The 113,085-nt window shown below is 72.5% G+C and carries 104 protein-coding genes, 5 tRNA genes and 1 riboswitch (2 of these 110 cut by a window edge); of the genes, 68 read left to right on the forward strand and 41 right to left on the reverse strand.

Annotated elements, in window-relative coordinates; translation table 11 throughout:
* Together ES689_RS11160 and ES689_RS11165 are read left to right on the forward strand one after the other, a co-directional pair.
* Positions 1-1,214 carry the 3' portion of an ABC transporter permease gene (locus ES689_RS11160; RefSeq protein ID WP_146904303.1) on the forward strand. It extends 352 nt beyond the left edge of the window, so 1,214 of the gene's 1,566 nt are visible here — the last part of the coding sequence; its start codon lies beyond the left edge, outside the window; the stop codon is at positions 1,212-1,214.
* 24 nt (positions 1,215-1,238) lie between these two features.
* Positions 1,239-1,499: a DUF3039 domain-containing protein gene (locus ES689_RS11165; protein ID WP_146904305.1), complete on the forward strand. Its 261-nt coding sequence runs from the start codon at positions 1,239-1,241 to the stop codon at positions 1,497-1,499.
* Positions 1,500-1,527: 28 nt separating this feature from the next.
* Here the strand turns inward: ES689_RS11165 and ES689_RS11170 are convergent, their stop codons facing one another.
* Positions 1,528-2,820 (reverse strand): nicotinate phosphoribosyltransferase, encoded by a 1,293-nt coding sequence (locus tag ES689_RS11170; protein WP_146904308.1) that lies wholly within the window; start codon positions 2,818-2,820, stop codon positions 1,528-1,530.
* A gap of 81 nt (positions 2,821-2,901) precedes the next feature.
* On the opposite strand from ES689_RS11170, the gene murI reads away from it, so the two are divergent.
* The 3 genes from murI to ES689_RS11185 all read left to right on the forward strand — a co-directional run bounded on the left by murI (position 2,902) and on the right by ES689_RS11185 (position 5,222).
* The gene (murI, locus tag ES689_RS11175) at positions 2,902-3,759 is read left to right on the forward strand and encodes a glutamate racemase (RefSeq protein WP_146904311.1); all 858 of its coding nucleotides are present in this window, start codon (positions 2,902-2,904) and stop codon (positions 3,757-3,759) included.
* A gap of 117 nt (positions 3,760-3,876) precedes the next feature.
* Positions 3,877-4,623 carry a ribonuclease PH gene (gene rph / locus ES689_RS11180; protein WP_146904314.1) on the forward strand — a complete coding sequence of 249 codons (747 nt, stop codon included), beginning with the start codon at positions 3,877-3,879 and terminating at the stop codon, positions 4,621-4,623.
* Entirely contained in the window at positions 4,620-5,222 is a 603-nt protein-coding gene (locus ES689_RS11185; RefSeq protein ID WP_146904319.1) for a non-canonical purine NTP pyrophosphatase, read from the forward strand. Before rph ends, ES689_RS11185 begins: the two co-directional genes overlap by 4 nt.
* 159 nt (positions 5,223-5,381) lie before the next feature.
* Here ES689_RS11185 and ES689_RS11190 read toward each other — a convergent pair whose 3' ends face one another.
* From ES689_RS11190 to ES689_RS11200, 3 genes are all read right to left on the reverse strand, one after another.
* Complete coding sequence (locus tag ES689_RS11190; protein WP_146904322.1) at positions 5,382-6,131, reverse strand: DedA family protein; 750 nt, start codon at positions 6,129-6,131, stop codon at positions 5,382-5,384.
* 39 nt (positions 6,132-6,170) lie between these two features.
* Positions 6,171-6,252, reverse strand: a tRNA-Leu gene (locus ES689_RS11195).
* A 55-nt stretch (positions 6,253-6,307) separates the two neighbouring features.
* Complete coding sequence (locus ES689_RS11200) at positions 6,308-7,579, reverse strand: MFS transporter (RefSeq protein WP_146904325.1); 1,272 nt, start codon at positions 7,577-7,579, stop codon at positions 6,308-6,310.
* Between the two features lie 89 nt (positions 7,580-7,668).
* On the opposite strand from ES689_RS11200, the gene mnmA reads away from it, so the two are divergent.
* The 10 genes from mnmA (at position 7,669) to ES689_RS11250 (ending at position 19,111) form a co-directional block, all read left to right on the forward strand.
* Complete coding sequence (gene mnmA, locus ES689_RS11205) at positions 7,669-8,790, forward strand: tRNA 2-thiouridine(34) synthase MnmA (protein ID WP_146904328.1); 1,122 nt, start codon at positions 7,669-7,671, stop codon at positions 8,788-8,790.
* Between the two features lie 65 nt (positions 8,791-8,855).
* Complete coding sequence (gene ligA / locus ES689_RS11210) at positions 8,856-11,159, forward strand: NAD-dependent DNA ligase LigA (RefSeq protein ID WP_146904921.1); 2,304 nt, start codon at positions 8,856-8,858, stop codon at positions 11,157-11,159.
* A gap of 107 nt (positions 11,160-11,266) precedes the next feature.
* A complete protein-coding gene (locus ES689_RS11215) occupies positions 11,267-12,742 on the forward strand; it encodes an alpha/beta hydrolase (RefSeq protein WP_146904331.1) in 1,476 nt (491 codons plus the stop codon).
* 118 nt (positions 12,743-12,860) lie between these two features.
* On the forward strand, positions 12,861-13,160 hold the full coding sequence (gatC, locus tag ES689_RS11220) for an Asp-tRNA(Asn)/Glu-tRNA(Gln) amidotransferase subunit GatC (protein ID WP_123548173.1): 300 nt from the start codon (positions 12,861-12,863) through the stop codon (positions 13,158-13,160).
* Positions 13,161-13,162: 2 nt separating this feature from the next.
* Positions 13,163-14,713 (forward strand): Asp-tRNA(Asn)/Glu-tRNA(Gln) amidotransferase subunit GatA, encoded by a 1,551-nt coding sequence (gene gatA / locus ES689_RS11225; RefSeq protein WP_146904334.1) that lies wholly within the window; start codon positions 13,163-13,165, stop codon positions 14,711-14,713.
* The gene (gene gatB, locus ES689_RS11230; protein WP_146904337.1) at positions 14,713-16,212 is read left to right on the forward strand and encodes an Asp-tRNA(Asn)/Glu-tRNA(Gln) amidotransferase subunit GatB; all 1,500 of its coding nucleotides are present in this window, start codon (positions 14,713-14,715) and stop codon (positions 16,210-16,212) included. The genes gatA and gatB overlap by 1 nt, the downstream gene beginning before the upstream one ends.
* Before the next feature lie 37 nt (positions 16,213-16,249).
* Positions 16,250-17,062: a hypothetical protein gene (locus tag ES689_RS11235; protein ID WP_146904340.1), complete on the forward strand. Its 813-nt coding sequence runs from the start codon at positions 16,250-16,252 to the stop codon at positions 17,060-17,062.
* Positions 17,055-17,891: a DUF3097 domain-containing protein gene (locus ES689_RS11240; RefSeq protein WP_191330387.1), complete on the forward strand. Its 837-nt coding sequence runs from the start codon at positions 17,055-17,057 to the stop codon at positions 17,889-17,891. The genes ES689_RS11235 and ES689_RS11240 overlap by 8 nt, the downstream gene beginning before the upstream one ends.
* 192 nt (positions 17,892-18,083) lie before the next feature.
* Positions 18,084-18,734 (forward strand): spermidine/putrescine ABC transporter substrate-binding protein, encoded by a 651-nt coding sequence (locus tag ES689_RS11245; protein ID WP_146904343.1) that lies wholly within the window; start codon positions 18,084-18,086, stop codon positions 18,732-18,734.
* Complete coding sequence (locus ES689_RS11250) at positions 18,731-19,111, forward strand: DUF3054 domain-containing protein (protein WP_223269549.1); 381 nt, start codon at positions 18,731-18,733, stop codon at positions 19,109-19,111. Before ES689_RS11245 ends, ES689_RS11250 begins: the two co-directional genes overlap by 4 nt.
* 42 nt (positions 19,112-19,153) lie before the next feature.
* Here ES689_RS11250 and ES689_RS11255 read toward each other — a convergent pair whose 3' ends face one another.
* Positions 19,154-19,477, reverse strand: coding sequence for an ATP-dependent DNA ligase (locus tag ES689_RS11255; protein ID WP_146904346.1), 324 nt, complete (start codon positions 19,475-19,477; stop codon positions 19,154-19,156).
* Positions 19,478-19,727: 250 nt separating this feature from the next.
* On the opposite strand from ES689_RS11255, the gene ES689_RS11260 reads away from it, so the two are divergent.
* From ES689_RS11260 to ES689_RS11280, 5 genes are all read left to right on the forward strand, one after another.
* On the forward strand, positions 19,728-20,462 hold the full coding sequence (locus ES689_RS11260; protein ID WP_146904349.1) for a DedA family protein: 735 nt from the start codon (positions 19,728-19,730) through the stop codon (positions 20,460-20,462).
* Between the two features lie 127 nt (positions 20,463-20,589).
* Positions 20,590-21,345, forward strand: a complete 756-nt coding sequence (locus ES689_RS11265) for a hypothetical protein (protein ID WP_146904351.1) — start codon at positions 20,590-20,592, stop codon at positions 21,343-21,345.
* A gap of 75 nt (positions 21,346-21,420) precedes the next feature.
* Positions 21,421-22,449, forward strand: a complete 1,029-nt coding sequence (locus ES689_RS11270) for an SDR family oxidoreductase (RefSeq protein ID WP_223269550.1) — start codon at positions 21,421-21,423, stop codon at positions 22,447-22,449.
* Entirely contained in the window at positions 22,446-23,912 is a 1,467-nt protein-coding gene (locus tag ES689_RS11275; protein WP_146904353.1) for an NAD(P)/FAD-dependent oxidoreductase, read from the forward strand. Before ES689_RS11270 ends, ES689_RS11275 begins: the two co-directional genes overlap by 4 nt.
* Positions 23,909-24,364 carry an SRPBCC family protein gene (locus tag ES689_RS11280; protein ID WP_146904354.1) on the forward strand — a complete coding sequence of 152 codons (456 nt, stop codon included), beginning with the start codon at positions 23,909-23,911 and terminating at the stop codon, positions 24,362-24,364. Before ES689_RS11275 ends, ES689_RS11280 begins: the two co-directional genes overlap by 4 nt.
* 40 nt (positions 24,365-24,404) lie before the next feature.
* Here ES689_RS11280 and ES689_RS11285 read toward each other — a convergent pair whose 3' ends face one another.
* Both ES689_RS11285 and ES689_RS11290 read right to left on the reverse strand, forming a co-directional pair.
* Complete coding sequence (locus ES689_RS11285; protein ID WP_146904356.1) at positions 24,405-25,805, reverse strand: serine hydrolase; 1,401 nt, start codon at positions 25,803-25,805, stop codon at positions 24,405-24,407.
* 66 nt (positions 25,806-25,871) lie between these two features.
* Positions 25,872-27,554: a long-chain-fatty-acid--CoA ligase gene (locus ES689_RS11290; RefSeq protein ID WP_146904358.1), complete on the reverse strand. Its 1,683-nt coding sequence runs from the start codon at positions 27,552-27,554 to the stop codon at positions 25,872-25,874.
* Positions 27,555-27,674: 120 nt separating this feature from the next.
* Here ES689_RS11290 and ES689_RS11295 point away from each other — a divergent pair, with 120 nt between their 5' ends.
* The 3 genes from ES689_RS11295 to lepB all read left to right on the forward strand — a co-directional run bounded on the left by ES689_RS11295 (position 27,675) and on the right by lepB (position 30,240).
* Positions 27,675-28,493 (forward strand): SDR family oxidoreductase, encoded by an 819-nt coding sequence (locus tag ES689_RS11295; protein ID WP_146904360.1) that lies wholly within the window; start codon positions 27,675-27,677, stop codon positions 28,491-28,493.
* A 198-nt stretch (positions 28,494-28,691) separates the two neighbouring features.
* The gene (locus ES689_RS11300; protein WP_146904362.1) at positions 28,692-29,609 is read left to right on the forward strand and encodes an oxygenase MpaB family protein; all 918 of its coding nucleotides are present in this window, start codon (positions 28,692-28,694) and stop codon (positions 29,607-29,609) included.
* A gap of 25 nt (positions 29,610-29,634) precedes the next feature.
* Positions 29,635-30,240 (forward strand): signal peptidase I, encoded by a 606-nt coding sequence (gene lepB / locus ES689_RS11305; RefSeq protein ID WP_146904365.1) that lies wholly within the window; start codon positions 29,635-29,637, stop codon positions 30,238-30,240.
* A 117-nt stretch (positions 30,241-30,357) separates the two neighbouring features.
* Here lepB and ES689_RS11310 read toward each other — a convergent pair whose 3' ends face one another.
* Together ES689_RS11310 and ES689_RS11315 are read right to left on the reverse strand one after the other, a co-directional pair.
* On the reverse strand, positions 30,358-32,061 hold the full coding sequence (locus ES689_RS11310) for a long-chain-fatty-acid--CoA ligase (RefSeq protein ID WP_146904368.1): 1,704 nt from the start codon (positions 32,059-32,061) through the stop codon (positions 30,358-30,360).
* Between the two features lie 85 nt (positions 32,062-32,146).
* Positions 32,147-32,704 carry a TIGR03086 family metal-binding protein gene (locus ES689_RS11315; RefSeq protein ID WP_146904371.1) on the reverse strand — a complete coding sequence of 186 codons (558 nt, stop codon included), beginning with the start codon at positions 32,702-32,704 and terminating at the stop codon, positions 32,147-32,149.
* Positions 32,705-32,840: 136 nt separating this feature from the next.
* Here ES689_RS11315 and ES689_RS11320 point away from each other — a divergent pair, with 136 nt between their 5' ends.
* Positions 32,841-33,152 carry a DUF6412 domain-containing protein gene (locus ES689_RS11320; RefSeq protein WP_146904374.1) on the forward strand — a complete coding sequence of 104 codons (312 nt, stop codon included), beginning with the start codon at positions 32,841-32,843 and terminating at the stop codon, positions 33,150-33,152.
* 60 nt (positions 33,153-33,212) lie between these two features.
* Positions 33,213-33,989: a membrane protein insertase YidC gene (yidC, locus tag ES689_RS11325; RefSeq protein WP_146904377.1), complete on the forward strand. Its 777-nt coding sequence runs from the start codon at positions 33,213-33,215 to the stop codon at positions 33,987-33,989.
* A 7-nt stretch (positions 33,990-33,996) separates the two neighbouring features.
* Here yidC and ES689_RS11330 read toward each other — a convergent pair whose 3' ends face one another.
* From ES689_RS11330 to ES689_RS11340, 3 genes are all read right to left on the reverse strand, one after another.
* On the reverse strand, positions 33,997-35,421 hold the full coding sequence (locus ES689_RS11330) for a glycosyltransferase (protein WP_146904380.1): 1,425 nt from the start codon (positions 35,419-35,421) through the stop codon (positions 33,997-33,999).
* Positions 35,422-35,708: 287 nt separating this feature from the next.
* Positions 35,709-36,260: a YceI family protein gene (locus ES689_RS11335; RefSeq protein WP_146904383.1), complete on the reverse strand. Its 552-nt coding sequence runs from the start codon at positions 36,258-36,260 to the stop codon at positions 35,709-35,711.
* A gap of 179 nt (positions 36,261-36,439) precedes the next feature.
* The gene (locus tag ES689_RS11340; RefSeq protein ID WP_146904386.1) at positions 36,440-37,444 is read right to left on the reverse strand and encodes an aldo/keto reductase family protein; all 1,005 of its coding nucleotides are present in this window, start codon (positions 37,442-37,444) and stop codon (positions 36,440-36,442) included.
* Positions 37,445-37,588: 144 nt separating this feature from the next.
* On the opposite strand from ES689_RS11340, the gene ES689_RS11345 reads away from it, so the two are divergent.
* The 7 genes from ES689_RS11345 (at position 37,589) to ES689_RS11375 (ending at position 45,667) form a co-directional block, all read left to right on the forward strand.
* Positions 37,589-38,137 (forward strand): GtrA family protein, encoded by a 549-nt coding sequence (locus ES689_RS11345; protein WP_146904388.1) that lies wholly within the window; start codon positions 37,589-37,591, stop codon positions 38,135-38,137.
* 128 nt (positions 38,138-38,265) lie between these two features.
* Positions 38,266-39,759 carry a glycosyltransferase gene (locus ES689_RS11350; RefSeq protein ID WP_223269552.1) on the forward strand — a complete coding sequence of 498 codons (1,494 nt, stop codon included), beginning with the start codon at positions 38,266-38,268 and terminating at the stop codon, positions 39,757-39,759.
* On the forward strand, positions 39,756-41,759 hold the full coding sequence (locus tag ES689_RS11355; RefSeq protein WP_146904391.1) for a glycosyltransferase family 39 protein: 2,004 nt from the start codon (positions 39,756-39,758) through the stop codon (positions 41,757-41,759). Before ES689_RS11350 ends, ES689_RS11355 begins: the two co-directional genes overlap by 4 nt.
* A 98-nt stretch (positions 41,760-41,857) precedes the next feature.
* Positions 41,858-42,721, forward strand: a complete 864-nt coding sequence (locus ES689_RS11360) for a DUF4397 domain-containing protein (protein WP_146904393.1) — start codon at positions 41,858-41,860, stop codon at positions 42,719-42,721.
* A 115-nt stretch (positions 42,722-42,836) separates the two neighbouring features.
* Positions 42,837-44,015: a glycosyl hydrolase family 8 gene (locus ES689_RS11365; protein WP_146904396.1), complete on the forward strand. Its 1,179-nt coding sequence runs from the start codon at positions 42,837-42,839 to the stop codon at positions 44,013-44,015.
* The gene (locus tag ES689_RS11370; RefSeq protein ID WP_146904399.1) at positions 44,012-44,719 is read left to right on the forward strand and encodes a class F sortase; all 708 of its coding nucleotides are present in this window, start codon (positions 44,012-44,014) and stop codon (positions 44,717-44,719) included. The genes ES689_RS11365 and ES689_RS11370 overlap by 4 nt, the downstream gene beginning before the upstream one ends.
* A 141-nt stretch (positions 44,720-44,860) precedes the next feature.
* A complete protein-coding gene (locus ES689_RS11375) occupies positions 44,861-45,667 on the forward strand; it encodes a polyprenol monophosphomannose synthase (protein ID WP_223269553.1) in 807 nt (268 codons plus the stop codon).
* A gap of 170 nt (positions 45,668-45,837) precedes the next feature.
* Here ES689_RS11375 and treZ read toward each other — a convergent pair whose 3' ends face one another.
* The 3 genes from treZ to glgX all read right to left on the reverse strand — a co-directional run bounded on the left by treZ (position 45,838) and on the right by glgX (position 52,321).
* The gene (treZ, locus tag ES689_RS11380; protein ID WP_146904401.1) at positions 45,838-47,595 is read right to left on the reverse strand and encodes a malto-oligosyltrehalose trehalohydrolase; all 1,758 of its coding nucleotides are present in this window, start codon (positions 47,593-47,595) and stop codon (positions 45,838-45,840) included.
* Between the two features lie 134 nt (positions 47,596-47,729).
* Entirely contained in the window at positions 47,730-50,126 is a 2,397-nt protein-coding gene (gene treY, locus ES689_RS11385) for a malto-oligosyltrehalose synthase (RefSeq protein ID WP_146904404.1), read from the reverse strand.
* The gene (gene glgX, locus ES689_RS11390) at positions 50,123-52,321 is read right to left on the reverse strand and encodes a glycogen debranching protein GlgX (protein WP_146904407.1); all 2,199 of its coding nucleotides are present in this window, start codon (positions 52,319-52,321) and stop codon (positions 50,123-50,125) included. Before glgX ends, treY begins: the two co-directional genes overlap by 4 nt.
* Before the next feature lie 162 nt (positions 52,322-52,483).
* Between glgX and ES689_RS11395 the strand changes: the two genes are divergently transcribed.
* The 5 genes from ES689_RS11395 (at position 52,484) to ES689_RS11415 (ending at position 57,288) form a co-directional block, all read left to right on the forward strand.
* Positions 52,484-53,431, forward strand: a complete 948-nt coding sequence (locus ES689_RS11395; protein WP_223269554.1) for an NAD(P)-dependent oxidoreductase — start codon at positions 52,484-52,486, stop codon at positions 53,429-53,431.
* Between the two features lie 154 nt (positions 53,432-53,585).
* Positions 53,586-53,696, forward strand: a riboswitch (TPP riboswitch).
* Positions 53,688-54,368: an ECF transporter S component gene (locus ES689_RS11400; protein WP_146904413.1), complete on the forward strand. Its 681-nt coding sequence runs from the start codon at positions 53,688-53,690 to the stop codon at positions 54,366-54,368. (Overlaps the previous riboswitch by 9 nt.)
* Positions 54,369-54,387: 19 nt before the next feature.
* The gene (locus ES689_RS11405; protein ID WP_223269555.1) at positions 54,388-55,884 is read left to right on the forward strand and encodes an ABC transporter ATP-binding protein; all 1,497 of its coding nucleotides are present in this window, start codon (positions 54,388-54,390) and stop codon (positions 55,882-55,884) included.
* Complete coding sequence (locus tag ES689_RS11410; protein ID WP_146904416.1) at positions 55,881-56,675, forward strand: energy-coupling factor transporter transmembrane protein EcfT; 795 nt, start codon at positions 55,881-55,883, stop codon at positions 56,673-56,675. The genes ES689_RS11405 and ES689_RS11410 overlap by 4 nt, the downstream gene beginning before the upstream one ends.
* On the forward strand, positions 56,668-57,288 hold the full coding sequence (locus ES689_RS11415; protein WP_223269556.1) for an ATP-binding protein: 621 nt from the start codon (positions 56,668-56,670) through the stop codon (positions 57,286-57,288). The genes ES689_RS11410 and ES689_RS11415 overlap by 8 nt, the downstream gene beginning before the upstream one ends.
* Here the strand turns inward: ES689_RS11415 and ES689_RS11420 are convergent.
* The 5 genes from ES689_RS11420 to ES689_RS11440 all read right to left on the reverse strand — a co-directional run bounded on the left by ES689_RS11420 (position 57,285) and on the right by ES689_RS11440 (position 60,568).
* A complete protein-coding gene (locus ES689_RS11420; protein ID WP_146904946.1) occupies positions 57,285-57,566 on the reverse strand; it encodes a metallopeptidase family protein in 282 nt (93 codons plus the stop codon). The genes ES689_RS11415 and ES689_RS11420 overlap by 4 nt on opposite strands.
* 473 nt (positions 57,567-58,039) lie before the next feature.
* Positions 58,040-58,115: transfer RNA gene (locus tag ES689_RS11425), tRNA-His, on the reverse strand.
* A gap of 40 nt (positions 58,116-58,155) precedes the next feature.
* Complete coding sequence (gene orn / locus ES689_RS11430) at positions 58,156-58,776, reverse strand: oligoribonuclease (RefSeq protein ID WP_146904419.1); 621 nt, start codon at positions 58,774-58,776, stop codon at positions 58,156-58,158.
* 98 nt (positions 58,777-58,874) lie between these two features.
* Positions 58,875-60,134 carry an MFS transporter gene (locus ES689_RS11435; RefSeq protein WP_146904423.1) on the reverse strand — a complete coding sequence of 420 codons (1,260 nt, stop codon included), beginning with the start codon at positions 60,132-60,134 and terminating at the stop codon, positions 58,875-58,877.
* The gene (locus ES689_RS11440) at positions 60,131-60,568 is read right to left on the reverse strand and encodes a MarR family winged helix-turn-helix transcriptional regulator (RefSeq protein ID WP_146904426.1); all 438 of its coding nucleotides are present in this window, start codon (positions 60,566-60,568) and stop codon (positions 60,131-60,133) included. The genes ES689_RS11435 and ES689_RS11440 overlap by 4 nt, the downstream gene beginning before the upstream one ends.
* 129 nt (positions 60,569-60,697) lie before the next feature.
* Here ES689_RS11440 and ES689_RS11445 point away from each other — a divergent pair, with 129 nt between their 5' ends.
* From ES689_RS11445 to ES689_RS11455, 3 genes are all read left to right on the forward strand, one after another.
* Positions 60,698-60,982, forward strand: a complete 285-nt coding sequence (locus tag ES689_RS11445) for an oligoribonuclease (protein WP_146904429.1) — start codon at positions 60,698-60,700, stop codon at positions 60,980-60,982.
* Between the two features lie 84 nt (positions 60,983-61,066).
* A complete protein-coding gene (locus tag ES689_RS11450) occupies positions 61,067-61,327 on the forward strand; it encodes a thioredoxin family protein (RefSeq protein WP_146904432.1) in 261 nt (86 codons plus the stop codon).
* Positions 61,328-61,376: 49 nt separating this feature from the next.
* Positions 61,377-61,449: transfer RNA gene (locus tag ES689_RS11455), tRNA-Arg, on the forward strand.
* A 206-nt stretch (positions 61,450-61,655) separates the two neighbouring features.
* Here the strand turns inward: ES689_RS11455 and ES689_RS11460 are convergent.
* From ES689_RS11460 to ES689_RS11470, 3 genes are all read right to left on the reverse strand, one after another.
* On the reverse strand, positions 61,656-62,477 hold the full coding sequence (locus ES689_RS11460) for a hypothetical protein (protein ID WP_146904434.1): 822 nt from the start codon (positions 62,475-62,477) through the stop codon (positions 61,656-61,658).
* 84 nt (positions 62,478-62,561) lie between these two features.
* On the reverse strand, positions 62,562-62,888 hold the full coding sequence (locus ES689_RS11465) for a hypothetical protein (protein WP_223269557.1): 327 nt from the start codon (positions 62,886-62,888) through the stop codon (positions 62,562-62,564).
* Between the two features lie 142 nt (positions 62,889-63,030).
* Positions 63,031-64,050: an aldo/keto reductase gene (locus ES689_RS11470; RefSeq protein ID WP_146904437.1), complete on the reverse strand. Its 1,020-nt coding sequence runs from the start codon at positions 64,048-64,050 to the stop codon at positions 63,031-63,033.
* A 34-nt stretch (positions 64,051-64,084) separates the two neighbouring features.
* On the opposite strand from ES689_RS11470, the gene msrA reads away from it, so the two are divergent.
* The 6 genes from msrA to ES689_RS11500 all read left to right on the forward strand — a co-directional run bounded on the left by msrA (position 64,085) and on the right by ES689_RS11500 (position 68,380).
* Positions 64,085-64,612, forward strand: coding sequence for a peptide-methionine (S)-S-oxide reductase MsrA (gene msrA, locus ES689_RS11475; protein WP_146904440.1), 528 nt, complete (start codon positions 64,085-64,087; stop codon positions 64,610-64,612).
* 63 nt (positions 64,613-64,675) lie between these two features.
* A complete protein-coding gene (locus ES689_RS11480) occupies positions 64,676-64,927 on the forward strand; it encodes a methyltransferase (protein ID WP_146904442.1) in 252 nt (83 codons plus the stop codon).
* A 113-nt stretch (positions 64,928-65,040) separates the two neighbouring features.
* On the forward strand, positions 65,041-65,646 hold the full coding sequence (locus ES689_RS15910; protein ID WP_146904444.1) for a single-stranded DNA-binding protein: 606 nt from the start codon (positions 65,041-65,043) through the stop codon (positions 65,644-65,646).
* An 84-nt stretch (positions 65,647-65,730) separates the two neighbouring features.
* On the forward strand, positions 65,731-66,192 hold the full coding sequence (locus tag ES689_RS11490; protein WP_146904446.1) for a hypothetical protein: 462 nt from the start codon (positions 65,731-65,733) through the stop codon (positions 66,190-66,192).
* Between the two features lie 27 nt (positions 66,193-66,219).
* Positions 66,220-67,905: an energy-dependent translational throttle protein EttA gene (gene ettA / locus ES689_RS11495; protein WP_123548364.1), complete on the forward strand. Its 1,686-nt coding sequence runs from the start codon at positions 66,220-66,222 to the stop codon at positions 67,903-67,905.
* 1 nt (position 67,906) lies between these two features.
* Positions 67,907-68,380, forward strand: a complete 474-nt coding sequence (locus tag ES689_RS11500; protein ID WP_146904448.1) for a thioesterase family protein — start codon at positions 67,907-67,909, stop codon at positions 68,378-68,380.
* Positions 68,381-68,393: 13 nt separating this feature from the next.
* Here the strand turns inward: ES689_RS11500 and ES689_RS11505 are convergent, their stop codons facing one another.
* The gene (locus ES689_RS11505) at positions 68,394-69,266 is read right to left on the reverse strand and encodes an acyl-CoA thioesterase II (RefSeq protein WP_146904450.1); all 873 of its coding nucleotides are present in this window, start codon (positions 69,264-69,266) and stop codon (positions 68,394-68,396) included.
* Between the two features lie 21 nt (positions 69,267-69,287).
* Here ES689_RS11505 and ES689_RS11510 point away from each other — a divergent pair, with 21 nt between their 5' ends.
* Positions 69,288-69,953 (forward strand): hypothetical protein, encoded by a 666-nt coding sequence (locus tag ES689_RS11510; RefSeq protein WP_146904452.1) that lies wholly within the window; start codon positions 69,288-69,290, stop codon positions 69,951-69,953.
* Here the strand turns inward: ES689_RS11510 and ES689_RS11515 are convergent.
* From ES689_RS11515 to pepN, 3 genes are all read right to left on the reverse strand, one after another.
* Complete coding sequence (locus tag ES689_RS11515; RefSeq protein ID WP_146904952.1) at positions 69,934-70,341, reverse strand: globin; 408 nt, start codon at positions 70,339-70,341, stop codon at positions 69,934-69,936. The genes ES689_RS11510 and ES689_RS11515 overlap by 20 nt on opposite strands.
* Before the next feature lie 50 nt (positions 70,342-70,391).
* Positions 70,392-71,402: a mechanosensitive ion channel family protein gene (locus tag ES689_RS11520; RefSeq protein ID WP_223269558.1), complete on the reverse strand. Its 1,011-nt coding sequence runs from the start codon at positions 71,400-71,402 to the stop codon at positions 70,392-70,394.
* A 141-nt stretch (positions 71,403-71,543) separates the two neighbouring features.
* Entirely contained in the window at positions 71,544-74,084 is a 2,541-nt protein-coding gene (gene pepN / locus ES689_RS11525) for an aminopeptidase N (protein WP_146904454.1), read from the reverse strand.
* A 108-nt stretch (positions 74,085-74,192) separates the two neighbouring features.
* Here pepN and ES689_RS11530 point away from each other — a divergent pair, with 108 nt between their 5' ends.
* The 5 genes from ES689_RS11530 (at position 74,193) to ES689_RS11550 (ending at position 78,600) form a co-directional block, all read left to right on the forward strand.
* Positions 74,193-74,819: a DsbA family protein gene (locus ES689_RS11530; protein WP_146904456.1), complete on the forward strand. Its 627-nt coding sequence runs from the start codon at positions 74,193-74,195 to the stop codon at positions 74,817-74,819.
* 38 nt (positions 74,820-74,857) lie between these two features.
* Positions 74,858-75,343, forward strand: a complete 486-nt coding sequence (locus tag ES689_RS11535) for a ribose-5-phosphate isomerase (protein WP_146904459.1) — start codon at positions 74,858-74,860, stop codon at positions 75,341-75,343.
* A 101-nt stretch (positions 75,344-75,444) separates the two neighbouring features.
* On the forward strand, positions 75,445-76,419 hold the full coding sequence (locus ES689_RS11540) for an Fpg/Nei family DNA glycosylase (RefSeq protein WP_123548221.1): 975 nt from the start codon (positions 75,445-75,447) through the stop codon (positions 76,417-76,419).
* Between the two features lie 4 nt (positions 76,420-76,423).
* Entirely contained in the window at positions 76,424-77,047 is a 624-nt protein-coding gene (locus tag ES689_RS11545; RefSeq protein WP_146904461.1) for an FMN-binding negative transcriptional regulator, read from the forward strand.
* A complete protein-coding gene (locus tag ES689_RS11550; RefSeq protein ID WP_146904464.1) occupies positions 77,044-78,600 on the forward strand; it encodes an amidohydrolase in 1,557 nt (518 codons plus the stop codon). The genes ES689_RS11545 and ES689_RS11550 overlap by 4 nt, the downstream gene beginning before the upstream one ends.
* Positions 78,601-78,709: 109 nt before the next feature.
* On the opposite strand, the gene ES689_RS11555 is transcribed toward ES689_RS11550, so the two are convergent.
* A complete protein-coding gene (locus ES689_RS11555) occupies positions 78,710-79,201 on the reverse strand; it encodes a Dps family protein (protein WP_123548224.1) in 492 nt (163 codons plus the stop codon).
* A gap of 181 nt (positions 79,202-79,382) precedes the next feature.
* On the opposite strand from ES689_RS11555, the gene ES689_RS11560 reads away from it, so the two are divergent.
* The gene (locus ES689_RS11560; protein WP_146904467.1) at positions 79,383-80,780 is read left to right on the forward strand and encodes a sensor histidine kinase; all 1,398 of its coding nucleotides are present in this window, start codon (positions 79,383-79,385) and stop codon (positions 80,778-80,780) included.
* A 36-nt stretch (positions 80,781-80,816) separates the two neighbouring features.
* Positions 80,817-81,455: a response regulator transcription factor gene (locus ES689_RS11565; protein ID WP_146904958.1), complete on the forward strand. Its 639-nt coding sequence runs from the start codon at positions 80,817-80,819 to the stop codon at positions 81,453-81,455.
* A gap of 22 nt (positions 81,456-81,477) precedes the next feature.
* Here the strand turns inward: ES689_RS11565 and ES689_RS11570 are convergent, their stop codons facing one another.
* Positions 81,478-82,272, reverse strand: a complete 795-nt coding sequence (locus ES689_RS11570) for an SGNH/GDSL hydrolase family protein (RefSeq protein WP_191330389.1) — start codon at positions 82,270-82,272, stop codon at positions 81,478-81,480.
* A gap of 167 nt (positions 82,273-82,439) precedes the next feature.
* Positions 82,440-82,510, reverse strand: a tRNA-Gly gene (locus ES689_RS11575).
* Positions 82,511-82,661: 151 nt separating this feature from the next.
* Between ES689_RS11575 and ES689_RS11580 the strand changes: the two genes are divergently transcribed.
* From ES689_RS11580 to clpX, 5 genes are all read left to right on the forward strand, one after another.
* Positions 82,662-82,734: transfer RNA gene (locus tag ES689_RS11580), tRNA-Pro, on the forward strand.
* Between the two features lie 62 nt (positions 82,735-82,796).
* Positions 82,797-84,119 (forward strand): trigger factor, encoded by a 1,323-nt coding sequence (gene tig / locus ES689_RS11585; protein ID WP_146904473.1) that lies wholly within the window; start codon positions 82,797-82,799, stop codon positions 84,117-84,119.
* Between the two features lie 235 nt (positions 84,120-84,354).
* Complete coding sequence (locus ES689_RS11590; protein WP_123548229.1) at positions 84,355-84,942, forward strand: ATP-dependent Clp protease proteolytic subunit; 588 nt, start codon at positions 84,355-84,357, stop codon at positions 84,940-84,942.
* Between the two features lie 40 nt (positions 84,943-84,982).
* A complete protein-coding gene (locus tag ES689_RS11595) occupies positions 84,983-85,645 on the forward strand; it encodes an ATP-dependent Clp protease proteolytic subunit (RefSeq protein ID WP_123548230.1) in 663 nt (220 codons plus the stop codon).
* Between the two features lie 163 nt (positions 85,646-85,808).
* Positions 85,809-87,089, forward strand: coding sequence for an ATP-dependent Clp protease ATP-binding subunit ClpX (gene clpX / locus ES689_RS11600; protein ID WP_146904476.1), 1,281 nt, complete (start codon positions 85,809-85,811; stop codon positions 87,087-87,089).
* Between the two features lie 133 nt (positions 87,090-87,222).
* Here the strand turns inward: clpX and ES689_RS11605 are convergent, their stop codons facing one another.
* The gene (locus ES689_RS11605) at positions 87,223-89,310 is read right to left on the reverse strand and encodes a M3 family metallopeptidase (RefSeq protein ID WP_146904479.1); all 2,088 of its coding nucleotides are present in this window, start codon (positions 89,308-89,310) and stop codon (positions 87,223-87,225) included.
* Between the two features lie 35 nt (positions 89,311-89,345).
* On the opposite strand from ES689_RS11605, the gene ES689_RS11610 reads away from it, so the two are divergent.
* Positions 89,346-90,200, forward strand: a complete 855-nt coding sequence (locus ES689_RS11610; protein WP_146904482.1) for a methyltransferase domain-containing protein — start codon at positions 89,346-89,348, stop codon at positions 90,198-90,200.
* Between the two features lie 49 nt (positions 90,201-90,249).
* On the opposite strand, the gene ES689_RS11615 is transcribed toward ES689_RS11610, so the two are convergent.
* A complete protein-coding gene (locus ES689_RS11615) occupies positions 90,250-90,504 on the reverse strand; it encodes a hypothetical protein (RefSeq protein WP_123548234.1) in 255 nt (84 codons plus the stop codon).
* Complete coding sequence (gene valS / locus ES689_RS11620; protein WP_223269560.1) at positions 90,504-93,128, reverse strand: valine--tRNA ligase; 2,625 nt, start codon at positions 93,126-93,128, stop codon at positions 90,504-90,506. The genes ES689_RS11615 and valS overlap by 1 nt, the downstream gene beginning before the upstream one ends.
* Before the next feature lie 270 nt (positions 93,129-93,398).
* On the opposite strand from valS, the gene proP reads away from it, so the two are divergent.
* The gene (gene proP / locus ES689_RS11625) at positions 93,399-94,916 is read left to right on the forward strand and encodes a glycine betaine/L-proline transporter ProP (RefSeq protein WP_146904485.1); all 1,518 of its coding nucleotides are present in this window, start codon (positions 93,399-93,401) and stop codon (positions 94,914-94,916) included.
* A gap of 136 nt (positions 94,917-95,052) precedes the next feature.
* Here the strand turns inward: proP and ES689_RS11630 are convergent, their stop codons facing one another.
* Genes ES689_RS11630 through ES689_RS11645 form a run of 4 tightly spaced genes read right to left on the reverse strand, consistent with a single transcriptional unit; the run spans position 95,053 to position 100,250 of the window.
* Positions 95,053-96,690 carry an ABC transporter ATP-binding protein gene (locus ES689_RS11630; protein WP_146904488.1) on the reverse strand — a complete coding sequence of 546 codons (1,638 nt, stop codon included), beginning with the start codon at positions 96,688-96,690 and terminating at the stop codon, positions 95,053-95,055.
* Positions 96,687-97,565, reverse strand: coding sequence for an ABC transporter permease (locus ES689_RS11635; RefSeq protein WP_146904491.1), 879 nt, complete (start codon positions 97,563-97,565; stop codon positions 96,687-96,689). The genes ES689_RS11630 and ES689_RS11635 overlap by 4 nt, the downstream gene beginning before the upstream one ends.
* Positions 97,562-98,635 (reverse strand): ABC transporter permease, encoded by a 1,074-nt coding sequence (locus ES689_RS11640; protein WP_146904494.1) that lies wholly within the window; start codon positions 98,633-98,635, stop codon positions 97,562-97,564. The genes ES689_RS11635 and ES689_RS11640 overlap by 4 nt, the downstream gene beginning before the upstream one ends.
* Complete coding sequence (locus tag ES689_RS11645) at positions 98,613-100,250, reverse strand: ABC transporter substrate-binding protein (protein WP_146904497.1); 1,638 nt, start codon at positions 100,248-100,250, stop codon at positions 98,613-98,615. The genes ES689_RS11640 and ES689_RS11645 overlap by 23 nt, the downstream gene beginning before the upstream one ends.
* A gap of 89 nt (positions 100,251-100,339) precedes the next feature.
* Between ES689_RS11645 and ES689_RS11650 the strand changes: the two genes are divergently transcribed.
* The gene (locus tag ES689_RS11650; protein ID WP_191330391.1) at positions 100,340-100,987 is read left to right on the forward strand and encodes a TetR/AcrR family transcriptional regulator; all 648 of its coding nucleotides are present in this window, start codon (positions 100,340-100,342) and stop codon (positions 100,985-100,987) included.
* On the opposite strand, the gene ES689_RS15650 is transcribed toward ES689_RS11650, so the two are convergent.
* Positions 100,984-101,490, reverse strand: coding sequence for a GtrA family protein (locus ES689_RS15650; protein WP_223269561.1), 507 nt, complete (start codon positions 101,488-101,490; stop codon positions 100,984-100,986). The two genes, ES689_RS11650 and ES689_RS15650, sit on opposite strands and share 4 nt — an antisense overlap.
* A 285-nt stretch (positions 101,491-101,775) precedes the next feature.
* Here ES689_RS15650 and ES689_RS11660 point away from each other — a divergent pair, with 285 nt between their 5' ends.
* Positions 101,776-103,353 (forward strand): hypothetical protein, encoded by a 1,578-nt coding sequence (locus ES689_RS11660; protein WP_146904515.1) that lies wholly within the window; start codon positions 101,776-101,778, stop codon positions 103,351-103,353.
* 82 nt (positions 103,354-103,435) lie between these two features.
* Here ES689_RS11660 and ES689_RS11665 read toward each other — a convergent pair whose 3' ends face one another.
* Entirely contained in the window at positions 103,436-104,440 is a 1,005-nt protein-coding gene (locus ES689_RS11665) for a cation diffusion facilitator family transporter (RefSeq protein ID WP_146904518.1), read from the reverse strand.
* A 281-nt stretch (positions 104,441-104,721) separates the two neighbouring features.
* Between ES689_RS11665 and ileS the strand changes: the two genes are divergently transcribed.
* The 4 genes from ileS (at position 104,722) to ndk (ending at position 110,310) form a co-directional block, all read left to right on the forward strand.
* Positions 104,722-108,003 (forward strand): isoleucine--tRNA ligase, encoded by a 3,282-nt coding sequence (ileS, locus tag ES689_RS11670; RefSeq protein ID WP_146904521.1) that lies wholly within the window; start codon positions 104,722-104,724, stop codon positions 108,001-108,003.
* Positions 108,000-109,403, forward strand: a complete 1,404-nt coding sequence (locus tag ES689_RS11675) for a folylpolyglutamate synthase/dihydrofolate synthase family protein (protein ID WP_146904524.1) — start codon at positions 108,000-108,002, stop codon at positions 109,401-109,403. Before ileS ends, ES689_RS11675 begins: the two co-directional genes overlap by 4 nt.
* Complete coding sequence (locus ES689_RS11680; RefSeq protein ID WP_146904527.1) at positions 109,400-109,810, forward strand: DUF4233 domain-containing protein; 411 nt, start codon at positions 109,400-109,402, stop codon at positions 109,808-109,810. The genes ES689_RS11675 and ES689_RS11680 overlap by 4 nt, the downstream gene beginning before the upstream one ends.
* Before the next feature lie 83 nt (positions 109,811-109,893).
* Positions 109,894-110,310 (forward strand): nucleoside-diphosphate kinase, encoded by a 417-nt coding sequence (gene ndk / locus ES689_RS11685; RefSeq protein WP_146904530.1) that lies wholly within the window; start codon positions 109,894-109,896, stop codon positions 110,308-110,310.
* 78 nt (positions 110,311-110,388) lie between these two features.
* Here ndk and ES689_RS11690 read toward each other — a convergent pair whose 3' ends face one another.
* Positions 110,389-111,312, reverse strand: coding sequence for a thioredoxin domain-containing protein (locus tag ES689_RS11690; protein ID WP_146904534.1), 924 nt, complete (start codon positions 111,310-111,312; stop codon positions 110,389-110,391).
* 99 nt (positions 111,313-111,411) lie between these two features.
* The gene (locus tag ES689_RS11695) at positions 111,412-112,044 is read right to left on the reverse strand and encodes a vitamin K epoxide reductase family protein (protein WP_223269562.1); all 633 of its coding nucleotides are present in this window, start codon (positions 112,042-112,044) and stop codon (positions 111,412-111,414) included.
* A gap of 445 nt (positions 112,045-112,489) precedes the next feature.
* Here ES689_RS11695 and ES689_RS15655 point away from each other — a divergent pair, with 445 nt between their 5' ends.
* Positions 112,490-113,085, forward strand: the start of a protein-coding gene (locus ES689_RS15655) for an Rne/Rng family ribonuclease (RefSeq protein WP_223269580.1). Its footprint extends 2,374 nt past the window's final position; 596 of the gene's 2,970 nt are visible here — the first part of the coding sequence; its start codon is at positions 112,490-112,492; the stop codon falls past the right edge of the window.

The raw sequence follows: 113,085 nt of genomic DNA on the forward strand, positions 1-113,085 counted from the left end.
CGGTCGCTCCCGGCTACGTGCGCTCGTGGGGCGAGGGGCAGGGCATCGCGTCGCTCGCCGTCCTCGCCGTCGTGCTCGCGGGCGCGACCGCGTACCTGGCGTCCCTGGTCGCGGCGACGATCAACAGCGTCGTGCTCACCACTCGACGGGCGCGTCAGCTCCTGCTCGCGGGGGGCGTGGTGGTCGCGGTGCTGCTCGTGCCGTACGTCATCGAGCTCGTCCGCGCGACGCTCCCCGGCGGCAGCACGAACGGCGTGCTCGCCGACGTGCTCGCCTGGACCCCGTTCGGCGCCGCCCTGGCCCTGCCCGGGCACGCCGCGGTCGGCGAGACGGGCCGCGTCGTCGCGGACCTCGTGGTCGCCGTCCTCACCCTCGTCGCCCTGTGGCTCGCGTGGCGGGCGCTCGTCGCCCGGGCCTTCGTCGACCAGCCCGAGCCCGACGTCGCGGACGACGCGGCGGGCCTCGGCTGGTTCGAGTTCGTCCGTGCGAGCCCGACCGGCGCGGTCGCAGGCCGCAGCCTCACCTACTGGATGCGCGACGCCCGCTACCGGATGTCGCTCGTCATCATCCCGATCCTGCCGCTCCTCGTCGTCCCGCTCGGCATCGCGGGGATCAGCTGGCACTGGCTCGCCCTGGTTCCGGTGCCCCTCATGTGCCTCCTCCTCGGCTTCCTCCCGCACAACGACGTCGCCTACGACAGCACGGCCCTCTGGCTCCACGTCGCGGCCGGCACGCGGGGCCTGGCCGACCGGATGGGCCGTCTCGCGCCTCCGCTGCTCATCGGGGTGCCCCTCGTCGTCCTGGGGTCGCTCGTCGCGACCTGGCTCTTCGGCGACCGGGGCGCGCTGCTGCCGGAGATCGGCGTGTCCGCCGGGCTGCTGCTGAGCGGCCTGGGGCTGTCGAGCGTCGTCTCGGCCGCGATGCCGTACCCGGCGGTGCGGCCGCACGACGATCCGTTCCAGCAGCCGCAGGCCCACGGCAGCGCCTCGGTCACCGCACAGGTCACGATGATCGGCGGAGCGATCCTGGCGACGTCCCCGTCGCTCTGGTTCGCCGGTCGCTACCTGCTGCAGGGGCAGCAGGGCGCCGACACGTGGTCCTTCGTGACGGGGCTCGCGGCGGGCGTCGTCGTGCTCGTCGTCGGCGTGGCGCTCGGCTCGCGCACGTTCACGCGGCGGGCTCCGGAGCTGCTGGCCTTCACCCTGCGCAGCTGACGCCCACGACGTACGATGGTCGCCATGAGCGACACACAGACCGGCGGCGGCCTCGACGTCATGGATCGTGAGCTGGAGAAGCTCCTCAACGAGGACGCCGTCGACCCCGGCGACCACGAGCGCTTCTCGCACTACGTGAAGAAGGACAAGATCATGGAGTCCGCCATGAGCGGCAAGCCCGTCAAGGCCCTCTGTGGCAAGAAGTGGACGCCGGGGCGGGACCCCGAGAAGTTCCCCGTCTGCCCGACCTGCAAAGAGGTCTACGAGAAGATGAAGTCCGAGTAGTCGACGTCCGTTCGCGGCCGGTGGCCGCTCACTCGTAGACCGTGGCCAGGACGGGGTCGCCCCGGCCGAGGCGGAACGCGCTCGGCGGCAGTTCGTCCACGGCCGCCTGGCGGTGGTCACGGGCACGCTGCACGCCCTGCGGGCCGGTCCATCGCTCGTCGACGACGCCGTCGGTCACGAGCGGCACCAGCAGCGGGCGTTCCTGGCCGTCGCCAGGGCCCCCGTCGCCGATGCGCACGAGCTCGGTCGTCGCCACCCCGTCGACGAGCACGCGCACCGGTGCCTTGCGGCCGCCGATCGTGGCCTTGTCGGCCGACTTCTTCGCGACCGACACCCACTCGCCGTCGCCGCCCTGCCGGGCGACGAGCTTGAAGACCATGCCCGCTGCCGGGTGTCCCGAGCCGGACACGACGGACGTGCCGACGCCGTAGCTGTCGACGGGAGCCGCGCGCAGGGCCGCGATCGTGTATTCGTCGAGGTCGTTCGTGACGGTGATCTTCGTGCTCGTGGCACCGAGGCCGTCGAGCTGGCCCCGCACCTGCGAGACGAGGGCGGGCAGGTCGCCGCTGTCGATGCGGACGGCGCCGAGGCCGGTGCCGGCGACGTCGACGGCCGTGCGCACCGCCTCCGGGATGTCGTACGTGTCGACCAGCAGGGTCGTGCCGGGTCCGAGGCTCGCGACCTGCGCCTCGAACGCCTCGCGCTCGCTGTCGTGCAGGAGGGTGAACGCGTGCGCGGCGGTGCCCATCGTGGGGACGCCCCACGTCCGGCCGGCCTCGAGGTTGCTCGTGGCGCCGAAGCCCGCGATGTAGGCGGCCCGGGCGGCGGCGACCGCACTGCGCTCGCCCGTCCGTCGTGAGCCCATCTCCGCGAGCGGTCGGCCGTCGGCCGCCGAGACCATCCGCGCCGCGGCGCTCGCCACGGCGGAGTCGTAGTTGAAGACGCTGAGCGCCAGCGTCTCGAGCAGCACGCCCTCGGCGAAGGTCGACTCGACGACGAGCAGCGGCGATCCCGGCAGGTACACCTCGCCCTCCGCGTAGCCGCGGATGTCACCCGAGAAGCGGTAGTCGGCGAGCCAGTCCACGGTGCGGTCGTCGACGACCCGGCCGTCCCGGAGCCAGGCGAGCTCGGCGTCGCCGAAGCGGAAGCGGCTCAGCTCGGCGAGGAACCGCCCGGTGCCGGCCACGAGGCCGTAGCGGCGGCCCTGGGGGAGGCGGCGGGCGAAGAGCTCGAACACGCACCGTCGGTCGGCGGTGCCGGCCCTGAGGGCCGCCTCCACCATCGTGATCTCGTAGCGGTCGGTCAGCAGGGCACTGGTCACGTCTCCACCCTAGGCGGGGGAGGGGGCAGGGACCAGGGCACCAGGCCGTGGCGCGCCTCCGTCCGGGTAGGCTCGACGACCGTGACGGACGCACCCATCGGAGTCTTCGACAGCGGCGTGGGCGGCCTGACCGTCTCGCGGGCCCTCATCGACCAGCTGCCGCGTGAGTCCGTCCTCTACGTCGGCGACACCGCGCACTCGCCCTACGGCCCGAAGCCGATCGCCGAGGTGCGCGAGTACGCCCTCGCCGTCATGGACGATCTCGTCGCCCAGGGCGTCAAGCTGCTCGTGATCGCCTGCAACACCGCCTCGGCGGCGGTGCTCCGCGACGCTCGTGAGCGCTACACGACGGGCGCCGGGATCCCGGTCGTCGAGGTCATCCAGCCCGCCGTCCGCTCCGCCGTGGGCCAGACGAGGAACAAGCGCATCGGCGTCATCGGCACCGAGGGCACCGTCCGCTCCCGGGCGTACGAGGACGCCTTCGCCGCTGCCGCCGACCTCCAGCTCTTCACCCAGGCGTGTCCGCGCTTCGTCGAGTTCGTCGAGGCGGGCGACACCTCGAGCCCCGAGCTCCGTGAGGTGGCGGCGGGGTACCTCGCCCCTCTGCGCGAGGCCGGCGTGGACACGCTCGTGCTCGGCTGTACTCACTACCCGCTGATGTCGGCGGCGATCCAGTACGTGATGGGCCCGGAGGTGCGCCTCGTCTCGAGCGCTGACGAGACGGCTGCGGACGTGTACCGCACCCTCGTGGACCACGACCTCGAGGCGCCGGCCGGCAGTGTGCCGCGCTACGAGTTCGAGGCCACCGGCGCCGACGCCGGCGCCTTCCTGAGGCTGGCGAAGCGGTTCCTCGGGCCCGAGGTCTCGCGCGTCGGGCACCTCGAGACCGGTGCCATCGAGCTGCCGGGCGGGCTGCGCGCGGGCGGCCCGCGCACCTGAGCACACGGTGCCGCACCGCACCGCACCGCAGCGCAGCGCAGCGCACCGCAGCGCACCGCACCGCACCAGACGAGACAGACCAGACCAGACCAGACCGACCCGACCAAGGGAGACACCATGACCGAGACGACCACCGAGCTCGTCCGCGCCGACGGACGCCGCGCCGACCAGCTGCGACGAGTCACCATCGAGAAGGGCTGGAGCGCGCAGGCCGAGGGGAGCGCCCTCGTGTCGTTCGGCGACACGAAGGTGCTGTGCACCGCCTCCTTCACCAACGGGGTGCCGCGCTGGCTGGCAGGCAAGGGCAAGGGCTGGGTCACGGCCGAGTACGCGATGCTGCCGCGCGCGACGGGCTCGCGCAACGACCGCGAGAGCGTCAAGGGCAAGATCGGCGGGCGCACCCACGAGATCTCGCGCCTGATCGGGCGCAGCCTGAGGGCCGTGGTCGACACGAAGGCCCTCGGCGAGAACACGATCGTGCTCGACTGCGACGTGCTGCAGGCCGACGGCGGCACGCGCACCGCGGCCATCACCGGGGCGTACGTCGCTCTCGCCCAGGCGATCGAGTGGGGCCGCGAGAAGAAGTTCATCGCCCAGAAGGCGACCCCGCTGACCGACAGCGTCGCCGCGGTCTCGGTGGGCATCGTCGACGGCGTCCCGCTGCTCGACCTCGCCTACGTCGAGGACGTCCGTGCCGAGACCGACATGAACGTCGTCGTGACCGGTTCCGGCCTGTTCGTCGAGGTGCAGGGCACGGCCGAGGGCGCGCCGTTCGACCGTCGTGAGCTCGGCGAGCTGCTCGACCTGGCCGTCGCCGGCGGTGCCGACCTGACCACCATCCAGAAGGAGGTGCTGGGCGCGTGACGCAGGTCGTCATCGCCACGCACAACCAGGGCAAGGTCCGCGAGCTGCGACTGCTCCTGGCCGAGACCGCGCCCGGCGTCGAGCTGGTCGCCTACGACGGCCCCGAGCCCGTCGAGGACGGCGACACCTTCGCCGCCAACGCGCTGATCAAGGCGCGTGCGGCGGCGGCCCACACCGGGCTGCCGGCCCTGGCCGACGACAGCGGCATCTCGGCCCACGCCCTCGGCGGCGCGCCCGGCATCCACTCGGCCCGGTACGCCGGCACCCGGGACGACGACGACAACATCGACCTGTTGCTTGCGAACCTCGTCGGCGCGGCCGACCGATCGGCCCACTTCTCGTGCGCTGCGGCGCTCGTCGTGCCGGCGTCCGCCGACGGCACGGTCGCGGCCCGCGAGCTGGTCGAGTACGGGGAGTGGCCGGGCGAGGTCCTGGAGGCGCGGGTCGGCACGGGCGGGCACGGGTACGATCCCGTGTTCCGGCCCGAGGGCGACGACCGCAGCGCGGCCGAGCTCACGCCCGACGAGAAGAACGCGGTCAGCCACCGGTCGCGTGCGTTCCGGGCCATCGCGCCGCACGTGGCTGCCCTCAAGGGCTGATCGCCGCCGTCGACCTGCGCGAGCTGATCGCCGCCGTCGATCCGTGCGCTCCGTGATCCAGGAGGCGGCGCGCCAGCGTTCCTGAACGCTGCAGCAGACAGGAACATCGGCACCTGATCCGCGAGGATCAGGACGGATCTTCCTGAATGAGGACGGGAGTCAGGCCTGGGTCGGCGTCTGGCCGGTGGGGGAGTCGGCGGCTGCGGAGCCGACGGCCGACGTGTCGAGCTCGCCGTCGGGGGTCGTGCCCTCGGCCTCGTGCTTCTTCGCCGTGTGGACGCCGTGGAAGTAGTGGATCGCGACGGGGATCAGCGTCGCGAGCACCGCGCCGAGCAGGATCAGGTCGATGTACGCGCTGACGAAGTCGGCGATCGGCGGGATGTGGCCGATCCCGAAGCCGAGCATGGTGACGCCGAAGCCCCAGAGGACTGCTCCGATGCCGTTGTAGAGCGAGTAGCGCCGGTAGCTCATGTGCCCGACGCCGGCCATGATCGGCGCGAAGGTGCGGACGACCGGGACGAAGCGGGCGATGATGACCGCGAGCGGGCCGAACCGCTCGAAGAAGGCGTTCGTCCGAGCGACGTTCGCCTTGCTGAACAGCCCGCTCTCTTTCCGCTCGAAGATGCGCGGCCCGATCTTGTGGCCGATCAGGTAGCCGAGCTCACCGCCGGCGAAGGCCGCGATCCCGATGAAGATCGCGATCAGCCAGATCGGCAGTCCGAGGGCGCCGGGGTTCGTGGCCGCGAGGATGCCCGTGATGATCAGCAGGGTGTCGCCGGGGAACAGGAACCCGATCAGCAGCCCGGTCTCGGCGAAGACGAGCAGGCAGACGCCCAGCACGGCCCAGGGGCCGAACGCCGACAAGAGGTACTCGGGGTCGAGCCACGAGATGGTCGCCAGAGGCAGCATGGTTCTCTTTCTCGAGGTGCCGGGATGCCAGGCTACTCGTGCGGGAGAAGGGACTTGAACCCTCACGCCCGAAGGCACAGGAACCTAAATCCTGCGTGTCTGCCAGTTTCACCACTCCCGCGGGCACGGTCGAGTGTACCGAGGCCCACGGGGTCGAGGAGGCGCAGGCCGGCCCGTCAGCGCAGCTCGCGCGGCACGTGCGGCGAGTACCGCGGCACGTAGCGCAGCAGGATGACGGCCCCGACGAGCCCGAGCACGCCCATCACCCCGCTCGCCAGCGAGATCGAGACGACGGCGGTCAGCCCGGAGATGAGCAGCGGCGCGGCCGCGCTGCCGGCGTCGCCCGTGAACCGCCAGGCGCCCAGGAACGGCGCCGGGTCGGCCCGGTCGGCGAGGTCCGCGCCGAGGGTCATGAGGATCCCGCTGCCGATCCCGTTCGCGAGCGACATGAACATCGCCACCGCGACGAACCAGCCGACCCGCGCGTCGAGGTCGTGGGTGAGCGACAACGCCAGATACGAGAGCGAGAGGCCGACCATCGAGGGGACGGCGCTCCAGAGACGGCCCCAGCGGTCCATGATCTGGCCGCTGGTGTAGAACAGCGCGAAGTCGACGGCGCCCGCGATGCCGATGATCAGCGCCGTCTGCGGCGCGCTGATGCCGATGCTCACGGCCCAGAGCGGCAGGATCACCTGGCGCCCGGCCCGCATCGCGCCGATCAGGGCGGCGCCGCTGCCGAGCTTGACGAGGACGCCGCGATGGCGGGCGAGCGTGCGGAACAGGCCCTCCGCCTCCTTCGCGACCTTCTCCTGGCCGGGGGTCGGGGCGTCGACGGGGACGGCCGCCGCTGCACGGCGCTCACGGAGCACCTCGGAGGGGTCGCGCAGCACGAGCAGCACGACGGCGGCGCCGAGGCAGCCGGCGACGTGGATCCAGAACGCGGACTGGGTCGAGCCGGTCAGGTGGATGGTGCCGGCCGCGAGGAACGGCCCGACGAAGTAGCCGAGCCGGAAGACGCCGCCGAGGCTGGAGAGCGCCCGCGCCCGGACCTCGACGGGCACGAAGCTCGTCATGAAGGCGTGCCGGGCCAGGGCGAAGACTGCGGTCGAGAGGCCGATCAGCAGCACCCCGCCGGCGAGCACCCACTCGTTCGGCGCCCACACGCAGGTCAGCAGCCCGACGATGCTCACGAGGGCGGCGGAGATCATGGCGGTGCGCTCGCCGATCCGGGAGACGAGCCAGCCGCTCGGGACGTCGCCGATCAGCTCGCCCACCAGGATGAGCGCCGCGACGAACGCCGCGAACGGCAGGGTCGCCCCGAGGTCGCTGGCGACGACGGGGATGATCGGGATGATCGCGCCCTCGCCGATCGCGAACAACGCGGCCGGGAGGAAGGCCGAGAGGGCGACGGACCGGAACGAGAAGGCGGGGGAGGGCGTCGACGTCATGGCACCGGCCACACTATGCCGGGCCGGTGACGTCCGACCGCCGGCGCCGCGCCCCGGCGGGCGTCGTCGCGGCTGCTTACACTTGACGGATGAAGATCCTCGCAGCGATGAGCGGCGGCGTCGACTCGGCGGTCGCCGCGGCACGGGCGGTCGAGGCCGGCCACGACGTCGTCGGGGTGCACCTCGCCCTCAGCCGGATGCCCGGCACCCTCCGCACCGGCAGCCGAGGCTGCTGCACCATCGAGGACTCGATGGACGCCCAGCGTGCCGCCGACGTCATCGGCATCCCCTACTACGTGTGGGACTTCAGCGAGCGGTTCAAGCTCGACGTCGTCGACGACTTCGTCGCCGAGTACGCGGCCGGCCGCACCCCGAACCCCTGCATGCGCTGCAACGAGCGCATCAAGTTCGCCGCCCTCCTCGAGAAGGCGCTCGCGCTCGGCTTCGACGCGGTCTGCACCGGGCACTACGCGACGATCGTCACCGACGAGCAGGGCGGGCGCGAGCTGCACCGCGCCTCCGCGTGGGCCAAGGACCAGTCGTACGTGCTCGGCGTGCTCACCGCCGAGCAGCTGGCGCACTCGATGTTCCCGCTCGGTGCGACGCCCTCGAAGGCCGAGGTGCGTGCCGAGGCGGCCGCCCGTGGCCTCAGCGTCGCGGCGAAGCCCGACAGCCACGACATCTGCTTCATCCCCGACGGCGACACCCGCGGCTGGCTCGCCGAGCGCGTCGGCGCCGAGCAGGGCGACATCCTCGACCGCGCGGGCGAGACGATCGGCACGCACCAGGGCGCGCACGCGTTCACGGTCGGGCAGCGCAAGGGCCTGAACGTCGGGTTCCCGTCGGACGACGGCAAGCCCCGCTTCGTGCTCGAGGTTCGACCGGTCGACAACACGGTGGTGGTGGGCCCGAAGGAGGCGCTCGACATCGCCGAGATCGCCGGCGGCTCGTACACGTGGGCCGGCCGCGCTCCGGTCGACCCCACGACGGCGTTCGACTGCGACGTGCAGATCAGGGCGCACGCCGACCCCGTCCCCGCCGTCGCGCGGGTGTCGGCGGTCGAGGGTAGAACGGAGCTCGTGATCACTCCGAACGAGCCCCTCAGCGGCGTCGCCCCCGGGCAGACCGCCGTCGTCTACGTCGGCACCCGCGTGCTCGGCCAGTGCACGATCGACCGGACGGTCAGCGCCGTGCCGGTCCCCGCGCCGTGAGCGGCGGTCCCGCGGCCGACGAGGCCCCCGGCAGCCGGGCCGTGACGGACGAGGCCGGGGCGGTCGTGCCCGAGGCGACGCCCGACGACCTCGCCGCGGCCCGCGACGAGGTCGAGCAGCTGACGTCGCGCGTGCTCGAGCTGCGCGACCAGTACTACGAGGGCAACGCCTCGACGGCGTCCGACTCCGACTACGACGCGCTGGTCAGGCGCCTGGCCGAGCTCGAGGGCGAGCACCCCGAGCTGCTCAAGGCCGACAGCCCGACGCAGACCGTGGGCGGCCGCGCCGAGACCACTCAGTTCGCGGCCGTCGAGCACGCCGAGCGCATGCTCAGCCTCGACAACGTCTTCAGCGACGACGAGCTGGCCGAGTGGGCAGGCAAGGTCGAGCGCGACGCCGGCGCCGAGCGGGTGCGGTTCCTCTGCGAGCTCAAGATCGACGGGCTCGCGATCAACCTCCGCTACGAGCGCGGCGTGCTCGTCACGGCCGCGACCCGCGGCGACGGGGTCGTCGGAGAAGACGTCACGGGCAACGTGCTCACGATGGGCACGATCCCCGAGCGCCTCGAGGGCACGGGTCATCCGCCGCTCGTCGAGGTGCGCGGCGAGATCTTCTTCCCGGTCGCCGAGTTCGACCAGCTGAACGCCCGCCAGCGCGAGGCAGGCGAGCGCGTGTTCGCGAACCCCCGCAACGCCGCCGCGGGCTCGCTCCGCCAGAAGGCCGAGGGCAAGAGCCCCGAGAAGCGCGCCCTGATGGACGCCCGCCTCCGCAGCCTGCGGATGCTCGTGCACGGCATCGGCGCCTGGCCCGTCCGCGAGCTCGAGCGCGACACCGACGTGCACAGCCAGAGCGAGGTCTACGACCTGCTCGCCTCGTGGGGCTTGCCCATCTCGACGCACCACCGCGTGTACGACACGGTGCCCGAGGTGGCCGCCTTCATCCACGACTACGGCGTGCGCCGGTCGAGCGTCGAGCACCAGATCGACGGCATCGTCGTCAAGGTCGACGACCTCGCCCTGCACGACGAGCTCGGCGCCACGAGCCGGGCGCCCCGCTGGGCGACGGCGTTCAAGTACCCGCCCGAAGAGGTCAACACCGAGCTGCTCGACATCGTCGTCAGCGTGGGCCGCACCGGTCGGGCCACGCCCTTCGCCGTGATGCGGAAGGTCGAGGTCGCGGGCAGCGAGGTACGGCAGGCGACCCTGCACAACCAGCAGGTGGTCAAGGCGAAGGGCGTGCTGATCGGCGACACCGTCGTGCTGCGCAAGGCCGGCGACGTCATCCCCGAGGTGCTCGGCCCGGTCGTCGAGCTGCGGGACGGCAGCGAGCGCGAGTTCGTGATGCCGACGGAGTGCCCCGAGTGCGGCACGACGCTCCGCCCCGCCAAGGAGGGCGACATCGACCTCCGTTGCCCGAACGCCGAGAGCTGCCCGGCGCAGGTGCGCGGCCGGGTCGAGCACATCGCCTCGCGCGGGTCGCTCGACGTCGAGGGGCTCGGCGAGGTCGCCGCGGCGGCGCTCACGCAGCCCGTCGAGCCGGCGACGCCGCCGCTGCGCACCGAGGCGGGGCTGTTCGACCTGACGATGCGCGACATCTTCCCCGTCAGGGTGGTCGTGCGCGACTCCGAGACGGGCATGGAGAAGCTCGAGGCCGACGGCGTGCCCAAGCTCGTCACGCCGTTCCGACGTCGACGGGCCAAGAAGGACGGCACCTTCGACCCGGACGCTCCGGAGTTCGCGGGCGACGAGACGAGCGTCCCCTCGAAGACGGCGATCGAGATGCTCGCCAACCTCGAGAAGGCGAAGACGAGCCCGCTCTGGCGCATCCTCGTCGGACTGAGCATCCGCCACGTCGGTCCCGTCGCCGCCCGCGCGCTGGCCGGCCACTTCGGCTCGCTCGACGCGATCCGGGCCGCGACCCGTGACGAGCTCGCGGCGGTCGACGGCGTGGGCGGCATCATCGCCGACGCCCTCCGCGACTGGTTCGAGGTCGACTGGCACGTCGAGATCGTCGAGCGCTGGGCGGCCGCGGGCGTGCAGCTCACGACGCCCGACCACCCGGGTCCCGGCGCGGCCGTCGAGGCAGGCGGCGTGCTGTCGGGCCTGACCGTCGTGGCCACGGGCAGCCTCGAGGGCTTCAGCCGAGAGGGCGCACAGGAGGCGATCCTCGCCGCGGGCGGCAAGGCCGGCAACAGCGTGAGCAAGAAGACCGACTTCGTGGCGGCCGGGCCGGGCGCCGGGTCGAAGCTCACGAAGGCGGAGCAGCTCGGCGTGCGCATCATCGACGCTGCGGAGTTCGCTGTCCTCCTTAAGGAGGGCCCAGCGGGGCTCGCTGTCCCCGATTCGGGGGACGAATCCTCAGCTGACTGACGAAAACCCTGGTCAGGCCGTACCTCGCTCTCTTAAGATCAGGGAGCGCATCGACCAGGGCTGTAGGGAGTCGTGGCTCAGATGCGCACGAGGGGGAAAGACCCGACGTGCTGTTCCTCGCCGCAGCCATCCTGTCCGCATCGATCCACCTCTCCGGGGTGGTGGTCGGTCCTGCCGTGCCCGTCTCCGGGACCAGCGCGGCAGCAGACGCCGAGGCGCGCACGGAGTCCCCAGCGACAGCCGGCGACGCACGAGCTGCTGACGACCACGTCGCCGTCGACGACCGGGCCGAGTCGCCGACGGTGCCCGCGCCGGAGCAGGGTCCCGTGCCGTCGGCCCTGAGCGACGACTGCGGGGCAGCCGAGCCGACCGGGTGCCTCGCTGCGCTGGCCACGGCGAGCGAGGACGAGCTGGACGAGTTCGCCCGCTCGCTCGACGCCTCCGGCGACGACACCGGCGCGCTCGTCGACGCGGTCGCCTCCGTGCGCACAGCCGCCGTGGTCTCGTCCTGGTGGGCCGCCCTCGACCCCTCGCGCCAGCTGGCCCTCGTCGCCCGCGTCCCCGGCCTGGTGGGCAACCTCGAGGGAGTGCCCTACACGGCCAGGGACGACGCCAACCGGCTGTTCCTCGTCGCGGCGCGGGCAGCCGTCGACGAGCGGCGGGGCACCGGCGACGAGCGCCGGGACGACGACGCCCGCGCCGAGATGCTCGGCCAGGTCGCCGCGGCCGTCGGCGGGCGCGCCGCCGGCGACGCGGAGCGACACCTCGTCGCCCTCGACACGGTCCTGCCGGGGCGGGCGGCGGTCTCGGTCGGCGACCTCGACACGGCCGACGACGTCAGCGTGCTCGTGCCGGGCATGTTCTTCACCGTCGGCAGCCAGCTCGTCGACTGGACCGATACGGCCGGCGAGCTCTACGACGAGCAGCGGTCGTGGACCTATCTCCTGGCGCGGGCCGACAGCAGCGGGCTCGACCAGGTCGCCGTCGTGGCGTGGCTCGGCTACCGGACTCCCGACCTGACCAACGTCTACGGGCTCGACCTCGCCCGCGCCGGGGCCGACCGCCTCGAGGACGCGATCACGGGACTCGACGCGACCCGCGCCTCCTCGCCGGCCAGGGTCACGGTCGTGGCCCACTCGTACGGGTCGACGACGGCCACCCTGGCCCTGTCGGCCGGTGCCGTGTCGGTCGACTCCCTCGTGCTGCTCGGCTCGCCCGGCAGCGTCGTCCCGTCCGCGTCGATGCTCGACGTCGCCGGCGACGACGTCTACGCGGCGGCGGGCAGCTTCGACCCCGTGGCCGGCAGCGGGTACTTCGGCGCCGACCCCGGCACGGCCGGCTTCGGCGCGGTGCTGCTGCACACCGGGGGAGGCGCGGACGACTACACGGGACGCGCCCTCGCCGCCGCCCTCGGCCACAACTCGTACCTCGTGCCCGGCACCGAGACGATGCGCAGCACGGCCCTGATCGGTCTCGGTCGGGGCGACATGGTCGACGGGGAGCCCGGCGATCCTCGACCGGTCGCCCCCGAGGCCCCCGACCTCTCGCTCGTTCGGCCCCAGGACCTCTACGTGCGCGACTGAGCCCTGGCCGTGCCCCCGTGGGGCAGGACGTCCGGGCCTGCCGGGGCGGGTGCGGCCCCGTAAGATCGTCGGGTACCCCCAGCCGCGGTACCCCAGACGAACCACGTGACGGAGCAGCATGTCTGAAATCACGCGCGAACAGGTGGAGCACCTCGCAGGTCTCGCCCGCATCGCCCTCACCCCCGACGAGATCGAGACCATGACCCGGGAGCTCGGGCAGATCGTCGACAACGTCGCCAAGGTGTCCGAGGTCGCGACCGACGACGTCCCGGCGACCAGCCACCCGATCCCGCTGACGAACGTCTTCCGCGACGACGTCGTGGGCGAGACGCTGACGGTCGAGCAGGCGCTCTCGGGCGCGCCCGACCACGACGGCTCGCGGTTCCGCGTGACCGCCATCCTGGGAGAGGAGCAGTAGACGTGGCCGACGCCTCCTCGATCATCCGCCTCAGCGCGGACGACCTCAGCACCCGCCTCGCCTCGCGCGAGGTCTCGTCCGTCGAGGTCGTGCAGGCGCACCTCGACCGCATCGCCGCCGTCGACGGCGACGTGCACGCGTTCCTGCACGTCAGCGACCAGGCCCTGGCGACCGCGGCCGACGTCGACCGCCGCCGCGCCGCGGGCGACGCGATGGGCCCCCTCGCGGGCGTGCCGATCGCCGTCAAGGACGTCCTCTGCACGATCGACATGCCCTCCACCTCGGGCAGCCGCATCCTCGAGGGCTGGGTGCCGCCGTACGACGCGACCGTCGTCGCGAAGCTGCGCGCCGCCGACCTCGTGCCCCTCGGCAAGACGAACATGGACGAGTTCGCCATGGGCTCGTCGACGGAGTTCTCGGCCTACGGCCCGACGCACAACCCGTGGTCGCTCGACCGCGTGCCCGGCGGCTCGGGCGGCGGCTCGGCCGCGGCCGTCGCCGCCTTCGAGGCGCCCCTGGCCCTCGGCAGCGACACCGGCGGGTCGATCCGTCAGCCGGGTGCCGTCACCGGCACGGTCGGCGTCAAGCCCACCTACGGCGGCGTGAGCCGCTACGGCGCCATCGCGCTGGCCAGCTCGCTCGACCAGGTCGGCCCCGTCAGCCGCACCGTGCTCGACTCCGCCCTGCTGCACGACGTCATCAAGGGCCACGACCGCCGCGACTCCACGTCGCTCCGCGACGAGTGGCCGTCGTTCGCCGACGCCGCCCGTCGCGGCCTGGCCGGCGGCGCCCTGCAGGGCGTGCGCGTCGGCGTGGTCCGCCAGCTCGCCGGCGAGGGCTTCCAGGCCGGCGTCAAGGCGCGCTTCGCCGAGGCGCTCGACCTGCTCACCGGCGCCGGCGCCGAGGTCGTCGAGATCGACGCCCCGAGCTTCGAGTACGCGATCAGCGCCTACTACCTGATCCTCCCCGCCGAGGCCTCGAGCAACCTCGCGAAGTTCGACTCCGTGCGCTTCGGCATGCGCGTCGTGCCCGAGGGCCGCGGCACGGTCGAGGACGTCATGGCGGCGACCCGCGAGGCCGGCTTCGGCCCCGAGGTCAAGCGCCGCATCATCCTCGGCACCTACGCGCTGAGCGCCGGCTACTACGACGCGTACTACGGCAGCGCGCAGAAGGTGCGCACGCTCGTGCAGCGCGACTTCGCCGCCGCGTTCGAGAAGGTCGACGTGCTCGTCTCGCCGTCGGCGCCGACCACGGCGTTCCCCCTCGGCGAGAAGATCGACGACCCGCTGTCGATGTACCTGAACGACCTCACGACCATCCCCGCGAACCTCGCCGGGGTGCCCGGCATCACGGTGCCGATGGGCCTGGCCGACGAGGACGGCCTGCCGACCGGGCTCCAGTTCATGGCGCCCGCCCGCGAGGACGCCCGCCTCTACACCTACGGCGCCGCCGTCGAGCAGCTGCTCGAGCAGGGCTGGGGCCACACGCTCATCTCGCGTGCGCCCGACCTGAGCAGCACCGAGCAGACCGCCGCCACCGAGGGAGTCATCTGATGGCCAAGGCAGACCTGATGGACTACGACGAGGCCCTCGAGAAGTTCGAGGTCGTGCTCGGCTTCGAGGTGCACGTCGAGCTCGGCACGAAGACCAAGATGTTCTCCGACGCGCCGAACTTCTTCGGCGGCGAGCCGAACACGAACGTGACGCCGGTCGACCTGGGGCTGCCCGGCTCGCTGCCGGTGGTCAACGAGCAGGCCGTGACGTACTCGATCAGCCTCGGGCTCGCGCTCGGCTGCTCGATCGCCGAGAGCTCGCGCTTCGCCCGGAAGAACTACTTCTACCCGGACAACCCCAAGAACTACCAGGTCAGCCAGTTCGACGAGCCGATCGCGTTCGAGGGCGAGGTGGAGGTCGAGCTGCCCGACGGCACCGTCTTCCACGTGCCGATCGAGCGCGCGCACATGGAGGAGGACGCCGGCAAGCTCACGCACGTCGGCGGCTCGACCGGTCGCATCCAGGGCGCCGAGTACTCGCTCGTCGACTACAACCGCGCGGGCATCCCGCTCGTCGAGATCGTCACGAAGCCGATCATCGGCGCGGGCGCCCTCGGCCCCGAGCTCGGCGCCGCGTACGTCTCGACGATCCGCGACATCGTCCGCAGCCTCGGCGTCAGCGAGGCGCGGATGGAGCGCGGCAACCTGCGCTGCGACGCCAACGTGTCGCTCCGTCCGCACGGCCAGGAGAAGCTGGGCACACGGACCGAGACGAAGAACGTCAACTCGTTCCGCTCCGTCGAGCGGGCCGTCCGCCACGAGATCCAGCGCCAGGCGGCGATCCTCGCCGCGGGCGGGACGATCACCCAGGAGACCCGGCACTGGCACGAGGACACCGGGCGCACCTCCGCCGGGCGCCCGAAGAGCGACGCCGACGACTACCGGTACTTCCCCGAGCCCGACCTGCTGCCGGTCGTGCCGTCGCGCGAGCTCGTCGAGCAGCTCCGCCTGGCGCTGCCGGAGGCGCCGGTCGCGATGCGCCGTCGGCTCAGGGCCGAGTGGGGCTTCGCCGACCAGGAGTTCCAGGACGTCGTCAACTCGGGCCTGCTGCAGGAGCTCGTCGACACCGTGGCCGCCGGCGCGTCGCCCCAGGCGGCCCGCAAGTGGTGGACCGGCGAGATCGCCCGCACCGCCAACGCGGCCGGCGTCGAGCCGTCGTCGCTCGTGTCGCCCCTGCACGTGAGCGAGCTGATCGCCCTCGTCGAGTCGGGCGAGCTGACCGACCGCCTCGCCCGGCAGGTGCTCGAGGGCGTCGTCGCGGGCGAGGGCTCGCCGGCCGAGGTCGTCGCCTCGCGCGGTCTCGCGGTCGTCTCGGACGACGGTGCGCTCATCGCCGCCATCGACGAGGCGCTCGCGCAGCAGCCCGACGTGCTCGCGAAGATCCGCGACGGCAAGGTCCAGGCGGCCGGCGCCGTCATCGGCGCCGTCATGAAGGCGATGAAGGGCCAGGCGGACGCTGCGCGCGTCCGCGAGCTCGTGCTCGAGAGGGCGCAGGCCTGACCACGCTCGCCGACGACGCAGAGGCGGCCCGGTCGCGATGACCGTGCCGCCCCTGCTCCGTGCCGCCGTCCCGGTGGGCATCGCCCTCGCCGCGGCGGCGCTCGTGCTGGTGACCGCCTCGCAGCTGTTGCCCGACCGCGTGACGGTGGTGCACCTCCGGGAGGGGGGCACGGCGCTCGCGGCGAGCCGGTCCGACCTCGTGCTGATCGCCTCCGTGCTGCTCGTCGGCCTCGTGCTGGCGTGGCTGCTGACGGCTGCCGCGCTCGCGTGGACGCCGGTGCGGCACCTGCTCGTGCCGCACGCCGAGCACTGGAAGGCGGCGCCCCGCCGTCGTGAGCTGCGGCTGCGCCTGGCGCGCTGGACCGCGAGGGCCTTCGCCGCCGGCGTCTGGTTCGTGACCGCCCTCGTCGTCCTGGCGATCGCGGGACAGGGCGACGGCCCGCTGTCGGCCTGGTGGCTCCCGCTGCTCGTGTCCGGTCTTTACGTGCTAGTCGTGCTCGGGGGCTTCGCCTGGGCGTTCGGGGTCGGCTTCCGGGTGGAGGCGACGTCGCCGACGGCGGCCCCGGCCGCGCGGCAGGTGGCCGACGGCACGTCGGTGTCGCGGAGACCGGCACCTGCGCCCGACGGGTCTCCCGCGGCCCGCGGGGGCGCCCCGGCCCCGCGACCCGCGCCCTCGACACGTCCTGGTGCGGCATCTGCGGCCGGTCCCCGCACGGCGGCCCCGCCGGCGAGCGGAGTGCCTGGTCGACGGCCGGCCACCCGCCGACCGGCGGGCGGGGATCCCGACCGCACGGGGCCGCCCCGCCCCTACCAGCCCCGACCCACCAGAGGAGGACCGCCCCGTGGATGACGACCGCTACGGACACGACGTGCTGAGCAACGACTGGAAGCGCTCGACACGACCGGCACCCACGCCGACCGACGCGGTGCGCGACCTCGTCGTCGAGGAGGCGCGCAGCGGCTTCACGGGAGCAGTCGTGCGGGTCGAGGCCGGCACCGTCGAGCTGGAGGACTGGAAGGGCCGCGTCCGCGCGTTCCCCCTCGGCGGGTCGTTCCTGATCGACGGCTCGCCGGTCGCGCTGCGTGTGCCCCGCGCGGCGCCCCAGGGACGCGCACGGACGGCCTCGGGCTCGTTCGCGGTCGACGGGGCCCGGGCGAGGGTCGCCCGCGAGAGCCGGATCTTCGTCGAGGGCCGGCACGACGCCGAGCTCGTCGAGAAGGTCTGGGGCGCCGACCTGCGGGTCGAGGGCGTCGTCGTCGAGTACCTCGAGGGCGTCGACCACCTGGCCGAGGTGCTCGCCGAGTTCCGGCCGACCGCGACCCGCCGCGTCGGCGTGCTGGTGGACCACCTGGTGGCCGGGTCGAAGGAGAGCCGGATCGCCGACTCGATCGCCCATGGGCCGTCGGGCGCCCACGTGCTCGTCGTCGGCCACCCGTTCGTCGACGTCTGGCAGGCCGTGAAGCCGGGTCGCCTGGGGCTCGAGTCGTGGCCCACGGTGCCGCGCTCGGTCGAGTGGAAGCACGGCATCTGCGAGCATCTCGGCTGGCCTCACGAGGACCAGGCCGACATCGCCGCCGCGTGGCAGCGCATCCTCGGCCGAGTGCGGACCTTCGGCGACCTGGAGCCGGCTCTGCTCGGACGCGTCGAGCAGCTGATCGACTTCGTCACGGTCGACTGACCCTCGCTCGCCCCGCCCTCTCCTTATTCAGGAACATGTGTCCTGATCCGCGCGAGGAGGGGCGCGATCGTCCTGAGTCGTGCACGGATCAGGACTCCGCCGCGGCTCGTTCCTGATCTCCACGACGTCGAAGGTGCGGGAATCGCCCGACGGCAGCGGCGCCCGGGAGGCTCCGCACCCTAGATTCGTCGCATGGCCGATTCGATCGAGGGGCAGGTGCGCGGGGCGGTCGACGCCTGGCTGCGCTGGCTGCCGCGCTGGCGGATCGGCACGGCCCGCGGACGCACCCGGGTCTGCCGCACCTGCTTCGGCTCGCCGGTCGCGACCGCCGCGGGGCTCGACCAGGACGTGCCGCACGCCGTCCAGCACGCACTGCTCAACCGCCTCCGGCACATCGTCGACGCCGAGGTCGACAGCTACACGACGCGCAACCTCCCGCTCGTCGACCGCGAGCTGCGACGGGCCGCCGAGGGCGAGCCCGACGGGTACCGGCCGGAGGCCGACCTGGCGCCCGAGTTCGACGGCCTCGACGTCGACCCCGAGCCGGACCCGACCCAGCCGTTCCTCTTCACGCTGGCGGGCCTCGCCGCCGAGGACGCGCCTCCTGCGGACCAGGCCGACCAGGAGGCGGTGGCCGAGCCGGAGTTCACCGAGGAGGCCAAGCAGGCACTCCGTCGCGAGCTCGCCCTCGCCGACGAGCACGCCCAGACGGTCGGGACCGCCCTCTGCTTCGCCGTCGCCTCGCACCGAGAACGCATCGCTGAGGCCCTGGCCCGTCTCGTCGAACCCCAGGTCGACGACCTCCTCGCCGAGTTGTCACGCACGCTGGAGCAGCCCCGGTGACCGTGCGCAGGGCGCCCTGGTGGGCCTTCGTCGCGGATCTCGTGCTCGTGGTGGCGTTCGTCCTGATCGGGCGTCGCAGCCACGACGAGGGGTCGGCGCTGGCCGGTGTGCTGACGACCCTGTGGCCGTTCGCCGCGGGGCTCGTCGTCGGCTGGGCCCTCGTGCTGGTGCGCGGGCGCGCGCTCCCGGCCTTCGGCTCCGGTCTCGTCGTGTGGCCCGCCACGGTCGTCGTCGGCATGGTGCTCAGGGTGGTCGGCGGCCAGGGCACGGCGGTGAGCTTCGTGGTCGTCACGGTCGTCGTGCTCGGCGTCTTCCTGCTGGGCTGGAGGACACTCGCGAGGCTGGCCCGACGCCGCGCCCGCGGCTCGCGCCGCTGAGCGGCCTGGGGGCGCTGACGCGCCTGCCGCCGCTCGGGGCAGCTACTTGCGCTTGGCCGAGTTGTCGAGGCTCGGCTCGTCGGTGAGGACCAAGCCGGACGAGCTGTTGGAGGAGGTGGTCAGCTCGGCGAGCCACTCGCGGCTGATCGTCGGGACGCGGCCGCCGGCGTACTTGAAGTAGAGGGGGATGCCCGGGTCGAGCCAGATGCTGCTGCGGCCGTCGCCGACCTTCTGGGTGTCGCGCCACGAGAAGAAGAACGACTCACGCCGTCGCAGCTTGGTGGCGATGACGATCTGCAGGTGCTCGAGCGTCCTGTCGTCGAACTCGATCTCGATGCTCGACGTGCCGTAGATCAGCGATCCCATGGTGGTACCCGTTCAGTCCTGTCGTCCGTGCCGGACCGCGACTCGGGATGAGCGGGGCGGTCGGTGACAACCTACCGTGCGCCTCTGACGGAGGCTCCCCGTCCGCTCCTGTCCGAGAGGACGCGTCCCCCGGACGCCGCGGTGCAGAGCGTGCAGCGTCCGGGGCGGTCCCCAGCCGTCCCTGCCATGCTCGACCAGCCGATCCGAGCCGATCCGAGCCCTCGCGGGCCACGAACCGACCCAGGGACCCATGACCTCCATCGCTGCCAGCCCGCTCCTCCTCGCCGCCGTCGGTCCGACCGCCGTCGGTCCGACCGCCGCCCGTCCGACCGCCGCCGGCTCGCCCGGCTCGCTCACCGAGAGCGACGGGATCGTCGGCATCTCCTCGCGCGTCATCGACGCGGCGGGCGAGTGGGGCGTCGGCCTGCTCACCTTCGTCGAGACGGTGTTCCCGCCGATCCCGAGCGAGCTGATCCTGCCCCTGGCCGGGGCGCTCGCCGGCAGCGGGGACATGAACGTCGTCCTCCTCGTCGCCACGGCCACGCTCGGGGCGTACGTCGGGGCTCTGGTGCTGTACTGGCTCGGCGCCGTGCTCGGCCTCGAGCGCAGCATCCGCTGGCTGTCGAAGCTGCCCCTCGTCGACCGCGAGGACTTCGACTCCGCCGCCGGCTGGTTCCACCGCCACGGGCGGTCGGCGGTCTTCTTCGGGCGCTTCATCCCCGGGGTGCGGAGCCTCATCTCGCTGCCCGCGGGGGCCGACCGGATGCCGCTCGTGACCTTCTCGCTCTTCACGATCATCGGCAGCGGCCTCTGGAACACGCTCCTGATCGGGCTGGGCGTCGCCCTCGGCACCCAGTACGAGCTGATCGACCGCTACGCCAAGTACCTCGACTACGCCGTCTACGCGGCGATCGCCGGGGTCGTCCTGTGGCTCGTCGTCCGGGCGGTGCGGCGTCGCCGTGCTGCCGAGCGCACCCGGGGCTGATCCATCCCGTCGTGCCGGGGGCGCGCTCGGAGGGGATCCCCACGGCCCGTCCAGGCGGACGGACCGGGTCGTCCGTACTGTCGGACACCCGGGAGGCTCCCGGGGCGACCGGAAGGAACGGCACACCATGGGATTCCTCGACAAGCTCCTCGGACGAGACGACCCGCAGGACGGCGCGACCCCGCAGGGCGCGCAGCAGCAGGCACCGCAGCAGACCGGCCAGCGTCCCGGCAGCCGCACCGACGACGAGATCGCCGTCGAGCGCTACCGCTACCTGCTCCGCACCGCGCCGCCGGAGACCATCGAGCAGGTGCACGCCGAGGCGTTCGCGACCCTGACGCCCGAGCAGCGCCGCACGGTCTTCGACGAGCTCAGCCGCCAGTCGCCCCAGGGCGAGCAGCCCCGCGGTGAGGACGCGGGCTCGCTGGCCCAGGCGGCCACCCGCTCCGAGCTGCGTCGTCCCGGCACCCTCGAGCAGACCCTGGGAGGCGGCCAGCAGGGCGCGCAGGCCGGCGCCGGCCAGGCACAGGGCCGGCAGGGCGGCGGCATGGGCATGGGCATGGGCTCGATCATCGGCGGCTCGTTGCTCGGCACGGTCGCCGGGTACGTGATCGGCTCGGCCCTCGTCAGCTCGTTCCTGCCCGACGGCGGCGACGCCACGGCCGACGGCGGAGCGGAGGGCGACGCCGGTGCCGAGGGCGACGCCGGTGCCGACGGAGGCGCAGACGCCGGTGCCGACGCCGGTTCCGACCCGCAGCTGGCCGGCGACGCCACCGGCGGCGACCCGGGCGCGGCAGGCGACTTCGGGGGCGGCGACTTCGGCGGCGGGTTCGGCGGCGGCGACCTCGGCGGGGGCGGCGGCTTCGGCGACTTCGACATCTGACCGCGACCCCTGGCCAGGACTACCGTCGAACATCCGCACCCCGACGACCCCGTCGCAGACCGTCTGAGGAGACCCATGAGCAAGCTCGACCCCACCATCTCTCGCATCGCCGTCGTGACGGGGGGCAGCGCGGGTCTCGGTCGGGCCGTGGTCCGCGAGCTCGCCGACCGCGGCTGGGACGTCGCGGTGCTCGCGCGCGGCCAGGAGGGGCTGGACGGTGCCGTCGCCGACGTCCGGGCGGCCGGTCGGCGCGCCGTGGGCGTCCCCACCGACGTCGCCGACCGCGAGCAGGTCGAGGCGGCCGCGACGCGCGTCGAGGACGAGCTCGGCGACATCGGCCTCTGGGTCAACTGCGCCATGGTCGGGGTGTTCGGCGAGTTCCTCGAGACCGACCCCGACGACTTCGAGCGGGCCACCCAGGTGAACTACTTCGGCTTCGTCAACGGCACCCGCGCGGCGCTGTCGCGCATGACGCCGCGCGACAAGGGCCACGTGATCCAGGTGGGCTCCGCGCTGGCGCACCGGGGCATCCCGCTGCAGGCTGCCTACTGCGCCTCGAAGCACGCCGTGCAGGGGTTCACCGAGTCCGTGACGACCGAGCTGATCCACAACAAGAGCCACGTCGTCATCTCGACCGTCGACATGCCGGCCCTCAACACGATCCAGTTCAACTGGGTCCGGTCGCGTCTCCCCGAGCACCCGAAGCCGGTGCCGCCGATCTTCCAGCCCGAGGTGGGCGCGCGTGCCATCGCCGACGTGGCCGACAAGCCGCGTCGCCGCTCGTGGATCGGCGAGCCGACCGTCATGACGGTGCTCGGCAACCGCTTCGTGGCGAACTGGCTCGACGTGTACCTCGCCAAGACCGGCTACAGCGGCCAGCAGGCGCCCGAGAAGTCCGAGCCCATGTGGCCGGACAACCTGTACAGCCCCGTCGCCGGCGACCACGGCGCCCACGGCATCTTCGACGACCAGGCCCGCTCGACCAGCCCCCAGGTCTGGTACACGCGCAACCGCGGCGTCAGCTACGCGCTCGCCGCGGCGGGTGCCCTCGGCGCCGGCGCCGCCGTCGCGCGGGCCGTCGCCGGCAGCCGGCGCCGCCCGTGACGGCGGCGTTCGACGCGGTCGTCGTCGGGGCCGGGCCGAACGGCCTCTCGGCGGCGGTCGTGCTCGCCCGCGCCGGGCTGCGCGTCCAGCTGCTCGAGCGGGCCGACACGATCGGTGGCGGCACCCGCACGGCCGAGCTGACCCTGCCGGGCTTCCGCCACGACATCTGCTCCGCGGTGCACCCGATGGCGATGGCGTCGGGCTTCTTCCGGCGCTGGGGCCTGCAGGAGCGGGTCGAGATGATCGTTCCCGAGGTCTCGTACGGGCACCCCCTCGACGGCGGAACCGCCGGCGTCGCCTACCGCGACCTCGACCGCACCGCCGACGGGCTCGGCGTCGACGGCCCGACCTGGCACCGGATGTTCTCCCGGCTCGTCGACCTCGAGGCCGAGCTCTCGCAGTTCACCCTGTCGCCGATCCTCCAGGTGCCGCGCCACCTCGGCACCGCGGTCGAGTTCGGCCTGCGGATCCTGCACCAAGCGGGCCCGTGGTGGGACGCCGGCCTCCGCACCGAGGAGGCGCGCGCGCTGCTGGCGGGCGTCATGGCCCACGCCATCCGCCCGATGCCGAGCCTCAGCGCGTCGGCCGCCGGCCTCGCCCTCGCGGTGCACGGGCACGGCTACGGGTGGGCGGTGCCGCGCGGCGGCAGCCAGGCGATCGCGGACGCGCTCGCCGCCGACCTGGTCGCGCACGGCGGGGTGATCGAGACCGGCGTCGAGGTGACCAGCCTGCGTCAGCTCGACGCGTCCGTCCGGCTGCTCGACGTGACCCCGAAGCAGCTGATCGCGATCGCCGGCGACGAGATGCCGGTCGGGTACCGACGCCGGCTGGAGCGGTTCCGCTACGGGGGAGGCGCCTCCAAGGTGGACTTCGCCCTCAGCGGCCCCGTGCCGTGGCAGGCCGAGGAGCTGCGGCGCACGCCGACCGTGCACCTCGGCGGCGACCGGGCGGCCGTGGCCCGCGCCGAGCACGACGTCGCCCGCGGCGTGCACCCCGCCGAGCCGTTCGTGCTCGCGGTGCAGGCGGGCGTCGTCGACGACACCCGTGCGCCCGCCGGGCAGCACGCCCTGTGGACCTACGCGCACGTGCCGAACGGCAGCACCGTCGACATGACCGAGGCGGTCACGCAGCAGATCGAGCGGTTCGCGCCCGGCTTCCGTGACCTCGTCCTCGCCTCCCGCGCCCACACGGCGTCCGACCTCGAGGAGCACGACCCGAACTACGTCGGGGGCGACATCGCGTCGGGCGCTCCCACGATGCGGCAGCTGATCGCGCGCCCGGTGGTGTCGACCGACCCGTGGCGCACCGCTGTGCCCGGCACGTACCTCGCGTCGTCGTCCGTGCCGCCCGGCCCCTCCGTGCACGGGATGGGCGGGGCCTACGCCGCCCTGAGCGCGCTGCGACACGAGTTCGGCATCGAGCACCTGCCCCGGCTGGGGCCCGACGGAGGGACGACGACGTGAGTCGTGACCAGAGGTTCGTCGAGGCGTCGCCGCACGACGTCTTCGACGTGCTGAGCGACGGCTGGCTCTACCCGAGCTGGGTGGTGGGCGCCTCGCGCATCCGCGACGTCGAGCTCACCTGGCCGGCCGTCGGGGCGAGGATCCACCACTCGTTCGGCGTCTGGCCGCTCGTCGTCGACGACACCACGAGCGTGTTGGTGTGGCACCCGCCGCACCGGGCAGTCCTCCGCGCGAGGGGCTGGCCGCTGGGCGAGGCGCAGGTGACGCTCACCGTCCACGACCGCACCGGGGGATGCCTCGTCGTGATGGACGAGGAGGCGGTCACCGGGCCGGGCGCCCTCGTCCCCGACGTCGTGCTCGACCCCGCGCTCGGCGTCCGCAACCGCGAGACCCTGCGCCGTCTGGCCTGGCTGGCCGAGGGACGGCTGCGCGACCGGGTCTCGCCGAGCTGACCCGCGCCTCCCGGGCCCCGGTCGCCTGCCGTCCTCGTCGCTAGAGCGGGGACGTCTCGCCGTCGCGCGGCGCTCGCAGCTGCCGCAGGGCCGGCGCGTGCAGCGGCGTCGTCTCCCACCGGACCTCGGCGGCGCCTGCGTCGAGCACCAGGTGCAGGCGGTGCGGCGTCTCCACGAACACCACGTCGACGTGCAGCGCCGCGCCGCGGCGGCCCGCGGTGACCGCGAGCGCGTCGGTGACGGTCCAGGCGCCGAGGACGACCTCGGCCTCGAGCACGTCGTCGCCCTCGTGCAGCAGCACGCGCCACGACGACCCCTCGTCCGTCAGCCCGACCAGCGTCAACGTCGGCTGCTCGCTCGACGACGTCGGCACGAAGGAGGCGGCACGCAGCTCGGCAGCGCCGGCGTCGTCCTCGAGGGGCGCCAGCCCGAGCGCGGCCGTGCGGCGGGCCAGCGCGTCGTCGGCGGCCGCGTCGCCCGGGCCCTCGAAGGCAGGCAGGAGGTGCTGCCAGGCGAGGTCGAGCACGGCCTGCATGTCGACGGTCTGGCCGGTGAGCGCGAGCACGACGTCGTGCTCGGGCAGCACGACGCAGAACTGGCCGTAGGCGCCGTCGCCGCGCCAGCCGTGCCGGGCCATCCAGAACTGGAAGCCGTAGCCCTGGCTCCAGTCCGCGTTCGGCTCATCGGGGTTCGCGACCTGCACCCGGGTCGCCTCGTCGACGTAGGAGGCGGGAAGCAGCTGCCTGCCCTGCCACATGCCCCGCCGCAGCCACAGCTGGCCGAGCAGCGCCACGGCCTCGGTCTGCGCGTGCAGCCCGCTGAAGCCGATCTCTCGGCCGCTGTCGTCGCGCTGCCAGCTCGCCTCCCCGATGCCGAGCGGCTCGAACAGCCGCGGCCGGAGGTACTCGGTGAGCGACAGGCCGGAGGCGCGCTGCACGATCGCCGCGACCGCGTAGGTGCAGGGCTGGTTGTAGGCGAAGACCGAGCCGGGGTCGGCCTCCGGCGGCGTGAGGAGGAACCCGCGGACGAGGTCGGCCGGGTCGGCCTCGAGCGCGCGGCCGAGGGCCTCTGCCCGGTGTCCACTCGACATCGCGAGCACGTCGCGGACGCGCATCGACCGGCTGCGCGGATCGGTCACGTCGGCGTCGAGCTCGGGGAAGTGGCTGAGCACCGTGTCGTCGAGGCCGAGGAGGCCCTCGTCGACCGCGAAGGCGACGGCGGTCGAGGTGAAGCTCTTGCTCAGCGAGTAGAGCAGGTGGACACGGTCAGCCGAGTACGGGGCCCACCAGCCCTGCGTCACCACGGAGCCGTGACGCACCAGCACGATGCTGTGCGGCTCGACGCCGGGCGTGGACTCGAGCCCGTCGAGGAAGGCCTCGACGCCGGCGGCGTCGATCCCCTCGGCGGACGGCGTGCTGGTGGGCAGAGCGTCGATGGTCATGCCGTCGAGGCTAGCGCCGGCCGACCGGAGCCGGTCGGCGAGGCAGCGGCGGCTGGTCGGCCCGGCTCAGCGGTCGGCGAGCTCGTCCCGCACCTTGCGGCGCAGCACCTTGCCGATCAGCGACTTCGGCAGCTCGTCGACGACGACGATGCGACGCGGCACCTTGTAGGGCGTGAGGTGCTGACGGGCGAAGGCGCGCAGCGCCTGCACGTCGACCTCGGCTCCCGGGTGCAGCACGATCGCGGCCGCGACCTGCTCGCCGCCGGGCGAGGGCAGGCCGACCGCCGCGGCCTCGGCGACTCCCTCGTGACGGAGCAGCACCTCCTCGACCTCGGACGGGCTCACGTTGAAGCCGCCCGTGATGATGAGCTCCTTGATGCGGTCGACGACGCGGACGAAGCCGTCGGGGTCGATCGTGACGATGTCGCCGGTGCGGAACCAGTCGCCGTCGACGAAGACCTCGCTCGACTCCTGCGGCTTCCGGTAGTAGCCGCTGAAGACCTGGGGGCCGCGGACGATCAGCTCGCCGCTCTCGCCGGCGGGCACGTCGACGGTCGGGTCCTCGGGGTCGACGACGCGCACCTCGGTGCTCGACAGGGGCAGGCCCACGGTGCCGGCGCGACGGGTCGGACCGACGGGGTTGGCCATCAGCACGGGCGAGCACTCGGAGAGGCCGTAGCCCTCGACGAGCCAGCCGCCCGACTGCTCCTCCCACGGCTCGACGACCTCGGCCGACAGGGGCATGGCCCCCGAGATCGCCACCTCGACGCCCTTCAGCGAGACGCCCGCGTCGTCGGCCGCCTTTCGGAGGCGCGTGTAGATGGGCGGGACCGCCGGCAGGAAGGTCGGCGGGCGCTTCTTCATGACCTTGAGCACGAGGGCAGGGTCGAACGCCGGGAACAGGACGAGCCTGGCGCCCATGCTCATCGCGAAGGTGAGGCAGAGGGTCAGGCCGTACGCGTGGAACATGGGCAGCACGGCGTAGACGGTGCACTCGCCGCGCGTGATCGTGGGGACCCAGGCTCGCGACTGCGCCGCGTTCGAGAGCAGGTTCGCGTGGGTCAGCTGAGCGCCCTTGGGGGTGCCGGTGGTGCCGCTCGTGTACTGGATGACGGCCAGGTCGGTCGTCTCGGGCCTCGGGTGCCTCGCCTTGATGCGCGACGAGCCGACGATCTTTTCCCACGGCACGGTGCCGCGGACGGTCGTCGTCAGGCGGTCGCGCGACTCGCGGGCCTTCTTGATCGGCAGTCGCAGGGCGGTGCGCGTGGCGAGGGGCATGCCGCGCGTCACGTCGATCGACACGATCGAGTCGACGGCCACGTCGGACGGGAAGTCCTGCAGGGTCTCGACGACCTTGTCCCACGCGATGGCGATCTTCGCGCCGTGGTCCTCGAACTGGTGCCGCAGCTCACGCGGCGTGTAGAGCGGGTTGTGCTCGACGACGATCGCGCCGAGGCGCAGCACCGCGTAGAACGCCACCACGTGCTGGGGGCTGTTCGGCAGCACGAGGGCGACGGTGTCGCCGTGGCGGACGCCGAGCTTGCGCAGGCCCTCTGCCGCGCGCGAGATCTGGTCGACGAGCTCGGCGTACGTGGTGGTCGCGCCGAAGAACTCGAGCGCCACCGACTTCGGGTACTCGGCCGCCGTGCCCTCGACGATGTCGAGGAGGGAGCCCGTGACGGGCTCGATGTCGTGGGGGACGCCGGGAGCGTAGGAGGCCAGCCAGGGACGAGCGGTGTCGATGGTCACGCGCACCACTCTAGGCCGAGATGCGCACCCTCCGAGCTGGCTGTGCGCGCGTCGGGGAGGCCGGGCGTTCAGTGGAGCCGCGCTCCCGACAGCGCGACACCACACGACGAGAGGAACACCGTGAGCAAGGTCTGGTTCATCACCGGGGCATCGAAGGGCTTCGGCCGTGAGTGGGCGGAGGCGGCCCTCGAGCGCGGCGACAGCGTCGCGGGCACGGCCCGCAAGCTGGAGGCGGTGGACGCGCTCGTCGAGCAGTACCCCGACACGTTCCTGCCGATCCAGCTCGACGTCACCGACCGCGCCGCCGACGTGGCGGCCGTGCAGCAGGCCGCCGAGCACTTCGGCCGCCTCGACGTCGTCGTCAACAACGCCGGCTACGGCCACTTCGGCATGGTCGAGGAGATCACCGAGGAGGAGGCGCGCGGCCAGCTCGAGACGAACCTCTTCGGCGCGCTCTGGGTCACGCAGGCGGCCCTGCCGATCATGCGCGAGCAGGGCTCCGGCCACATCGTCCAGGTCTCGAGCATCGGCGGCATCAGCGCGTTCCCGACCGTCGGCATCTACCACGCGTCGAAGTGGGCCCTCGAGGGCATCAGCCAGTCGCTCTCGCAGGAGGTCGCCGGCTTCGGCATCTCGGTGACGCTCGTCGAGCCCGGCGGCTTCTCGACCGACTGGTCCGGCCCGTCCGCCTCGCGCAGCGACGAGAACGAGGCGTACGCCGAGGTCCGCGAGGCCGCGTCCAAGCGCCCCTCGGCCGCCGACCCCGGCGACCCCACGGCCACCCGCACCGCCATCCTCAAGGTCGTCGACGCCGACGCGCCGCCGCTCCGTGTCTTCTTCGGCAAGGCGCCGCTCGGCATCGCCAAGAAGGACTACGAGTCGCGTCTCGCGCTGTGGCAGGAGTGGCAGCCCGTCGCCGAGGAGGCGCACGGCAACTGATGCCTGCCTGCCTGCTCCGCCCGCGCCTCCTCGTGTCGACACCGGCACCAGGAGGCGCGGTTCGTCCTGGCAGGAAGGCCGGACCGGCTCGAGCGCCTCGAGCGCATCGGATGCCTCGCGCGTCTCGAGTGCCTCGACGTCGAGAGGTCGGCGCTCGCCGGGGGCAGGCGTCCAGCCCCCGCGGCGCATGATCGGAGGATGCCCGCCCTGACCGAGCCGCTCCGTGCCCGCCTGCAGTACACCTTCAACGGCCAGTACACGGGCACGCCCGAGTGGGTCACCGACCTCGCGAAGGGCGATGACGAGGGCTTCTTCGCGCCGGGGTCGGCGGTCTGGGCCGTGCACGGCTCGAACACCGCCATCCTGGCCGGGGTACGCGCCTTGTTGGTGCAGGCGCTGCACCCGGGGGCGCTCGCGGGGGTGCACGACCACTCGCGGTTCCGCGAGGACCCGCTCGGCCGCCTCGCCGGCACGATCCGCTGGATCTACACCGTGACGTACGGCAGCCAGGAGGCGGCGACGCACGCCTCGCAGTGGGTCAGCCGCCTGCACACGAAGGTCGTCGGCAGCTACGACGACCGGAACGGCGTCTCGCACGACTACGCGGCGAACGACCCCGAGCTGCTCAGCTGGGTGCACATGGCGTTCGCGGACTCGTTCCTCGCGGCGTACCTGGCGTGGGGCGAGGGCGAGGTGCCCGGCGGTCCCGACGCGTACGTGCGCGAGTGGGCGACCGCCGGCGAGCTGATGGGCGTCGTCGACCCGCCGCGCTCGGTCGCCGAGATGCAGGACCAGCTGAGGGACTTCGACCGTCGCGGGATCCTCGAGCGCACCGCCAGGACCGAGGAGGTGGTGGGCTTCATCAAGCGGCCGCCCCTGTTCCCGGTGCTGCGCGTCGGCTACCCGGTGCTGTTCAACGGTGCTGTGGGCACCCTGCAGCCGCGCTTCCGCGAGCTGCTCGGGCTGCGGGCGCCGCACGTCGGGCCGCTTGACGTGCCCACCCTGCGGCCCGCCGGGCTGATGCTCGGCGCGATCGGCCGCGTGCTCGGCGACAAGCCCGTCGCCGAGGAGCACTCGCTGGCGCGCCTCGAGCGCCTGCGGCAGGCGACGGCCTAGCGCTGTCGCAGGGGAGGATGGGGGCGTGACCGATCCTGCTGACGCCTCCGCGCCTCCTGCGACCCGGCGGGCGAGCGGACTGCGCTGGCTGCGCGACGTCGCGGTGATCGTGCTCGTCGCGCTGCTGGTGTCGTGGGGCGTCCGGACGTTCCTGGTGCGGTCGTTCTTCATCCCGTCGGCGTCGATGGAGCAGACCCTGCTGATCGGCGACCGCATCCTCGTGAACGAGCTCGTGCCCGACGTCATGGACCTGCACCGCGGCGACGTCGTCGTCTTCGAGGACCCGGGCGGCTGGCTGGGCCCGGCCGAGGGCGACGACCTCGTCAAGCGCGTCATCGGCCTGCCCGGCGACACCGTCTCGTGCTGCGACGCCGAGGGGCGCCTGCTCGTGGACGGCGAGTCGCTCGACGAGCCGTACCTGGACGTGCCCGAGGGGGACCCGGCGTCGCTGACGCCCTTCGACGTCACCGTGCCCGAGGGCGCGCTCTGGGTGATGGGCGACAACCGCGAGCGGTCGGCCGACTCCCGGTCGCACGTGACCGGCCCCTACGAGGGCTTCGTGCCGCTCGACCACGTCGTCGGCCGCGCGACGGTCGTCTTCTGGCCGCTCGGCCGCTGGGCAGTGCTCTGAGCCGAGGAGGCGGGCGAACCGACGCGAGGACGACGAACCGACGCGGAAGACCACGTCGCTTCGTCGCGATCGCGTCGGGAAGCCCGTCGGCGTCCGCAGCCGGTGCCGGCAGCCGGGTCAGCGGCCGGCGATGAGGGAGTCGCGCACCTCGCGGCGGAGCACCTTGCCGATCAGCGACCGGGGCAGCTCGTCCACCACGACGACGCGACGCGGCACCTTGTAGGCGGCGAGCTGCTCGCGGCAGTGGTCGCGCACCTCCTCGGGGTCGACGGTGCTGCCCGGCTCGACGACGATCGCGGCCACGACGTCCTCGCCGCCGCCCTCGCGGGGGAGGCCGACGACCGCGGCCTCGGCCACGCCCGCGACGCCGCGCACCGCCTCCTCGACCTCGGAGGGGGCGACGTTGAAGCCGCCGGTGACGATCAGCTCCTTGATGCGGTCGACGATGGTGACGTAGCCGTCGGCACTCATGCTGACGATGTCGCCGGTGCGGAACCAGCCGCCGGGCAGGAACGCCTCGGCCGTCTCGTCGGGACGGTTCCAGTAGCCACGGAAGACCTGCGGCCCCCGGAGGATCAGCTCGCCGGCGGCGCCCGGCGTCACGGGGCGCTCGGGATCGGGCTCGTCGCGGTCGACGACGCGCGCCTCGGTCGAGGGGAACGGCACCCCCACGGTGCCCGGCCGACGGGTCGGCCCCATCGGGTTGCCGAGCGCGACGGGCGAGGTCTCGGTGAGGCCGAAGCCCTCGACGAGCATGCCGCCCGTGACCCGCTCCCAGGCGGTGACGGTCGAGAGGGGCAGGTTCATGGCGCCCGAGATGGCGAAGCGCGCGCTGCGGAGGTCGACGCCGCGCTGCTCGGCGGCCTCGGCGAGGCGCTGGTAGATCGGCGGCACCGCGGGCAGGAAGGTCGGCGGGTGCTTCGCCGCCGCCTTGAGCACGAGGTCGACGTCGAACTTGGGGAACAGCACGAGCCGTGCGCCGATGCGCATCGCGAACGTCAGGCAGAGCGTCAGGCCGTAGGCGTGGAAGAACGGCAGCACGCCGTAGACCGTCTCCTCGCCCTCGACGACTCCCTGCACCCAGGCGCGACCCTGCTCGGCGTTGCTGCGCAGCGACCTGTGGGTCAGCACCGCACCCTTCGGCGAACCGGTGGTGCCGCTCGTGTACTGCAGCAGCGCGACGTCGTCGAGGGCCGGGCGCGGGTGCCGCTTCTTCAGGGGACGGCCCGAGACGAGGTCGGGCCAGGTCACGTCCCCGACGGCACGGGCAGTGAGGGCCTCGCGGGACTTGCGGGCGGCCGGGATCGGCAGCTTGAGGGCGAGCCTGGTGCCGAGCGGCATGCCGCGCGTCACGTCGACCGAGACGATCGTGTCGAAGCGCAGGTCGCCGGGCAGCTCGCGGAGGCGCCCGACGAGCTTGTCCCAGGCGATGGCGACCTTCGCGCCGTGGTCCTCGAAGAGGTGGCGCAGTTCGCGGTCGGTGTAGAGCGGGTTGTGCTCGACGACGACCGCGCCGAGGCGGAGCGCGGCGTAGAAGGCGACGACGTGCTGCGGGCTGTTCGGCAGCAGGATCGCCACCCGGTCGCCGGCCGTCACGCCGAGCTTGCGCAGGCCCTCGGCCGCCCGGTCGATCTCGTCGCCGAGGTCGCGGTACCTGGTCTCGCGCCCGAAGAACTCGAGGGCGACCCGGCCGCGGTGGGCGGCGACGGCGTCGTCGATCAGGTCGACGAGCGTGCCCGTCACGGGCTCGATGTCGGCGGGGACGCCCGGGGCGTAGCTGTGCAGCCAGGGGCGGGCGTCGGACTCGGCGTCGGCGGTCATGCCGACATCGAACCATCCCGAGGTCCGGGCGACCTGCGAGGCGGGCCGTCGTGCCGGCCTGCGCCGGCGTCCGTGGGGACCCGCGTCAGCGCGCGTCGCGGCCCGTCAGCGCGAGCAGGCGCACGCGCAGCGGTGCGTCGTCGTCGACCGGCACCGGCGAGGCGAACAGCCCGGAGGCCTCGAGGGCGTCCCGCTGCGGCTCGAAGACCGACCAGACCGCGGCTACGAGGTCGTCGTCCAGCTCTTCGTCGGAGCCGATGGCGCGGGCCAGGTCCCAGGCGTGGATCGTGACGTCCGCGACCTGCTCGGCGAGGTACTCGCGCACCGGCACGACGTCGGAGCTGACCCGGACGGACGCCTCGGGATCGGCCTCGCGCCAGGCCTCGGCCGCGGCGCGCGACGACCGGTGCCAGGCGTCGACGAGGTCGTCGCCGAGGGGCTCGACCGAGGCCTGTGCCTCGCTCGGGTCGCCGCCCTCCAGCAGCACCGGGACCCACTGCTGCTCGCGGGTCACGTGGCGCACCAGGTCGCGCACGGCCCACTCCGTGTCGGGCGTCGGAGCGTCCCAGTCGGTGACCGCCTCGACACGGCGCGCGAACTCGGCGTGCGCCCGGTGCTGCAGGGTGATCCAGTCGTGCGTCATGCGGGTCCTCCTCGGTGCGGGTGTGACGATGACAACGCAGGAGGCGCGCGAGCCTTCCCGAGGACGCCCGCGACACCGGAGGTCCGCCGTCAGCGTACCTACCGGAGGCCTCGGCACGTCGTCTAGTCTCGGGGGCATGACCTCCCTGCTCGAGCTGCTGGTGCGCGTCCTCGCGCCGCTCGAGCTCGCGCTCGCGACCGGCCTCGCCGTCGGCCACGCCGGGTCGTCGCCGGCGGCCGTCGTCGCAGGCCTCGTCGGGGCCGCCGCGGTGCTGACTATCGTGGTCGTCGCCCGCGCGGTGCTCGCGCTCGCGGGGCTGGGCGCGACCGTGCCGGGGACGGCGCTGACCGAGGCGGCCGACGTGCGCCTCCTCGTCTTCGCCCGCGACCCCGACGCCGACGGTCACGTGCGCTCGCGGGCACCGGGACAGGGCCTCCCGGCCGTCTAGCCGCGCCCGCGGCGCCCGACGGCCAGAAGCGACCTCTTCCCTTCTGCCGTGAGGACCTCCATGGACCTGTCCGCCTTCCCGCCCCTCGCCGTCGCCCTCGACGGCCTGCACACCGTCGTCGTCGCGCTGAGCGACCTCGTCGAGCCGATCGCCGGCGCCTCGTCGTCCGCGCTCGCTGTCGTGCTCCTGACCCTGCTCGTCCGCGTCCTGCTGGTGCCCGTCGGGGTGTCGCAGGTGCGGGCGGAGATCGGCCGTCGTCGCCTGGCGCCCGCGCTCGCCGACATGCGTCGCCGGATCCGCGACCCCCAGGCGCTGCAGCGCGCGACGGCGGCGCTCTACACGTCGGAGAAGGTGTCGCCGCTGGCGGGCTGCCTGCCGACCCTCGCCCAGGCGCCGGTGCTCACAGCCGTCTGGTCGTTGTTCGCGCACCCCGTGATCGCCGGGCACGCCAACGCCCTGCTCGGGCACGGCCTGGCCGGTGCGGCGCTCGGCGCCTCGCTGGTGGGCTCGGTCGGTCTCGTCGTCGGCGGCGTCGCGGCGGGTGCCGTCTGGCCCTTCGTGGTGCTGCTCGTCGTGCTCGCGCTCGTCGTCGAGCTGCGACGACGGACCGACCTGAGGGCCGCGGGCCCGGTCGCGACGATGCCAGGGCAGGAGGCGCTGCCCGCCCTCGCGACCGTCGCCCGCGTGCTGCCCTTCGTCACCGTCGTCGTCGCCGCGTTCGTGCCGCTCGCCGCCGCCCTCTACATGGTGACGAGCGCGGCCTGGACCCTGGGGGAGCGGGTCGTCGTCCGCCGAGTGCTGACCCGACGGGCCAAGGGAGGGACGGCCACCGCGTGAGTGGCGGTCACCCCGTGAGAGACGTCGGGTCGGGGGCCGTCGGCTGGCGGACCTCGACGCTGGCCCTGGTGCCCCAGCCGACGTTCGCGAAGGTCGCCATGGCGTACCACCGCAGCACCCGCAACGCCGTGAGGCTCCAGATGCCCGCGAGCGGAGCGAGGCAGAGCGTGCGGAGCGTCTGGGCGCGCGTGCGGTCGCTGCGCTCGATCGTCGCGTAGCGAAGGGTGGTCAGCGAGTACAGGGCGACGGCGCCGAGGGCGGCGGAGCCGGCCGTCAGAGGGGTCGACAACCCGCCGGAGAGCACGACGACGAAGAATGTGGCGGTGACGGTCGTGTACATGAGCCACTTCGCCAGGTGCAGCCAGTACGCCGCGCGGTGCAGGGGCAGATGGCGCAGCCGCCAGCCCGACCGGATGAACGAACCGCGCATCCAGCGGAGCTGCTGCCGGAGGTGGTGGCCGAGCCTGTCCGGCATCAGCGTGAACGCGACGCAGTTCGACTGCTGCACGGCGGCCCCGCGTCGGAGGGCGAACAGCGTGAGCATGCTGTCGTCGGAGAAGTGCACGGGGCGGCCGAGGATGGTCTCGCCGAGGTAGGTCTCGACGTTGTCGCGGATGACGTCCGCCCTGTAGAGGGCGCAGCCGCCCGAGTTCACCATCACCGAGTCCAGTCGGGAGAAGGCGGCGCGCTCGAAGAGGTGCAGCGAGACGCAGAACACGTCGACGACCCGGGTCAGCAGGTTCTGTGCGACGTTCGTGGTGAGGATGACGGCGGCGACCGACTGCACCTGAGGATCGTCGAAGGCGACGAGCCCGTTCTCGAGGGCCCTGCCGTCGAGGATGCTGTCGCTGTCGACCGTCACGTAGACGTCGGCGTGCGGCTCGGCCTCGGCGCCGTGCACCTGCGCGCGGCGCTTGCCCCCGTTCGCCTGGCGGAGCCAGGTGGCCCGCACGCCGAGCTCGTCCGCCGCCAGGCGGAACCACGCCTCGACGGTCTCGTAGCCGCCGGTGGTCGAGCCGTCGTCGACCACGACGACGCCGTCGGGCAGACGGGTCTGGGCCAGGAAGCCGCGGAGGCAGGCGCGGAGGGCCGCGGGGTCCTCGTTGTAGCAGGGCACGAGCGCGACGACGTCCGGGTCGCCCGGCCGGCGGGGCACGGTGTCGGGCTGGGCCCGCGTCGACGTCGCGCGCGAGACGCGGTCGAGGCCGCGGGGGCGGTCGAACAGCCCCAGCACGATCTGGGCCCCGACGACGACGACGAGCAGGAGGAACACGACCGCGGGGGCGGAGGCGAGGCCGGTCCAGACCTGGACGCCGATGCTGAGGGCGACGACGACCGCCAGGAGCGCCGCCGTCCGGCGGGGGTAGCTCGACCACGAGACGACGTGGGGGAGCGGAGCCGAGTCGGTGCCCGAGCTCTCGCCGGGCCTCATCGTCGGCTCCGACGGCGCCAGGGCAGGCGGAGCAGGACGGCGGCGCCGAGCACGGCACCAGGGGCCGCGGCGATCATGAGCCACGAAGGAAGGTCGGTCACGGGCATCAAGAACTCCTCACACGGAATGTCGGATGTGAGGTGACACTAGCCGTCCTGAGCCCTCGACGTAACCCTCGGCGGGGATCCTGTCCCGTTGGCCGACGACGAGGGGCCCGCACCTGCTGGTGCAGATGCGGGCCCTCCGGTCACGAACGCGCCCAGGGCGCGTCGTGCGTGCTGCGTGGACTACGCGGCGTGGACGAACTGGATCTCGAGCGTGACGGTGACGTCGTTGCCGAGCGTGAAGCCGCCGGCCTCGATGGCCGCGTTCCAGCTGACGCCGAACTCGGTGCGGTCGATCTTGGTGGTGGCCGAGAAGCCGAGCTTGGTCTGGCCGTAGCCGTCGACGACGAGGCCGCCGAACTCGCTCTTGAGGGTGACGGGCTTGGTGACGCCGCGGAGGGTGAGGTCGCCGTGGACGAGGAACGAGTCGTCGCCCTTCTCCTCGATGCTGGTCGAGACGAAGGTCATCTTCGGGTGCTCCTCGGCGAGGAAGAAGTCGCCGGTCTGGAGGTGCCCGTCGCGGTCCTTCTGGTTGGTGTTGATCGACGCGACGTCGATGGACGCGGTGACCTTGCTGGCCGTGTGGTCCTCGTCGGTCACGAGCGACGCGTCGAACGACTCGAAGGAGCCCTTGACCTTGCTGATGGCGAGGTGACGGACGCTGAACGAGACCTCGCTGTGGGTGGGGTCGAGGTTCCAGGTGCCGGCGGGGATCTTCTCTGCGGTGATGGCCATGGTGTTCTCCTGCTGTTCTGTGGTCGGTTCGGTGGGCTGTTCGACGAGATCGAGATCGGTGACGTGTCACCGAAGGTCGGTACGAGTATATGCAAGCGCATCCTCTCGCGCGACATTCCCGATCTCCTGCAGGAGATCGGGAACGTCGTCCCGGAGATCGCGCGCGCGAGGCGAGCGGCTCAGGCCGGGCGCTGGGCCGGCGAGACCGTCTTCGCGGGGTCGTGCTCGGCGAGGTCGCCGAGGGCCTCGTCGATCTTGGTCATCACCTCGGCGGGCAGGGCGACGCCGGCAGCCTTGACGTTGTCGGCGACCTGCTCGGGCCGCGAGGCGCCGATGATCGCGGAGGCGACGTTGTCGTTCTGCAGCACCCACGCGATGGCGAGCTGGGCCATCGACAGCCCCAGGTCGGCGGCGATCGGCTCGAGCGAGGCGACCCCCGTGAGCACCTCGTCGGTCAGGAAGCGCTTGATGGTGTTCGCGCCGCCCTTCTCGTCGGTCGCCCGGCTGCCGGCGGGGAGCTCGGCACCCGGCTTGTACTTGCCGGTCAGGACGCCCTGCGCGACCGGGGACCAGACGATCTGGCCCAGGCCGTGCTGCTTGCTGGCGGGGACGACCTCCTGCTCGATGACGCGCCACAGCATCGAGTACTGCGGCTGGTTCGAGATGAGCTGCACCCCGAGCTTCTCGGCGAGGGCGTGGCCCGCGCGGATCTGCTCGGCGTTCCACTCGCTCACGCCGATGTAGAGCGCCTTGCCCTGGCGGACGACGTCGGCGAAGGCCTGCATCGTCTCCTCGAGCGGGGTCTCGCTGTCGTAGCGGTGCGCCTGGTACAGGTCGACGTAGTCGGTGCCGAGCCGCTTCAGGGAGCCGTCGATCGACTCCAGGATGTGCTTGCGGCTGAGGCCGGTGTCGTTGTGGCCGGCAGGGCCGGTCGGCCAGTACACCTTCGTGAAGATCTCGAGCGACTCGCGGCGCTCGCCGGCGAGCGCCGCTCCGAGCACCGTCTCGGCGCCCGTGTTCGCGTAGGCGTCGGCGGTGTCGAAGGTCGAGATGCCCGCGTCGAGGGCGGCACGGACGCACTGCGTCGCGACGTCGTTCTCGACCTGCGACGCGTGCGTCAGCCAGTTGCCGTAGGTGATCTCCGAGATCTTGAGACCGCTGTGTCCGAGGTATCTGAATTCCATGGGCTCACGCTACGCGCGTCCCGGGCGCGAGGCGAGCGACGGCCGGGACGGCTGTGTGAACAGCGCGTGACGCCAACCTGGCAACCAGCGCACAAGGACGTACCCCGGGCAAACCCCCTTCCGGGGGGCCCCCGAACCGGTGTCATGCCCGACGCTCCCGCCCTCGACGAGAGGCCGACCACCCGACCGGCCGACGCCCCCGACGTCGACCGCGCCGCCGCCTCTTCGGCGACGGCCTCCGTGCCCGCCCGCGCAGCCGTCTCGGTGCGCGTGGCGAGCCGCCTCCGCGAGCTCGCGACCTTCGGCTTCGTCGGCGGCATCGCCTTCGTCGTCGACGTGGGCGTCTACAACCTGCTGAGGCTCACGCTGCTCGACGACAAGCCGATCGGCGCGAAGGTCATCTCGGTGATCGTCGCGACGGCCGTCGCATGGCTCGGCAACCGCTACCTCACGTTCCGCGCCGACCGCGGCCGGGCCGTGCTCAAGGAGGCCGTCGTCTTCGGCCTCGTGAACGTCGGGGGGCTCGCCATCGCCTCCCTGTGCCTCTTCGTGTCGCACTACGTGCTCGGCCACACCAGCCAGCTCGCCGACAACATCGCGGCGAACGGGGTGGGGCTCGTGCTCGGCACGGCGTTCCGCTACGTGGCCTACCGCTGGTTCGTCTTCGCGCCGGCCACGGCCGACGCCCGCTGACCGCACCACCCGCATGACGCACCTGCACCATCCAGAACCACCAGAACCACCAGCAGGACCCGGCTCGCGGCACCCGACCGTCGTGATCCGGACACCATCGCCCACCCTCACCCGACAGGAGAACGACCGTGTCGACTGACCCGACGCACCCCGTGCACTCCCTGCTCGCCGCCGGCGAGCCGCAGCCCCTGCTGACGCCGCAGGCACCCACGAGCCCTGACCAGTTCGTGCCCAACCGCGGCACCACCTCCGGGGCGGGGGAGGCCCTCTCGGGCTTCTCGCTGCCCGACTGGAGCCCCTTCGAGTGGATCGGCTACTCGTCCCTCATCCTCGTCTCGCTGCTGCTGACCGCCGTCGCCGTCTCGACGCTGTGGTGGATGCTGCACGCCTGGCGCTCGAAGGACAACCTCGAGGGCAGCCAGTTCAGCTCCGACCCGCTCGACGCACGGCACTCGTTCACCCTGCTCGTCCCCGGACGGCACGAGGAGGAGGTCATGGGCCAGACCCTCGACCGCCTCGCGCTGCAGGACCACCCCGACTTCGAGATCATCGCGATCGTCGGCCACGACGACCCGGGCACCGAGCGCGTCGCCCGTGAGGCCGCGGCTCGTCACCCCGACCTGATCCGCGTGGTCGTCGACTCGAGCGTCCCCAAGAACAAGCCGAAGGCGCTGAACCTCGCGCTGCAGACCTCGCGGGGCGAGATCGTCGGCGTGTTCGACGCCGAGGACGAGGTCCACCCCCGCCTCCTCACGCTGGTCGACTCGCGCTTCAGCGAGACCGACGCCGACGTCGTCCAGGGCGGCGTGCAGCTGATGAACTTCCAGTCCAGCTGGTGGAGCCTCCGCAACGTGCTCGAGTACTACTTCTGGTTCCGCTCGCGCCTGCACTTCCACGCCAAGGAGAAGTTCATCCCCCTCGGCGGCAACACCGTCTTCGTGCGCAAGGACTGGCTCGACTGGTCCGCTGGCTGGGACGCCGAGTGCCTCGCCGAGGACTGCGAGCTGGGCGTCCGCCTGTCGAGCGCCGGCGCGAAGGTCGTCGTCGCCTACAGCCCCGAGGTCGTCACCCGCGAGGAGACGCCCGGCACGTTCGTCTCGTTGCTCAAGCAGCGCACGCGCTGGAACCAGGGCTTCATGCAGGTCTACGGCAAGGGCGAGTGGAAGAAGCTGCCGCGTCTGCGCCAGCGCCTGATGGCCCGCTACCTCCTGACGATGCCGTTCATCCAGGCGGCCACCGGCCTCCTGATCCCGATCTCCGTCATCCTGATCTTCACGATCAAGGTCCCGACGGCCATCGCGCTCGTCTCGTTCATCCCGCTGGCGCCGACCCTGGTGCTGCTGGCCGTCGAGTTCACCGGCCTCCGCGAGTTCGGCCGCACCTACGGGCAGAAGGTCAGGGCGCGCGACTACTTCCGCCTGATCTGGGGCCTCATCCCGTACCAGATATTCCTCGCCCTCGCCGCCGTGCGAGCCGTCTTCCGTCAGATCCGAGGCATGAACGCCTGGGAGAAGACGGAGCACACCGGGGCCCACCGCCCCGCCGAGACCCCCGCCCCGCAGGAGGCGCCCCGCGCCTCCCAGCAGGAGCCCGCCCTCGCCATGACCGGAGGTGACCGATGACCAGCACGCTGAACCGCCCCACGGCGGTCGACGACCGCATCGCCTCGGCGCCCCGTCGTCCCGTGACGGCGCCGGAGCAGACACCTGAGCGCTCGCCCGGGTGGCTCCGCCGCCACGGCGCCGGCCTCGTCTGGCTGTTGCCCTTGATGGCGATCGCCGCCGTCGTGCAGGCCTTCAACATGGCCGGCTCGCCGCAGCGCATCGACGACGAGGGCACGTACACGGCCCAGGCCTGGGCCGTCCAGAACCTCGGCGAGCTCGCCCACTACACCTACTGGTACGACCACCCCCCGGTCGGCTGGCTGCAGATCTCGGCCTACACGGCCCTGACCGGTGCCTTCGAGCGCTACGACGTCGCGGTGCTGGCAGGCCGCGAGGCGATGCTCGCCTTCACCGTCGTCGCCGTCGCCCTGCTCTGGCTGCTGGCCCGCAAGCTCGGCCTCAGCCGCCCCGCCGCCGCCGTCGCCGGACTCGTGTTCGCGGTCTCGCCCCTGGCCCTGCAGTTCCACCGCACGGTCTACCTCGACAACGTGGCCACCCCCTGGCTGCTCGCCGCGTTCGTCTTCGCGCTGAGCAAGCGCTACCAGCTCGCCGGCTTCGCCGCCGCCTCCGTGTCGTTCGGCATCGCGGTGCTCTCGAAGGAGACGTACCTGCTCGCCCTGCCGTTCCTGGCCTGGATGATGTGGCGCGGCGCCGACAGGTCGACCCGCCGCTACACGCTCTCGATCGCGGGCAGCCTGCTCGTGCTCGTCGGCCTCGCCTACGTCGCGCTCGCCGCGGTCAAGGGCGAGCTGCTGCCGGGAGCCGGCCGGGTCAGCCTGCTCGAGGGCGTCCAGTTCCAGCTGGCGACCCGCGAGGCCAGCGGGTCGGTGTTCGACACCGGCAGCCTGTTCTTCGCGACGGTGTCGCAGTGGTGGCAGCTCGACCAGGTGCTGATCGTGGTCGGGACCCTCGCCTCCGTCGTCGGCCTGTTCATGAAGAGGGTCCGGCCGATCGCCGTGATGATGGTCTTCCTGATCGCCTTCATGTTCCGTCCCGGCGGCTACCTGCCGGTGCCGTACGTGATCATGCTGCTGCCGTTCGCGGCGCTGTTGATCGCCGCGGTCACCGACGCAGCCGTGAAGTCGGTGCGGGCACGCCGCGCCGGCGCCGTCTCGACGGCCGCGGTCCGCACGGGGTCCGTCACCTGGATCGCGCTCACCGTCGCCGCCGTGGTGGCGCTGGTCCCCCTCTGGGCCGTCCAGCTGCGCGGGTTCCTCGACTCGGACCTCGACGCGCCGATGCGCAACGCCGAGACCTGGGTCGAGACCAACGTCCCGAAGGACAGCCGCCTCCTCGTCGACGACGCGGTCTGGGTCGACCTGGTCCGCGCCGGCTTCGCCCGCGACAACGTCATCTGGTTCTACAAGATCGACACCGACGGCGCCGTCCAAGCGCAGTCGCCCAACGGCTGGCGCGACTCGGACTACCTGTTCGAGACCGAGTCGGTCCGGACCTCGGGAGCGGGCTCGCCCGACGTGCGGTCGGCACTCGAGAGCTCGACCGTCGTCGCCTCCTTCGGCGAGGGCGACCAGCAGGTGAACGTCCGACGGATCGACAGCGACGGCGCCGCCGAGGCGCAGCGCTCCGCGGACGCCGCAGCCTCCGCGCGGTCCGCCGCCGGTGCCGAGCTCGCCGAGAACCCGTCGCTGCAGGTGTCCAGCACCTTCGACCAGGCCCTCCGTGACGGTCGTCTCGACCCCCGCGCGCTGATCGTCCTCGGTCAGCTCGCCGCGGTGGCCCCGATCTCGGTCGCGGACCCGGCAGCCCTGCCGGGCGAGCAAGAGGCCGTGTTCCGGCAGTTCGACGTCACGCCGCAGGGCGGCGAGACCGTCGCGCAGCTCGACACGCTCCTCCGGGGCCTCGGCGACACCTACGAGCCGGCCTCGATCGAGCCCCTCGGAGACGGCCTCCGCATCACGTTCTCCGCCGTCGCCCCGTCGGGCGTCCTGTCCGACTGACCACCTCGCCGGGGGTCGTGCAGACGACCCCCGGCACCCCTCCTCCCCGCCGTCGCGCCCCTCCGGACGCGGCACCCGAACGGAAAGGAACCAACCCCATGGCTTCACTCCACAGCAGCAGCACCGCACGCACCGCCGACACGACCACCACCCCGAGGCGGCGTCTCGTGACCGTCCTCGCGCTGACCGCGGCGACCGGCGTCGCCCTCGCCGGCTCGCTCGTCGGCGCCTCGCCCGCGCACGCCGCCGACGGCGACGGCTGGGTCCGGGTCGGCCACCTCTCGCCCGACACGAAGTCGGTCGACGTGACCCTCACCTCCCTCGCCGGTGGTCAGGTCGTCATGGACCTCGACGACGTCACGTTCGGCCAGGTCAGCCCGTACCAGGCGCTGACGCCCGGCACCTACGTCGTCTCGATGACCGCCGCCGACGCACCAGCCGACAGCAAGCCGGTCATCACGACCAACGTCACGGTCGACAGCGGCCAGCCGATCACGGCCCTCGCCTACGGCCCCAACGACGACCTCGAGACCCGCGTCGTGAAGGACGACCTCACCCCGCCCACGGACGGCCAGGCCAAGGTGCGCCTGTTCCAGGCCGCGACCGTCAGCAAGACCGTCTCGGTCGAGACGACGACGGGCACGACCATCGCGGACGAGGCGAGCTTCGGCAGCGCCAGCGGCTACGCCGAGGTCGCGGCCGGCCCCTGGAGCCTCGACCTGACCGGTCAGAAGGTCACCGGGACGAGCGACGTCGACCTCGCCGCCGGCAGCATCAACACGCTGTTCGTGCTCGACAACTCCACCGGCGGCCTGACCGTCGTGCCGGTCGTCGACAGCGCGGCCACGGCGCAGGCCCCCGTGGGCGGCGTCCAGACCGGCGGCGGCTACCTCGCCGAGCACCCCGTGAAGGACGAGCCCGCCGGTTTCTGGGCCACCGTCCGCAGCTGGTTCGGGGCCTGAGATCCCGAGGAGGCGCGGTGGGCGACCACCGGCGCCGCGCCTCCTCGGGACCCGCCCGCAGCACCCCGCACGGGCAACGACCCGTGAGCACCACCGAGACCCTCAGAGGAACGACATGACGAAGAAGACGAAGGCACTGCTCGCCGCAGTGGTCGTCGCGGCCGTGGCCGTGACCGCCGGCATCGCCCTCCTCGTCGTCGGAGCACCCGGCGGCGCCCCCGACCGCACCGCCGGGGGGCCTGCCGAGAGCAGCGACCCCGGCACCGGCGACAGCACTCCCGACGCCCGCACCGCCACCCAGATCGGCGAGGACTTCCTCGCCGAGTGGGTGGACGACGACGGCCGTGTCGTCCGTCGCGACCAGGGCGACGACACCGTCAGCGAGGGACAGGCCTACGGCATGCTCGTCGCGGCGGCCGTGGGCGACGAGGACCGCTTCGCCGCCATCTGGGACTGGACGAAGGAGGAGCTGGTCCGGCAGGACGGACTGCTCGCCTGGCGCTGGGCCGACGGGGCCGTCGTCGACGACATGCCCGCCAGCGACGCCGACGTCGACGCCGCCAGGGCGCTCGTGCTCGCCGGCGCCGCGTTCGACCGACCCACCTGGACCGCCGAGGGAGTCCAGCTCGGAACGCACGTGCTCGACGAGATGACCGCGAGCACCGACGTGGGACGCATCCTGCTCCCCGGCCCGTGGGCCGCCGGCTCCGGGCCCTGGTCGTACAACCCCTCCTACGCCGCGCCGGCCGCGTTCGCGCAGCTCGGCGAGGCCAGCGGCGACCCCCGCTGGGCCGAGCTCGAACAGGGCTCCCGCGCGATCACGACGAACGTGCTGACCGCCACGGCCCTGCCGAGCGACTGGGCGCAGGTGCAGCAGGACGGCACCGTCGTCCCCCTGCCGAGCGCCGACGGCTCGTCGGGCACGGTCCAGTACAGCTACGACGCCGGTCGGCTCGCCCTGCGGTACGCCGAGTCGTGCGACCCGGTCGACGTCGCGCTGGCCGCCCGGCTCGCGCCCGTTCTGCAGCGCTACCCCGACCTGCCGATGCAGCTCGACCTGGGCGGCCAGGAGGCGGGCCAGGACCAGAGCCCGCTCGCCTACGCCGCCCGTGCCGCCGCGCTCGCCAGCGCGGGGGAGCCCGACGCCGCCACGGCGGACCTCGGTCGTGCCGACGCGCTGGCGCAGTCGACGCCCACCTACTACGGCTCCGCCTGGGCGGCGCTCGCCGCCCTCCAGCTCGACGGCGAGGGCTCGGCCCTCGGCGCCTGCTCGCCCCTGGCGGTGTCCCGATGAGCGTCTCGCAGCTCGTCTCGTCGCACCGGCGAGCCGCGATCGCGCTCGGCGCGGCCGTGCTGCTGCTCGCCGGGGGCGCGACCGTCGCCGCCGTCGCGGCGCAGCCCGACGGGGGCGGGGCCGGCGCCGACGCGCAGGGCCCGGCCTCGACCACAGCGTCGTCGTCGTCCGCCTCGCCGAGTGCTGACCCCGGCAGCGGGGCCGCGGGCTCGTTCCAGGACCCGGCGGCGCAGTCGTACACCGCGCCTCCTGCGGGGGCGACTCCCGAGCGGGTGCAGATCCCCTCGATCGGAGTCGACTCCGGTCTCGAGGACCTCGGCCTCGGCGCCGCCGGAGAGCTCGACCCGCCCCAGGCGTGGGAGTCGGCCGGCTGGTACCGCGACGGCACCGTGCCCGGCGCCGTCGGCCCGGCCGTCATCGCCGGCCACGTCGACTCGGGCAGCGGACCCGCCGTCTTCGTCGACCTGGCGAAGCTGGCGGTCGGCGACGAGGTCCAGGTCACCCTGTCGACCGGCACGGTCGAGACGTTCCGCGTCACCGGCAGCGAGCGGACGCCCAAGGCGACGTTCCCCACCAGCGACGTGTACGGCTCGACGCCGACCCCGAGCCTGCGGCTGATCACCTGCGACGGCACCTTCGACCGCTCGACCGGGCACTACGTCGACAACCTCATCGTGTTCGCCGACCTCGTGTCGACGAGCTGACGCTCCGCACAGCCCGACACAGCCTCGCGCCGCGTCCGCACGGCGCGACGGCCGACGCACCCGACGCGCCCGGCCCGCCCCGCACCTCCTCACCCGACCCGCACCGCCCTTCTCTCCGCCCCGACCGGAAAGGACCACCCCGTGAACGACGCGCTCGTGATCATCCCCACCTACGACGAGAGGGAGAACCTCGACATGATCGTCAGCCGGACCCTCGCGTCCGGCGCCGCCGTCGACGTGCTCGTCGTCGACGACGGCTCGCCCGACGGCACCGGCGACCTCGCCGACAACTGGGCCGCCCGCGAGCCGCGCGTCCACGTGATGCACCGCACCGAGAAGGCGGGCCTCGGCGCCGCCTACCTCGCCGGCTTCGCCTGGGGCCTCGAGCGCGGCTACGACGCGATCGTCGAGATGGACGCGGACGGCTCGCACCACCCCGAGGACCTGCCCCGCATGCTCGGACTCCTCGCCGACGACGACCTCGTGCTCGGCTCGCGCTGGGTGCCGGGCGGCGAGGTCGAGAACTGGCCGCTGCGCCGCGAGCTGCTCAGCCGCGGCGGCAGCTGGTACACCCGGGGCGCCCTCGGGATCCGCGTGGCCGACACGACGGGCGGATTCCGGGCGTTCCGCGCCTCGGCCCTCCGTCGCATCGACCTCGACGCCGTCGAGTCGCGAGGGTACTGCTTCCAGGTCGACCTGCTCTGGCGCGCCCTCGAGGCGGGCCTCCGGGTCGTCGAGACTCCGATCACGTTCACCGAGCGCGTCCACGGCGCCTCGAAGATGAGCGGCTCGATCGTCAGGGAGTCGCTGACCAAGGTGACCCTCTGGGGTCTCCGCCGGCGAGGGCGTGCCTTCGTCGAGCTGGTCGTGCGACACCGTCGCCTGCCGAGCGTCCGCGCGACGTCGCACCGGGTCGGGCCCGTCGTGCGCCGCGCGCAGGCGCGCTAGCAGGGAGGCGGCACCGTCCGCACGGCAGGGGTGGTCAGCCCCGGCCGTGCGGACGTCGTCAACAACGTCGAGGGCGGGTCACCGTGCTCGAGGGCGGGTCGTTCACGACCTGCCCTCGGCGCAGGCGACCCGCCCTCGGCCGTTCCGAGTGTGCGGGGCGTGCCGAGCGGCTAGCGGACCACGGCGACCGAGTGCGGGGGCAGCACAAGCTCGGCGCCGGCCGCGATCGAGTCGTCGTTGGCGAACAGCACGGAGGAGGCGCGCACGCCGGGCCGCGCCTCCTGCGTCCCGAAGTTGGCGGCCACCCGGATCGTGCCCCGGGTCATCACGAACCAGCCGGCCTCGGCGTCGTGCTCGACCGAGGTGAGACCGAGGCGCGGGTCGGTGAGCTCGGGCTCGGCACGGCGCAGCGCCGTGAGCTGCTGGTAGGCGTCGAGCAGCAGGGCGTGGCGCCCGCGCCCGAGTTCCGACCAGTCGAGCTTCGAGTCCTCGAACGTCTGCGGGTCCTGCGGGTCGGGCACGACGGACTCGTCCCATCCCGACTTCGCGAACTCGGCGATGCGGCCCTTCGCCGTGGCCTCGCCGAGCTCCTTCTCCGGGTGCGACGTGAAGAACTGCCACGGGGTCGACGCGCCCCACTCCTCGCCCATGAAGAGCATCGGCGTGTACGGCGAGGTGAGGGTCAGCGCCGCGGCGATCTGCAGCTGCCCGTCGTCGAGGGTCGCCGCGAGGCGGTCGCCGACGGCGCGGTTGCCGATCTGGTCGTGGTTCTGGTTCGCGACGACGAGGCGCCAGGCGGGCATGTGCCGGACGTCGACCGGCCGGCCGTGGTCGGCCTCGCGGAACGACGACCAGGTGCCGTCGTGGAAGAACCCCTTCGTGACGACCTTCGCGAGCGAGTCGAGCGACGCGAAGTCGGCGTACCAGCTGTTCGTCTCGCCGGTCAGGGCGACGTGCAGCGCGTGGTGGAAGTCGTCGCTCCACTGCCCGTCGAGCCCGTAGCCCTGGCGGTGGTCGGGCCCGAAGCCGCCGCCGTCGCGGGGCGTGACGAGCGTCGCGTCGTTCAGGTCGCTCTCGGCGATCAGGGTCAGCGGGCGGCTCAGGTGGGCGCTGAGGGCGGCGGTGCGCTCGCCCATCTCCTGCAGCAGGTGCACGGGACTGTCGTCGACGAGCGCGTGCACGGCGTCGAGCCGCAGGGCGTCGACGTGGAACCGCTCGAACCACATCAGCGCGTTGTCGAGGATGAACTCGCGCACCTCGTGCGAGCCGTCGTCGTCGAGGTTGACGTTGTCGCCCCACGTGTTGGCGTGCTTGCTTGACAGGTACGGGCCGAACACGGGCAGGTAGTTGCCCGAGGGGCCGAGGTGGTTGTAGACGACGTCCTGCACGACGCCGAGCCCGGCGGCGTGGGCGGCGTCGACGAAGCGCTGGTAGGCGTCGGGTCCGCCGTAGTTGTCGGTCACCGTGAACCAGTCGACCCCGTCGTAGCCCCAGTTCCAGCGGCCGTTGACGCCGTTGACGGGCAGCAGCTCGACGAGGTCGACGCCGAGCTCGACCAGGTGCGGCAGCTTCGCGATCGCCGAGTCGAGGGTGCCGTCCGGCGTGAAGGTGCCGACGTGCAGCTCGTAGATCACCGCGCCGGCGAGCTGACGACCCGTCCAGGAGGCGTCGGTCCAGTCGAACGAGTCGCCGTCCCAGGTCTCGCTGAGGCCGTGCACCCCGTCGGGCTGGCGCCGCGACCGCGGGTCGGGCAGCGGCGTCTCGCCGTCGTCGACGAGGAACCCGTAGCGGTGGCCGGGGGAGCGGTCGAGGTCGGCCGGCGCGCGCCACCACCCGGTGGAGGCGTCGTGCTCGAGCGGCAGCACGTCGCCGTCGAGGTGCAGCTGCACGGTGGTCGCGGTGGGTGCCCAGACGTCGTAGACGCTCATCGGTCTCCTCGGGAGGTGTGGTGGTCGGGAAGGTGCAGGTGGTCGGGTGGCCGCGGGCAGGACGACGAACCGCCGACCCGCAGGGGGTCGACGGTAGTCGTGCGGAGGGGCGCTGTTCCCGCCCTGCGGCGTCCTTACTGCTCTTCCGCAGGGACGAGCAGCGCGACGGGGTACGTGTCGAGCACGTCGGCGAGGCGGAGGCGCCCGCCCTCGTGCACGCGCCCGGTGAGCACCTCGCGCCAGCGGCGGCCCTGGACGAGGACGACGGTGTCGCCCCAGCCCCCGGCCTGCTCGAGGGCGACGGGCAGGCGCGTCGCGATGGTCAGTGCGCCGCCGCGGTCGGCGGCCACGGCCGAGTCGGCCTGGTCGCCGAACACCGGCAGGGCGCCGTAGCGCGTGAACAGCTCCGGGCGGTCGCGGCGCAGAGTCAGGGCCCGGTGCGTGACGAGCAGCTTCGCCGCGCCCGTCTCGTCGACCGGCGGCGTCTCGCCGGCCGCGACCTGGTCGAGGAGGCGGCGGCGCAGCCCGAAGTCGACCTCGCGACGGTTGTCCGGGTCGACGAGCGAGTGGTCCCACAGCTCGCCGCCCTGGTACACGTCGGGGCTGCCGGGGCCGGTCAGCTGCAGCAGCGCGAGGCCGAGCGAGTTGCTGCGGCCGGGGGCGCGGACGACGTCGACGATCCTCTCGATCTCGTGCCGCACCTCCTCGTGGTCGAAGACGGCGTCGATCGCCGCGTGCATGCGCTCCTCGAAGGCCTCGGCGTCGGCGGTGCGGTCGGTCCACGTGGTCGAGGTGCTCGCCTCGCGGCTCGCCTTCTCGGCGTAGTCGTGCAGGCGCTGACGCGAGGCGGGCCAGGCACCGACGACGCTCTGCCAGAGGATGTTCTCGAACGGACCGTCGCCGATCGGGGCGAGGTCGCGGAGGCGCTCGAGCGTCGCCGTCCACTCGTCGCCGATCTCGGAGAGCACGGTGATGCGCGAGCGTACGTCGGCGCTGCGCTTCGTGTCGTGCGTCGACAGGGTCGTCATGCCGTACGGACGCTCGGCGAGGCGGGCCTGCTGCCGAGCGTGGAACTCGGCGGGCGTCAGCGAGAACTCCGCGGGGTCGGCCCCGACCTCGGTGAGGGTCGCGAGTCGGCTGTAGCGGTAGAACGCCGTGTCCTCGACGCCCTTGGCCATGACCATGCCGCTCGTCTGCTGGAAGCGGACGGCGGCCGGGTGCGCCTCGTCGGCGAGGACGACGACGACGCGGGCGATGACGTCCGCGAGGTCGGGACGGCTCTCGGTCGCGACCTCGGCCGCGCGCGCGAGCTGGTCGGCGCCCTGCGGGAGGTAGCTGCGGTAGACGGGGAACGCCGCGGCGAGCTCGGCGAGGGCGTCGACGACGGTCTCGTCCGCGCGTCCGTCGTCCGAGACCAGGCGGGCCAGGCGACGGATCTCGCTGCCGAGGATGCCGTCCGCGATGCCGCGCTTGGTGCCGAGGATCATCCGGTGCCAGTCGACCGCCTCGTCCGACGCGCGGGCGTCCCCGTCCGCGGGGGAGTGCGCGCCGTCGTCGTCGGCGCGGAGGCGCGAGTCGAGGCCGTCGAGCGCGGCGGCGCCGCGGGGGTCGACGAAGACCCGGTCGAGGTCGGCCAGGGCGTCGTAGCCGGTGGTGCCGTCCGTCGCCCAGTTCTCGGGGAGGCGCTCGTCGCCCTCGAGGATCTTCTCGACGAGCACGTGGGCGCCGCCGGTCAGGGCGGAGAGCCGGTCGAGGTATCCGCCCGGGTCGGCGAGGCCGTCCGGGTGATCGACGCGGAGCCCGTCGACGAGGCCCTCGCGGAACCAGCGTCCGATCTCGGCGTGCGACTCGTCGAACACCCAGCCTTCCTCGACGCGGATCCCGGCGAGGGTGTTCACCGCGAAGAAGCGGCGGTAGTTGAGGTCGGTGTCGGCGCGCTTCCAGTGCACGAGCTCGTACGACTGGCGGGCGTGCACGGCGGCCGCGTCGGCCGGGCCGTCCGCGGCGTCGCCGAGGGTGCCGGGAGCGATCGGGTAGACGTTGTCGTAGTAGTGGAGCTCGCCGTCAGCGACCTCGAGGCCCTCGATCCCACCGTCGGCGCCGGCGGGCTCGCCCAGCACGGGCAGCAGCACCTTGCCGCCGCCGGCCGCCCAGTCGACGTCGAAGGCGTCGGCGTACTTGCTCTCGCGGCCGTGGGTGAGGAGGTCCCACCACCAGGTGCTCGCCTTCGGGGTCGCGACGCCGACGTGGTTCGGCACGATGTCGACGAGCACGCCGAGGTCGGCGCCGTGGGCCTTGTCGGACAGGGCGTCGAGGCCGGCCGCGCCGCCGCGGTCAGGGTCGACCCGGCCGTGGTCGACGACGTCGTAGCCGTGGTCGCTGCCGGGCTCGGCCTCGAGCACGGGCGACAGGTAGACCCAGTCGGCGCCGAGGTCGCGCAGGTACTGCACCTGGTCGGCCGCGGCGAACAGGTCGAAGCCCGCCCTGATCTGCAGCCGGTAGGTGGATCGGGGGTGGTCGTGTCGGGTCACGCGTGCTCCTCGGCCGTGGCTCGGAGGACGACGAGGGAACGGCCCGCCACGGGGAGCCGGTCGCCGGCGAGCAGCGCGGCAGGGACCTGCGGCGTGCTGGGGGGCTGGGTGGTGGTCGCCGCGCGCGTCGCGGTCGGCGTGCGCGGGGCCGACTGGGCCGGGGGCGGGGGTGCGGCGACCGTGCTGTCGACCACCACCTCCCAGCCCTCGGCGTACTCGTCGGGCGGCAGGACGAACGTGACCGTCTCGGCGCTCGCGTTGAAGTACAGGACGAAGTTCACGTCGGTGATGCGGCCGCCGCGCTGGTCGCGCCCGCGGATGCCGTCGCCGTTGAGGAACATGCCGATCGCCTTGGCGTACGACTCGTTCCACTCGCCCTCCTGCATGGCGTCGCCCTCGGGCGTCAGCCAGACGATGTCGGGCAGCGGCTCGCCCTCGCCGCGCGTCACGGGGCGCCCGTTGAAGTAGCGCTGACGACGGAACGTGGGGTGGTCGTGGCGCAGCTTGATCACCTCGGCGACGAACTCGACGAGCTCCCTGTCGGCCGCCTCCCAGTCGATCCAGCTGATCGCGTTGTCCTGGGCGTACGTGTTGTTGTTGCCGCGCTGGGTGCGGCCGAGCTCGTCGCCGTGCAGCAGCATCGGCACGCCCTGGCTGAGCAGCAGGGTCGCGAGGAAGCTGCGCTGGCGCTGCTCGCGGAGCGCCCGCACCTGTGGGTCGTCGGTCTCGCCCTCGACGCCGCTGTTCCACGAGCGGTTGTGGCTCTCGCCGTCGGCGCCGCCCTCGCCGTTGGCGTCGTTCACCTTGTCGTTGTAGCTGACGAGGTCGCGCATGGTGAAGCCGTCGTGGGCGGTCACGAAGTTGATGCTCGCGACCGGACGGCGGCCGTCCCGCTCGTAGAGGTCGGCCGACCCGGTGATGCGGCTGGCGAACTCGCCGAGGGTCGAGGGCTCGCCGCGCCAGAAGTCGCGGACGGTGTCGCGGTACTTGCCGTTCCACTCCGTCCACTGCGGCGGGAAGTTGCCGACCTGGTAGCCGCCCGGCCCGACGTCCCACGGCTCGGCGATCAGCTTGACCTGCGAGACGATCGGGTCCTGCTGCACGAGCTCGAAGAAGGTCGACAGCCGGTCGACCTCGTAGAACTCGCGGGCGAGGGAGGCGGCGAGGTCGAAGCGGAAGCCGTCGACGTGCATCTCGGTCACCCAGTACCGCAGGCTGTCCATGATCAGCTGCAGCGAGTGCGGGTGGCGGACGTTCAGGCTGTTGCCGGTGCCCGTGTAGTCCATGTAGTGCTTGGCGTCGCCGTCCATCAGCCGGTAGTAGGCGGCGTTGTCGATGCCCTTGAACGACAGGGTCGGCCCCAGGTGGTTGCCCTCGGCCGTGTGGTTGTAGACGACGTCGATGATGACCTCGATGCCGGCGGCGTGCAGCACCCGCACCATCGTCTTGAACTCCTGCACCTGCTGGCCGATGTCGCCCGTGGCCGAGTAGGCGGCGTGCGGCGCGAAGAAGCCGATGGTGTTGTAGCCCCAGTAGTTGCTGAGGCCCTTCTCGAGCAGCGTGTTGTCCTGCACGAACTGGTGCACGGGCATCAGCTCGAGGGTCGTGATGCCGAGCTTCTTGAGGTGCTCGATGATCGCCGGGTGGGCGACGCCGGCGTAGGTGCCTCGCTCGTCCTCCGGGATGTCGGGGTGCGTCTCGGTGAGCCCCTTGACGTGGGCCTCGTAGATGACGGTCTCGTCGTAGCTGTACTTCGGGGGGCGGTCGCCCTGCCAGTCGAAGAACGGGTTGATGACGACGCCCAGCATCATGTGCGGGCCGCTGTCGTCGTCGTTGCGCGAGTCGGGGTCGCCGAAGTGGTACGCGAACAACGACTCGTCCCAGTCGATCTCGCCGCAGGTCGCCTTGGCGTACGGGTCGAGCAGCAGCTTCGCGGGGTTGGCCCGCGAGCCCGTCGCGGGGTCGTAGTCGCCGTGCACGCGGTAGCCGTACTTCTGGCCGGGCTGCACCGTCGGCAGGTAGGCGTGCCAGACGTACGCGTCGACCTCGGTGAGGGGCACGCGCGTCTCGGCGCCGTCGGCGTCGAAGAGGCAGAGCTCGACCGTGCTGGCCGCCTCGCTGAAGATCGCGAAGTTGGTGCCGCTGCCGTCGTAGGTGGCGCCGAGCGGGTAGGGGTTGCCTGGCCAGGTGTGCAATCGGACCTCCGGGTCGTGGACCACGTCAGCCTACGGGCAGCGGGCGCACCGGGGCCGCCGCGCCTAGCGTCGGGGCATGACGACCGCAGCGCTGCCGACGACGGCAGCTGTCCTCGATCCCCGCCCGCGCCTCCTCGGGGCGGTGTCGTCGTGAGGGTCGTCGTGATCGGCGCGACCGGCCACGTCGGGGGCTACCTCGTGCCTCGCCTGGTGCTCGCCGGGCACGACGTCGTCGCCGTGTCGCGCGGCACCTCGGCTCCCTACCGCGAGCACGCCGCCTGGGCGAGCGTCGAGCGGGTGCAGCTCGACCGCGACGCCGGCGACGCCGACGGCTCGTTCGGCCGGGCGATCGCCGACCTGCGCGCCGACGTCGTCGTCGACCTGATCTGCTTCACGCCCGCCTCCGCGCTCTCGCTCGTCGAGGCGCTGCGGGGCAGCGGCACGGTGCTGCTGCACTGCGGCACCATCTGGGTGCACGGCCCGTCGGCCGAGGTGCCGGTGACCGAGGAGGCGCGGCGCACGCCGTTCGGCGAGTACGGCACGCAGAAGGCCGAGATCGAGCGCCTGCTGCTCGCCGAGACGCGACGGCCCGGCGGCGTGCAGAGCGCCGTGCTGCACCCCGGGCACATCACCGGCCCCGGCTGGCCGATGATCAACGCCGTCGGCAACCTCGACCTCGACGTGTGGGAGGCGCTCGCCGCGGGCCGCGAGGTCGTCATGCCGGGGCTCGGGCTCGAGACGGTCCACCACGTGCACGCCGACGACGTGGCGCAGGCGTTCCAGCGGGCTGTCGAGCGTCCGGCGCAGGCCGTGGGGGAGTCGTTCCACGTCGTCAGCGAGCGGGCGGTGACCCTGCGCGGCCTCGCCGAGCAGATCGCCCGTGCCTTCGGGCAGGAGGCGCACCTCACGTTCGCCTCGTTCGAGGAGTTCCGAGCGCAGCGCAGTCCCGAGTCGGCCGACGCGTCCTGGGAGCACCTGTCGCGCAGCCACTCGATGAGCATCGACAAGGCGCGGCGGCTGCTCGGCTACGCGCCGCGGTGGACGTCGGTCGAGGCCATCGTCGAGGGCCTCGAGTGGCTGCGAGCCGACGGCCAGCTCACCCTCGCGTGACCTGCCTCCTCATTCAGGAAGATCGCGCCTGATCCCTGTAGCGGAGGCGCCGATCGTCCTGAACCGTGCACAGCTCAGGAGGCGCCAGCGCTGTCTTCCTGATCTGTGACGGAAGCCCGTCCGTGCGGCCGGACCGCAGCGGCGCTAGGATCGGCGGCACACACACGGGAGTCCGGTGATCCGGGCTGAGAGGAAGCGATCCACGCTTCGACCGTCGAACCTGATCTGGATCATGCCAGCGCAGGGAGGAGAGAACATGTCTGTTTCCGTGTCCGCGAACGAGGCTCAGCCCGGCCGCCAGGATCGCCCCGTCGCCGCTTCGGGGTCGCAGGAGTCGCCGCGGAGGTCGCCGGGGCCGTCGCGTCGCTGGCGCGTCGTCGACATCGTCGTCGCCAGCGTGATCGGCGTCGCGTGCGGCGTCGTCTTCTGGGCCTGGGGCCTCGCGTGGGAGCCGCTCAGCAACCTGCTCGCCTTCACGCCGGGCCTCTCGGGCCTGCTCTCGGGCGGCTGGCTCTTCGCCGGCGTGCTCGGCGGGCTGATCATCCGCAAACCGGGCGCCGCCGTCTACACGGAGGTGATGGCCGCCGTCGTGTCGATGCTGATCGGCACGCAGTGGGGCTTCTCCACGCTGATCTGGGGCGTCGTCGAGGGCCTCGGCGCCGAGCTCGTCTTCGCTGCATTCCTCTACTCGTCCTTCCGTCTCCACGTCGCCCTGCTCGCCGGTGCCGGCGCGGGCGTCGCCGTCGCCCTGCTCGACACGTCGTTCTCGTCGATCGCCGCTACCGCGATCGAGTTCAAGGTCGTCTACGGCATCAGCGCGGTCGTCTCCGGGGTCGTCCTGGCCGGGCTGCTCTCCTGGCTCGCCGCTCGGGGGCTCGCCCGCACCGGCGCGCTCAGCCGCTTCGCCTCCGGCCGGTCGGCCGAGGCGCGCGTCTGACCCGCGCGGCCTCGACGACGTGACCGCCTCCTCCGGCGCCCGGGTCGACGCCCGCGGCTGGGGGTGGCGGCACGCCGGTCGCCTTCGCCCTGCGGTGTCCGAGCTCGACCTGGTCATCGAGCCGGGTGAGCGCGTGCTGGTGCTCGGCGCCTCCGGGGCCGGCAAGTCGACGCTGCTGGCCGGGCTCGCCGGCGTGCTCGGCGGCGACGACGAGGGCGACGCCCGCGGCGAGCTGCTCGTCGACGGGCGACCCCCGGCCGAGCAGCGCGGCCGGGTCGGTCTGGTGCTGCAGGATCCCGACTCGCAGGTCGTTCTCGCCCGCGTCGGTGACGACGTGGCCTTCGGCTGCGAGAACATCGGCGTCCCGCGCGACGAGACCTGGCGCCGTGTCGACGACGCCCTCGACGCGGTCGGGCTCGACCTGCCGCGCTCGTGGCCGACCGCCCAGCTCAGCGGCGGGCAGAAGCAGCGCCTCGCGCTCGCGGGCGCCCTCGCGATGCGACCGGGGCTCGTGCTGCTCGACGAGCCGACGGCGAACCTCGATCCCGAGGGCGTCGTCGAGGTGCGCGACGCCGTCGCCCGGGTCGCCGAGCGGACCGGCGCGACGCTCGTCGTCGTCGAGCACCGCGTCTCGGTCTGGCTGCCCGTCGTCGACCGCGTCGTCGTGCTCGCCGCCGGCGGGGGAGTCCTCGCCGACGGCGCCCCCGAGGAGGTGCTCGACCGGCAGCGCGGACGGCTCACGGAGGCGGGGGTGTGGGTCCCCGGGGTCGCGCTCGAGCCGCCCGTGCGTCGCCGCGCCTCCTCTCGCGGACCGCTGTTGGAGGCGACCGCGCTGGCCGTCGGACACCGCGGCCCGCGCGGCCGTGCCGTCGCCTCGAACCTCGACCTGACGATCCACGACGCCCGCACGCTGGCCGTCACCGGCGCGAACGGCGCGGGCAAGTCGACGCTCGCCCTGACGCTCGCCGGCCTGCTCGCCCCGGTCTCGGGCGAGCTGCGTGCCACGGCCGAGCTCGCCGCCGGCGCCGGCGCCGTGCCCGTGCGGTGGCGCTCGCGCGAGCTGCTCACGCGGGTCGGCACCGTCTTCCAGGACCCGGAGCACCAGTTCCTCACCCCCACGGTGCGTCGCGAGCTGGCGGTCGGGCCGGAGGCGCTCGGCGAGCCGGCCGCGCAGGTCGCCGAGCGCGTCGACGAGCTCCTGGCGCGCCTCCGGCTGGATCACCTCGCCGGCGCGAACCCGTTCACGCTGTCCGGGGGCGAGAAGCGGCGTCTCTCGGTGGCGACCGTCCTCGCGTCGCGCCCGCGCCTCCTCGTGCTCGACGAGCCCACCTTCGGGCAGGACGCGCGCACCTGGCGTGAGCTGGTCGCCCTCCTGGCGGCCCTCGTCGACGAGGGCCGCAGCGTCGTCGCGGTCACGCACGACGCCGAGTTCGTCGCCGCGCTGGCTGACGACGTGGTCGTCCTCGAGCGACAGCCGTCGGCCGGGGCCGGGGCCGGGGCCGGGGCGGCAGCATGAGCCTGCTCGAGGCGGTCGAGACGGACCGAGTCGTCGGCCGGGTCAACCCCGTCGCGAAGCTGCTCGCGGCGCTCGTCGTCTCCGTGGTGCTGCTGCTCTCGATCGACTGGGTCTCGGCGGGGGTGGCTCTCGGGCTCGAGCTGCTGCTCCTGCCCTGGGCGGGGCTGTCGGCGAGACAGCTGCTCCGGCGGACCGCGCCGCTCTGGATCGCCGCACCGATGTCGGTCGTCGTCATGGTGCTCTACGGCCGCGACGACGGTGTCGTGCTGCTGCAGTTCTGGTGGATGAGCGTGACGGAGGGGTCGGTCTCGCTCGCCTTCGCGATCGGCCTGCGCATCCTCGCGGTCGGCATCCCGGGCATCGTCCTGCTCGCCACGACCGACCCCACCGACCTCGCCGACGGCCTCGCGCAGGTGCTGCGGCTGCCGTCGCGCTTCGTGCTCGGCGGCCTCGCGGGGCTCCGGCTCGCCGGGCTCTTCGCGGACGACTGGCGGCAGCTCGCCCTCGCCCGTCGGGCGCGGGGCGTCGCCGACGCTCGGGGCCCGGTCGCCGCCGCCCGCCGGCTCGCCGGGCAGGCGTTCGCGCTGCTCGTCCTGTCGGTGCGGCGCGGGAGCAAGCTCGCGACGGCGATGGAGGCGAAGGGCTTCGGCTCGGACACGGCGCGCACCTGGGCCCGCCCGTCGACCGTGGGGCTCCGGGACGCCGTGATGGTCGTGATCGGCGTGCTCATCGCGGCGGCCGCTGTCACCGCGGCAGTGCTCGCCGGGACGTGGGAGTTCGTCCTTGCCTGAGGAGGGGGCGGCCGACGTGGGCCAGCCCGACGCCGACGCGCGTCGTGTCGTCGTCGACCTGCTGACGAGGGCGAAGGAGGCGCGGGTCGGCCATGACCGCGTCGTGCTGCTGATCGACGGCCGGTCGGGCTCGGGAAAGACCACGCTGGCTCGCCGCCTGGTCGCGGCCTGGCCCGTCGACCAGCTCGGCCCCGTGCAGCTCGTCCACCTCGACGACGTGTACCCGGGCTGGCACGGGCTCGAGGCGGCGTCACGGGTGGTCGAGTCGACGATCCTCGCGGCGGCGGACCCGGGGTGGACCACGTGGGACTGGCAGGCCGGCGTGCCGGGGGAGCGGCGGACGCTCGACCCGGCCGTCTCGCTGGTCGTCGAGGGCGCCGGGGCGCTGACCCGCGCCTCCTCGGCCCTGGCGACGCTGCGCGTCTGGCTCGACCTCGACGACGAGACGCGGCGAGCCCGGGCGCTGCGGCGCGACGGCGCGACCTACGAGCCGTGGTGGGACATCTGGGCCGAGCAGGAGGAGCGGCACCTCGCGGTCGACGGCCCGCGCCGCCTCGCGGACGTCGTCGTCGACGTCGGACGCGGCGTCACGGTCGGCGGCTCGGAGGGCTAGGCCCAGCCGAGCTCGTGCAGCTGGTCGTCGTCGATGCCGTAGAAGTGCGCGATCTCGTGCACGAGCGTCACGTGGATCTCGTCGCGCAGTTCGTCCTCGTCGTCGACGACGGCGAGGTGCGGCTCGCGGTAGAGGATGATCCGGTCGGGCAGCTCGCCGAAGCCGTACGTGCCGCGCTCGGTGAGGGCGACGCCGTCGTAGAGGCCGAGGAGGTCGAGGGAGCCGTCCTCGGGGCGGTCGTCGGTGACGAAGACGACGTTGTCGAGGCCGTCGACCATGTCGTCGGGCAGCTCGTCGAGCTCGGCCACGACGAGTTCGTCGAACCGGGCGAGGCTCAGCGTCGCCGGGTCGATGCCCGCCGCCGCCGCGCCGTCAGCTCTCTCGTCGTCCACCGGCCCAGCGTCCCACACGCCCCCTGAGCGCCGAGGGCGGGTCGCCTGCCGCGAGGGCGGGTAGCCGCCGACCCGCCCTCGACGCAAACGACCCGCCCTCGACGCCACGCAGCCACGCGCGTCCACCACCGCGTGCGCCGGGGTGCCTCCATCAAAGCGACGAACCACCGCAGAACATCACGCCGCCTTGTCGCTCTCGAGTAGCGACTCGCGTCAGCGCCGCAACGAGCGAAGCGAGGGTGCTCTCCACCGATGCACCTGCCCGGCCACCGACGACGTCTTCGACGCGGAACGCGTCGAAGACCAGAAGGCACCGGAAACCCCAAAAAGCCCTGCCGAGTAGGGCAGGGCCTTTCCATTGGGGTGAGTAACGGGGCTTGAACCCGCGGCCTCCTAGACCACAACCAGGCGCTCTACCAGCTGAGCTATACCCACCATGCGCGACTGCCGGAGCGATCGCAACGAGAAGACTCTACTACAGCCGGGAGGCCCATTCGTCCACGACGGCCCTCGAGATCGCCTGGACGTCGTCGGTGGTGGGGCCGGGGTCGGCGACGAAGCCGGCGCGGCGGTAGTACTCGAGCTCGCGGATCGACTCGAGGATGTCGGCGAGGGCTCGGTGGCCGCCGTGCTTCTGCGGCGCGTTGAAGTAGACGCGGGGGAACCAGCGCCGAGCGAGCTCCTTGATCGACGAGACGTCGACGCTGCGGTAGTGCAGGTGGCCGTCGACGCGCGGCATGTACTTGGCGAGGAAAGCGCGGTCGGTGCCGATGGTGTTGCCGGCCAGGGGCGCGTGCTGCTCGGTGGGGACGTACTTGAGGATGTACTCGAGCACCTCGTACTCGGCCTCGGCGAGGCTGACGCCGTTCGGGATCTCGTCGATGAGGCCCGAGGTGGTGTGCATCTCGGTGACGAAGTCGCCCATGTTGTCGAGGGCGGACTGGTCGGGCTTGATGACGATGGTGAAGCCGGGGTGCACGGGCACGAGGTCGAAGTCGGTGACGACGACGGCCACCTCGACCAGCTCGTCGACGGCGATGTCGAGACCCGTCATCTCGCAGTCGATCCACACCAGTCGGTCGTTCGTCGTAGCCATGCCGCCACTCTAGTCCGGGCCTCCGACACGGCCCGGCCCGCGCCTCCTTGTCTCATCGGCGGGGGAGGCGCGGGCCGGGCCGGGCGCGCGGGTCGCGTCTACGAGACCTCGCCGACCGAGATCGCCTCGGCCTCGACGCGGGTCGACTCGGGGCCGTCGTCGACGCGGCGCAGGGCACGACGCCCGGCGAGGATGATCACGAGGCCGACGGCGACGCTCGCGGCGGCGAAGACGTAGGCGGCGCTCGGCGCGATGCTGTCGGCGAGGAGCGTGGCCACGGGCGGGGCGATCGCGCCGCCGAGGAACCGCACGGCCGAGTACGCGCTCGATGCCACCGAGCGGGGCAGGTCGGTCGCCTCCATCACGCTCTCGGTGAGCACCGTGTTGAGCACGCCCAGCACGAGGCCGCCGACGACGACGCAGGTGACGAGCGCCGCGGGCGTCCCGACGAACAGCGCCGCCGCGAGCAGGTCGAGCGTCAGCAGGGGCAGGGCGATGCGCAGCACCGTCGTCCGCTTCATCCGGGCGGTCAGCAGCGGGGCGACCCACACGGAGGTGATCGCGAGGCCGACGCCCCAGCCGAAGAAGGTGAGGCCGATGCCCATGGCGCCGAAGCCGAGCGGGTACGGGGTGTATGCCAGCAGGACGAAGAAGCCGATGTTGTAGAAGAACGCGGTCGCCGCGAGGGTGCCGAGGGCCGGCACGGCCAGGGCGCGGAACGGCGCCGACAGCCTCGTGGGCGTCGGCTTCTCGATCGCGCCGCCCTTGAGGAAGACCGCGATGGCGATGAACGCGATCGCCATCAGCACGGTGACGCCGAAGAACGGTCCGCGCCAGCTCACAGAGCCCAGCAGGCCGCCGATGAGGGGACCGATAGCGATGCCGAGGCCGAGGGCGGCCTCGTACAGGATGATGGCGGAGGCGGTGCCCCCGGAGGCGGCGCCCACGATCGTCGCGAGCGCGGTCGAGATGAAGAGGGCGTTGCCGAGGCCCCAGCCGGCGCGGAAGCCGATGACCTCCCACACGTCGCCGCTCGTGGCCGCGAGAACGGCGAAGACGACGATCAGGGCGAGGCCGATCATGAGGGTCTTCTTGGCCCCGAGGCGGCTCGAGACCCAGCTGGTGAAGAACATCGCGATGCCGGTGACGGCCAGGTAGCTGGTGAAGAGCAGCTCGGTCTGCGTCGGGGTCGCCTTCAGCGACTCGGCGATGGCGGGGAGGATCGGGTCGACGAGGCCGATGCCCATGAAGGCGACGACACAGGCGAAGGCGATGGCCCAGACGGCGGTCGGCTGCCTGAGGATGCTCGGCTTCGCGGTGCCGGTGCTCGCGGCTGTGCCGTGGGTCGCGGCGCTCACGCGGACACCGCCTCGGACGCGACGCGGGTGCTGAGCAGCTGGGCGGCGTGGTCGAGCACGCGCCACTCGTCGTCGTCGAGGTCGTCGAAGAGGTGGCCGAGCGCGGTCGCGAGCTGGCCCTTCCACTCGGCCAGCGCCTCCGTGCCCTTGGGGGTGATGGCGATGAGCCAGGCGCGGGAGTCGTCGACGTCGGCGATGCGGCGGACGAGCTCGTCGTCGGCCAGGCCGTGGATGAGCTTGGTCATCGTCGGCTGGCTGACGCGGCTCGTCCTGGCCAGGTCGCCGACGCGCATCGAGCCGTCGGTCGTGAGGATCGCGAGGGTGCGCCAGACGGCGGGCGAGGTCGTGCGGCCGGTCTCCTGCGCGGCGATCCGCGTCAGGCGATGGGTCGACGTCAGGAGGTTCTCCAGGATGTCGGTCGGCTGTGAAGTCATCCGGCAACTGTATAGCCAATCTATATAGCTTGGCAATATGAGTGACGGTTCTCGTCTCCGGGCGGACGGCGGCGGGGGCGGCGCGACCAATCTGGGTGCCGGGTCGGTGCCTCCTGGTAGAACGGCACAATGACAGACAGCAAGCCCACCGTGGCCGAGGGATCCGAGTACGTCGTCTTCTTCGAGGGCGGCCCGAGCGACGGCCGGACCGACACGCGCATCAGCACCAACGGCTCCTACGACGAGGAGATCGTCGACTACGTCCTGATCGACGGCCTCGAGACGGGCTTCGTCTACACGGCCGGCGAGGCGAAGACGGTCGGCGAGCAGCTGCAGGTCCATTACTCGCTCGACGAGAAGGACAGTGACCCGGTCGAGGACCCCGAGGACCGCAACGACGACCTCGACAACTGAGGCAGGACGTCGGCTCCGCAGGGAGTCGACGCGAGACGAGGAGGCGCGGGGAACATTCCCCCGCGCCTCCTCGTTGTCCCGGCCATGAAGCTCGAGCTGTACACGTCCGCTTTCTGTGCTCCCTGCCACGCGGCCCGCGCCGTCGTGGCCGAGGCCCAGGCCCTCGTCCCTGCCCTCGTGGTCGACGAGGCGGACGTCGCCGCGCGTGCCGACCAGGCCGAGGCGCGGGGCATCACGAGCACGCCGACGATGGTCGTGCTGACCGACGGCGGCACCGAGGTGTTCCGTGCGGCGGGCGCGCCGCGGCTCGACCAGGTGCTGAGCGCACTGGCCCTCGCGGTCTGACGGCGTCGCCGCCCGGGCGGACCGAGCCCACGCGCTATCGTGGGGGCACGCCCTCGTAGCTCAGCGGATAGAGCAGGAGCCTTCTAATCTCTTGGTCGCAGGTTCGATTCCTGCCGAGGGCACCGTGACGTGATCCACGTGGTGCTTCTCATCTCTTGGTCGCAGGTTCGATTCCTGCCGAGGGCACCGTGACGTGATCCACGTGGTGCTTCTCATCTCTTGGTCGCAGGTTCGATTCCTGCCGAGGGCACCGTGACGTGATCCACGTGGTGCTTCTCATCTCTTGGTCGCAGGTTCGATTCCTGCCGAGGGCACCGTGATGTGAAGATCAGGCGTCGGGCGTGGTCCGGCGACGGACGTCCTGGGCGCTGACCTGCTGGCCGTACGACGTCGTGTCCGGGTCGACGTCCGTGTCGTCGTCAGACGACGAGGTCACGACCGCCGTCGTGCGGGTCTCGCGAGCCGGGGTCGGCTCGTCGGCGGGACGCGTCGAGGGGGAGACCGGTGCACGCCACTGCTCGTAGGCCGGCGCGGCCGGTTGCGTCGACTGCGCGGGCTGCGCCGACCTGGTCGGTCGCGACTCGTGGGACGCCGTGGCCGCCTGCTCCGCGTCCCAGGCCTTCTGACGAGCGTCGAGGCCCTTGTCGACGTCCGCCTCCTCGTAGCTCCACCGCTCGAGGTCGGCCTTGAAGAGCTTCTTCGCACGGCCGGGCTTGTTCTGCCACTCGACAAGTCGGTCGCGCAGCTCGTCGAGAGCGTGCCCCGACTCGTAGCTGAAGCTGGCGGAGTTCCGCTTGAGCTCGGCGATCTCGTGCTCGGCCCAGCTGGCCGCCGTGCCGGCCCCGGAGACCGGCAGGAGGCGGAGCCGCACTTCGCTCTCCTGGGCGAGGTGGTCGGCGTAGGCGCGCTCCTCCGGCCCGAGCGAGCTCCAGATCGCCGCCTTGCGCGCAGCCGAGACGATGCCGGCGACCGCCGTGGCCTTCGCCTCGTCCTCGTGCATCGCCACCACGCGGCGCATGGCCGCGCGGCCGATCAGGGCGGCGATCACGCCTGCCAGGACGATCGCCACGAAGGGCACGACGGCCCCGCTGACGATGCGCCACCCGGCGTCCGACGACGCCCACTCCACGAAGCTGTTCCACCACTGCATGCGGCGAACTCTACAGCTGAGGTCGAAGGTCGCAGGGGCGCCGACAGGAGGGCCGCCGAGCGTGTCGCGCGCCGTTCAGCGTGCTCAGGCGAAGCGGAAGCAGTCCGTCGCGTCGGACCGGCTCCAGAACTCGCCGATCTCGACGAACCGACGCTCACGGGCGACGAAGCGCTTGGCCCGCCAGCGGTCGCCGAGCGGATCGTCGACCCGCTCCACGTAGCCGAGCACCACGCCCCCGGCCCGGGTGACCCTAGCGAGGTCGTCGCGGACCTGCACGAGGCGGAGGCCGCCGCGAGCCTCGGTCAGGGGCTCGGGCGCGATGCGCCCAGGGAGGCTCGGCGCGAGCGCGCGGGTGTCGAGGGGGCTGATGGTGTCGACGGGGCTGGTGGTCGTGGTGCTCGTGAGGGTCACGTCGTGCTCCTGAGGGTCATCCGGCCGATGCTGTCGAGGACGAGCACGACGCTACGGACGACCACCGACATCGACGACGCAGCCCGCTCCCTCGAGGGAACGGGCTGCGGGCGGAGCCGGGCCCGCGAGGGCCCGTCGTGTCTCAGCGGTCGGTGCCGTCCACCGCGAACGGCTCGACGGCGGCGATCTCGTCGTCGCTCAGCGCCGCGCCGTGCAGGGCGTCGAGGCTGTCGTCGAGCTGCTCGACCGACGACGCGCCGATGAGCGCGCTCGTCACGGCCGGCTGGCGCAGCACCCAGGTCAGGGCGAGCTGGGCGAGCGACTGGCCGCGCGCCTCCGCGATCTCGTTCAGCCCGCGCACGCGCTCGAGGTAGGTCTCGTCCAGGGCGTCCTCGGTGAACCAGCGGCCCTCGGCGGCACGCGACCCGGCCGGGGCCTTGCCCGAGAGGTAGCGGCCCGTCAGCAGGCCGCCGGCGAGCGGCGAGAAGACGATCGAGCCGACGCCGTTCTCGAGCAGGGTGTCGAACAGGCCCCGCTCGGGCGCGCGGTCGAACATGTTGTAGCGCGGCTGGTGGATGAGCAGCGGGACGCCCTCGTCGGCGAGCGCGTCTATCGCGGCCTGGGTCTGCTCGGGGCCGTAGTTCGAGATGCCCGCGTAGAGCGCCTTGCCCTGGTGCACGGCCGTCGCGAGGGCGCCCATCGTCTCCTCGATCGGCGTCTCGGGGTCGGGGCGGTGCGAGTAGAACACGTCGACGTAGTCGAGGCCGGTGCGCTCGAGGCTGGCCTCGAGCGAGTTGAGCAGGTACTTGCGCGAGCCGCCGTCGCCGTAGGGGCCGGGGCGCATGTCGTAGCCGGCCTTCGTGGAGATCACGAGCTCGTCGCGGTAGGGCACCAGGTTCGCCGCGTGGATGCGGCCGAACTGCTCCTCGGCCGAGCCGTAGGGCGGCCCGTAGTTGTTCGCGAGGTCGAAGTGGGTGACGCCGCGGTCGAAGGCGCGGAGCACGATGTCGCGCTGCGTCTCGAGGGCGCGGTCGGTGCCGAAGTTGTTCCAGAGGCCGAGGGAGATGCGGGGCAGCTTGAGGCCGCTGCGCCCGGTGCGGACGTAGTCCAGCTTCGAGTACCGCTCGTCGTCGGCGACGTAGGGAGTGAAGGGTGATCTCATGTGGTCAGCCTAGGGCGGGAGTACCCTCGCCGACATGACCACGTTCGTGCTCGCCGGCGGCTGCTTCTGGTGCCTCGACGCGGTCTTCCGCACCCTCGACGGCGTCTCGTCGGTCGTGTCCGGCTACACCGGCGGCCGCACGGCGCATCCCTCGTACGACGACGTCTGCACGGGGACGACCGGGCACGCCGAGGCCGTTGAGGTGACCTTCGATCCCGAGGTGCTCCCGTGCGACGTGGTGCTCGACGTGTTCTTCACGCTGCACGACCCACGGCAGCTCGACCGGCAGGGCGCCGACGTCGGCACGCAGTACAGGTCGGCGATGTTCGCGGCCGACGACGAGCAGGCCGAGCTGTTCGAGGCGGCCAGGGACCGTGCCGCCGAGACCTGGGGCGGCGGGGTCGTCACGACGATCGAGCGCCTCGGCCAGTGGACCGAGGCCGAGCCCGAGCACCAGGACTTCTTCGAGAAGAACCCGGGCCAGGGGTACTGCACGGCAGTTGCCCTGCCCAAGGTGACGAAGGTCCGCAAGAGCTTCGCGAGGTGGGTGCTCGCGACCTGAGCGTGCGCCGCGCAGCTGCGCGGCGCGCTTGATGATGCACTGCAGAGAGGAAGGTGCTCGACGATGAGCGACCAGACCAGCACGACCAGCACGACCAGCACGACCGACGCCGGGGAGTCCGCCGGCCAGACCTGGGTCGCCGTCGGCCCCGCGGGGACCGTCGGCTCGATCGGGCGCACCGGGGCCGGCTTCGTGGTCCGCCTCGCCGGGCGTTCGGAGCAGAGCGGCGAGTACCCGACACTCGCCGTGGCCAAGAGCGCGCTCTTCGCGGCCCTCGGTCCGGGCGCCGACTACCCGGAGTTCCGCGAGCACTGAGCACGTCGGGGCGGCCGCGTTCGTCCCTCCCCGTGCGGGCGGGTCGGGCACCCCCTCCACAAGGAGGCGCGGTGCCCGCCCGCGCACCGGGTCCGTCCCGTGAGACTCCCCGCATGACAGACACCATCACCCTCACCGGGATCATCGCCACCGACCCTCGCGTCGTCACGACCGAGGCCGGCCTCGACATCGCCAGTTTCAGGCTCGCCTCGACCCACCGGCGCTTCGACCGCGTCAAGGACGAGTGGGTCGACGGCGACACGAACTGGTACACCGTCACCGCGTTCAGGGTGCTCGGCGCCAACGCGGGGCTGAGCCTCCACAAGGGCGAACGGGTCGTCGTGCTCGGCCGACTCCGGATCCGCGCGTGGGAGGCCGGCGACAAGTCGGGCACGACCGTCGAGGTCGACGCCGACGCGATCGGCCACGACCTCCGCTGGGGTCGGTCGACCTTCACCCGGTCGACGTCGGCCGCAGCGGCGCCCACCGGCACGTCCGAGGCGACCGGAGGAGGTGCGGTGGGCGACTCCGCGACCGCTCCCGGCGACGAGGCGGCAGTCTCCCCGCCTGCCCTCTCGGCCGGCGGCTGGGCCGGCGACGGCAGCCCCGCCCTCGACGAACGAGGCCCGACGCCGCCCGGCGCCGCCGGCGACCCCGTGTCCGCCGATCCCGTCGCCCCCGCCGACCCCGCTGTGCGGGTGGGCGATCCGCCCTTCTGACCGGCTCTCGTCCGCGACTCCCGGTCCGGGCCCGCGTCGTAGGATCGTCACGGCCCTGACCGGGCCAACCGAGGAAGGCCCCCCGTGACCCGTCCCCCACTCGCCGCCCTGCGCGCGGGCGTCGTCGTCCTCGTCGCCGTCGCCCTGGCAGGCTGCACGCAGGGCGAGACCGCCCCGAGCCCCGTGCCGACGACGGACGGCGCGACGCCCGCGCCCGACCCGACGCTGACGGCCGACTCGACGACCGACGAGGCCAAGGGCTTCTTCGACCTGACGGTGTCGCGCCACCTCGACGGCGGCGGTGCAGGTGACGGCCGCACGATCGTCGACACGCTGACGGCGGCCGGCTTCAACAAGGCGGCCATGCAGGTGACGCCCGACTCGACCTCCATCGGTCGCGCGGCCGACACCGTGCAGTTCTCGGTGCTCTGGGGCAGCGACTGCCTCGTCGGGCAGACCGGCGCGACCGGGTTCGCGAGCGAGGTGGCGCCCGTCCTCGGCACAGGCTCCTGCCTGGTGGGCACCACCCGCACGATCGACTGGTGACGGCCCCCCACCGATAGACTGCCGGGCATGGCCGAATACATCTACTCCATGGTCCGTGCCCGCAAGGCGGTCGGCGACAAGCTGATCCTCGACGACGTGACCATGTCGTTCATCCCCGGCGCCAAGATCGGCGTCGTCGGCCCCAACGGAGCCGGCAAGTCCACGATCCTCAAGATCATGGCCGGGCTCGACACCCCCAGCAACGGCGAGGCCAAGCTCTCGCCCGGCTACACCGTCGGCATCCTCATGCAAGAGCCGGAGCTCGACGAGACCAAGTCCGTGCTCGAGAACGTGCAGGAGGGCGTCGGCCCGATCAAGCAGAAGCTCGACCGCTTCAACGAGGTGTCGGCCGCGATGGCCGAGCCCGACGCAGACTTCGACGCGCTGCTCGCCGAGATGGGCACCCTGCAGGAGGAGATCGACGCGGCCGACGCGTGGGATCTCGACTCCCAGCTCGAGCAGGCCATGTCGGCGCTCCGGACGCCTCCGGGCGACGCCGAGGTCGCGAACCTGTCGGGCGGCGAGAAGCGCCGTGTCGCGCTCTGCAAGCTGCTGCTGCAGAAGCCCGACCTGCTGCTCCTCGACGAGCCCACCAACCACCTCGACGCCGAGAGCGTGCTCTGGCTCGAGCAGCACCTCAGCAAGTACCCCGGCGCCGTCCTCGCCGTGACTCACGACCGGTACTTCCTCGACCACGTCGCCGAGTGGATCGCCGAGGTCGACCGCGGCCGCCTCTACCCCTACGAGGGCAACTACTCGACCTACCTCGAGAAGAAGGGCGAGCGCCTCCAGGTGCAGGGCAAGAAAGACGCCAAGCTCGCCAAGCGACTCTCCTCCGAGCTCGAGTGGGTGCGCAGCAACGCCAAGGGCCGCCAGGCCAAGTCGAAGGCGCGTCTCGCCCGCTACGAAGAGATGGCGACGGAGGCCGAGCGCACCAGGGTCCTCGACTTCGAGGAGATCGTGATCCCCGTCGGGCCGCGCCTCGGCTCGCAGGTCATCGACGCGAAGAAGCTGCGCAAGCAGTTCGGCGAGCGCGTGCTGATCGACGACCTCACCTTCACCCTGCCCCGCAACGGCATCGTCGGCGTCATCGGCCCGAACGGCGTCGGCAAGACCACGCTGTTCAAGACGATCGTCGGCCTCGAGCCGCTCGACGGCGGCGACCTGCGGGTCGGCGAGACGGTCGACATCTCGTACGTCGACCAGAGCCGCGGCGGCATCGACGCGAACAAGAACCTGTGGGAGGTCGTGTCCGAGGGCCACGACTACATCACGGTCGGCAAGACGGAGATCCCCTCGCGGGCCTACGTCTCGCAGTTCGGCTTCAAGGGCCCCGACCAGCAGAAGAAGGCCGGGGTGCTCTCCGGCGGTGAGCGCAACCGCCTCAACCTGGCCCTGACCCTCAAGCAGGGCGGCAACCTCCTCCTGCTCGACGAGCCCACCAACGACCTCGACGTCGAGACCCTGGGCAGCCTCGAGAACGCCCTGCTCGAGTTCCCCGGCTGTGCCGTGGTCATCACCCACGACCGGTGGTTCCTCGACCGGATCGCGACGCACATCCTCTCGTGGGAGGGGCTGAACGACGACGGCACGCCGAACTGGTACTGGTTCGAGGGCAACTTCGAGTCCTACGAGGAGAACAAGATCGAGCGTCTCGGCGCCGACGCGGCGAAGCCCAGCTCCGCCACGTACCGCAAGCTGACGCGCGACTGAGATGACCCGCCTGCACGTGCCGACCAGAGTTCGCTGGAGCGACCTGGACGCCTACCGGCACGTGAACAACGCGTCGATGCTGCGCCTCCTCGAGGAGGCGCGCATCGACGCGTTCTGGGTCTCGGACGGCACCGTCGGCGAGACCTCGGGCGCCGCCGTGCTCGACGGCCGGCCCGACGCCGCGACGATGACGCTCATCGCACGTCAGGAGCTCGAGTACCTCGTGCCGGTGCCGTACCTCCGCGCGCCCCTCGACGTGCAGATCTGGATCGGCCGTCTCGGCGGCGCCAGCCTCGAGGTCTGCTACGAGGTCTGGTCACCCGCGACGGTCGAGCCCGCCGTGCTCTACACGAAGGCCTCGACGTCGATCGTCCTCGTCGACACGGCCTCGGGCGCGCCACGGCGCATCACCGACGACGAGCGCGCCGCATGGACGCCGTTCGTCGAGGAGCCGCTGACGTTCCGTCGTCGCTGAGCCCGGCTCCGGGTCAGGCGCGGGGGACCCGCACCATCCCCTCCTGGGCGACGCTCGCGACGAGCGTGCCCGAGCGGTCGTAGATGCGGCCGAGCGAGAGGCCCCGACCGCCCACGGCGGTGGGCGACTCCTGCACGTAGAGCAGCCACTCGTCGACGCGTGCCGGGCGGTGCCACCACATCGCGTGGTCGAGGCTCGCCACCTTGAGACCGGGGGTCACGAGCGGCACGCCGTGGCGCCGGTAGATCGGCTCGAGCAGCGTGTAGTCGCTGGCGTAGAGCAAGGAGGCGCGGTGCAGGTCCGGATCGTCGGGCAGGGCCCCGGTCGCGCGCAGCCACACGGCCTGGTGCTCGACGCGTGCCCCCTCGACGCTGAAGTAGACCGGCGACGGCACGTGGCGCATGTCGAACGCGCGGTCGCTCGCCCAGGCCTGGGCGATCGGATGGTCGACGGCGCCGAGCAGCTCGGCGTCGCTCGGCACGTCCTCGGGCTCGGGCAGGCCCTCGGGCATCTCGACCTGGTGCTCGAGGCCGTCGTCGGGGGTCTGGAAGGAGGCGATCATCGAGAAGATCGGCAGCCCGTCCTGGGACGCCTGGGTCCGTCGCGTCGCGAACGACCGGCCGTCGTGGATGCGGTCGACCGTGAAGGTGATGGGGATGGTGAGGTCGCCCGGTCGGAGGAAGTACCCGTGCAGCGAGTGGACCGGCCGGTCGCCGACGATGGTCCGCTGGGCGGCGACGAGCGCCTGCGCCATGACCTGGCCGCCGAAGACGCGGCCGAGCGGCTCGGGCTGCGACGTGCCGGTGAAGACGTCCTGTCCGCCGACGATGCCGGCCGGCGCGAGGTCGAGGGTGGCGAGCAGGTTCTGCAGGGGATCGGCGCTCATCCGATGTAGTTTAGGGGGCCGATGAGCCGTACATTCGCCCTCCCTGATTCCCTGTCCCTCAGCGACCTCGCGACCTTCCTCGGCCGTGCCGGCCGGGTCGAGGACGGCTCCGTGCGCCTCGTCGCCGGCTCCGGCGTCCTGGCCGTCTACGCGGCGGTCTTCTACCCGCTCGGGCTCCTCGACTCGAGCCCGACGGTGCTGGGCCTCCGCACCTTCCAGCTCGACGACGACCCTGAGTTCGACGCGGTGGTGCCCGTCCGCTCGCTCAAGGAGCGCCTCGTCCGCCTGCAGAACGACGTCGTCGACCCGACCGCGCCCGTGACGGTCACCCTGCCGATCGAGGTCGCGACGGTCACCTGGGCAGCGATCTCGCCGCCCCGAGGCGGCTGGTCGCCCCAGGGTGCGGCCGACGCGTCGGCTCTGGACGCCGCAGCCACGGCGGGCATCGACGAGATCGCCGCCGCCCTGCCCGAGAACGCGGGCGAGCAGATCGTGCACCGTGTGCGGTCAGAGGTCTGGTCGCGCCCGGTCGACGGCGTCGAGGCCGTGCCGGCCGGGGCGGCGTTCGCCGCGCTCAGCCTCGGCTTCCTCGGCGACGGCGAGGCCGTCTCCCTGTACGAGACGGGTGCCTGGACTCGCCTGACGACCAGCCGGGGTCACGTCCTCGTCAAGCGCCGGGGGCGTTGACCATGGCGTGGGCCGCCCGGTCGAGGTAGGCCCACAGCGTCGCGTCGTGCAGCGGCGAGAGCTCGAGCTCGTCGACTGCGGTGCGCATGTGGTGCAGCCACCGGTCGCGCGCCTCCGGCGTGACCGTGAACGGCATGTGCCGCATCCGCAGCCGGGGGTGGCCGCGCTCGTCGCTGTACGTGGTCGGGCCGCCCCAGTACTGCTCGAGGAACCCGGCGAGGCGCTGGATCGCGCCCTCGAGGTCGCCCTCGGGGTACATAGGCCATAGCACGTCGTCGGTCTGCACGCCCTCGTAGAAGCGGCGGACGAGCCGCTCGAAAGTCGGCCGGCCGCCGATCTGCTGCCAGAAGTTGCCCTGGGCGTCGTCACGCCCCGCGCCGCTGCGCAGGGTGATCGGCTGGGAGGCGCCCGCAGGAGGCGGGCCGAGGGGGAGGTCGGTCACGAGCGCTTGCCCTTCGAGGGTCGGACGTGCGGGGTCGGCACGGTCTGCGGCGGGCGGGCGCCCTGCACCGAGGAGGCGCCGTCGAAGCCCGTGAGGACGACGCTGCTGAGCGAGGGGAGCGTGATGCCCAGCTCGTCCGTCGCCTTCTTGAGGCGCGACCGGAGCTCGCGGTCGACGTTGTCGCGCTCGGACGACCGGGTCTTGGACACGATGCGGATGACGACGTGCTCTTCTGCGATCGACTGCAGGCCCCAGACCTCGGGGGCGTCGATCATGCTGCGCCCCCACTTCGGCAGCGCCGCCATGTCGGTGGCCGCCTTGAGCATCGCCGCCTGGACGACGTCGACGTCGGCCTCGTAGGGCACGGCGAGATCGATGACGACCCGGGTCCAGCCCTGGGACATGTTGCCGACCCGGAGGATCTCGCCGTTGCGGACGAACCAGAGCACGCCGTTGACGTCGCGGATCTGGGTGACGCGGATGCCCACGGCCTCGACGACACCGGTCGCCGGGCCGACGTCCACGACGTCGCCTACCCCCAACTGGTCTTCCGCGACCATGAAGATGCCGTTCAGCAGGTCTTTGACGATGTTCTGCGCGCCGAACGCGAGGCCGGCGCCCACGACGCTGGCCGCGCCGACGATGGCGACGACGTCGAAGTTCAGCTCGCCGAGCACGAGGACGAGCGCGACGCCGGCGATCAGCACCGTGACGACGTTGTTCAGCACGCTGCCGAGCGTGCGCGTGCGCTGCACGACGCGGACCGCCTGCAGGGGCGAGGCGATCAGGGCCTGGGTGTCGTCGACGTTCTGCTTGCGCTTGATGCCGCTGACGACCTGGTCGACCACACGGCGGATCATGAAGTGCAGCGCGACCCGCAGCAGCACCGCGACGACGACGATCGCGAGGATGCGGATCGGCACGCCCCACATCGCCCAGAAGGCGGCCCAGTCGAACTCGACGGGGGCAGGGGAGTCGGTGGCGGGCGCGGCGGCGAAGGCGATCATCGCGTCAAGCTTCGCACGAGCAGCCGACGCCGACCGGGAGTCGCCTGGACGCGAGAACGGCGGACCCTGTGAACAGGGCCCGCCGTCCGACGGTGACGCAGGAGGCGCACATCGCTCCGTGGGGACGCGTCTGCCTCGGCGCTACCGCGCGTCGACCGCCTGCACCCGCAGGGCTCGCTCGACGCCCGCGAGGCTCTCGACGACGATGCGCCGGAGCGCCGGGACGTCGGGGTTCGCGTCGAGCCAGGCGCGGGTCGTCTCGACCAGCTGCTGGTCGGCGAGCCCGGCCGGGTAGAGGCCCGAGACGAGCGTGTCGGCGATGTGGTAGCTGCGCGACTCCCAGATGCCCGTGAGCGACGAGAAGTACCGCTCGACGACGGGCTGCAGCACGGCAGGGTCGTTCGTGTGCTGGAAGCCCTGGGCGGTCGCACGCACGATGGCGTTCGGCTGCTCGGCGCTGTCGACGACCGAGGCGAAGGCCGCGAGCTTGCCCTCGGTCGTGGGGATCGCCGCGCGGGCCCGTGCGGCGGCCTGGGCGCCGTTGGCGGTGTTGTCCGCCTCGAGCGCGGCGTCGATCTCGGCCTCGCCGGCGGCGCCGACGAGCACGAGGCCCTCGAGCAGCTCCCAGCGCAGGTCGGTGTCGACCTCGAGACCGTCGAGGGCGAGCGAGCCGTCGTGCAGGGCTCGGAGCGCGTCGGCGTGCGCCGGGGTCGAGGCCGCGGCGGCGAAGAACTTCACGAACTGGAACTGGGCGTCCGAGCCGGCCTCCGCCTCCTTCGCGAGCTCGAGGAGGCGGTCGCCGACCTCGGCGAGCACCTCGGCCCGACGGGACGGCGCCACGTAGCTGCGCGCGGCCTGCACCAGCTGGGTCAGGGTCGTGCGGATCGTCGTCGACTCGGTCTCGCTCGCGATGTTCGACAGCACGAGGCGGACGTAGTCGGACGGCGACGTCTCGGCGTCGCGCGTGGCGTCCCAGACGGAGCCCCAGACGAGCGCGCGGGCCAGCGGGTCGGAGATGGCCGACAGGTGCTCGATCGCGGTGGCGAGCGACTGCTCGTCGAGGCGGATCTTCGCGTAGGCGAGGTCGTCGTCGTTGGTGAGCACCAGGGCGCCGCGGCGCTGGCCGACGAGCTCGGGCACCTCGGTGCGGGTGCCGTCGACGTCGATCTCGACCCGGTGCGTCCGCACCAGGGCGTCGCCCTCGAAGTCGTAGAGGCCGACCGCGAGACGGTGCGGGCGGATCGTCGGGTAGTCGGCCGGCGCCTCCTGCAGGAGCGCGAACGAGGTGATGACGCCGTCGGCGTCCGTCTCGATCTCGGGACGCAGCGTGTTCACGCCCGCGGTCTCGAGCCACTTCTCGCTCCAGCTCGTGAGCTCGCGCCCCGAGGTGGCCTCGAGCTCGACGAGCAGGTCGCGCAGCTCGGTGTTCGAGTGGTGGTGCTTCTGGAAGTACGCGGCGACGCCGGCGTAGAAGGCGTCGATGCCGACCCAGGCGACGAGCTGCTTCAGCACCGACCCGCCCTTGGCGTAGGTGATGCCGTCGAAGTTGACCTGGACGTCTTCGAGGTCGTTGATCGTCGCGACGACGGGGTGCGTCGAGGGCAGCTGATCTTGGCGGTAGGCCCAGCTCTTCTCCATCGCCTGGAACGTCGTCCAGGCCTCGGTCCACTCGGTGGCCTCGGCCGTCGAGATGGTCGACGCCCACTCGGCGAACGACTCGTTCAGCCAGAGGTCGTTCCACCACTTCATGGTGACGAGGTCGCCGAACCACATGTGGGCGAGCTCGTGCAGGATCGTGACGACCCGGCGCTCCTTGATCGCGTCGGTCACCTTGCTGCGGAAGACGTAGGTCTCGACGAAGGTGACGGCGCCCGCGTTCTCCATCGCGCCGGCGTTGAACTCGGGCACGAAGAGCTGGTCGTACTTGTCGAACGGATACGGGTAGCGGAACTTCTCCTCGTAGTAGGCGAAGCCCTGACGCGTCTTCTCGAAGATGTAGTCGGCGTCGAGGAACTCGGTGAGCGAGCGACGCGTGAAGATGCCGAGGGGGACCGTGCGGCCGTCCGAGCTCGTGAGCTCGCTGCGCACGACGTCGTAGGGGCCGGCGACGATCGCCGTGATGTAGCTCGAGAGCACCGGGGTGGGCGAGAACGTCCAGGTGGCGACCTCGCCGTCGACGGCGGGCTCGGGCGTCGGCTGGTTCGAGACGACCTGCCAGCGGGAGGGGGCGGTCACCGTGAACTGGAACGTCGCCTTGAGGTCGGGCTGCTCGAAGACCGCGAAGACGCGGCGGCTGTCGGGCACCTCGAACTGCGAGTACAGGTAGACCTCGTCGTCGACGGGGTCGACGAAGCGGTGCAGGCCCTCGCCCGTGTTGGTGTACTCGGCGTCGGCCGTGACCTCGAGCACGTTCTCGGCGGCCAGGCCGTCGAGCTGGATCCGCACGCCGTCGTTCGCGGACGCCAGGTCGAGCGGCGTGCCGTTCAGCGTGGCCGAGTGCACCGTGCGCGTGAGGGCGTCGATGAAGGTGGAGGCGCCGGGCGTCGCGGTGAAGCGGACCGTCGTCGAGCTGCCGAAGACCTCGGGCCCCCGGGTCAGGTCGAGCTCGATCTCGTACGACTGCACGTCGACGACGCTCTTGCGCTCCTGCGCCTCGAGTCGGGTCAGGTTCTCTCCGGGCACGCTTGCTCCATCCGTCTTGAGGTGTCGTTCTCGATGTGTCGTTGCGGGACTCGTGGCCCCCGGACGAGCCTAGACCGGCCCTCCGACGCCGGGGTGTTCACTGGGGGCATGACCGACACCGTCGCCCCCGCGCCCCACACCTCCGTCGACTTCTGGTTCGACCCCTCCTGCCCCTGGGCCTGGATGACCAGCCGCTGGGTCGACGAGGTCGCCCGTCACCGCGACCTCGACGTCACGTTCCACGTCATGAGCCTGGCGGTGCTGAACGAGGACAACGACGTGAGCGACGAGTACAGGGCGGCCTTCGCCCGGATGCTGCGGTACACGCGCCTCGTCACCGCCGCCGGCGAGCTGCACGGCCAGCAGGTCGTGAAGCCCCTCTACGACGCGCTCGGCACCCGCATCCACCCGGGCGGCGAGACCGACGCCGACGTCGTCATCCCCGCGGCGCTCGCCGAGGTCGGCCTGCCCGCCGAGTTCGCGGCCCACGCCGACTCCGACGCGTACGACGAGCAGATGCGGGCCAGCCACTTCGACGGCATCGGCCGCGTCGGCCAGGACGTCGGCACGCCCGTGATCGCCGTGAACGGCACCGCGTTCTTCGGTCCCGTCATCTCGCCGGCGCCGAAGGGCGAGATCGCCCTGACCCTGTGGGACGGCGTCGTCGCCGCCGCCTCGTACCCGGGCTTCTTCGAGATCAAGCGCACGCGCACGGTCGGCCCGATCTTCGACTGACGCAGGGCCGTGGCCGGGGCCGTCCTAGGATCGACAGCATGCGCATCCACGTGGCGACCGATCACGCCGGTCTCGACTTCAGCAAGACCGTCATCCATCACCTCTCCGACGCCGGCCACGACGTCACCGACCACGGCCCGACCAGCTACGAGCCGCTCGACGACTACCCGTCGTTCTGCATCGCGGCGGCCCGGGCCGTCGTCCGTGACCGGCAGGCCGGGCACGAGGCCCTGGGCGTCGTCTTCGGCGGCTCGGGCAACGGCGAGCAGATCGCGGCGAACAAGGTCGAGGGCGTCCGTGCCGCCCTGGTCTGGAACGACTCGACGGCGAAGCTCGCCCGTCAGCACAACGACGCGAACGTGATCGCGATCGGCGCGCGTCAGCACACGGAGGCGGAGGCGCTGGCCTTCATCGACGCGTTCGTCGCCGAGCCCTTCAGCCACGACGAGCGCCACGTCCGCCGCATCGCCCAGGTCGGCGAGTACGAGACGACGGGCGCGATCGCCGGGCACCCGGTCGACTGACGACGTAGCGTCGAGGGCTGCGGGATCCACGAGGGCCCCGCAGACCCGTCGTCCCCGTCGGATCGGCCTGCCCGATCGACCCCAGCCAGTGAGGTGCCGCCGTGCCCGAGGGCCATTCCGTCCACCGCATCGCCAACCAGTTCGAGCAGACCTTCGTCGGGAGCCGGTGTGAGGTCAGCTCGCCCCAGGGGCGGTTCGCCGCCGGTGCCGAGAAGCTGGACGGCGCGACCATGGTCGACGCCAAGGCCGTCGGCAAGCAGATGTTCCTCGAGTTCGACAACGGCCTCTGGCTGCACGTGCACCTCGGCCTCTACGGCGCGTGGGACTTCGCGGGCGACATCGCCACGGGCCACTCGATGGCCGAGTCGCGGACTCGTCGTGCCCGCACCCGCAAGGCGGAGGCCGCCCCGGACGACGACGGCGAGGACTCGATGGCGAGCATCGGCGCGCCTCGTCGGAGCCGCGTGCGGATGGCCGAGCAGGAGAAGGCCGAGGACGACATCGAGTCGTTCCCGCCCGAGCCCGTCGGCCAGGTGCGCGTGCGCCTGCTGACCGACACCGCGGTCGGCGACCTGCGCGGCCCCACGAAGTGCGAGGTGCTCGACGCCGCCGGGGTCGACACGGCGATCGCGAAGCTCGGCCCCGACCCGCTCGTCGACTCGCCGAAGAAGGGGAGCGACCGCTTCGTCACGACGGTGCGGAAGAAGCGCACCCCGATCGGCCTGCTGCTGATGGACCAGAGCGTCGTGAGCGGCATCGGCAACATCTACCGCGCCGAGCTGCTCTTCCGGGCGCGGCTCGACCCGCACACCCCCGGCAACCAGGTGCCGGAGGACGTGCTGAAGGCGATCTACAAGGACTGGACGAAGCTGCTCCGGAGCGGCGTCGAGCTCGGACAGATGATGACGATGGACGGCCTCACCAAGGCGCAGCACGCGAAGGCCCTGCGCAGCCGGGCCGACCGGCACTGGGTCTACCACCGCGAGGGCCTGCCCTGCCGGGTCTGCGGCACCAACATCGTGATGGAGATGGCCGCGGGTCGGAAGCTCTACTGGTGCCCGGTCGACCAGACTTGAGCCCATGCGCCACACTCCGCACTTCGTGCAGTCCGACGTCGACGAGGTCAAGCGGCTGATCCGCGAGAACCCGTGGGCCACGATCGTCGCCTCGACGGCGGAGGGGATCGTCGCCTCGCACTACCCCGTCGTGCTCGAGGACGACCTTGCCGACCCGGCCGCGATCGTGCTCGTCAGCCACGTGGGCAGGCCCGACGAGCGCTCGCTCGAGCTGGGCGCTGCCGAGGTCATGGTGATCGTCCAGGGGCCGCACGGCTACGTGTCTCCCGGCTGGTACCCCGCCGAGCAGATCATCCCCACCTGGAACCACGTCACGGCGCACCTCTGGGGCACGCCCGAGATCCTGTCGGACGACGAGAACTTCCGCGTGCTCGGCGAGCTCGTCGACCACTTCGAGCGCGTCATGCCCGAGCCGTCGACCCTGACGCTCGACGAGGAGGGCTCGCGCCGCGTCGCCAAGGGCACCGTCGGCATCCGGCTGCGGGTCGCCCGGTTCGACGCGCGCGCCAAGCTGAGCCAGAACAAGGCGCCCGAGGTCGTCGACCGCATCGTCGACGAGCTCGAGCACGGCGAGCACTACGCCCAGCCCGCCCTCGCGGCCGAGATGCGACGGGCCCGCGGCCGATGAGCGGCAGCCCGTCCGCCGTCGGGATCGCCTCCGGACCCGGCACCGGCACCGGACCCGAGGAGGCGCGTCCCGTCCTCCTGAGGGACGCCCGCCTCACCGGCCTCCACAGCTCGGAGGACGCCGACCGCGTCGACGTCCTGCTCGTCGCCGGCGTGGTCGCCGACATCGGCCAGGGGCTCTCAGTCCCCGACGGCACCGAGATCGTCGGCCTGGACGGCCGGTGGCTCGGCCCCGGCCTCTGGGACTCCCACGTGCACATGGACCAGTGGGCGCTCGTTCGGCGCCGGCTCGACGTGTCGGCGGCAGGCTCGGCCGCGGAGGCCGCGTCGCTCGTGGGGGAGCACCTCCGCTCGCAGCCCCCGGCCCTCGGGCAGCCCCTGATCGGCTACGGCTTCCAGGACGCGCTCTGGGCCGACGAGCCGACCTGGGCCCTGCTCGACGCGGTCTCCGGCGACGTCCCCGTCGTCCTCGTCAGCAAGGACCTGCACTCGGTCTGGCTGAGCTCCCGCGCACTCGCGGCCCACGGACACGGCGGTCACCCGACGGGCCTCCTGCGCGAGGCCGACGCCTTCGCCGTGAGCACGGCGGTGAGCACGGTCTCGGAGGACCAGCTCGACGAGTGGGTGCGCGAGGCGGCCGAGGCCGCGGCCGCGCGGGGCGTCGTCGGGATCGTCGACCTCGAGATGACCCTGTCGATCGAGCGCTGGGCGCGCCGGGTGGCCGCGGGCACGACGTGCCTGCGCGTGCGCGCCGGCGTCTACCCGGCGGACCTCGACGAGGTCGTCGCCCGCGGCCTCCGCACCGGCGACGTGATCCCCGACACGGACGGCCTCGTCGAGATGGGCCCGGCCAAGATCATCACCGACGGCTCGCTCGGCACCCGCACCGCGTGGTGCCACGACCCCTACGTCGGCATGCAGGGCGACCCCGCGGCTCGGGGCGTGGCGACGTACGCGAGGGAGGCGCTCGTCGACCACCTGAGACGCGCCTCCTCGGCGGGCCTCGTCCCTGCGGTGCACGCCATCGGGGACGCGGCGAACGCGTCGGCCCTGGACGCCCTCGAGGAGGTGGGCTGCGGCGGCTCGGTCGAGCACGCGCAGCTGCTCGACGCGGACGACGTCGCTCGCTTCGCCCGCCTCGGGATCGTGGCCAGCATCCAGCCCGAGCACGCCATGGACGACCGCGACGTGGCCGACCGGCTGTGGGCCGGCCGCACCGGGCGCTCGTACGCCTGGGGGAGCCTCGCCGAGGCGGGGGTGCGACTGCAGCTCGGCTCGGACGCCCCGGTCGCGCCCCTCGACCCCTGGGTCGCGATCGCGGCGGCCGTGTGGCGCGCGAGGGACGACCGCGACCCGTGGCACCCGGAGCAGCGCCTGGCAGCCCGGACGGCCCTCGCCGCGTCGACCGGCGGCTGGACGAGCGTCGAGGTCGGCTCTGCGGCCGACCTGGTCGTGACGGAGGCCGACCCGCTCACGGCGACGGACCACGAGCTGCGCGCGATGGTCGTCTCGGCGACCCTGCTCGGGGGCCGGTTCACGCACCGCGCCCTCTGAGGTCGCCCGGCCCTGGACCTGGCCCCGTGTCCGAGTCAGGACGGGACAGCTCACGACGAAGGCCGCCGCCCCGAGGGGCGACGGCCTTCGTTCGTCAGGAGGTGGGGACTCAGCCGGCGACGTGCGCGGCGAGGAACCAGCGGTCCTTCTCGAGGCCGCGGGAGATCTCGATGGCGACGTCCTGGCTGGAGGCGTCGAGCTCGCCGAGCTCGTCGATGGCCGTGCGGACGGCGACGAGCGAGGCGTCGATCTGGGCGACCAGCTCGGCGATCGTGCGGTCGATCTGGTTGAAGCCGGGCGAGGTCGTGGGGATGCTCGTCTTGGCGGCGACCGTCTCGATGCGAGCGTCGACGGGCAGGCCGAGGGCGACGACGCGCTCCGCGGCGAGGTCGGCCCATTCGCGGGCGTGGTCGACGACCACGTCGATCAGCTCGTGCACGGCGACGAACGCGATGCCGCGCACGTGCCAGTGCGCCTGCTTGCCGTTGACCGACAGCGCCGTGAGGTCGGTCACGATGGGGCTGAGGAACTGCGCGACGCCGGCGGCGACGTCGGGGTCGACGGATCCCTGGGGGACGGTGATGGTGGTGGCGTCGGTCATGGCGATGTCCTTTCCTAGACGATCTCCCCAACGGTAGAGGGCTGAGGGAATTTCGCAAGCAAGCTGAGGCTCGGCTCACCGAGGGCAGCCTGGCCTCACCTCGCCGTGGGGGGATAACCCCACCGCCCTCTCGGGCGCTGGCACCATGGGGCAGGGCCCGCGCCTCCGCGAGGCTCGAGACATGACCCAGGAGAGCACCATCAGCGCCCCCACGAACCCCTACCTCTCGCCGCCGCCCCCGCCCGGCGGCTACGGGCGTCGCTGGCGCGCACTTCCCCGTGAACTCGGCTACGTGGCGCTGTCGGCGGTGCTGGTCGTGGTGATCGGCGGGCTCTCCACCCTGTTCTTCCGGTCGCTCGGCCGTGCCGACAACTCGGTCGTCGGGTTCGTCTTCCTCGCCCTCGTGGTCTTCGCGAGCCTGTGGCTCGCTCGCTGGTTCGGCACGTTCGAGGTGATCCGCCTGCGCTGGGCGATCGACCGGCCGGTGCGTCCGGTCGACTGGACGCCGAACACCACCTGGGGTCGCTCGGACAACCGCGCCGTCCGCGCGCTCTCGGCCTTCGCGAACCCGCACTACTGGCTGTACCTGCTCTACGGCCTCGTCGTGTTCCCCGCCGCGGCCGCCCTCACGACCACCGTCATCGTGCTGCTGGTCGCCGGCCCTGCCCTGTTGTTCGTCTTCGGCGGCGTGGTCGTCGGCAGCGTGCCCGGCGGCAACGGCCTGCACACGGTCTTCGGCGGCGGGGCGGGTCTCCTGTTGCTCCTCCTGGGGGCGGTCGTGCTCGCCGGGGTCGTGCTGCTCATGCCCTTCGTCGTGCACGGCTTCGTCGTGATGCACCACGCGATCGCGGCCGCCATGCTCGGCGGGTTCCGCAGCGACCAGCTGGCCGTCGAGCTCGCCGACCGCGAGATCTCCCGCACCGCGGCGCTCTCCGCCGAGGGCACCGCCCTCCGTCGTCTCGAGCGCGACATCCACGACGGCCCGCAGCAGCGCCTCGTCCGTCTGCAGATGGACCTCGCCGCGGCGGCCAGGGCGGTCGACTCCGACCCCGAGAAGGGGAAGGCCCTGATCGAGGAGGCGCGGGCGCAGTCGCGCGAGGCCCTCGAGGAGCTGCGCGCCCTGTCCCGCGGCTTCGCACCACCTCTGCTGCTCGACCGTGGGCTGGTCGCGGCGCTCGAGTCCCTGGTCGACCGCGCCGTCATCCCGACGACGCTCGTGGACCGGGTGCCCGCCCACGTCGTCCTGCCCGCCGACATCGAGCGGAACGCCTACTTCATCGCCTCCGAGCTCGTGACCAACACCGGAAAGCACTCGTCGGCGAGCTCGGCCGACCTCGCGCTGCGCACACGGACGGCGCCCGACGGCCGCGGCACCCTGCTCGAGCTCGTGGTCACGGACGACGGGCAGGGCGGTGCCGGCCTCCGCGACGGGCACGGCCTCGCCGGCGTGCAGGAGCGACTCGTCGGCCTCGGCGGCTTCCTCGACATCTCGAGCCCCGCGGGCGGGCCGACCATCGTGACCGTGAGCATCCCGCTCGTGGCCGACGGGGCCGCCGAGGGGGAGACGACCGCTCCCTAGACTGAGGGCGTGCCCGAGCGACCTGAGACCCCTGCCCTGCGCGTCGTCGTCGCGGACGACTCGGTGCTCCTCCGCGAGGGCCTCGTCCGCCTCCTCGACGAGATAGGCGCCGACGTCGTCGGCGCCTACGGCGACGCGGACTCCCTCCTGGCCGAGCTCGACGAGAAGGCGCCCGAGGTGGCCGTGCTCGACGTGCGGATGCCCCCGACCCACACCGACGAGGGGGTGCGCGCCGCGATCGAGGCCCGGCGCCGCCGTCCCGGCCTCGGCATCCTGCTGCTCTCCCAGTACGTCGAGGTGGCCTACGCCCGCGACCTGTTGGAGGCCGGCAGCGGGGGAGTGGGCTACCTGCTCAAGGACCGCGTCGCCTCCGTGGACGAGTTCGGGGACGCTCTCGGCCGGGTGGCCGACGGCGGCACGGTGCTCGACCCGCAGGTCGTCTCCCAGCTGCTGGGGCGACGGGGCGACCCCCTCGCCGCGCTCACGCCCCGCGAGCGCGAGGTGCTGACGCTGATGGCCGAGGGGCGCACGAACGCCGCCATCGCCGCCGCCCTCGTCATCGGCACCGGGGCCGTGGAGAAGAACGTCACCTCGATCTTCCAGAAGCTGCTGCTCGAGGACAGCGGGAGCGACCACCGCCGGGTCCTCGCCGTGCTCGCGTTCCTGCAGCGGTGACGTCGTCGCGGCGGTCGACCGGCTAGCTGGTGCGCGACCGGTCGCCCCCGGCCGTGCCGTCCGCCGCCGGGCCGGCCTGGAGCAGGTCGCCCCGGGTGCCGCCCACCTCGAGGATCGTCTCGCGGAGCGACTCGCCGAGGCGCTGGTACCCGGCGGTCGTGGGGTGGATGCCGTCGGGCGAGGTGCCGGCCGCGAACACGAGGCCGTCGCGGGCGAAGCCCCACGGGTCGGTCCAGGTCCAGCCCCTGTCGAGGACGTGTCGTTCCAGGGCCTGCTGGTACAGCGCGGCGGCGGCGGGGGAGCGGTCGTACGGCGGGATGGCCGCGACGACGACGTGCTCCGGGGCGATCGTGGCGACGACGGCGTCGTACGACGCGGCGGCCCGGGAGAACTCGATCCCCTTGCGCACGTCGTTCGTGCCCGACATCAGCACGAGCACGTCGACGTCGGCGACCGGGGTCACCGCGGCGGCCTGTTCCTCGATCGTGCTGCCGCCCTTCGCCCAGCCGCCGACCCACTCGACGCCGTCGCCGCGCGCGTACGTCATCCAGGTGTTCGCGTCGAGGCCGTCGCTGAGCAGTCGCCCGCCGCCGGCGGTCAGCGAGTCGCCGACGATCGCGACGCGCACGGCGTCGCGTTCCGTGTCGGGGCCGGCCTCGCGGTCCGCACCGCCGGGGGCCGCGGAGGCCGCGGCCTGCGGGACTCCGGACGGGGCGGACCCGGGGGAGGCGGTGGTCACGCCGGCGCCGCACCCCGTCGCGAGCAGGGTGAGGGCGGCCGCCGTGAACGCGGCCCGGGCGACCTTCGCGCGATCCATCCTCAGATCATGGCGCACGCGCACCGGCGCTCCGTACCGAGACGGCACTGCACGCGCCCCCTCTTCGGGGATGCCGCGTCGAGGGCATCGAGAGACGAATGACATCGAGGCAAGGATTCATGCACGGTGCCTGCAGCACCGGACGCCGGAGGCGTCGAACCATCGAGAGGGGATGACGGGAATCGAACCCGCGCCATCAGTTTGGAAAACTGAGGCTCTACCATTGAGCTACATCCCCGGAGTGGCGTCTGCCACAGGGGTGACTCAACTATAGAGCATGTCGCCGACCGGCCCCGCACGGGCGCTCTCCAGGTCGGCTAGACTCCCTCGAGGCTTGTCTCCACCCGACCTCAACGGGATCAACGGAGCTCGTCGTGCCAGGTGATATACGGGGCGTAGCGTAGTGGCTAGCGCGTCCGTTTTGGGGGCGGAAGATCGCAGGTTCGAGTCCTGTCGCCCCGACGATCGTCTACCTGCTGTCTCGGACGTGAGTTCAGCACCACCAACACAGGAGAAGCCCCACATTGGTCCAGACCACCGTTGAGAAGCTCAGCCCCACGCGCGTCAAGCTCAACATCGTCGTCAGCCCTGACGAGCTCAAGCCCAGCGTCACGCACGCCTACGGCCACATCGCGGAGTCGATCAACATCCCCGGCTTCCGCAAGGGCAAGGTGCCGCCGCCCATCATCGACCAGCGCGTCGGTCGCGAAGAGGTCCTGAACCACGCGGTCGGCGAGAGCCTCGACAAGTTCTACCGCGAGGCCGTCTCCGAGACCGAGATCCGCGTGCTGGGCCGTCCCGAGGCGGACGTCGTCTCGTGGCCCGACGTGAAGGACTTCTCCGGCGACCTCACCATCGCCGTCGAGGTCGACGTGCGTCCCGACTTCGACCTGCCCGACTACGAGGGCATCGAGCTCACGGTCGACTCGGTCGAGATCAGCGACGACGAGGTCGAGGAGGAGCTGTCGAACCTGCGCACGCGCTTCGGCACGCTCGTCACCGTCGACCGCCCCGCCACCACGGGCGACTTCGTCCAGATCGACCTCACGGCCACCATCGGCGACGACACCGTCGACACTGCCCAGGGCGTGTCGTACGAGCTCGGCTCCGGCGAGCTGATCGAGGGCATCGACGAGGCCCTCGAGTCGCTCACGGCCGACGAGAGCACCACCTTCGAGTCGAAGCTGCTCGGCGGGGACCGCGAGGGCGAGACCGCCCAGATCGCCGTCACCGTCACCGCCGTCAAGGAGCGCGAGCTCCCCGAGGCCGACGACGACTTCGCGCAGATCGCGAGCCAGTTCGACACGATCGACGAGCTCAAGGGCGACCTGAGGGAGCAGCTGGCCAAGTCGAAGACGTTCGGCCAGGGCGCCCAGGCTCGTGACCAGGTCGTCGAGAAGCTCCTCGAGTCCGTCGAGATCCCCGTGCCCGAGAAGCTCGTCGAGGACGAGGTGCACCGTCACCTCGAGCAGGAGAACCGCCTCGAGGACGCCGAGCACCGCACCGAGGTGACCGAGAGCAGCGAGAAGGCCTTCCGGAACCAGATCCTGCTCGACGCGATCGCCGAGAAGGAAGAGGTCAAGGTCGAGCAGGACGAGCTGACCCAGTACCTGATCCAGGGCGCCGCCCAGTACGGCATGGAGCCCGGCGAGTTCATCAAGGTGCTCGACCAGAACGGCCAGATCCCCGCCATGGTCGGCGAGGTCGCCCGCAGCAAGGCCCTCGCGGTCGTGCTGTCGAAGGCCAAGGTCGTCGACGGCGAGGGCAAGGAGGTCGACCTGTCGGCCTTCACCGCCACCGCGGGCGTCGGCGGCGACGACGACCACGAGGGTCACGACCACGCGTGAGCTGAGCTGACGCGTCAGCGCCGATGAGGCGCAGGCGCAGAGAGGGCCGGGTGCTGGTGCACCCGGCCCTCTGTCGTGTCCGGGGGGACGGGCGTCTCCGGACTGCACCCGCGCCTCCTCGGGTCGGTCTCGTCGCCGTGCGGAGCGGAAGTTATTGCCGTGGGCGAACAGCCCGGAACCCGTGCGTTCCACCGGATAGATTCGACGACAAGCGACAACGAATGGGAGCTCCACCATGGCCGACGTGACACTGCCCAACAGTGTTTTTGACCGACTTCTCAAGGACCGCATCATCTGGCTCGGTTCCGAGGTGCGGGACGAGAACGCCAACGAGATCGCAGCGAAACTCCTGCTCCTCGCCGCTGAGGACAGCGAGAAGGACATCTACCTCTACATCAACTCGCCCGGCGGGTCGATCACGGCGGGCATGGCGATCTACGACGCCATGGAGTTCGTGCCGAACGACATCGTGACCGTGGGCATCGGCATGGCGGCCTCGATGGGCCAGCTGCTCCTGACGGCCGGCACCAAGGGCAAGCGCTACATCACGCCCAACGCCCGCGTGCTGCTGCACCAGCCGCACGGCGGCTTCGGCGGCACCAGCTCCGACATCCAGACGCAGGCCCAGCTCATCCTCTCGATGAAGCAGCGCCTGGCCGAGATCACCGCCGCCCAGACGGGCAAGACCGTCGAGCAGATCAACGAGGACGGCGACCGCGACCGCTGGTTCACCGCCGAGGAGGCCCTGGAGTACGGCTTCGTCGACCACATCCGCGGCTCGGCCACCGACGTCGTCGGCGGCGCCGGCACGGACCAGTCGTAGAACTCCCTCCCCGATCGTCAGCAGAGAAAGAGACACACTCATGGAACTCCCGATGATGGGCGGCGCGGGTCGACTGCAGACCCCGAGCTCCCGGTACATCCTCCCCAGCTTCGAAGAGCGCACGGCCTACGGCTACAAGCGCCAGGATCCCTACGCCAAGCTCTTCGAGGACCGCATCGTGTTCCTCGGCGTGCAGGTGGACGACGCCTCGGCCGACGACATCATGGCGCAGCTGCTGGTGCTCGAGAGCATGGACCCCGATCGCGACATCACCCTCTACATCAACTCGCCCGGCGGCTCGTTCACGGCCATGACGGCCATCTACGACACGATGCAGTACATCCGTCCGGAGATCCAGACGGTGTGCCTCGGCCAGGCTGCCTCCGCAGCTGCCGTCCTGCTCGCGGCCGGTCAGCCCGGCAAGCGCCTCGCCCTCCCCAACGCTCGCGTGCTGATCCACCAGCCCGCGACCGGCGGCAGCAGCGGCGGCCAGGCGTCGGACATCGAGATCCAGGCGAAAGAGGTGCTGCGCATGCGCACCTGGCTCGAGGAGACGCTGTCGAAGCACTCGAACAAGACCCCCGAGCAGGTCAACCGGGACATCGAGCGCGACAACATCCTCGGCGCCGACGAGGCGCTGGCCTACGGCCTGGTCGACCAGGTGCTGACCTCGCGGAAGAACCAGCCGGCGCTCACGCGCTGACCTCCTGCGCTGCACGACCGCGCGACGACGGAGCCCTGGGCGCGCTGCCCGGGGCTCCGTCGTGTCCGAGCCGCAGGTCGGTCCCAGAGTGTCGGGGGATCGGGTTAGGCTCGGTTCCAGACGTCCGACAGGGGGCGACGACGATCTCGTAGGGAGGCCGGGCATGGCACGCATCGGTGAGAGCGCTGATCTGCTCAAGTGCTCGTTCTGCGGCAAGAGCCAGAAGCAGGTGCAGCAGTTGATCGCCGGCCCCGGCGTCTACATCTGCGACGAGTGCGTCGAGCTCTGCAACGAGATCATCGAAGAGCGCCTGGCCGAGGCGGGCGACGAGCCCACGAGCGAGTTCGACCTCCCCAAGCCTCGCGAGATCTACTCGTTCCTCGAGGAGTACGTGATCGGGCAGGACGCCGCGAAGCGCGCCCTCTCGGTGGCCGTCTACAACCACTACAAGCGCATCCGTGCCGCGTCGACGCTGACGGCGGCAGAGTCGCTCGCCGACGAGGTAGAGATCTCGAAGTCCAACATCCTGCTGATCGGCCCGACGGGCTGCGGCAAGACGTACCTCGCCCAGACCCTGGCCAAGCGGCTCAACGTCCCGTTCGCCGTCGCGGACGCGACCGCCCTCACCGAGGCGGGCTACGTCGGCGAGGACGTCGAGAACATCCTGCTCAAGCTCGTCCAGGCGGCGGACTACGACGTCAAGCGCGCCGAGACGGGCATCATCTACATCGACGAGATCGACAAGATCGCGCGCAAGGCCGAGAACCCGTCCATCACCCGCGACGTGTCGGGCGAGGGCGTGCAGCAGGCGCTGCTCAAGATCCTCGAGGGCACGGTCGCCTCCGTACCTCCCCAGGGCGGTCGCAAGCACCCCCACCAGGAGTTCATCCAGGTCGACACGACCAACGTGCTGTTCATCGTCGCCGGGGCGTTCTCCGGCCTCGAGGACATCATCTCGAACCGCGCGGGCAAGCGCGGCATCGGCTTCGGCGCCCCGCTGCACAGCAAGGAGGACGAGGCGGCCCTCTTCAGCGAGGTCCTCCCCGAAGACCTGCACAAGTTCGGGCTCATCCCCGAGTTCATCGGGCGCCTGCCGGTCGTGACGACCGTGACCCAGCTCGACCAGGCTGCCCTGATGCAGATCCTCACCGAGCCGAAGAACGCCCTCGTGCGGCAGTACCAGCGCATGTTCGAGATCGACGGCGTCGAGCTGCAGTTCGAGCACGAGGCTCTCGAGGCGATCGCCGACCTCGCCGTCCTGCGCCAGACCGGTGCTCGCGGCCTCCGGGCGATCCTCGAAGAGGTGCTCGGGCCGATCATGTTCGACGTCCCCTCGGACGACACGGTCGGCACGGTCGTCGTGACCCGCGCCTCCGTGCTCGAGAACGCGGCACCCACCATCGTTCCGCGTCTCGTGGACGAGCGCGTCGAGAAGTCGGCCTAGCCCGCCGCCTCGACGCACCTCCCGAACGCCCTGGACGCATGTCGTCCAGGGCGTTCTCCCGTCCCCGCCGACTCCGCCAGCGACCTGCCGGGGGCGACGGGGACCCGCCGGCAGATGCCGGGCAGGGACGCGATCAGGCGAGGCCGCGGCGCTCCAGCAGGGGCTCGACGCGAGCGTCGCGGCCGCGGAAGTCTCGGTAGGCCTCGAGCGGGTCCTTCGACCCGCCGGCGCCCAGCAGGCGCGCCCGGAACCGGCCGCCCGCCTCCCTGCTCAGTCCGCCGTTCTGCTCGAACCACTCGACGGCGTCGGCGTCGAGCACCTCGCTCCAGATGTAGGAGTAGTAGCCGGCGTCGTAGCCGCCCGCGAAGGTGTGGGCGAAGTACGTGCTCGAGTAGCGAGGGGGCACCTGGGCGAGGTCGAGGCCGACCGCGGCCAGCGCCTCCTGCTCGAACGCCTCGACGTCGTCGACCGAGTCCGCCTGCTCGGGCGAGAGCGTGTGCCACGCCTGGTCGAGCAGAGCGCTGGCGAGGTACTCGCTCGTGGCGAAGCCCTCGCCGTAGCTTCGCGACGCGACGAGCTTCGCGACGAGCTCCCGGGGCATCCGCTCGCCCGTGACGTGGTGCACGGCGTAGTTCTCCAGCAGCTCCGGCCAGAGCATCCACATCTCGTTGACCTGGCTCGGGAACTCCACGAAGTCGCGGAACACGTTCGTGCCCGAGAAGGACGGGTAGGTGACCCGGGCGAGCAGGCCGTGCAGGGCGTGCCCGAACTCGTGGAACAGCGTCGTCACCTCGTCGAGCGTGAGCAGGGTCGGCGAGCCGGCCGGGGGCTTCGAGACGTTGAGGTTGTTGACGACCACGGGCGGGAGCCCCAGCAGGTCCGACTGCGACACGAGCGGGTTCATCCACGCCCCGCCGCGCTTCGAGTCGCGGGTGTAGAGGTCGAGAACGTACAGGCCGACGGGCGCGCCGCCGTCCTCGGTCACCTCGAAGACCCGAGCCTCCGGATGCGGGCCGACGAGGTCCCGCCGCTCGGCGAACTCGAGGCCGTAGAGGCGCGAGGCGGCGTGGAAGACACCGTCGTGAAGCACCCGGTCGGCCTCGAAGTAGTCGCGCATCACGGCCGTGTCGACGTCGAAACGGCGGGCGCGGACCTTCTCGGCCCACCAGGCCCAGTCGCTGGCTCGGAGGTCGGCGGCATCGGCATCGGCGGCGGTGTCGCCGTCGCCGTCAGCACCGTCCCCTGCGGCCTGGCCCGCGGCGAGCTCGCGCAGGTCGGCGAGTTCCGCGGCGGCGTTCCGGGCGGCGGGCGCGGCGAGCCGGCCGAGCAGCCCGGCGACGGCCGCGGGGCTGCCGGCCGTCTCGCCGGCCGTCACCCAGGAGGCGTGGTCCGGGAACCCGAGCAGCACGGCACGTCGGGCGCGGAGACGCACGATCTCGAGCACGAGCTCTCGAGCGTCGTGCTCGCCGCCGCGGCGACCACGGGAGAGCGAGGCGTCCATGACGCGCTCCCGCAGGGCCGGGTCGTCGAGCGACGCCAGCAGCGGGTGCCCGGTGGGCAGCACGAGCGACACGACCCAGGCGCCCTCGAGCCCGCGCTCCCGTGCCGCCTCGGCCGCCGCGCCGAGCTGGCCCTCGCTGAGTCCTCGCAGCTCGGCGGGGTCGCGGACGACGACAGCGAGGTCGTTCGTGTCTGCCAGCAGGGCCTTCTCGAAGCGGGTGGTCAGGGTCGAGAGCTGCTGGTTCAGCTGGCGCAGCGCCTCCTTGTCCTGGTCGTCGAGGGCGGCGCCGGCCCTGACGAAGTCGGCCACGGTGCGCTCGAGCAGGTAGCGCTGCTCGGCCGTGAGGTCGAGCTGGTCGCGCCTGATGTGCAGGGAGTCGAGGCGCCGCCAGATCCGCGGGTCGAGGCGGAGGGCGTCGGCGTGCTCCGCGAGGCGGGGGGCGAGCTCGAGCTCGAGGGCGTCGGTGACGACGTTCGAGTCGCTCGAGGCCTTGTCGAAGAAAGCGTGCTCGACCCGCGCGAGGACGCGGCCGCTGCGCTCGAGCGCCTCGAGGGTGTTGGCGAAGGTCGGCTCGGCCGGGTCCGTCGCGATCGCCTCGAGCTCGGCCCGCTGCTGCTCGAGGCCGGCGTCGAACGCCGGCAGCCAGTCATCGTCGGTGATCTCGGCGAAGGGCGGCAACGCGTACGGCAGGGAGCTCGGCTCGAGGAACGGGTTCGTCATCCGCCCACACTAGGAGGCTCGCTAGGGTCGGGCACATGAGCGAACCGACCGCACGGCACGAGCCGACCGCACCGGGCGGACCCACCGCACCGCGCGCGACGTACACCCACGGGCACCACGAGAGCGTGCTGCGGAGCCACGCGTGGCGCACGGTCGAGAACAGCGCCGCCTACCTCGTGCCGCACCTCCGTCCGGGCCTGTCGCTGCTCGACGTCGGGTGCGGGCCGGGCACGATCACCGTCGACCTCGCCGCCCGGCTCGCCCCGGGGCGTGTCGTGGGCGTCGACGCGGCCGCCGGGATCGTGGCGCAGGCCGCTGAGCTGGCGACGTCTCGGGGCGCCGAGAACGTCGAGTTCGTGGCGGCCGACCTGTACGAGCTGCCGTTCGACGACGACACGTTCGACGTCGTCCACGCCCACCAGGTGCTCCAGCACGTGGCGGATCCGGTCGGTGCCCTCCGCGAGATGCGCCGGGTCGCCCGGCCCGGGGGAGTGGTCGCCGTGCGCGAGGTCGACTACCACGGCACGATCTGGGCGCCGGAGTCGGCGGGCCTCGACCGGTGGATGGACGTGTACCAGCAGGTGCACCGGGGCAACGGCGGCGAGCCCGACGCCGGGAGGCGCCTCAAGGGCTGGGCGCTGGAGGCCGGCCTCGAGGCGGTCGTGAGCACAGCCTCCTCGTGGTGCTTCGCCTCGGACGAGGAGCGCACCTGGTGGGGCGACAGCTGGGCTGCCCGCGCGACGGAGTCGGCGTTCCACGGTGACGCGATCGCGAAGGGCGTCGCGACCGACGCCGAGCTGCACGCGATCGCGGACGCGTGGCGCGCGTGGCGGGACGCGCCCGACGGGTGGCTGCTGATGCCGCACGGCGAGATCGTCGCCCACGCCTGACCGGCGTCTCGCAGAGCTCGAGGACGCGGAGGTGCGCGCCCGGCTCGGGCTAGTCCTCGTCGGGAGCGTCGTCGGGGGCGTGCACGTGCGCCTCGCCCGTGACGGCGTCCACGCGGATCACCGTGCCGTCGTCGAGCTCCACGACGGGTCGGTGCTCGAGGTACGTGAGCGTCCAGCGCCAGGACGACGCGTCGACGCCCTCGTCGGCGAGCTCGCGCTCGACCTGGGCGACCGCGCCGAGCACGGGGGCGGGGAGGCTGGCCGGAGCCGCGCCTCCCACGCTCCAGCGCGTGCCGAGCTGCATCAGGCGCCCGCGGCCGGGGTCGGGACGCCGGCGGCCGCAGGGGCCTCGGGCAGCTCGCCCAGCTCGATCGAGGTCACGGCCAGCGACTCGCCCTCGACGAAGTCCAGCGACTGGATCTTGCCCACGGCGGCCAGGTCGGAAGCTGCTCCGCGGAGCACCTCGAGCTGCGCGGCAGGGGCCGAGATCGTCGCGGACACGACCGGCGTCTTCTGCGAGGCCTTCGCGTCCGACTTCGCGCGACGGACGCCGATCAGGGCCTCGCCGACGAGGCCGAGCAGGCCGGTCGGCACGCCCACCTCGCCGAGCTCGGCGGCCGTCGGCCAGGAGGCGCGGTGCACGGAGTCGTCGTGGGTCCACGACCACACCTCCTCCGTCGCGAACGGCAGGTACGGGGCGAGGAGGCGCAGCAGGCCGTCGATCGTCGTGCGGAGTGCGAGCACGGCCGAGGCCTGCTCGGCGGGAGTCGTCGCACCGTACGCGCGCTCCTTGACGAGCTCGAGGTAGTCGTCGCAGAAGGTCCAGAAGAACTTCTCGGTGACCTCGAGTGCGCGGGCGTGGTCGTAGCCGACCAGCGCCTCCGTCGCAGTGTCGACGACGGCGGCGAACGACGCGAGCAGGTCGCGGTCGAGAGGCTCGGTGATCGCGAACTCGCCCGAGGGCAGCTCGAACGAGTAGACGAACTTCGCCGCGTTGAGCACCTTGATCGCCAGGCGGCGGCCGATCTTGATCTGCTTCGGGTTCTGCGGGTCGAAGGCGGCGTCGGTGCCGAGCCGGCTGGACGCGGCCCAGTAGCGGACGGCGTCGGAGCCGTGGTCGTCGAGCATCGCGGCCGGCGTGACGACGTTGCCCTTCGACTTCGACATCTTCTTGCGGTCGGGGTCGACGATGAAGCCCGAGATCGAGGCGTCCGTCCACGGGACCGTCCCGTGCTCGAGCTGCGACCGGAGCGCCGTGGAGAAGAGCCAGGTGCGGATGATGTCCTGGCCCTGCGGGCGCAGGGAGTACGGGAACACGAGGTCGAACAGCTCGGGGTCAGCCTCCCAGCCGCCCGCGAGCTGCGGCGTGAGCGACGAGGTCGCCCAGGTGTCCATGACGTCGAGCTCGCCCTGGAACCCGCCGGGAACGCCGCGCTGCGACTCGTCGTACCCGGGGGCGGCGTCGCTCGACGGGTCGACGGGCAGCGACGCCTCGTCGGGCACGATGACGTCGTCGAAGACGGGGTTGCCGTCGGCGTCGAGCGGGTACCAGACGGGCAGCGGCACGCCGAAGAAGCGCTGGCGCGAGATGAGCCAGTCGCCGTTCAGGCCGTTGACCCAGTTCTCGTAGCGCACGCGCATGAAGTCGGGGTGGAACCCGACCTCGCGGCCGCGCTCGAGCAGCGACTGCTGCAGGGCCTCGTCACGGGCGCCGTTGACGATGTACCACTGGCGGGTCGAGACGATCTCGAGCGGCTTGTCGCCCTTCTCGAAGAACTTGACGGGGTGCGAGATCTTGCGGATCTCGCCGATCAGCTCGCCCGAGGCGGTCAGCTGCTCGACGACGGCGGCCTTCGCGCTGAAGACCGTCTTGCCGGCGAGCTGGGCGTAGGCCTCGCGGCCCGCCTCCGACTCGATCGCGGCGGGGGCCTCGCTGACGAAGCGGCCGTCGAAGCCGATCACCGCACGGTTCGGCAGCTGCAGCTCGCGCCACCACACCACGTCGTTGGTGTCGCCGAAGGTGCAGACCATGGCGATGCCCGAGCCCTTGTCGGGCTGGGCGAGGTGGTGCGCCACCACGGGGACCTCGACGTCGAAGAGCGGCGAGCGCACGGTGGTGCCGAAGAGGGCCTGGTACCGCTCGTCGTCGGGGTGCGCGACGAGGGCCACGCAGGCGGGGAGCAGCTCGGGACGCGTCGTGTCGATGAGCACGTCGCCCTCGCCGTCGGTGCGGTGGAAGGCGAGCTTGTGGTACGCGCCCGGCACCTCCTTGTCCTCCAGCTCGGCCTGCGCGACCGCGGTGCGGAAGGTGACGTCCCACAGGGTGGGAGCGTCGGCCTGGTAGGCCTCGCCGCGGGCGAGGTTGCGGAGGAACGCCTTCTGCGCCATCGCCTGCGAGCGGTCGTCGATCGTGCGGTAGCTCTGGGTCCAGTCGACCGAGAGGCCGAGCTTGCGCCAGACGTCCTCGAACTGCTTCTCGTCCTCGACGGTGAGGCGCTCGCAGAGCTCGACGAAGTTGCGGCGCGAGATCGGCACCTGGTCGGCGGCCTTGGCCGACTTGCCGTCGCCGCCCTCGAACGGCGGCGTGAACGACGCGTCGTAGGGGAGCGACGGGTCGCAGCGCACCCCGTAGAAGTTCTGCACGCGACGCTCGGTCGGCAGGCCGTTGTCGTCCCAGCCCATCGGGTAGAAGACGCTGGCGCCGCGCATGCGCTCGAACCGAGCCTTGACGTCGGTGTGCGTGTAGCTGAAGACGTGGCCGATGTGCAGGCTGCCCGACGCGGTCGGCGGCGGGGTGTCGATCGAGAACACGGAGGCGCGCGTCGCCTGGTCACGGTCGAACCGGTAGGTGCCCGACTCCTCCCAGACCTGGCCCCAACGGGCCTCCAGCCCCTCGAGGGCGGGCTTCTCGGGCATCGGTGACGTCATGGGCTGCTCCGGTTCTGTGGGCGGCGCCGTGTCGGTGGGGAGGCGCCTGGTTGTGGGACTGCCCTAGTGTACGCGCGGCCGGGACGGCAGCCGGGGTGGCGGCAGGGCGGGCGCGCAGGAGGCGTCGTGGTCGTCGGCGAGGAAACATGCGGTCAGGGCACTGTTGCGAGCACTGCACTGGATCTGACATGCCGGTCTCTGTTAGCCTCGTCCGGTTTTGCCCGACACCGTGGTCGCGCTCCGTCCGACCACCCGGAGGTATCCCGACACATGTCTGCCCGCAAGAACAGCCCGAAGGCCGCGCGCCGCGAGCTCACGACGGACGACGTCACCGTCGTCGAGGAGTCGATGCTCAAGCGCGCCGTCAGCGCCGCCGCGCTCGGCAACGCCATGGAGTGGTTCGACTTCGGCGTCTACGCGTACATCACGACGACCATCGCGCAGGTCTTCTTCCCGCCCGGGAACGACGCTCTCAACATCCTCTTCACCTTCGGCACCTTCACCGCGGCCTTCGTGGTCCGCCCGATCGGCGGCGCGTTCTTCGGTCCGCTCGGCGACCGCATCGGCCGGCAGAAGGTGCTCGCGATGACGATGATCCTCATGGCCGCGGGCACCCTCGCGATCGGCCTCATCCCGTCGTACGCGACCATCGGCATCTGGGCCCCGATTCTGCTGCTGCTGGCGCGCCTCCTGCAGGGCTTCTCGACCGGCGGCGAGTACGGCGGTGCTGCGACCTTCATCGCCGAGTACTCGCCCGACAAGCGCCGCGGCTTCATGGGCTCGTGGCTCGAGTTCGGCACCCTCGGCGGCTACGTGCTCGGCGCCTCCCTCGTGACCGCCCTGCAGCTCGGCCTGAGCGAGGAGGCGCTGCTCGGCTGGGGCTGGCGCATCCCGTTCATCGTCGCCGGCCCGCTCGGCCTGATCGGCCTCTACCTGCGCCTCAAGCTGGAGGAGACCCCGGCGTTCCAGAAGCAGCAGGCGGAGGCGTCGGAGCGCGAGCACCAGAAGGTCCCGTTCCTCAAGCTGTTCCGCGAGAACTGGCGTGCGCTGATCGTCTGCGTCGGCCTCGTGCTGGTCTTCAACGTGACCGACTACATGCTGCTCTCGTACATGCCGACCTACCTGACGAACACCCTCGGCCGCGACGCCACCAGCGGGCTGCTGTTCATCATCGTCGTGATGGTGCTGATGATGCTCGTCATCACCTTCGGCGGGCGGCTCAGCGACCGCTTCGGTCGCCGGCCCGTGCTCTTCGCCGGCTGCATCGGGTTCCTGGTGCTGTCGTTCCCGGCGCTCCGCATGGTGCAGAGCGACAACGGCGTGCTGTCGTTCGCGGGCCTGCTCGTGCTCGGCCTCGTGCTGGTCACCTTCACGTCGACGATGCCCTCGACGCTGCCCGCGCTGTTCCCGACGATCATCCGCTACGGCGCCCTCGCGATCGCGTTCAACGTGTCGGTGTCGCTCTTCGGCGGGACCACCCCCCTCGCCACGGAGGCGCTGGTCGTCTGGGCGGAGGGCCGCGGCTTCGGCTGGGCCCACGACATCCCCGCGTTCTACCTGATGGCCGCCGCGGTGATCGGCCTCGTCGCCGTCTCGTTCACCAAGGAGACCGCCAACGAGCCTCTGCTGGGCTCGGGCCCGTCCGTCGCGACCGACGCCGAGGCCCAGGAGCTGATCGCCGCGTACTCGGACGAGTCGAGCGACGTGTCGAAGTCGGACTGGGCGCTCGCGTTCGCGGAGTCCGGGCCGATCCAGATCGTGCGTCCGCCGGCCGACGACGAGGCCTAGCGCACGGCACCTCCCGTCGAGACCCCTCGGACCCGCGCGAACCCGCGTGCGCGCCGGGGGGTCTCCGCGGTTCTCGAGGGTGCAGACGCCCCGCGCGGGGCACGCCGTGGGCACGGGTCAGCGCGGCGGGTAGGCGCTAGGGACGCGCCGCGAGCAGGGCGCGCGTGTGCTCGTGCCGCGGGGCGGCGAACACCTCGGTCGTCGGGCCCTGCTCGACGACCCGTCCGTGCTGCATCACGGCGACGCGATCGGCCATGTGCCCGACGACGTCGAGGTCGTGCGAGATGAACAGGTAGGCGAGGCCCTCCTCGCGCTGCAGGTCGTCGAGCAGGTCGAGCACCTGCGCCTGCACCGAGACGTCCAGGGCCGACACCGGCTCGTCGCAGACGATCACCCGCGGGCGCGGCGCCAGGGCGCGCGCGATCGCCACGCGCTGCCGCTGCCCGCCCGACAAGGATGCGGTGCCCCGGTCGGCCAGGTCGGCCGCGAGCCCGACACGGCCGAGCAGCTCGAGCACGTCGCGTCGGAGGGCGCCGCTGCCGACCCGCGTGCGCCCGCCCGCCGTGAGAGCGTCGGCGAGGAGGCGACCGACGGGCAGCCGGGGGTCGAACGAGCTCGCCGGGTCCTGGTAGATCGCGCCGAGCAGGGGCCGCCGAGCACGGCGCTCCCGCTCGCGCAACGGAGCCCACGGCTCGTCGAGGAGCTCGACCGTGCCGGCGTCCGGGGCGTCGAGCCCGAGCAGGAGGCGCGCGGTCGTCGTCTTGCCGCTCCCGGAGGCGCCCACCAGGCCGAGGGTCTCGCCCGCGCGCAGCTCGAGGGAGACGCCGTCGACGGCCACCCGGTCGGAGGCGGCGCCCCTCGCCGGGAACACGCGGCGGAGGCCCGTCGCGGCGAGCACGACCGGTTTCGCGGCGTGCTGCGCCGCATCGGCCTGCGCGGGGGCGGGGGCAGGCGCCTGCGCGGGGGCGGGCGCCGGCGCGGACAGCCGCGCCCCGCGCGGTGCCCCGCCGGGCAGGGCGGCGACCAGCATGCGCGTGTACTCGTGTCGGGGCGAGTCGAGCACCTCGGCCGTCGGCCCGGTCTCGACGACCTCGCCGGCGCTCATCACGACGACGCGGTCGGCCAGACGGCGCACGACGCCGAGGTCGTGGCTGATCATCAGCACGGCGGTGCCGCCGTCCCGCAGCGCGCGCAGCCGGTCGACGACGACGCGTTGCACCTCGGCGTCGAGCGCGGTGGTGGGCTCGTCGGCGACGATCAGCTCGGGACGCACGGCGAGGGCGGCGGCGATCAGCGCCCGCTGTCGCAGTCCGCCCGACAGCTCGCCCGAGCGGGAGCCGAGCCGCGCCTCCGGCTCGGGCATGCCCACCTCGGCCAGCACCTCCAGGGCTCGTTCCCGCCGCTGTCGGGGCGTCAGCCGGGTGTGCAGCCGGAGCGCGTCGTCGATCTCGCGGCCGATCGGGCGGAGCGGGTCGAGCGAGACGAGGGCGTCCTGCAGGACGAGCCCCACACGGGCGCCGCGCACCCGACGCCAGGAGCGCTCGCCGAGGCCGGCCAGGTCGGTGTCGCCGAGCGTCAGCCGGCGGGAGGCGACCGTCCCGCCGGTGAGCCCGAGCAGCGCTCGTGCCGTGACGCTCTTGCCCGAGCCGGACTCGCCCACGATCGCGAGGCACTCGCCTGCGCCGAGGGTGAACGAGACGTCGTCGACGACGGGACCGGCGCCGAACGAGACCCGGAGGCCGTCGACGACGAGCAGGGGCGCGGCGGCGGTCACGAGGCTCCTCCGCCGCGGCGTGCGAGCCCGCGGCCGAGCACCGTCGCCGACGCCGCGGTCAGCACGACGGCGAGCCCGGGGAACACCGTCATCCACCACGCGCTCGTCACGTAGAGGCGGCCGGCCGAGAGCATCGCGCCCCACTCCGGTGCAGGAGGCGGCGCCCCGAGCCCGAGGTAGCTGAGCGACGACGCCCAGACGACCGCCTGGCCGAGGCCCAGCGTCGCGAGCACGACGACGGGTGCGAGCGCGTTCGGCAGGACGTGTCGCCAGAGCACCACGCCCGGACGGCGGCCCAGCACGACGGCAGCCTCGACCATCGCCGAGCGACGGACGCGCACGACCTGGCTGCGCACGATGCGCGCGTAGCCCGGCGCCGTCGCCAGTCCGACCGCGACGGTCGCGGGCAGGGCGCCCGGCCCCGTGAACGCGATGACGACGAGGGCCAGCAACAGGCCCGGCAGCGCGAACATGACCTCGAGGAGGCGCGAGACCGCCACGTCCGCCACGCGCCCGGGCAGGCGCCCGCCCCCGAAGCCCGCGGCCACGCCCAGCAGGACGCCGAGGCCGGTGCCGACGACCGTGGCGGCGACGCCGATGGACAGGCTGGCGCCGGCGCCGTGCACCATGCGCGTCCAGATGCCGCGGCCGGACTCGTCCGTGCCGAAGGGGTGCGCGAGGGACGGCGCCGTGAAGGCGTCGGTCGGCGAGACGGCGAGGGGGTCGGCGGGGGCGAGCAGCCCCGGGGCGACCGCCGCCACGACGACGAGCGCGAGGGCTGCAGCGGCGACGACCTCGGGGGCGCGCAGGCGAGTGCGAGGAGGCCCGCTGCGGGGCCGGTCACGAGGCGCCCGGGTGCTCGACGCGACGCTCACGACGCGCGCACCCGAGGGTCGACGAGCCGCTCCGCCAGGTCGCCGAGCGCCACCACGACGACGTACGACAGGGCGGAGACGAGGGCGACACCGGTGACGAGGGGGATGTCGCGCAGCGTGACGGCGCCGAGCAGGGTGCGGCCGAGGCCCGGCCGGGCGAAGACCGACTCGACGACGACGGCTCCGCTGAGCAACGACCCGAAGGCCCAGCCGGACAGCGCCAGGCCGGGCAGGGCGGCGTGCCGCAGGAGGTGCCGCCCGAAGAGCCCGGAGGTCGACTCTCCCCGGGCGCGGGCGGAGAGGGAGAACGGCGACGACGCGGCGTCCAGCAGGGAGTCCCTGGTCACCTGGCCGAGGAACCCGGCGACCGGCACGGCCAGGGTCACCACCGGCAGCACGAGGCCGATCGGCGTGCCCGTGCTCACCGGAGGCAGCAGGCCGAGCTGCGTGCTGAGCACCAGCACGAGCACGCTGCCGAGCCAGAAGTGCGGCACCGCCGCGGCCACCACCTCGAGGCCGGACGAGACCCCGGCAGCGACCCGACCGCCGAGCGTGGCCCACCACGCGGTCCCGAGCGCGATCAGCCAGGCGACCACGAGCGCGCACGCGGCCAGCACGATCGTCCCGGGCAGCTGGTCGAGCAGCAGCGCGCCGACGTCGGTCCGCAGTGAGTACGACGTGCCGAGGTCGCCCGTCGCCAGGCGGCCGAGCTGGGCCAGGTACTGCAGGAGGAGGGGGTCGTCCAGCCCGTACTGCTCGCGCACCAGCGCCAGCGCCTCGGCCGACGCCTGCGACCCCGGCCCCCCGAGGATCGCCTCGGCAGGATCGCCCGGCACCAGCCGGATCGCGAAGAAGACCATCGTCGCGACCGCCCAGAGCACCACCAGGCCGCCGACGACGCGACCGGCCAGCCACCGGGCCGCCGCTGCCGCCCGCCCGCGCCTCCTGCGCCCGGCCGTCGCGACGGCGTCGGCACGGGACGCCGAGGCGTCGTCCGTCGAGGGCGGTGCCGAGGAGGCGCGGCCCGCCGCGGCGTCGCGGCCCCGCTCAGTCGGTACGGGAAGCGTCATACAGGGTGACGGCCGAGACCGGCGGCAGGGCGCGGACGCCGGTCACCGACGAGCGGACGAGGTAGTGGTTCTGCTGGTCGTAGAGCGGCAGCACCGTGTAGCTCTCGAGGACGATCTCCTGTGCCTGCTGGTAGAGGTCGGCCCGCTCGTCGGGGTCGCTCGTCTGCGCGGCGTCGGTCAGCAGCTGGTCGAGGGCAGGATCGCTCAGCTGCGCCAGGTTGGCGAAGTAGCCGCTCGGCGCAGGCGTGATGCCGGCCGTGTCGTAGAGGATCCGCAGCACGTCAGGTCCGACCTTCGTGTACGGAGCGCTGACCAGGTCGTAGTCGTTCTCGGCGAGGGCGCCGTACCAGCTCGACAGGTCGAGGGGAGACAACACGACCTCGATGCCCAGCTGCTTCGCGCCTGCCTGGATCTGCTCGAAGAGCGACTGCTCGGCGGGGATCGACTGGTTCGTGCTCACGGGGAACTCGAGGGAGAGGCGCTCGCCGCCCTTGGTGCGGTAGCCGTCGGAGTCGCGCCCCGTCCAGCCGGACTCGTCGAGCAGGTCGCCGGCGGCGTCAGGGTCCACGTCGAACAGCGACTCGTCGGAGTACGCCAGGGGCTCGACGCTCGACAGGGCCGAGTACGACCGGTCTGCCGTGCCGAAGAAGAGCGAGTCGATGCCGTCGTTCACGTCGACCCCGGTGATGAACGCCTGCCGCACGCGCTCGTCGTCGAAGGGCGCCTTGCCCGAGTTCAGCTCGATGCGGTTCGCGGCGCCGGGGCGCGGGGCGTCGATCTCGTCGAGCGAGTCGTCCTTCTCGGCCGCGACCAGGGTGTCGGGCTGGACGTTGTCGATCACGTCGACCTGGCCGGCCTGGAGGGCGGCGTAGCGGGCGGCCGAGTCGGGGATGAACCGCCAGACGACCTCCTCCAGGTGGGCAGGGCCGTCGTGCTCGGCGTCGGCAGGCGGCGACGAGTAGTCGTCGTTGCGGCTCAGCACCACGCGGTCCTGCTTGGTCCAGGACTCGACCACGAAGGGGCCCGTGCCGACCGGTGACTCGCAGTTCGCCTCCTGGGGGCGCTCGAGCGCCTCCGGCGACTCCATGGCGAGCCAGGGCTGTGTCAGCGACTCGAGCAGCGCGCTGTCGGGCTCGCTCAGGTCGAAGCGGGCGGTCTGCGCGTCGACCGCCTCGACGCCGGTGACCTTCTGCAGGGCGAGGTAGCCGGTCGACGAGAGCGTCTCCGGGTCCTGCAGGTGCGCGACGTTCGCGGCGACGGCGGCCGCGTCGAAGGGCGTGCCGTCGGTGAACGAGACGCCGTCGCGCAGGGTGAAGGTCCAGCTGAGGCCGTCGCCGGACTCCTGCCACGAGTCGGCGAGCCAGGGCACGATCTCGCCCTCCGAGTCCTTGGACACGAGCGACTCGAGGTACTGCGTCGAGACGAGCGCCTGCGGGTAGTTGCCGCCGACGTGCGGGTCGAGGCAGGTGGGCTCGGCGTCGCCGGTGGCGTAGGTCAGCGTGCCGCCCTCTCGCGGGGTCCCGTCGTCGGCGGAGTCCCCGCCGGAGGCGCAGCCCGCGAGCAGCAGGGCGCTGGCCGAGGCGAGGGCGAGCAGGGGGAGTGAGCACGTGCGCATGGGGCTCCGGAGGTGTGCGGCGGGGTGGGGACGCTTGTTGAACTGAGTGCAACAAGGTCGTGGACGAGTATAGCGGCATGATTGACCCCATGTCAGACGAGACGACGTCCCGCAGCGCCCGGCCCTCGGGGCGGCCTCGTCGGTCGTCGGCCGACGTCCTGGCCGACGCCGCGGCCGAGCTGTTCCTCGAGCAGGGCTGGTCGCGCACGACGGTCGACCAGATCGCCCAGCGGGCCGGGGTGAGCCGCGGCACGTTCTTCAACTACTTCGAGTCGAAGGCGGACATGTTCTGGCTCGACCTGGATGCGACCGCTCTGGGCCTCGGGGAGGCCCTCCGCGCCTCCTCGGGCACGTCACCCGTGCGGAGGGTCGAGGCGGCGCTGGTGCAGCTGGCGGCCGAGCACCCCGCCGACCGTGTGCCGTGGGCGCTCACCCAGTCGGACGCGATGGGCCTCGGAGACGACCTCGTGGCGTCGGCGGCCGTGCGCCTCGTCCGGATCCGCGCGACGGTCGCGTCGTTCCTCTGCGAGGCCGCCGGCGCGCCTCGCGGGGAGGCCGGGGCCGAGGTCGCCGCGTCGGCACTGCTGGCGGCGGCGGCCACGGCCGTCGTCACGTGGGCACGGGCCGGCGTCCGCAGGCGGCCCCTCGACCAGGAGGTGGCGGAGGCCTTGGCCCCGGTTACCGACGGCCTCGTGGCCGACGGCCTCGCGGGCGCCGGCCACCTCGCCGGCGGCTAGGCCGTGGGGGTCGGGGTGGACGCGGTCGAGGGCGAGACCGGGGACAGCACGTCGTCGAGCTGGGCGCGCTTCGGGAAGACCCACTTGTTCATGGCCCAGTAGCGGAAGACCATGGCGAGCATCGTGCCGATCACCGGGCCGCTGACGAAGTCCGCGACCTCCTGCGCCGTGCGCGACACCCGCGGCACCTCGAAGCCCAGGCCGTATCGCGACAGGTACAGGGGAGCCGAGTTGATCGCCACGCCGATGACGCTGACGATGACGAAGAGCAGCATCTCCTGGCCGGTGTGGCGGTCGCCCCGATCGTCGAACGACCACTTCTTGTTCATCCAGTACGACACGATGGTCGCCACGATGATGCCGAGCGAGAGCGCGGTCACCGGGTGCTGGGGGATGACGAAGAGCTTCAGCCCGTAGTTGATGGCCATCGTGATCACGAAGCCGATGCCGCCGACCACGAGGAAGCGGAGGGCGGAGGGGTTGGCCTTGGCCAGTCGGATCACGGAGCGCACCCTCCGAAGATACAGGCGCTCCCTACGAAGGCGCCGGACGTTGTCCGCTCCGCGCACGCGCGCGGACGCGGGGCTGAGCGGGCGAGCGCGCGCCGGGAGGATGACGGTCTGTCCGACGAGAGGATGACATTCCGTCACGAGTGGGTCACGACGCCTCCGGGGGGCAGCCGCGCCGCCTATGGTCCGAGAAAGGGAGAACGAGTCTCTCCGGTCGTTCGCTCGGGGGTGGGTCGGGGCGGGGCGGCCCGTCGCCGACCCACGACGAGAGACCACGACATGAAGAACGACATGAGGGCCCTGCTGGCCTTCGCGACCGCCGTCACGCTGACGGCGGGAGGGTTCACGGCGGCCGCGGGGGCGGCCGCCGCCGAGGTGCCGACCACGGCCGAGCAGGCGTCCGCCGCGCCGGTGACCGAGTCGCCTGCGCCGTCCGCGGCACCGGTGCAGCCCGTGACCGAGGAGGAGTCCCCGACCGAGGGCGCGCCCGGACCGGAGGTGCCCGCGGAGTCGACCGGGCCGATCACCGACGCTCCTGTGCCGAGCGCCCCGCCCGTCGGCGCCGAGGCGGTCGAGCCCGCGGAGGCGGAGCCGACGGACACGGCCGCGGCGGCGGCCGTGGAGCCCGCCCCGGCGAGCCCGACCATCCAGACGCCCGCGGACGACTTCATCTCGGTCGACACGGCGGGCGGCGCCGTCGGCACCCGCGTGCCCGTGGCCGTCGGGGGCACGGCAGTCGCCGGGGCCGTCGTCGAGGTGACCTTCCGGCGCGGTGAGCGCGACGGAGCGACGCAGGCGCCCGTCAGCACGACGGTCGGCGACGACGGCACCTGGTCCGTCGCAGTCGTCCTCGAGAGCGGCGACTGGTCGTTCGCCGCCACCCAGCAGCTCGTCGACGTGGACGGCGTGCCCGTCAGCGACAGGTCCGCTCCGACTCCCGACCGGACTGTGAGGCTCTCGGCGCAGACTGCTCCTGCCCCGACGCTGGCCGGCCCGGCCGCCGGTGCGGTGTACGCCGCCGTCCCGGGTGCGCCGTCTCCCCATGATCGTCCCGCTGCTCGCGTGCCCGTCTCCGGCACGGGCACGCCCGGCGCCGTCGTCCGGTTCCTCCTGGACGGCACGGAGGTGCTCGAGTACGACGGCGGCCTGCTCGTCGGGCCGGACGGCTCCTGGGCCACGACCGTCCCCGCGCCCGCAGGCACCTACCGTGTCGCCGCGCTGCAGGACTACGTCGACGGCAGGAACGGCTACGTGAGCCAGTCGTCCCCGAGCGTCGTCGGCGAGGAGTTCACGGTCGTGGAGGCGGCTACCCTGCCCGCGCCGGTCGTGACGTCGCCGGTCTCCGGTGCGGTCTTCGACACGCTCGCCCCGGAGACCGACGGCTACGTCACCGTCACCGCGGAGGGCACGGGCGTCCCCGGGGCGATCCTGCTGCCCTTCGTGGGCACCGCAGCTGAGCTGGAGGACTTCCGGGCCCGCAACGCGGCCGGCGAGATCCTCCCGTACGACTACCCGATCGTGGTCGACGAGTCCGGTCGATGGCAGATCTCCGGGATGAACCTCCCGGGCACCTACTTCTTCACGGCCGTCCAGTACGACCCGAGGTTCTCGGCGCCGGTGTTCTCGGCCGAGGCGCCAGTGGTCGAGTTCACGGTTCGGGCGCCTGGCGCGGCCCCGACGAACGTCCCCGCAGCGAGCGGCACGTCGCTCGTCCCGTCCGCGGTGCGGCCCCCCGCGCCGAGCGCGCTGGCCTACACCGGTGCGGACCACGGCGGGGACGCGGCACTCGCCGGGCTCGCCCTGCTCGCGCTCGGCTCCGTCGCGACGCTGATCGGCCGACGCCGCCGACGGGCGTGACCCGCGACCGCGGCGTCTGACGCGCCCACGACGAAGGGCCCGTCTCCTCCGGGAAGGCGGGCCCTTCGTGCGGGGAGGCAGGTCAGCGACGCGGCTGCAGGCTCGGCTCGTCGGGCGTCGAGAGGGTGAGCACCGCCTCCTCGACGACGTCGTGCTCCTCCAGCTCGCGCTCGACGCGGCGGAGGGCGACGGCGACGTGCTCCTCGGTCTCGTCGCCCGTCATGTCGACCGCGGCGACGAGGTAGAGACGGCTCGGGCCGACGAACTCGGTGTGCAGGTAGGTGACGCGGGCGATCTCGGGCCGGGCGAGCAGACGCTCGAGCACCGTCGTCTCGAGCTCGTCGCTCGGGCTCTCGCCGACCAGGAACCGGCGGTTGCGGTCGACGAGCACGAGGGCGACGACCCCGAGCAGGACGCCGACGAGGATCGAGCCGACCGCGTCGAAGACGGCCGAGCCGGTGACCTGGTGCAGGAAGATCCCGAGGAACGCGATGAGCAGGCCGACCAGGGCCGCCGCGTCCTCGGCGAAGACGGCACGCAGCGTCGAGTTCGAGCTGCGGAGCACGAAGCGCAGGGTGGGCACCTGACCGGCCCGGGCGCTGCCGCGGGCCTGGCGGAGGGCCTGGAGGAACGACGTGCCCTCGAGCAGGAAGGCCACCCCGAGCACGATGTAGTTCACCAGGTAGTCCTCGGCCTCCTCGGCCGCGCCGAGCTGGGAGATGCCGTGCTGGATCGACACCACGGCGCCGACGGTGAAGAGTCCGAACGCCGCGAACATCGACCAGACGTAGGTCTCCTTGCCGTAGCCGAGCGGGTGGTCGTCGTCCCTCTTCTTCACGCCGCGCTTGTCGGCGATGAAGAGGAAGATCTCGTTGCCCGTGTCGGCCCAGGAGTGCGCCGACTCGGCCACCATCGACGCGGAGCCGGTGAGGAACGCCGCGACGGTCTTGGCGACGGCGATCAGCAGGTTCGCGAGGAACGCCACGATCACCGTCGTCGTGCTCTCGGGCTTCGGCGCGGACCCGGCGCCGGACTCGGTGGGCGACTGGGTCGCCGCGGGCGACGCCGGGGAGGGCTCTGGTGTCATGCTGCTGATTCTGCACTGCCTGCACCTGATCGCGCCCCGCCTCCTCGGCTCGTATGATGGACGAGCACTGATCCGGCCATCACCGGGGAGCACTCGGCAGAACCCGTCGATCGTCCCGACACCGGGGCAGGAGGCGTCACTAGACCCGAGCGGGGCAGGCCCGTCACAGCCGCAGCAGAGAGGTCGTCCCGTCAGGGGCGGCAAGCGAGGTGGTACCGCGCCGACCGAGAACCCTCGGCAGGCGTCCTCGCGGACGGACATCCGCAGCACCTGGAGCCCCCATGGCCTACAAGCCGGTACCCGCATCGCCCCGGTTCCCCGACGTCGAGCAGGGCGTGCTCGCCTTCTGGCGACGCGACGACACGTTCCAGGAGTCGATCCGAGCCCGCGAGGGCCGCGACGAGTGGGTCTTCTACGACGGCCCGCCCTTCGCCAACGGCCTGCCGCACTACGGCCACCTCCTCACCGGCTACGCCAAGGACGTGTTCCCGCGGTACCAGACCATGCGGGGCAAGCAGGTGCACCGCCGGTTCGGCTGGGACACCCACGGGCTGCCCGCCGAGCTCGAGGCCATGCGCCAGCTCGGCATCACCGAGAAGCACCAGATCGACGAGATGGGCATCGGCGCGTTCAACGCCGCGGCCCGCAGCTCGGTGCTGCAGTACACCGACGAGTGGCAGGGCTACGTCACCCGCCAGGCCCGCTGGGTCGACTTCGACGACGACTACAAGACCCTCGACGTCAGCTACATGGAGAGCGTCCTCTGGGCCTTCAAGCAGCTGTGGGACAAGCAGCTGGCCTACGAGGGCTTCCGGGTGCTGCCCTACTGCTGGCACGACCAGACGCCGCTGTCGAACCACGAGCTCCGCATGGACGACGACGTCTACAAGATGCGCCAGGACCAGACGGTCACCGTCGCGTTCCCGCTCGTGGGGGCCAAGGCCGAGTCCCTCGGGCTGACCGGCGTCGAGGCGCTCGCCTGGACGACCACGCCGTGGACGCTGCCGACGAACATGGCGCTCGCCGTGGGCCCCGACATCTCGTACGTGACGGTGCCGCACGCCCTGCTGCCCGGCGAGCGGACCGGCGACCAGCAGCTGCTGACGGGCAGCGTGTTCCTGCTCGCCGCCGACACCCTCGCCGCCTACGCGAGAGACCTGGGCTACGAGTCGCCCGAGGCGGCTCAGACCGCCGTCACCGCGACCTTCGCCGGCGCCGAGCTGGAAGGCGTCGAGTACGACCGCATCTGGGACGTCTACGCCGACACGGAGGCGTGGGGCACCGAGAACGCCTGGCGCCTGCTGGTCGCCGACTACGTCGCGACCGGCGAGGGCACCGGCATCGTGCACCAGGCGCCGGCCTACGGCGAGGACGACCAGCTCGTCTGCGCCGCCGCGGGCATCCCCGTCATCGTCTCGGTCGACGAGGCCGGCAAGTTCCTTCCGATGTTCGACGAGCTCGGCGTCGCCGGGCTGCAGGTGTTCGAGGCCAACAAGGTGCTCGTGCAGCGCCTCCGCGCCGACGGCCGCCTCGTGCGGCTCGCGAGCTACGAGCACAGCTACCCGCACTGCTGGCGCTGCCGCAACCCGCTGATCTACAAGGCCGTCTCGAGCTGGTTCGTCCGCGTCACCGACGTGCGCGACCGGATGGGCGACCTCAACCAGCAGGTCACGTGGGTGCCCGAGAACGTGAAGGACGGCCAGTTCGGCAAGTGGGTCGCGGGCGCCCGCGACTGGTCGATCTCGCGCAACCGCTACTGGGGCTCGCCGATCCCCGTCTGGCGCAGCGACGACCCGACCTACCCGCGGACCGACGTCTACGGCTCGCTGGCCGAGCTCGAGGCCGACTTCGGCCGCCTCCCGACGAACGAGCAGGGCGAGCCCGACCTGCACCGCCCGTACATCGACGACCTGACCCGGCCGAACCCCGACGACCCGACCGGGCACAGCACGATGCGCCGCATCGAGGACGTCTTCGACGTCTGGTTCGACTCGGGCTCGATGCCGTTCGCGCAGGTGCACTACCCGTTCGAGAACGAGGAGTGGTTCGAGACCCACGCCCCCGCCGACTTCATCGTCGAGTACATCGGGCAGACACGCGGCTGGTTCTACGTCATGCACGCGCTCTCGACGGCGCTGTTCGACCGGCCCGCGTTCTCGAACGTGATCAGCCACGGCATCGTGCTGGGCTCCGACGGCCAGAAGATGTCGAAGAGCCTCCGCAACTACCCCGACGTCTCGGAGGTCTTCGACCGCGACGGCGCCGACGCGATGCGCTGGTTCCTGATGTCGAGCTCGGTCATCCGCGGCGGCAACCTCGTCGTCACCGAGGAGGGCATCCGCGAGGGCGTCCGGCAGTTCCTGCTGCCGCTGTGGAGCACGTACTACTTCTTCACCCTGTACGCGAACGCCGCCGACGGAGGCAGCACCGGGGGCGAGGGCCGACACGTCGCGGACGGCCTCGTCGCGACCTGGCGCACCGACTCGACCGACGTGCTGGACCGGTACCTGCTGGCGAAGACGCGCCTCCTCGTCACCGACGTCCAGCGGCACCTCGACGCGCTCGACTCGCCGCTCGCGGCCGGTGCCCTGCGCGACTTCGCCGACGTGCTCACCAACTGGTACGTGCGCCGGTCGCGCGACCGCTTCTGGTCGGGCGACGACCGCGACGCCTTCGACACGCTGTTCACCGTCCTCGAGACGGTCACGCGGGTGGCCGCGCCCCTCGCGCCCCTCGTGACGGAAGAGATCTGGAAGGGCCTCACCGGCGGCCGCAGCGTGCACCTCACCGACTGGCCCGACGCCTCGGCGTTCCCCGAGGACGACGCCCTCGTCGCCTCGATGGACGCCGTCCGCGCGATCGCGTCGTCGGGCCTGGCGCTCCGCAAGGCGACCGGCCTGCGCGTGCGCCTGCCGCTCGCGCGCCTCACCGTCGTCGCGCCCGATCCGGCCGGCCTCGAGCCGTTCGGCTCGATCCTGCGGGACGAGCTGAACGTCAAGGAGGTGGCGTTCACGCCCCTGACGGAGGAGAGCCTCGGCGAGTGGGGCGTCACCCGCAAGCTCACCGTCAACGCCCGCGCCGCCGGTCCCCGCATCGGCAAGCAGGTGCAGCAGGTCATCCCGGCCGCGAAGAAGGGCGACTGGGCCCCGGCCGGCGAGAACGTCGTCGTCGGCGGCGTCGAGCTGCTGCCGGGCGAGTTCACCCTCGAGCTCGCCGTGGACGACCCGTCGGCCGCGATCGCCTTCGTCGGCGACGGCGGCTTCGTGCTGCTCGACACCGCCACGACGCCCGAGCTCGAGGCCGAGGGCCTTGCCCGCGACGTCGTCCGGGCCGTGCAGCAGGCACGCAAGGCCGCGGGCCTCGACGTCTCCGACCGGGTCGTGACGACGGTGGCGACCGACGCGGCCGCGGCCGCGGCGCTCGCGACGCACCGCGACATGGTGCAGGCCGAGACCCTGACGACCGAGCTGGTCGTCGACGTGCAGGACGACGTCGCGGGACGCGACGGGAAGGTCGCGGTCGGCTCCGGCTCGGCCGTGACGGTGGAGGTGCGACGAGCGTGAGCCCGAAGAAGAGCAAGAAGGACGACGGCGCGGGCCAGGGCGACGGCGAGTTCGCCGCCGAGGCGACCCGGGTGCACGACGAGCTGCTGGCCCGCGTGGGGGAGTCCGCCCCCGAGCCTCGCCTGTCGGCCACCCGCCGGGCTGTCGAGCTGCTCGGCGACCCGCAGCGCGCCTACCCCGTGATCCACATCACGGGCACCAACGGCAAGACGTCGACGAGCCGCATGATCGAGAGCGTCCTGCGCGCGCACGGGTTGCGGACGGGCCTCATGACGAGCCCGCACCTGGTGCGCCTCAACGAGCGCATCGTCGTCGACGGCGAGCCGATCAGCGACGAGCGTCTCGTCGCCAACTGGGACGACATCCAGCCCTACCTGACGATGGTCGACACCGAGCTCGAGGCGGCGGGCGAGCCGACGCTCACGTTCTTCGAGGCGCTGACCGCGCTCGCCTTCGCGTGCTTCGCGGACGCCCCGGCCGACGTCGTGGTGCTCGAGGTCGGCATGGGCGGCGAGTGGGACAGCACGAACGTGGCCGACGGCCAGGTCGCCGTCTTCACGCCGATCGCGCTCGACCACCAGGCCCGGCTGGGCTCCACCGTCGAGGCCATCGCCCGGACAAAGGCGGGCATCGTGAAGCCGGCGGCCTCCGTCGTCAGCGCTGCCCAGCTGCCGGAGGCGCTGGCCGAGCTGCAGCGCGCGGCCGAGCTCACGGAGTCCTCGCTCGCCGTCGAGGGCGTCGCCTTCGGCGTCGAGTCGACGACGGTGGCGGTGGGCGGCCAGGTCGTCACGATCCGCGGCGTGGCCGGCCGCTACGAGGACCTGCTCCTGCCGCTCTTCGGCGACCACCAGGCGCAGAACGCAGCCGTCGCCGTGGCCGCCGTCGAGTCGTTCCTCGGCAGCGGCAGCCAGGCGCTCGACCACGACGTGCTCGCCGAGGGGCTCGCCGCGGCCACCTCGCCGGGGCGGCTGCAGATCGTGGCGAACGAGCCGACGATCCTCGTCGACGCGGCGCACAACCCGCACGGCGCCCGCGCCCTGGCGAAGGCCGTCGACGACTACTTCCAGTTCGGGCGCGTCGTCGCGGTGATCTCGGTCCTCGCCGACAAGGACGCCGCCGGCATCGTGCGGGCACTCGCCGGCACGGTCGACCAGTTCGTCGTCACGCAGAGCGGCTCCGACCGCTCCGTCGACGCCGACGAGCTCGCGGCCGTCGCCGTGGGCGTCGTCGGCCCGGGTCGGGTCGTCGTGGAGACGGATCTCGTCTCGGCGCTCCGCACGGCGCGCGACCTCGCCGACGAGGCCGAGGGCGACGAGCCCGGCGGCGTCGTCGTGACGGGGTCGATCACCCTGGTCGGCGACGTGCTGACGCTCTCGCAGTCCGAGGGCGGGCTCTCGTGACGGAGGCACCGCCTCCTGAGGGGCCGGCCGGTCCTGCCCGGCCGACGCGGCGGGCACGTCGACGCGGCGCCGCCGAGAGCCTGCTCTCGATCGTGCTCGTGCTCGAGGCCATGTCGCTGTTCTTCGTCATGCTGGTCGTCAACGGTCGTGGCCTCCTGCCCACGGGCGTCGCCTTCGGCGGCGGCCTCGGCGCCATCGTCCTGGTCCTCCTCGTGTCGCGCACGCTGCGCTGGCGGTGGGGGATCGCGCTCGGCTGGCTGGTCCAGCTCGGGCTCGTCGCCTGCGGACTGCTCGATCCCGTCATGTACGTCGTCGCGGCCCTCTTCATCGCGATCTGGACCTACTGCCTCGTCAAGGGCACCCAGCTCGACCGCATGAACGCGGCGCGCTTCGGCCCGCAGCCCTGACGGACGGCCCTGCCGTGGCCAGCCTGACCACCAGCCACCCGAACTCCTCCCCACCACCACCCGCCCCACACGAAGGAGCACCAGTGACCGACCTCCAAGAGACCCTCGTCCTCGTCAAGCCCGACGGAGTCGCCCGCGGCCTGACCGGCGAGATCCTCCGCCGCATCGAGGCGAAGGGCTACTCGCTCGTCGACCTGCGCCTCGTCCAGGCTGACCGCGACCTGCTCGCGCAGCACTACGAGGAGCACGTCGGCAAGCCGTTCTACGAGCCGCTCGTCGAGTTCATGCAGAGCGGCCCCACCGTCGCGATCCGCGTCGCGGGCAACGGCGTGGTCCCCGGCTTCCGCTCGCTGGCCGGCACGACCGACCCGACCACCGCGGCCCCCGGCACCATCCGCGGCGACCTCGGCCGTGACTGGGGCCTCGCCGTCCAGCAGAACCTGGTGCACGGCAGCGACAGCCCCGAGAGCGCCGCGCGCGAGCTCGCTCTCTGGTTCTGAGTCATCTGACGTGAAGGAGGGGCGGTGCCGGTCGAGACCGGCACCGCCCCTCCTTCGTCCTTCGAGACGACAGGCCGGTCAGGGGGTCGGCGTGGCCGTCGACTCGGGCAGCTCGCCCGTGCTCGTGTCGTCGGTCGGCTGGCCCGCGACGACCTCGTCCACGAACTGCGCGAACGCGGCCGCGTCGGTCGGCGAGCCCTGGTACTGCTGACCGTTGACCAGCACGGTCGGCGTCGCGGTCACCGCGGCGAGGTCGGAGTTCGGCACGGGGTCGTTGAGCGCGCGCTCGGTCGCCGACGCGACCCAGTCGGTGAACTCCCCGTCCGAGATGCAGGAGGCGACGGCCGGGTCGTCGGCGCCGGCGCCCTGCACCAGCGTGACCAGCTCGTCGTTCGTCAGGCCGCGGGTGTTCTCGGCCGGCTGCTGGGCGAACAGGGCGGTGTTGACGTCGAGCGCGGTGTCGGGCTGGTAGTTCGCGACGCACGCCAGGGCGTTCGCCGACCTCGTCGAGTACTTCGACCCGAGGCTCGCGTTGTCGAGGAACCCGAGAGGGTGGATCTCGAGGTCGGCCGCCCCCTGGGTGACCCAGGTCTCGAGCTGCTCGGCGTTGGTCGTGTCGAACTGGCCGCAGTACGGGCACATGTAGTCGAGGTAGACGACGATGCTCGGCTTCTCGGCCGTGCCCGCCGCGGAGGGCGTGGGCGAGCCGTCGGCAGGCGTCGCGTCCGTCGTCACGGCCGAGACGGTGGTGCCGTCGCCCGAGAGGACGCCGCCGTCGCTGGCCATGTTCAGGGGACCGGCGCCCGCCGGCGCGAGGGACCGCGTGACGACGAGGGCCACGACGGCCAGCACGGCGAGCACGCCCACGACGAGGCCGCCCTGCAGGGCCCACTTGTTGCGGCGACGGCGCTTGGCCTCGGCCTCGCGCGTGACGCGGGCCTTCTCCCGGGCGGACTCCCGTCGCTCGCGCTTGGTCTCTCCTGGTCCGGCTGGTGGGGTCATGGGTCCTCGCTCGTCGGTGCTGGTGCTGGTGCTGGTGGGCGGCGGCGATGAGCGGCCTCGACGACCCTCTCGCACCTCCCCATGGAGAGGCTGAGCGGATCAGCCGAGCAGGGTGGGCAGGAGGAGCGGGAACTGCACGAGGATCACCGTCGCCACGACGATGTAGTTCAGCACGGGCAGGATCCACGAGAACGGCAGGAAGGCCGCGGCCGCCCTCTGGACCCGGCCGTGAGGCACGGTCACGCCGCGGGCGAGTCCCCACACCAGGAGGATCCAGAAGAGCGGGATGGTGACCGACCAGACGAGCATGCACCACGGGCAGAGGGCGCCGATGACGAACACCGTCTGCGTGAACAGCCACGTGATGAAGACCCAGGCCAGGAAGGTGCCCGTGGTGAGGGCGACCCAGAACCACCGGGCGAACCTGGCGCCGGCGAGCAGTGCCACGCCCACGGCGACGGGGGCCGCGAACCCGATCAGGCCGAGGATCGGGTTGGGGAACCCGAACAGCGACGCCTGCCAGCTGTCGATGACGGGGGAGCAGCCGACGAACGGGTTGACGTCGCAGCCGAGCGACGCGGTCGGGTTCTCGAGCAGCCTGAACTTGTCGACCGTGAGGGCGAACGACCCGAGCAGTCCGACGAGCCCCGCGATAACCAGGAGGACGGCCGGGACGACGACGGGGCGACCCGTCGACGGGTGGGTGCGCTGAGGTGCTCTCTGCTCGGTCACGACGACGATCATCTCACCGTCCCGATCGTGGTCCGCGGTGAGGCGTGCGATAATCGAGCCAGTCGCGGGGCGAAGGTCCCGTGATCAAGACTTTCCGGGCCGTGCTGCACCGCGGGTCCGTCTGAGGGTCGGCCTCCACGAGTGGCCGTCCCGCCGGGCGGACGTCGTCAGGTGGCAGCGAGATCCGGGCCAGGGCGCAGTCGCCCACCGCCGGACAGCCAGTTCCGGACAGAGCAACGAAGAACCTGACGTCGACGAACGACATCCGGGGAGACGCCCGCAGAGACGGGTGTCGGCTCCGGCTGACCGAACGCGACGTCGCTGACGATGCGCGCCGTGAGAGGGCGCGGTGGTCGCAGGCAGGTGCACAGCGCCTCCCGGCCACGACACGAGACCACCCGGCGACGGCGATGCCGACGGCGGGTCGAGGAGCACACCAGCAGTGGTGGACAAGAACGACAACGACAGAGACGGCCAGCCGAAGAAGAAGAGGGGCCTGTTCGCCGGGCTCCTGTCGCGCCAGGTGCCCGCACCGGCGACGACCGCGCGCCGCGCGCTCGGCACCGCCCCCCACGACCGGAACGACGACGCCCAGGAGGCTTCCCCCGTGACCACCGAGAAGGAGGTCGGGGCCGAGGCCGCGACCAGCAGCGACAGCACCAGCACCGGCATCGACACCGCCCGCCCCGCGCAGCCGGAGGCCGTGGTCGACACCGAGGCCGTCCAGGCCGACATCGCGGCCGTCGCGCCGCCGCGCGCGGAGGCCCCGGACGACGACGACGCTGCCGCCGCAGCCGAGTCGGGGCCGATCCCGGCCCAGCTCACCACGACGAGCCTGATCTTCCACGCGCCCGAGATCCTGCCCCTGCCGGCTCGGCCGGGCCGTCGTCGCCACGACGACGAGTGGGACGACCGTGACGACCGGGACGACGACGACCGCGACGAGCGTGACGACGACCGTGACGACGACGACCGCGACGAGCCGCAGCGAGGCACCTCCCGCCGTCGCCAGCGCGGTCGCTCGCAGGACCGCGAGGAGCG

The sequence above is a fragment of the Frigoribacterium sp. ACAM 257 genome (genome assembly GCF_007954365.1).
Taxonomy (GTDB): Bacteria; Actinomycetota; Actinomycetes; order Actinomycetales; family Microbacteriaceae; genus Frigoribacterium.

What these genes read in the sequence shown, in the direction of transcription:
- ES689_RS11165 (WP_146904305.1), top strand. Translation starts at nt 1,239, where the DNA reads ATGAGCGACACACAGACCGGCGGCGGCCTCGACGTCATGGATCGTGAG.
- rph (WP_146904314.1), top strand. Translation starts at nt 3,877, where the DNA reads ATGACCGAGACGACCACCGAGCTCGTCCGCGCCGACGGACGCCGCGCC.
- ES689_RS11190 (WP_146904322.1), bottom strand. Translation starts at nt 6,131, where the DNA reads ATGCTGCCTCTGGCGACCATCTCGTGGCTCGACCCCGAGTACCTCTTG.
- ES689_RS11200 (WP_146904325.1), bottom strand. Translation starts at nt 7,579, where the DNA reads ATGACGTCGACGCCCTCCCCCGCCTTCTCGTTCCGGTCCGTCGCCCTC.
- mnmA (WP_146904328.1), top strand. Translation starts at nt 7,669, where the DNA reads ATGAAGATCCTCGCAGCGATGAGCGGCGGCGTCGACTCGGCGGTCGCC.
- gatC (WP_123548173.1), top strand. Translation starts at nt 12,861, where the DNA reads ATGTCTGAAATCACGCGCGAACAGGTGGAGCACCTCGCAGGTCTCGCC.
- gatB (WP_146904337.1), top strand. Translation starts at nt 14,713, where the DNA reads ATGGCCAAGGCAGACCTGATGGACTACGACGAGGCCCTCGAGAAGTTC.
- ES689_RS11235 (WP_146904340.1), top strand. Translation starts at nt 16,250, where the DNA reads ATGACCGTGCCGCCCCTGCTCCGTGCCGCCGTCCCGGTGGGCATCGCC.
- ES689_RS11245 (WP_146904343.1), top strand. Translation starts at nt 18,084, where the DNA reads ATGGCCGATTCGATCGAGGGGCAGGTGCGCGGGGCGGTCGACGCCTGG.
- ES689_RS11255 (WP_146904346.1), bottom strand. Translation starts at nt 19,477, where the DNA reads ATGGGATCGCTGATCTACGGCACGTCGAGCATCGAGATCGAGTTCGAC.
- ES689_RS11260 (WP_146904349.1), top strand. Translation starts at nt 19,728, where the DNA reads ATGACCTCCATCGCTGCCAGCCCGCTCCTCCTCGCCGCCGTCGGTCCG.
- ES689_RS11265 (WP_146904351.1), top strand. Translation starts at nt 20,590, where the DNA reads ATGGGATTCCTCGACAAGCTCCTCGGACGAGACGACCCGCAGGACGGC.
- ES689_RS11270 (WP_223269550.1), top strand. Translation starts at nt 21,421, where the DNA reads ATGAGCAAGCTCGACCCCACCATCTCTCGCATCGCCGTCGTGACGGGG.
- ES689_RS11285 (WP_146904356.1), bottom strand. Translation starts at nt 25,805, where the DNA reads ATGACCATCGACGCTCTGCCCACCAGCACGCCGTCCGCCGAGGGGATC.
- ES689_RS11300 (WP_146904362.1), top strand. Translation starts at nt 28,692, where the DNA reads ATGCCCGCCCTGACCGAGCCGCTCCGTGCCCGCCTGCAGTACACCTTC.
- ES689_RS11310 (WP_146904368.1), bottom strand. Translation starts at nt 32,061, where the DNA reads ATGACCGCCGACGCCGAGTCCGACGCCCGCCCCTGGCTGCACAGCTAC.
- ES689_RS11315 (WP_146904371.1), bottom strand. Translation starts at nt 32,704, where the DNA reads ATGACGCACGACTGGATCACCCTGCAGCACCGGGCGCACGCCGAGTTC.
- ES689_RS11320 (WP_146904374.1), top strand. Translation starts at nt 32,841, where the DNA reads ATGACCTCCCTGCTCGAGCTGCTGGTGCGCGTCCTCGCGCCGCTCGAG.
- yidC (WP_146904377.1), top strand. Translation starts at nt 33,213, where the DNA reads ATGGACCTGTCCGCCTTCCCGCCCCTCGCCGTCGCCCTCGACGGCCTG.
- ES689_RS11330 (WP_146904380.1), bottom strand. Translation starts at nt 35,421, where the DNA reads ATGAGGCCCGGCGAGAGCTCGGGCACCGACTCGGCTCCGCTCCCCCAC.
- ES689_RS11335 (WP_146904383.1), bottom strand. Translation starts at nt 36,260, where the DNA reads ATGGCCATCACCGCAGAGAAGATCCCCGCCGGCACCTGGAACCTCGAC.
- ES689_RS11340 (WP_146904386.1), bottom strand. Translation starts at nt 37,444, where the DNA reads ATGGAATTCAGATACCTCGGACACAGCGGTCTCAAGATCTCGGAGATC.
- ES689_RS11345 (WP_146904388.1), top strand. Translation starts at nt 37,589, where the DNA reads ATGCCCGACGCTCCCGCCCTCGACGAGAGGCCGACCACCCGACCGGCC.
- ES689_RS11355 (WP_146904391.1), top strand. Translation starts at nt 39,756, where the DNA reads ATGACCAGCACGCTGAACCGCCCCACGGCGGTCGACGACCGCATCGCC.
- ES689_RS11360 (WP_146904393.1), top strand. Translation starts at nt 41,858, where the DNA reads ATGGCTTCACTCCACAGCAGCAGCACCGCACGCACCGCCGACACGACC.
- ES689_RS11365 (WP_146904396.1), top strand. Translation starts at nt 42,837, where the DNA reads ATGACGAAGAAGACGAAGGCACTGCTCGCCGCAGTGGTCGTCGCGGCC.
- ES689_RS11370 (WP_146904399.1), top strand. Translation starts at nt 44,012, where the DNA reads ATGAGCGTCTCGCAGCTCGTCTCGTCGCACCGGCGAGCCGCGATCGCG.
- treZ (WP_146904401.1), bottom strand. Translation starts at nt 47,595, where the DNA reads ATGAGCGTCTACGACGTCTGGGCACCCACCGCGACCACCGTGCAGCTG.
- ES689_RS11400 (WP_146904413.1), top strand. Translation starts at nt 53,688, where the DNA reads ATGTCTGTTTCCGTGTCCGCGAACGAGGCTCAGCCCGGCCGCCAGGAT.
- ES689_RS11410 (WP_146904416.1), top strand. Translation starts at nt 55,881, where the DNA reads ATGAGCCTGCTCGAGGCGGTCGAGACGGACCGAGTCGTCGGCCGGGTC.
- ES689_RS11420 (WP_146904946.1), bottom strand. Translation starts at nt 57,566, where the DNA reads ATGGTCGACGGCCTCGACAACGTCGTCTTCGTCACCGACGACCGCCCC.
- orn (WP_146904419.1), bottom strand. Translation starts at nt 58,776, where the DNA reads ATGGCTACGACGAACGACCGACTGGTGTGGATCGACTGCGAGATGACG.
- ES689_RS11440 (WP_146904426.1), bottom strand. Translation starts at nt 60,568, where the DNA reads ATGACTTCACAGCCGACCGACATCCTGGAGAACCTCCTGACGTCGACC.
- ES689_RS11445 (WP_146904429.1), top strand. Translation starts at nt 60,698, where the DNA reads ATGACAGACAGCAAGCCCACCGTGGCCGAGGGATCCGAGTACGTCGTC.
- ES689_RS11450 (WP_146904432.1), top strand. Translation starts at nt 61,067, where the DNA reads ATGAAGCTCGAGCTGTACACGTCCGCTTTCTGTGCTCCCTGCCACGCG.
- ES689_RS11460 (WP_146904434.1), bottom strand. Translation starts at nt 62,477, where the DNA reads ATGCAGTGGTGGAACAGCTTCGTGGAGTGGGCGTCGTCGGACGCCGGG.
- ES689_RS11470 (WP_146904437.1), bottom strand. Translation starts at nt 64,050, where the DNA reads ATGAGATCACCCTTCACTCCCTACGTCGCCGACGACGAGCGGTACTCG.
- msrA (WP_146904440.1), top strand. Translation starts at nt 64,085, where the DNA reads ATGACCACGTTCGTGCTCGCCGGCGGCTGCTTCTGGTGCCTCGACGCG.
- ES689_RS11480 (WP_146904442.1), top strand. Translation starts at nt 64,676, where the DNA reads ATGAGCGACCAGACCAGCACGACCAGCACGACCAGCACGACCGACGCC.
- ES689_RS15910 (WP_146904444.1), top strand. Translation starts at nt 65,041, where the DNA reads ATGACAGACACCATCACCCTCACCGGGATCATCGCCACCGACCCTCGC.
- ettA (WP_123548364.1), top strand. Translation starts at nt 66,220, where the DNA reads ATGGCCGAATACATCTACTCCATGGTCCGTGCCCGCAAGGCGGTCGGC.
- ES689_RS11500 (WP_146904448.1), top strand. Translation starts at nt 67,907, where the DNA reads ATGACCCGCCTGCACGTGCCGACCAGAGTTCGCTGGAGCGACCTGGAC.
- ES689_RS11505 (WP_146904450.1), bottom strand. Translation starts at nt 69,266, where the DNA reads ATGAGCGCCGATCCCCTGCAGAACCTGCTCGCCACCCTCGACCTCGCG.
- ES689_RS11510 (WP_146904452.1), top strand. Translation starts at nt 69,288, where the DNA reads ATGAGCCGTACATTCGCCCTCCCTGATTCCCTGTCCCTCAGCGACCTC.
- ES689_RS11520 (WP_223269558.1), bottom strand. Translation starts at nt 71,402, where the DNA reads ATGATCGCCTTCGCCGCCGCGCCCGCCACCGACTCCCCTGCCCCCGTC.
- ES689_RS11530 (WP_146904456.1), top strand. Translation starts at nt 74,193, where the DNA reads ATGACCGACACCGTCGCCCCCGCGCCCCACACCTCCGTCGACTTCTGG.
- ES689_RS11535 (WP_146904459.1), top strand. Translation starts at nt 74,858, where the DNA reads ATGCGCATCCACGTGGCGACCGATCACGCCGGTCTCGACTTCAGCAAG.
- ES689_RS11545 (WP_146904461.1), top strand. Translation starts at nt 76,424, where the DNA reads ATGCGCCACACTCCGCACTTCGTGCAGTCCGACGTCGACGAGGTCAAG.
- ES689_RS11550 (WP_146904464.1), top strand. Translation starts at nt 77,044, where the DNA reads ATGAGCGGCAGCCCGTCCGCCGTCGGGATCGCCTCCGGACCCGGCACC.
- ES689_RS11555 (WP_123548224.1), bottom strand. Translation starts at nt 79,201, where the DNA reads ATGACCGACGCCACCACCATCACCGTCCCCCAGGGATCCGTCGACCCC.
- ES689_RS11560 (WP_146904467.1), top strand. Translation starts at nt 79,383, where the DNA reads ATGACCCAGGAGAGCACCATCAGCGCCCCCACGAACCCCTACCTCTCG.
- ES689_RS11570 (WP_191330389.1), bottom strand. Translation starts at nt 82,272, where the DNA reads ATGGATCGCGCGAAGGTCGCCCGGGCCGCGTTCACGGCGGCCGCCCTC.
- ES689_RS11590 (WP_123548229.1), top strand. Translation starts at nt 84,355, where the DNA reads ATGGCCGACGTGACACTGCCCAACAGTGTTTTTGACCGACTTCTCAAG.
- ES689_RS11595 (WP_123548230.1), top strand. Translation starts at nt 84,983, where the DNA reads ATGGAACTCCCGATGATGGGCGGCGCGGGTCGACTGCAGACCCCGAGC.
- clpX (WP_146904476.1), top strand. Translation starts at nt 85,809, where the DNA reads ATGGCACGCATCGGTGAGAGCGCTGATCTGCTCAAGTGCTCGTTCTGC.
- ES689_RS11605 (WP_146904479.1), bottom strand. Translation starts at nt 89,310, where the DNA reads ATGACGAACCCGTTCCTCGAGCCGAGCTCCCTGCCGTACGCGTTGCCG.
- ES689_RS11610 (WP_146904482.1), top strand. Translation starts at nt 89,346, where the DNA reads ATGAGCGAACCGACCGCACGGCACGAGCCGACCGCACCGGGCGGACCC.
- ES689_RS11615 (WP_123548234.1), bottom strand. Translation starts at nt 90,504, where the DNA reads ATGCAGCTCGGCACGCGCTGGAGCGTGGGAGGCGCGGCTCCGGCCAGC.
- valS (WP_223269560.1), bottom strand. Translation starts at nt 93,128, where the DNA reads ATGACGTCACCGATGCCCGAGAAGCCCGCCCTCGAGGGGCTGGAGGCC.
- proP (WP_146904485.1), top strand. Translation starts at nt 93,399, where the DNA reads ATGTCTGCCCGCAAGAACAGCCCGAAGGCCGCGCGCCGCGAGCTCACG.
- ES689_RS11640 (WP_146904494.1), bottom strand. Translation starts at nt 98,635, where the DNA reads ATGACGCTTCCCGTACCGACTGAGCGGGGCCGCGACGCCGCGGCGGGC.
- ES689_RS11645 (WP_146904497.1), bottom strand. Translation starts at nt 100,250, where the DNA reads ATGCGCACGTGCTCACTCCCCCTGCTCGCCCTCGCCTCGGCCAGCGCC.
- ES689_RS11650 (WP_191330391.1), top strand. Translation starts at nt 100,340, where the DNA reads ATGTCAGACGAGACGACGTCCCGCAGCGCCCGGCCCTCGGGGCGGCCT.
- ES689_RS11660 (WP_146904515.1), top strand. Translation starts at nt 101,776, where the DNA reads ATGAAGAACGACATGAGGGCCCTGCTGGCCTTCGCGACCGCCGTCACG.
- ES689_RS11665 (WP_146904518.1), bottom strand. Translation starts at nt 104,440, where the DNA reads ATGACACCAGAGCCCTCCCCGGCGTCGCCCGCGGCGACCCAGTCGCCC.
- ileS (WP_146904521.1), top strand. Translation starts at nt 104,722, where the DNA reads ATGGCCTACAAGCCGGTACCCGCATCGCCCCGGTTCCCCGACGTCGAG.
- ES689_RS11690 (WP_146904534.1), bottom strand. Translation starts at nt 111,312, where the DNA reads ATGACCCCACCAGCCGGACCAGGAGAGACCAAGCGCGAGCGACGGGAG.